Origin of the sequence: Mycobacterium sp. 852002-30065_SCH5024008 (assembly GCF_001665645.1) — a bacterium.
GTDB lineage: Bacteria > Actinomycetota > Actinomycetes > Mycobacteriales > Mycobacteriaceae > Mycobacterium > Mycobacterium paraffinicum.
On sequence record NZ_LZSZ01000084.1, the window covers coordinates 1 to 111467 of the forward strand.

Annotated in this window: 112 protein-coding genes, 1 pseudogene and 1 riboswitch (1 of these 114 running past the window's edge); of the genes and pseudogenes, 38 read left to right on the forward strand and 75 right to left on the reverse strand. The window is 67.5% G+C overall.

Annotated features, from left to right (window positions below):
* From A5781_RS10555 to fadD5, 4 genes and pseudogenes are all read right to left on the reverse strand, one after another.
* A pseudogene (locus A5781_RS10555) lies at positions 1-203 on the reverse strand (MCE-family protein MCE1A); the annotation flags it as partial.
* 5 nt (positions 204-208) lie between these two features.
* A complete protein-coding gene (locus A5781_RS10560; protein ID WP_067204684.1) occupies positions 209-1078 on the reverse strand; it encodes an ABC transporter permease in 870 nt (289 codons plus the stop codon).
* Position 1079: 1 nt separating this feature from the next.
* The gene (locus A5781_RS10565; protein ID WP_067204687.1) at positions 1080-1895 is read right to left on the reverse strand and encodes an ABC transporter permease; all 816 of its coding nucleotides are present in this window, start codon (positions 1893-1895) and stop codon (positions 1080-1082) included.
* Between the two features lie 248 nt (positions 1896-2143).
* Entirely contained in the window at positions 2144-3784 is a 1641-nt protein-coding gene (gene fadD5 / locus A5781_RS10570; RefSeq protein WP_067204990.1) for a fatty-acid--CoA ligase FadD5, read from the reverse strand.
* A gap of 160 nt (positions 3785-3944) precedes the next feature.
* Here fadD5 and A5781_RS10575 point away from each other — a divergent pair, with 160 nt between their 5' ends.
* Positions 3945-4637: a GntR family transcriptional regulator gene (locus A5781_RS10575; RefSeq protein WP_067204690.1), complete on the forward strand. Its 693-nt coding sequence runs from the start codon at positions 3945-3947 to the stop codon at positions 4635-4637.
* A gap of 124 nt (positions 4638-4761) precedes the next feature.
* Here the strand turns inward: A5781_RS10575 and A5781_RS10580 are convergent, their stop codons facing one another.
* Entirely contained in the window at positions 4762-5202 is a 441-nt protein-coding gene (locus A5781_RS10580) for an SRPBCC family protein (RefSeq protein WP_067204693.1), read from the reverse strand.
* Between the two features lie 94 nt (positions 5203-5296).
* Positions 5297-5788: a thioesterase family protein gene (locus A5781_RS10585; protein WP_067204695.1), complete on the reverse strand. Its 492-nt coding sequence runs from the start codon at positions 5786-5788 to the stop codon at positions 5297-5299.
* Between the two features lie 14 nt (positions 5789-5802).
* Between A5781_RS10585 and A5781_RS10590 the strand changes: the two genes are divergently transcribed.
* Positions 5803-6912 (forward strand): alcohol dehydrogenase catalytic domain-containing protein, encoded by a 1110-nt coding sequence (locus A5781_RS10590; RefSeq protein WP_067204994.1) that lies wholly within the window; start codon positions 5803-5805, stop codon positions 6910-6912.
* A gap of 3 nt (positions 6913-6915) precedes the next feature.
* Here the strand turns inward: A5781_RS10590 and A5781_RS10595 are convergent, their stop codons facing one another.
* From A5781_RS10595 to A5781_RS10635, 9 genes are all read right to left on the reverse strand, one after another.
* Positions 6916-8109 carry an enolase C-terminal domain-like protein gene (locus A5781_RS10595; protein ID WP_067204698.1) on the reverse strand — a complete coding sequence of 398 codons (1194 nt, stop codon included), beginning with the start codon at positions 8107-8109 and terminating at the stop codon, positions 6916-6918.
* A gap of 78 nt (positions 8110-8187) precedes the next feature.
* A complete protein-coding gene (locus A5781_RS10600; RefSeq protein WP_067204701.1) occupies positions 8188-8916 on the reverse strand; it encodes an SDR family NAD(P)-dependent oxidoreductase in 729 nt (242 codons plus the stop codon).
* Positions 8913-9311, reverse strand: a complete 399-nt coding sequence (locus tag A5781_RS10605; protein ID WP_067204705.1) for a nuclear transport factor 2 family protein — start codon at positions 9309-9311, stop codon at positions 8913-8915. The genes A5781_RS10600 and A5781_RS10605 overlap by 4 nt, the downstream gene beginning before the upstream one ends.
* Positions 9308-10015, reverse strand: coding sequence for an HpcH/HpaI aldolase/citrate lyase family protein (locus A5781_RS10610; protein WP_067204997.1), 708 nt, complete (start codon positions 10013-10015; stop codon positions 9308-9310). Before A5781_RS10610 ends, A5781_RS10605 begins: the two co-directional genes overlap by 4 nt.
* A gap of 56 nt (positions 10016-10071) precedes the next feature.
* Positions 10072-11040, reverse strand: a complete 969-nt coding sequence (locus A5781_RS10615; protein ID WP_067204708.1) for a zinc-binding dehydrogenase — start codon at positions 11038-11040, stop codon at positions 10072-10074.
* A gap of 1 nt (position 11041) precedes the next feature.
* Entirely contained in the window at positions 11042-12253 is a 1212-nt protein-coding gene (locus tag A5781_RS10620; RefSeq protein ID WP_197503786.1) for a cytochrome P450, read from the reverse strand.
* 17 nt (positions 12254-12270) lie between these two features.
* Positions 12271-12975 carry an NIPSNAP family protein gene (locus A5781_RS10625; RefSeq protein ID WP_067204714.1) on the reverse strand — a complete coding sequence of 235 codons (705 nt, stop codon included), beginning with the start codon at positions 12973-12975 and terminating at the stop codon, positions 12271-12273.
* The gene (locus A5781_RS10630; protein WP_067204717.1) at positions 12972-13568 is read right to left on the reverse strand and encodes a hypothetical protein; all 597 of its coding nucleotides are present in this window, start codon (positions 13566-13568) and stop codon (positions 12972-12974) included. The genes A5781_RS10625 and A5781_RS10630 overlap by 4 nt, the downstream gene beginning before the upstream one ends.
* Before the next feature lie 137 nt (positions 13569-13705).
* Positions 13706-14875 carry a CaiB/BaiF CoA-transferase family protein gene (locus tag A5781_RS10635; protein WP_067204720.1) on the reverse strand — a complete coding sequence of 390 codons (1170 nt, stop codon included), beginning with the start codon at positions 14873-14875 and terminating at the stop codon, positions 13706-13708.
* Between the two features lie 162 nt (positions 14876-15037).
* On the opposite strand from A5781_RS10635, the gene A5781_RS10640 reads away from it, so the two are divergent.
* Together A5781_RS10640 and A5781_RS10645 are read left to right on the forward strand one after the other, a co-directional pair.
* Positions 15038-15802, forward strand: coding sequence for an SDR family NAD(P)-dependent oxidoreductase (locus A5781_RS10640; RefSeq protein WP_067204999.1), 765 nt, complete (start codon positions 15038-15040; stop codon positions 15800-15802).
* A gap of 50 nt (positions 15803-15852) precedes the next feature.
* The gene (locus A5781_RS10645) at positions 15853-16536 is read left to right on the forward strand and encodes a DUF427 domain-containing protein (protein WP_067204723.1); all 684 of its coding nucleotides are present in this window, start codon (positions 15853-15855) and stop codon (positions 16534-16536) included.
* On the opposite strand, the gene A5781_RS10650 is transcribed toward A5781_RS10645, so the two are convergent.
* The 4 genes from A5781_RS10650 to A5781_RS10665 form a co-directional block, all read right to left on the reverse strand.
* Positions 16533-17264 carry a ZIP family metal transporter gene (locus A5781_RS10650; RefSeq protein WP_067204725.1) on the reverse strand — a complete coding sequence of 244 codons (732 nt, stop codon included), beginning with the start codon at positions 17262-17264 and terminating at the stop codon, positions 16533-16535. The two genes, A5781_RS10645 and A5781_RS10650, sit on opposite strands and share 4 nt — an antisense overlap.
* Positions 17265-17348: 84 nt before the next feature.
* Entirely contained in the window at positions 17349-18530 is a 1182-nt protein-coding gene (locus tag A5781_RS10655) for an acyl-CoA dehydrogenase family protein (RefSeq protein WP_067204728.1), read from the reverse strand.
* Complete coding sequence (locus tag A5781_RS10660) at positions 18530-19450, reverse strand: LLM class F420-dependent oxidoreductase (RefSeq protein ID WP_067204731.1); 921 nt, start codon at positions 19448-19450, stop codon at positions 18530-18532. The genes A5781_RS10655 and A5781_RS10660 overlap by 1 nt, the downstream gene beginning before the upstream one ends.
* A gap of 15 nt (positions 19451-19465) precedes the next feature.
* Entirely contained in the window at positions 19466-20356 is an 891-nt protein-coding gene (locus tag A5781_RS10665) for an acyl-CoA thioesterase II (RefSeq protein WP_067204734.1), read from the reverse strand.
* 243 nt (positions 20357-20599) lie between these two features.
* On the opposite strand from A5781_RS10665, the gene A5781_RS10670 reads away from it, so the two are divergent.
* From A5781_RS10670 to A5781_RS10680, 3 genes are read left to right on the forward strand one after another with little or no spacing between them, the layout of a single operon-like run.
* Positions 20600-21418, forward strand: coding sequence for an SMP-30/gluconolactonase/LRE family protein (locus A5781_RS10670; protein ID WP_067204737.1), 819 nt, complete (start codon positions 20600-20602; stop codon positions 21416-21418).
* Between the two features lie 12 nt (positions 21419-21430).
* Positions 21431-22267, forward strand: coding sequence for a thioesterase family protein (locus A5781_RS10675; RefSeq protein ID WP_067205003.1), 837 nt, complete (start codon positions 21431-21433; stop codon positions 22265-22267).
* Between the two features lie 28 nt (positions 22268-22295).
* Entirely contained in the window at positions 22296-22832 is a 537-nt protein-coding gene (locus tag A5781_RS10680) for a TetR/AcrR family transcriptional regulator (RefSeq protein WP_067204740.1), read from the forward strand.
* Here the strand turns inward: A5781_RS10680 and A5781_RS10685 are convergent.
* From A5781_RS10685 to A5781_RS10720, 8 genes are all read right to left on the reverse strand, one after another.
* A complete protein-coding gene (locus tag A5781_RS10685; RefSeq protein WP_067204743.1) occupies positions 22829-23179 on the reverse strand; it encodes a hypothetical protein in 351 nt (116 codons plus the stop codon). The two genes, A5781_RS10680 and A5781_RS10685, sit on opposite strands and share 4 nt — an antisense overlap.
* 34 nt (positions 23180-23213) lie before the next feature.
* A complete protein-coding gene (locus tag A5781_RS10690; RefSeq protein ID WP_067204746.1) occupies positions 23214-24554 on the reverse strand; it encodes an FAD-binding oxidoreductase in 1341 nt (446 codons plus the stop codon).
* Positions 24555-24572: 18 nt separating this feature from the next.
* On the reverse strand, positions 24573-25175 hold the full coding sequence (locus tag A5781_RS10695) for a DNA-3-methyladenine glycosylase I (RefSeq protein ID WP_067204750.1): 603 nt from the start codon (positions 25173-25175) through the stop codon (positions 24573-24575).
* A 9-nt stretch (positions 25176-25184) separates the two neighbouring features.
* Positions 25185-26129: an aldo/keto reductase gene (locus tag A5781_RS10700; RefSeq protein WP_067204753.1), complete on the reverse strand. Its 945-nt coding sequence runs from the start codon at positions 26127-26129 to the stop codon at positions 25185-25187.
* A 19-nt stretch (positions 26130-26148) separates the two neighbouring features.
* Entirely contained in the window at positions 26149-26877 is a 729-nt protein-coding gene (locus A5781_RS10705) for a cysteine hydrolase (RefSeq protein ID WP_067204756.1), read from the reverse strand.
* Positions 26878-26978: 101 nt separating this feature from the next.
* Positions 26979-27569, reverse strand: coding sequence for a TetR/AcrR family transcriptional regulator (locus A5781_RS10710; protein WP_067204759.1), 591 nt, complete (start codon positions 27567-27569; stop codon positions 26979-26981).
* A gap of 54 nt (positions 27570-27623) precedes the next feature.
* Positions 27624-28364 carry a glucose 1-dehydrogenase gene (locus A5781_RS10715; protein ID WP_067204761.1) on the reverse strand — a complete coding sequence of 247 codons (741 nt, stop codon included), beginning with the start codon at positions 28362-28364 and terminating at the stop codon, positions 27624-27626.
* A gap of 17 nt (positions 28365-28381) precedes the next feature.
* Positions 28382-29482 (reverse strand): diacylglycerol kinase, encoded by a 1101-nt coding sequence (locus tag A5781_RS10720; protein ID WP_067204764.1) that lies wholly within the window; start codon positions 29480-29482, stop codon positions 28382-28384.
* Positions 29483-29592: 110 nt separating this feature from the next.
* On the opposite strand from A5781_RS10720, the gene A5781_RS10725 reads away from it, so the two are divergent.
* Positions 29593-30489, forward strand: a complete 897-nt coding sequence (locus A5781_RS10725; RefSeq protein WP_067204767.1) for an alpha/beta hydrolase — start codon at positions 29593-29595, stop codon at positions 30487-30489.
* Positions 30490-30650: 161 nt separating this feature from the next.
* Here A5781_RS10725 and A5781_RS10730 read toward each other — a convergent pair whose 3' ends face one another.
* On the reverse strand, positions 30651-31274 hold the full coding sequence (locus A5781_RS10730) for a TetR/AcrR family transcriptional regulator (protein WP_067204769.1): 624 nt from the start codon (positions 31272-31274) through the stop codon (positions 30651-30653).
* A gap of 165 nt (positions 31275-31439) precedes the next feature.
* On the opposite strand from A5781_RS10730, the gene A5781_RS25560 reads away from it, so the two are divergent.
* A complete protein-coding gene (locus A5781_RS25560) occupies positions 31440-31565 on the forward strand; it encodes a hypothetical protein (protein WP_007167223.1) in 126 nt (41 codons plus the stop codon).
* Positions 31566-31579: 14 nt separating this feature from the next.
* Here A5781_RS25560 and A5781_RS10735 read toward each other — a convergent pair whose 3' ends face one another.
* The 4 genes from A5781_RS10735 to A5781_RS10750 all read right to left on the reverse strand — a co-directional run bounded on the left by A5781_RS10735 (position 31580) and on the right by A5781_RS10750 (position 35127).
* On the reverse strand, positions 31580-33007 hold the full coding sequence (locus A5781_RS10735; protein ID WP_067204772.1) for an NAD(P)(+) transhydrogenase (Re/Si-specific) subunit beta: 1428 nt from the start codon (positions 33005-33007) through the stop codon (positions 31580-31582).
* On the reverse strand, positions 33004-33333 hold the full coding sequence (locus tag A5781_RS10740) for an NAD(P) transhydrogenase subunit alpha (RefSeq protein WP_067204774.1): 330 nt from the start codon (positions 33331-33333) through the stop codon (positions 33004-33006). The genes A5781_RS10735 and A5781_RS10740 overlap by 4 nt, the downstream gene beginning before the upstream one ends.
* A 10-nt stretch (positions 33334-33343) precedes the next feature.
* Entirely contained in the window at positions 33344-34438 is a 1095-nt protein-coding gene (locus A5781_RS10745) for a Re/Si-specific NAD(P)(+) transhydrogenase subunit alpha (protein ID WP_067204777.1), read from the reverse strand.
* Between the two features lie 227 nt (positions 34439-34665).
* Entirely contained in the window at positions 34666-35127 is a 462-nt protein-coding gene (locus A5781_RS10750) for a nuclear transport factor 2 family protein (RefSeq protein WP_067205007.1), read from the reverse strand.
* A 157-nt stretch (positions 35128-35284) separates the two neighbouring features.
* Between A5781_RS10750 and A5781_RS10755 the strand changes: the two genes are divergently transcribed.
* Positions 35285-36505, forward strand: coding sequence for an acyl-CoA dehydrogenase family protein (locus tag A5781_RS10755; RefSeq protein ID WP_067205009.1), 1221 nt, complete (start codon positions 35285-35287; stop codon positions 36503-36505).
* Entirely contained in the window at positions 36498-37319 is an 822-nt protein-coding gene (locus A5781_RS10760) for a tyrosine-protein phosphatase (protein ID WP_067204780.1), read from the forward strand. The genes A5781_RS10755 and A5781_RS10760 overlap by 8 nt, the downstream gene beginning before the upstream one ends.
* A gap of 29 nt (positions 37320-37348) precedes the next feature.
* Here A5781_RS10760 and A5781_RS10765 read toward each other — a convergent pair whose 3' ends face one another.
* The 7 genes from A5781_RS10765 to A5781_RS10795 all read right to left on the reverse strand — a co-directional run bounded on the left by A5781_RS10765 (position 37349) and on the right by A5781_RS10795 (position 44357).
* Positions 37349-38209 (reverse strand): SDR family oxidoreductase, encoded by an 861-nt coding sequence (locus A5781_RS10765; protein WP_067204784.1) that lies wholly within the window; start codon positions 38207-38209, stop codon positions 37349-37351.
* Between the two features lie 54 nt (positions 38210-38263).
* Positions 38264-39691 carry an aldehyde dehydrogenase family protein gene (locus tag A5781_RS10770; RefSeq protein ID WP_067204787.1) on the reverse strand — a complete coding sequence of 476 codons (1428 nt, stop codon included), beginning with the start codon at positions 39689-39691 and terminating at the stop codon, positions 38264-38266.
* A gap of 131 nt (positions 39692-39822) precedes the next feature.
* A complete protein-coding gene (locus tag A5781_RS10775; protein ID WP_067204789.1) occupies positions 39823-40749 on the reverse strand; it encodes a class I SAM-dependent methyltransferase in 927 nt (308 codons plus the stop codon).
* The gene (locus tag A5781_RS10780) at positions 40749-41681 is read right to left on the reverse strand and encodes a class I SAM-dependent methyltransferase (RefSeq protein WP_156624550.1); all 933 of its coding nucleotides are present in this window, start codon (positions 41679-41681) and stop codon (positions 40749-40751) included. Before A5781_RS10780 ends, A5781_RS10775 begins: the two co-directional genes overlap by 1 nt.
* A 38-nt stretch (positions 41682-41719) precedes the next feature.
* Positions 41720-42661, reverse strand: coding sequence for a class I SAM-dependent methyltransferase (locus A5781_RS10785; RefSeq protein ID WP_067204795.1), 942 nt, complete (start codon positions 42659-42661; stop codon positions 41720-41722).
* Positions 42662-42735: 74 nt separating this feature from the next.
* Positions 42736-43371 (reverse strand): TetR/AcrR family transcriptional regulator, encoded by a 636-nt coding sequence (locus A5781_RS10790; RefSeq protein WP_067204798.1) that lies wholly within the window; start codon positions 43369-43371, stop codon positions 42736-42738.
* 2 nt (positions 43372-43373) lie between these two features.
* Complete coding sequence (locus A5781_RS10795) at positions 43374-44357, reverse strand: pirin family protein (protein WP_067204802.1); 984 nt, start codon at positions 44355-44357, stop codon at positions 43374-43376.
* 171 nt (positions 44358-44528) lie between these two features.
* On the opposite strand from A5781_RS10795, the gene A5781_RS10800 reads away from it, so the two are divergent.
* Positions 44529-45947: a chloride channel protein gene (locus A5781_RS10800; protein WP_067205013.1), complete on the forward strand. Its 1419-nt coding sequence runs from the start codon at positions 44529-44531 to the stop codon at positions 45945-45947.
* Here A5781_RS10800 and A5781_RS10805 read toward each other — a convergent pair.
* Both A5781_RS10805 and A5781_RS10810 read right to left on the reverse strand, forming a co-directional pair.
* Positions 45944-46489, reverse strand: a complete 546-nt coding sequence (locus A5781_RS10805) for a Dps family protein (RefSeq protein WP_067204806.1) — start codon at positions 46487-46489, stop codon at positions 45944-45946. The two genes, A5781_RS10800 and A5781_RS10805, sit on opposite strands and share 4 nt — an antisense overlap.
* A 94-nt stretch (positions 46490-46583) precedes the next feature.
* A complete protein-coding gene (locus tag A5781_RS10810) occupies positions 46584-47495 on the reverse strand; it encodes a DNA-3-methyladenine glycosylase (protein ID WP_067204809.1) in 912 nt (303 codons plus the stop codon).
* A gap of 51 nt (positions 47496-47546) precedes the next feature.
* On the opposite strand from A5781_RS10810, the gene A5781_RS10815 reads away from it, so the two are divergent.
* Positions 47547-47945, forward strand: coding sequence for a nuclear transport factor 2 family protein (locus tag A5781_RS10815; RefSeq protein ID WP_067204811.1), 399 nt, complete (start codon positions 47547-47549; stop codon positions 47943-47945).
* On the opposite strand, the gene A5781_RS10820 is transcribed toward A5781_RS10815, so the two are convergent.
* From A5781_RS10820 to A5781_RS10835, 4 genes are read right to left on the reverse strand one after another with little or no spacing between them, the layout of a single operon-like run.
* Positions 47942-48322, reverse strand: a complete 381-nt coding sequence (locus A5781_RS10820; RefSeq protein ID WP_067204814.1) for a DUF427 domain-containing protein — start codon at positions 48320-48322, stop codon at positions 47942-47944. The two genes, A5781_RS10815 and A5781_RS10820, sit on opposite strands and share 4 nt — an antisense overlap.
* A 59-nt stretch (positions 48323-48381) precedes the next feature.
* On the reverse strand, positions 48382-49197 hold the full coding sequence (locus A5781_RS10825) for a class I SAM-dependent methyltransferase (RefSeq protein WP_067205016.1): 816 nt from the start codon (positions 49195-49197) through the stop codon (positions 48382-48384).
* Positions 49198-49217: 20 nt separating this feature from the next.
* Positions 49218-50243, reverse strand: coding sequence for an NAD-dependent epimerase/dehydratase family protein (locus tag A5781_RS10830; protein ID WP_067204817.1), 1026 nt, complete (start codon positions 50241-50243; stop codon positions 49218-49220).
* Positions 50240-50746: a nuclear transport factor 2 family protein gene (locus A5781_RS10835; protein WP_067205020.1), complete on the reverse strand. Its 507-nt coding sequence runs from the start codon at positions 50744-50746 to the stop codon at positions 50240-50242. The genes A5781_RS10830 and A5781_RS10835 overlap by 4 nt, the downstream gene beginning before the upstream one ends.
* Positions 50747-50818: 72 nt before the next feature.
* On the opposite strand from A5781_RS10835, the gene msrA reads away from it, so the two are divergent.
* Positions 50819-51331: a peptide-methionine (S)-S-oxide reductase MsrA gene (gene msrA / locus A5781_RS10840; RefSeq protein WP_046185495.1), complete on the forward strand. Its 513-nt coding sequence runs from the start codon at positions 50819-50821 to the stop codon at positions 51329-51331.
* 11 nt (positions 51332-51342) lie between these two features.
* Here msrA and A5781_RS10845 read toward each other — a convergent pair whose 3' ends face one another.
* Positions 51343-52668: a cytochrome P450 gene (locus tag A5781_RS10845; protein ID WP_067204820.1), complete on the reverse strand. Its 1326-nt coding sequence runs from the start codon at positions 52666-52668 to the stop codon at positions 51343-51345.
* Between the two features lie 130 nt (positions 52669-52798).
* On the opposite strand from A5781_RS10845, the gene A5781_RS10850 reads away from it, so the two are divergent.
* From A5781_RS10850 to A5781_RS10860, 3 genes are all read left to right on the forward strand, one after another.
* Complete coding sequence (locus A5781_RS10850) at positions 52799-53410, forward strand: TetR/AcrR family transcriptional regulator (RefSeq protein WP_067205023.1); 612 nt, start codon at positions 52799-52801, stop codon at positions 53408-53410.
* Positions 53411-53506: 96 nt separating this feature from the next.
* Entirely contained in the window at positions 53507-53719 is a 213-nt protein-coding gene (locus A5781_RS10855) for a molybdopterin-binding protein (RefSeq protein ID WP_067204823.1), read from the forward strand.
* 4 nt (positions 53720-53723) lie between these two features.
* Complete coding sequence (locus tag A5781_RS10860; protein WP_067204826.1) at positions 53724-54767, forward strand: zinc-binding dehydrogenase; 1044 nt, start codon at positions 53724-53726, stop codon at positions 54765-54767.
* 62 nt (positions 54768-54829) lie between these two features.
* Here the strand turns inward: A5781_RS10860 and A5781_RS10865 are convergent, their stop codons facing one another.
* Complete coding sequence (locus tag A5781_RS10865) at positions 54830-55720, reverse strand: alpha/beta fold hydrolase (protein ID WP_067204829.1); 891 nt, start codon at positions 55718-55720, stop codon at positions 54830-54832.
* A 29-nt stretch (positions 55721-55749) separates the two neighbouring features.
* Positions 55750-56985 (reverse strand): sulfotransferase, encoded by a 1236-nt coding sequence (locus A5781_RS10870; protein WP_067204831.1) that lies wholly within the window; start codon positions 56983-56985, stop codon positions 55750-55752.
* Between the two features lie 28 nt (positions 56986-57013).
* Here A5781_RS10870 and A5781_RS10875 point away from each other — a divergent pair, with 28 nt between their 5' ends.
* Entirely contained in the window at positions 57014-57589 is a 576-nt protein-coding gene (locus tag A5781_RS10875) for a TetR/AcrR family transcriptional regulator (RefSeq protein ID WP_067204833.1), read from the forward strand.
* Positions 57586-58698: a DUF1214 domain-containing protein gene (locus A5781_RS10880; RefSeq protein WP_067204835.1), complete on the forward strand. Its 1113-nt coding sequence runs from the start codon at positions 57586-57588 to the stop codon at positions 58696-58698. The genes A5781_RS10875 and A5781_RS10880 overlap by 4 nt, the downstream gene beginning before the upstream one ends.
* A gap of 11 nt (positions 58699-58709) precedes the next feature.
* Here the strand turns inward: A5781_RS10880 and A5781_RS10885 are convergent, their stop codons facing one another.
* From A5781_RS10885 to A5781_RS10900, 4 genes are read right to left on the reverse strand one after another with little or no spacing between them, the layout of a single operon-like run.
* On the reverse strand, positions 58710-59750 hold the full coding sequence (locus A5781_RS10885; protein WP_067204838.1) for an LLM class flavin-dependent oxidoreductase: 1041 nt from the start codon (positions 59748-59750) through the stop codon (positions 58710-58712).
* Entirely contained in the window at positions 59750-60274 is a 525-nt protein-coding gene (locus tag A5781_RS10890) for an SRPBCC family protein (RefSeq protein WP_197503781.1), read from the reverse strand. The genes A5781_RS10885 and A5781_RS10890 overlap by 1 nt, the downstream gene beginning before the upstream one ends.
* 51 nt (positions 60275-60325) lie before the next feature.
* Entirely contained in the window at positions 60326-61432 is a 1107-nt protein-coding gene (locus A5781_RS10895) for an acyl-CoA desaturase (RefSeq protein ID WP_067204841.1), read from the reverse strand.
* 26 nt (positions 61433-61458) lie between these two features.
* The gene (locus A5781_RS10900) at positions 61459-62562 is read right to left on the reverse strand and encodes a ferredoxin reductase (RefSeq protein WP_067204844.1); all 1104 of its coding nucleotides are present in this window, start codon (positions 62560-62562) and stop codon (positions 61459-61461) included.
* Between the two features lie 96 nt (positions 62563-62658).
* On the opposite strand from A5781_RS10900, the gene A5781_RS10905 reads away from it, so the two are divergent.
* Complete coding sequence (locus A5781_RS10905; protein ID WP_197503788.1) at positions 62659-63306, forward strand: TetR family transcriptional regulator; 648 nt, start codon at positions 62659-62661, stop codon at positions 63304-63306.
* A 40-nt stretch (positions 63307-63346) separates the two neighbouring features.
* On the opposite strand, the gene A5781_RS10910 is transcribed toward A5781_RS10905, so the two are convergent.
* Both A5781_RS10910 and A5781_RS10915 read right to left on the reverse strand, forming a co-directional pair.
* Entirely contained in the window at positions 63347-63751 is a 405-nt protein-coding gene (locus A5781_RS10910; protein ID WP_067204848.1) for a hypothetical protein, read from the reverse strand.
* 47 nt (positions 63752-63798) lie between these two features.
* Positions 63799-64404, reverse strand: a complete 606-nt coding sequence (locus A5781_RS10915) for a GNAT family N-acetyltransferase (protein WP_067204851.1) — start codon at positions 64402-64404, stop codon at positions 63799-63801.
* Positions 64405-64470: 66 nt separating this feature from the next.
* On the opposite strand from A5781_RS10915, the gene A5781_RS10920 reads away from it, so the two are divergent.
* Positions 64471-65568, forward strand: a complete 1098-nt coding sequence (locus tag A5781_RS10920) for a F420-dependent hydroxymycolic acid dehydrogenase (protein ID WP_067204854.1) — start codon at positions 64471-64473, stop codon at positions 65566-65568.
* Here the strand turns inward: A5781_RS10920 and A5781_RS10925 are convergent.
* On the reverse strand, positions 65565-66005 hold the full coding sequence (locus tag A5781_RS10925) for a cation diffusion facilitator family transporter (protein WP_197503784.1): 441 nt from the start codon (positions 66003-66005) through the stop codon (positions 65565-65567). The two genes, A5781_RS10920 and A5781_RS10925, sit on opposite strands and share 4 nt — an antisense overlap.
* Before the next feature lie 103 nt (positions 66006-66108).
* Here A5781_RS10925 and A5781_RS10930 point away from each other — a divergent pair, with 103 nt between their 5' ends.
* Positions 66109-66807, forward strand: a complete 699-nt coding sequence (locus tag A5781_RS10930) for a GAF and ANTAR domain-containing protein (protein WP_067205030.1) — start codon at positions 66109-66111, stop codon at positions 66805-66807.
* Between the two features lie 39 nt (positions 66808-66846).
* Positions 66847-68184, forward strand: coding sequence for an acyl-CoA dehydrogenase family protein (locus A5781_RS10935; RefSeq protein ID WP_156624544.1), 1338 nt, complete (start codon positions 66847-66849; stop codon positions 68182-68184).
* An 89-nt stretch (positions 68185-68273) separates the two neighbouring features.
* Here the strand turns inward: A5781_RS10935 and A5781_RS10940 are convergent, their stop codons facing one another.
* The 4 genes from A5781_RS10940 to A5781_RS10955 all read right to left on the reverse strand — a co-directional run bounded on the left by A5781_RS10940 (position 68274) and on the right by A5781_RS10955 (position 70481).
* Positions 68274-68729, reverse strand: coding sequence for a MaoC family dehydratase (locus A5781_RS10940; protein WP_067204857.1), 456 nt, complete (start codon positions 68727-68729; stop codon positions 68274-68276).
* A 351-nt stretch (positions 68730-69080) separates the two neighbouring features.
* Positions 69081-69479: a DUF302 domain-containing protein gene (locus A5781_RS10945; protein ID WP_067204860.1), complete on the reverse strand. Its 399-nt coding sequence runs from the start codon at positions 69477-69479 to the stop codon at positions 69081-69083.
* Between the two features lie 73 nt (positions 69480-69552).
* A complete protein-coding gene (locus A5781_RS10950; RefSeq protein WP_067204863.1) occupies positions 69553-70167 on the reverse strand; it encodes a DsbA family protein in 615 nt (204 codons plus the stop codon).
* Between the two features lie 29 nt (positions 70168-70196).
* A complete protein-coding gene (locus A5781_RS10955; RefSeq protein WP_067204865.1) occupies positions 70197-70481 on the reverse strand; it encodes a metal-sensitive transcriptional regulator in 285 nt (94 codons plus the stop codon).
* A 234-nt stretch (positions 70482-70715) separates the two neighbouring features.
* Between A5781_RS10955 and A5781_RS10960 the strand changes: the two genes are divergently transcribed.
* The 7 genes from A5781_RS10960 to ag85C all read left to right on the forward strand — a co-directional run bounded on the left by A5781_RS10960 (position 70716) and on the right by ag85C (position 77992).
* Entirely contained in the window at positions 70716-71147 is a 432-nt protein-coding gene (locus A5781_RS10960; RefSeq protein WP_067204868.1) for an MmpS family transport accessory protein, read from the forward strand.
* Positions 71144-74062, forward strand: a complete 2919-nt coding sequence (locus A5781_RS10965; RefSeq protein WP_067204871.1) for an RND family transporter — start codon at positions 71144-71146, stop codon at positions 74060-74062. The genes A5781_RS10960 and A5781_RS10965 overlap by 4 nt, the downstream gene beginning before the upstream one ends.
* Positions 74063-74089: 27 nt before the next feature.
* On the forward strand, positions 74090-74584 hold the full coding sequence (locus tag A5781_RS10970) for a metallophosphoesterase (RefSeq protein WP_067204874.1): 495 nt from the start codon (positions 74090-74092) through the stop codon (positions 74582-74584).
* 60 nt (positions 74585-74644) lie between these two features.
* On the forward strand, positions 74645-75106 hold the full coding sequence (locus A5781_RS10975; RefSeq protein ID WP_067204878.1) for a MarR family winged helix-turn-helix transcriptional regulator: 462 nt from the start codon (positions 74645-74647) through the stop codon (positions 75104-75106).
* Positions 75103-75918 (forward strand): ATP-binding cassette domain-containing protein, encoded by an 816-nt coding sequence (locus A5781_RS10980; RefSeq protein ID WP_067204881.1) that lies wholly within the window; start codon positions 75103-75105, stop codon positions 75916-75918. Before A5781_RS10975 ends, A5781_RS10980 begins: the two co-directional genes overlap by 4 nt.
* Positions 75908-76726 carry an ABC transporter permease gene (locus A5781_RS10985; RefSeq protein WP_067205036.1) on the forward strand — a complete coding sequence of 273 codons (819 nt, stop codon included), beginning with the start codon at positions 75908-75910 and terminating at the stop codon, positions 76724-76726. Before A5781_RS10980 ends, A5781_RS10985 begins: the two co-directional genes overlap by 11 nt.
* A gap of 234 nt (positions 76727-76960) precedes the next feature.
* Positions 76961-77992, forward strand: coding sequence for a diacylglycerol acyltransferase/mycolyltransferase Ag85C (gene ag85C / locus A5781_RS10990; RefSeq protein WP_067204885.1), 1032 nt, complete (start codon positions 76961-76963; stop codon positions 77990-77992).
* A gap of 37 nt (positions 77993-78029) precedes the next feature.
* On the opposite strand, the gene A5781_RS10995 is transcribed toward ag85C, so the two are convergent.
* The 4 genes from A5781_RS10995 to A5781_RS11010 all read right to left on the reverse strand — a co-directional run bounded on the left by A5781_RS10995 (position 78030) and on the right by A5781_RS11010 (position 83078).
* Positions 78030-78731: a YoaK family protein gene (locus A5781_RS10995; protein ID WP_067204888.1), complete on the reverse strand. Its 702-nt coding sequence runs from the start codon at positions 78729-78731 to the stop codon at positions 78030-78032.
* A gap of 45 nt (positions 78732-78776) precedes the next feature.
* A complete protein-coding gene (locus A5781_RS11000; protein ID WP_067204891.1) occupies positions 78777-80126 on the reverse strand; it encodes a maltokinase in 1350 nt (449 codons plus the stop codon).
* Entirely contained in the window at positions 80123-81907 is a 1785-nt protein-coding gene (gene treS / locus A5781_RS11005) for a maltose alpha-D-glucosyltransferase (RefSeq protein WP_067205040.1), read from the reverse strand. The genes A5781_RS11000 and treS overlap by 4 nt, the downstream gene beginning before the upstream one ends.
* Positions 81908-82028: 121 nt before the next feature.
* Positions 82029-83078: a S1C family serine protease gene (locus A5781_RS11010; RefSeq protein WP_067204894.1), complete on the reverse strand. Its 1050-nt coding sequence runs from the start codon at positions 83076-83078 to the stop codon at positions 82029-82031.
* A gap of 139 nt (positions 83079-83217) precedes the next feature.
* On the opposite strand from A5781_RS11010, the gene A5781_RS11015 reads away from it, so the two are divergent.
* Both A5781_RS11015 and A5781_RS11020 read left to right on the forward strand, forming a co-directional pair.
* Positions 83218-83634: a TIGR03668 family PPOX class F420-dependent oxidoreductase gene (locus A5781_RS11015; protein ID WP_067204897.1), complete on the forward strand. Its 417-nt coding sequence runs from the start codon at positions 83218-83220 to the stop codon at positions 83632-83634.
* Between the two features lie 154 nt (positions 83635-83788).
* Positions 83789-85948 carry an elongation factor G-like protein EF-G2 gene (locus tag A5781_RS11020; RefSeq protein WP_067204901.1) on the forward strand — a complete coding sequence of 720 codons (2160 nt, stop codon included), beginning with the start codon at positions 83789-83791 and terminating at the stop codon, positions 85946-85948.
* A 12-nt stretch (positions 85949-85960) separates the two neighbouring features.
* On the opposite strand, the gene A5781_RS11025 is transcribed toward A5781_RS11020, so the two are convergent.
* On the reverse strand, positions 85961-87526 hold the full coding sequence (locus A5781_RS11025; protein WP_067205043.1) for a FadD7 family fatty acid--CoA ligase: 1566 nt from the start codon (positions 87524-87526) through the stop codon (positions 85961-85963).
* 251 nt (positions 87527-87777) lie between these two features.
* On the opposite strand from A5781_RS11025, the gene oxc reads away from it, so the two are divergent.
* Positions 87778-89511: an oxalyl-CoA decarboxylase gene (gene oxc / locus A5781_RS11030; protein WP_067204904.1), complete on the forward strand. Its 1734-nt coding sequence runs from the start codon at positions 87778-87780 to the stop codon at positions 89509-89511.
* On the opposite strand, the gene A5781_RS11035 is transcribed toward oxc, so the two are convergent.
* Complete coding sequence (locus A5781_RS11035; protein ID WP_067205046.1) at positions 89495-90427, reverse strand: LysR family transcriptional regulator; 933 nt, start codon at positions 90425-90427, stop codon at positions 89495-89497. The two genes, oxc and A5781_RS11035, sit on opposite strands and share 17 nt — an antisense overlap.
* A 332-nt stretch (positions 90428-90759) precedes the next feature.
* On the opposite strand from A5781_RS11035, the gene A5781_RS11040 reads away from it, so the two are divergent.
* Together A5781_RS11040 and car are read left to right on the forward strand one after the other, a co-directional pair.
* On the forward strand, positions 90760-91515 hold the full coding sequence (locus A5781_RS11040; protein WP_067204908.1) for a L,D-transpeptidase: 756 nt from the start codon (positions 90760-90762) through the stop codon (positions 91513-91515).
* A 118-nt stretch (positions 91516-91633) separates the two neighbouring features.
* The gene (car, locus tag A5781_RS11045) at positions 91634-95221 is read left to right on the forward strand and encodes a carboxylic acid reductase (RefSeq protein WP_082939298.1); all 3588 of its coding nucleotides are present in this window, start codon (positions 91634-91636) and stop codon (positions 95219-95221) included.
* Positions 95222-95232: 11 nt separating this feature from the next.
* On the opposite strand, the gene A5781_RS11050 is transcribed toward car, so the two are convergent.
* On the reverse strand, positions 95233-95841 hold the full coding sequence (locus A5781_RS11050; protein ID WP_067205053.1) for a hypothetical protein: 609 nt from the start codon (positions 95839-95841) through the stop codon (positions 95233-95235).
* A 128-nt stretch (positions 95842-95969) separates the two neighbouring features.
* Here A5781_RS11050 and A5781_RS11055 point away from each other — a divergent pair, with 128 nt between their 5' ends.
* Positions 95970-96914: an NADP-dependent oxidoreductase gene (locus A5781_RS11055; RefSeq protein ID WP_067204911.1), complete on the forward strand. Its 945-nt coding sequence runs from the start codon at positions 95970-95972 to the stop codon at positions 96912-96914.
* On the opposite strand, the gene A5781_RS11060 is transcribed toward A5781_RS11055, so the two are convergent.
* Both A5781_RS11060 and A5781_RS11065 read right to left on the reverse strand, forming a co-directional pair.
* Positions 96906-98660: an NRAMP family divalent metal transporter gene (locus A5781_RS11060; RefSeq protein WP_067204914.1), complete on the reverse strand. Its 1755-nt coding sequence runs from the start codon at positions 98658-98660 to the stop codon at positions 96906-96908. The two genes, A5781_RS11055 and A5781_RS11060, sit on opposite strands and share 9 nt — an antisense overlap.
* Positions 98661-98679: 19 nt before the next feature.
* Positions 98680-98889 (reverse strand): hypothetical protein, encoded by a 210-nt coding sequence (locus tag A5781_RS11065; protein WP_067204917.1) that lies wholly within the window; start codon positions 98887-98889, stop codon positions 98680-98682.
* Positions 98890-99170: 281 nt separating this feature from the next.
* Positions 99171-99399: riboswitch (M-box (ykoK) riboswitch) on the reverse strand.
* Between the two features lie 125 nt (positions 99400-99524).
* Between A5781_RS11065 and A5781_RS11070 the strand changes: the two genes are divergently transcribed.
* Positions 99525-100184: an O-methyltransferase gene (locus tag A5781_RS11070; RefSeq protein ID WP_067204920.1), complete on the forward strand. Its 660-nt coding sequence runs from the start codon at positions 99525-99527 to the stop codon at positions 100182-100184.
* 3 nt (positions 100185-100187) lie between these two features.
* On the opposite strand, the gene A5781_RS11075 is transcribed toward A5781_RS11070, so the two are convergent.
* The 7 genes from A5781_RS11075 to A5781_RS11105 form a co-directional block, all read right to left on the reverse strand.
* Complete coding sequence (locus A5781_RS11075) at positions 100188-102233, reverse strand: acyltransferase family protein (protein WP_156624546.1); 2046 nt, start codon at positions 102231-102233, stop codon at positions 100188-100190.
* Between the two features lie 186 nt (positions 102234-102419).
* Positions 102420-103628: a CaiB/BaiF CoA-transferase family protein gene (locus tag A5781_RS11080; RefSeq protein WP_067204927.1), complete on the reverse strand. Its 1209-nt coding sequence runs from the start codon at positions 103626-103628 to the stop codon at positions 102420-102422.
* Positions 103621-104550 carry an SDR family NAD(P)-dependent oxidoreductase gene (locus tag A5781_RS11085; RefSeq protein WP_067204930.1) on the reverse strand — a complete coding sequence of 310 codons (930 nt, stop codon included), beginning with the start codon at positions 104548-104550 and terminating at the stop codon, positions 103621-103623. The genes A5781_RS11080 and A5781_RS11085 overlap by 8 nt, the downstream gene beginning before the upstream one ends.
* Complete coding sequence (locus A5781_RS11090; protein WP_067204933.1) at positions 104550-106391, reverse strand: NAD(P)/FAD-dependent oxidoreductase; 1842 nt, start codon at positions 106389-106391, stop codon at positions 104550-104552. The genes A5781_RS11085 and A5781_RS11090 overlap by 1 nt, the downstream gene beginning before the upstream one ends.
* Entirely contained in the window at positions 106388-107563 is a 1176-nt protein-coding gene (locus A5781_RS11095; protein ID WP_067204937.1) for an LLM class flavin-dependent oxidoreductase, read from the reverse strand. The genes A5781_RS11090 and A5781_RS11095 overlap by 4 nt, the downstream gene beginning before the upstream one ends.
* On the reverse strand, positions 107560-108936 hold the full coding sequence (locus tag A5781_RS11100; RefSeq protein WP_067204941.1) for an SRPBCC family protein: 1377 nt from the start codon (positions 108934-108936) through the stop codon (positions 107560-107562). The genes A5781_RS11095 and A5781_RS11100 overlap by 4 nt, the downstream gene beginning before the upstream one ends.
* A 15-nt stretch (positions 108937-108951) precedes the next feature.
* Entirely contained in the window at positions 108952-109812 is an 861-nt protein-coding gene (locus A5781_RS11105; RefSeq protein ID WP_067204945.1) for an SDR family NAD(P)-dependent oxidoreductase, read from the reverse strand.
* Positions 109813-109960: 148 nt separating this feature from the next.
* Between A5781_RS11105 and A5781_RS11110 the strand changes: the two genes are divergently transcribed.
* Positions 109961-111467, forward strand: partial view of an SMP-30/gluconolactonase/LRE family protein gene (locus tag A5781_RS11110; protein ID WP_067204948.1) — the 5' portion only. The gene runs 167 nt beyond the window's last position; only the first 1507 of its 1674 coding nucleotides appear in the window; its start codon is at positions 109961-109963; the stop codon falls past the right edge of the window.

Below are 111467 nucleotides of genomic sequence, written 5' to 3' on the forward strand. Positions count from 1 at the left end.
CCGTTGTAGGTGACCTTCGAGCCCGGATCCATCACCAGCCCGGCCCGCGACGCCAGCATCGTCAGCTTCGTCTTCGGTGTGAAATCACCCCGGAACTGCCCGTAGATCAGGGCCCCGGCCACCACGGCGATGATCAACGACGCGATGCCGGCCAGCTTGTACGGCGGCTTCCGGGGGGCGTTGACCTTCACTGGTGATGTCATGGCGGCTACACCGTGAGCGCGAAGTTGGGGTTGACGCCATAGAGCGCCAACGCAGCGGCCAGAACGACGACCTGCACCGATACCAGCGAGAAACGCATCGATCGGCCGACGGCCTCTCCGACGCCGACGGGTCCACCGCCGGCGTTGTAACCGTAGAAGCAGTGGGTGATCATCACGACCGCCGTGATGATGATGGCCTCGAGGAATGACCAGAACACGTCGTCGGGACGCAGGAACGTCCGGAAGTAGTGCTCGTAGGTGCCGTTCGACTGTCCGTAAAGCACCGTTGTGGTGATCTGCGGGGACAGGAACGACATGATCATGGCCAGCGCATAGAGCGGGATGATGACGACCAGACCGGCCATGATTCGGGTGGTCGCCAGGAACGAGATCGACTTGATGCCCATGACTTCCAGGGCGTCGATTTCTTCGCTGATGCGCATGGCACCCAACTCGGCGGTCGCGCCCGCGCCGACGGTGGCGGCCATCGCGATGCCGGTGACGACCGGGGCGGCGATGCGCACGTTGATCAGTGCGGCGAAGAAGCCGGTGAAGGCCTCGACCCCGATGTTGCCCAGCGAGGCGAAGCCCTGAATCGCGACCAGGGAGCTACCGGAGAGGGTCACGAAGCCGACGATCGCGACGGTGCCGCCGATGACGGCCATGGCGCCGGTGCCCATGCCGATCTGGGCGATCAGCCGCAACGTTTCCTTGCGGTAGTTGCGCAGCGCGTGCGGGATGTGCGCGATGGCCTCCACCCCGAACCAGGCCATCTGGCCGATGTCGTCCACGCCGCGGGCCGCGGCACCACCGTAGCGGTTGAGGTTTTCGGCTGCCCGCGGGAAGCGGGCGCGCAATACGGCAGAGGTTGACATGTCAGTGGCCCGTCCCGAATCGCACGCCGATGGTCGTCAGCACGACGTTGACCGCGTATAGGGCGACGACGCAGAGCACGACGGTTTCGTTCACCGCGGTGCCGAGCCCCTTGGACCCGCCCCGCACGGTCAACCCGCGGAAGCAGCCGACGAGTCCGGCGATGAGGCCGAACATGGCGGCCTTGACGGTCGCGATGACCACCTCGGGCAGGCCGGTGATCGTGGTGAGGGTGGCGAGGTAGGCACCACCGGAGACGTTTTGCAGGTAGACACCGAACAGGTAGCCGCCGACCAGGCCGACGGTGATCACCAGGCCATTGAGCAGAGTGGCGACCAGCGTCGCGGCGATCACGCGGGGAACCACCAGGCGGTGGATGGGGTCGATGCCGAGCACCTCCATCGCGTCGATCTCCTCGCGGATGGTGCGGGCACCGAGGTCCGCGCAGATCGCCGTCGAGCCGGCGCCGGCCACCACCAGCACCGTGGTGAGCGGCCCGAGCTGGGTGACGGCACCGATCGCCGCACCGGCACCGGACAGGTCGGCGGCTCCGAACTGGGCCAGCAGCACGTTGAGCGTGAAGATCAGCAGCACCGTCAGCGGGATCGACACCATGATGGTCGGCAGGAACGCGACTCGCATGATGAACCAGCACTGCAGGACGAATTCGCGCCACTGGAAGGGCCAGCGGAACAGTGCCCTTCCCGTGAGGACGCACATCCGGAAGAACCCTCCGATGAGCGTCAACGGCGTCTGCAGTTGGTCCCGTACGTAGCCGACAAGGTAGGGGCCTTGTCGACTCGTCGACGTTGAAGTCACCGCTGCCCCCTCCAGCCGATACCGCGAGCCTCAGGGCGCCGCGGCGGATCGTGTAGCACGCCTCGCCCCCTCGCCGCTATGCGGCCGGGGGTGCCCCCACCTTGCCGCGACCCAACGTGTGTGACCATGGGCTCCCTACTGGCAAGTAGTAACGGAGACCACAGGAATGTACCCGATGGCCATGCACGTGTGAACTGCATCTGCACAATTAACCCTTCGTCAACAGCGGGCAAACGTTACAGTTTCCGTCAGCTTTCCTCTCTGCCAGTGAAACCTTCTGCGGTAGAGCGGTTTTCGTCAATATTTTCGGTGCCGTAACGGATCCGTAGTTCAGTCTTGAGCACCTTGCCGGCGGGGTTGCGCGGCAGCGCGTCCACGATCTCGAGCGCCTTGGGATGCTTATACCGGGCGAGCCGCTCGGCCAGGAATTCGGCCAACTCGTCCAGCAGCAGCTGCTCGCCGGCCACCGCCGCAACCGCGATCGGCACCTCGCCCCACTTGTCATGGGAACGCCCGATGACCGCCACTTCGACGATGCTGGGGTGGCTGGCCAGTACGTTCTCCACCTCGGCGCAGTAGATGTTCTCGCCACCCGAGATGATCATGTCCTTCTTGCGGTCCACCACCCAGACGTAGCCGTCGGCGTCCATCCGGACCAGGTCGCCGGAATGGAACCAACCGCCCGCGAACGCCTCCGCGGTGGCCTCCGGGTTGTTCCAGTAGCCGCTCATCAAAGTCGGTGCGCGATAAACGATTTCACCGATCTCACCGACCGGTACGTCGTTCATGTTTTCGTCGACCACGCGTGCGGCCACGGTCGGGATCACCTTGCCGACCGATCCACGTTTGCGGATCGCGTCTTCGCCCAGCAGCATGCAGGTGACCGGCGACATCTCGGTCTGGCCGAAGGCGGCCAGGATCTGTGTTCCGGGGAACGTCGCCGACATCTCGCGCAGCAGCGCGTCGGGCGCGGGCGCCGCCCCCCACGACATCACCCGCAGCCTCAGGTCACGGGGCCGCGCTTGTTGCTCGGCGCAGACCGCCTGCCACTGGGCGGGCACCAGGAAGAGGCCGGTGACCTTCTCCTCGGCCAGCACGTCGAGCAGTTGCCCCGGCTCGAAGGCGCCGAGCGGGTAGATCACCGTGGGGGTGCCGAGCAGCATCCCGGTCAGCATGTTGCCGATGCCGGCGATGTGAAAGAACGGGACGCCGATGAAACCGACGTCGCTGTTGATGTCGGCGCCGTTGGTGTAGAGGCCGGTCATGGTCTGGCCGGTCAGGTTGGTGTGGGTCAGCACGGCGCCCTTCGGGCGGCCGGTGGTGCCCGAGGTGTACATGATCAACGCCGGCGAATCGTTGGGGACGTCGACGGGCTCGTGCGAAGCCCCGGGCTCGTTGATCAGGTCTTCATAGCCGAGCACGCTGTCGTCGCCGGCGCCACCGGCCACGACGATCGTGTCCAGCAGGGGCTCGACCTCGCGAACCCCGGTGGCGACCGGGGCGAGCACCGATTCGGTGATCATCACGCGGGCTTCGCAGTCCTGCACCAGGAAGGCGATCTCGGCGGCGGTGAGCCGGAAGTTCAGCGGAACGGCGATCCCGCCGAGCATGTTGACCGCCAGCACCGACTCGACGAACTCGGTGCGGTTGAGCATCAAGACCATCACCCGATCGCCGAAGCCGACTCCCCGACGGCTCAACGCATCGGCCAGCGCCCCGACCCGGCGCCGCAGTTCGCCCCACGTCACGGTCTTGCCAAGGAACCGCAGCGCCGTCGCGCTCGGCTGCATCAGGGCATGCCGTTCGAGCTGATTCACCCAGTTCTGCCGCCGGGCCAGATACGGCTGCTCGGTTCCCTGCGCCAGATGGTTCGCTAATTGCGCGGTCAACCCCAACCCTTCCCTCACTCCCGCACCGCTTGCGCCAGGTTGATATTTGATAAAACATGGTGTTGTCTGGGTCACATTATGGCCTTACAGCCCTGCTGACAAGCCCCGACAAAAGTTTCAAATCAACCTCCGCGACGCCCCGAAAGCCCTGGCAGCCCCCGTGAACGCACCGATATCCACGCGACTGAGGCGCCGAGGGCCACTGCGCCGGGCGCAGTTGTCCGACGAGGTCGCGGGCCACCTGCGGGCGGCGATCATGTCCGGGGCCTTGCGGCCGGGGACGTTCATCCGCCTCGATGAGACCGCGGCCGAGCTCGGCGTCAGCGTCACGCCGGTGCGCGAAGCCCTGCTGAAGCTGCGCGGCGAGGGCATGGTGCAGCTCGAGCCGCACCGGGGTCACGTCGTGCTCCCGCTCACGCGCCAGGACGTCGAGGACATCTTCTGGCTGCAGGCCACCATCGCCAAGGAGCTGGCGGCCGCGGCCACCGACCACATCACCGACGCGGAGATCAACGAGCTGGAGCGCATCAACGAGGCGCTCGCCGCGGCCGTCGGCTCCAGCGATGCCGAGACCATCGCGGGCATCGAGTTCGCGTTCCATCGGGTCTTCAATCACGCGAGCGGGCGGATCAAGCTGGCCTGGTTCCTGCTCAACGCCGCGCGCTACATGCCGGTGCTGATGTATGCCGCCGATCAGCAGTGGGGTGCGGCCGCCGTCGACAATCACCGGCAGCTGATCGCGGCGCTGCGCCGGCGCGATGCCGCCGCGGTGATCGAACACACCGTGTGGCAATTCACGGACGCGGCCGCCCGGCTGAACGAGATGCGTGGCCGCACGGGGATCTTCGACTAGCCGCGATCGCGAGCGCGGCGGAGCCGGGCGAAGCGGGTCGCCGCCATAAAGCCGCGGCGATCGCGAGCGCGGCGGAGCCGGGCGAAGCGGGTCGCCGCCATAAAGCCGCGGCGATCGCGAGCGCCTAGCTTGCGGCCAGCTGCTCGGCGCGCCGCTTGAGGCTTTCGGCAAGGTGGTCCAGCACGTTGTTGAGGAGCTGCTTCACCATCGGCGCCGGGACCGGCATCGAGGTCTCGACGTCGAGGTCCACGGTCAGCAAGCTCGACGCTCCCATCGCCACCACGCTGAACAGCTGCTCCTGCTTGGTGAACAGGTCACCTTGCTGCAGCACGGTCTGGATCTGGTTTTCCCCGGGGTAGTACACGGCCTGGATGAACATGCTCTGCATGCCCTGGTAGTCGGTGTCGAGCCGCAGCTGGCTGGGGCGCCCGTCGTCGTATCGGGCGAGCACCCAGAGGCCCTTGATCTCCTCGTTCCACTGCGGGTAGGCCTCGAAGTCGGCGACGATCGCCATGATCAAGGCCGCGTCGGCGCTGACCTCGACGGTCTTGCTCATAACGGGCATTGGCGAAGCATAGCCGGGTGGGCGACGCGTTCCGGCAGTGCGGCTGGGCCCGCAGTTTCGCACGAAAGCCCCGGTCCCGCGGGCGATCTCAGGCTTATCGGTCCACGCGTGCCGACGACAGCAACGAGCGGACGGGGTCGGGGATCGCGACCGGCTTGCGACTGGACCGGTCGACGTAGACGTGCACCCAATGGCCCAGCGCGGTGACGGGCTGCGCCTGCTCTGCGTTTGCCGCCCGGAACACGCCGAGGCGGTACGTGACGCTGCTGCGGCCCAGCCGGGTCACCGCCAGGCCCACCGCGAGGTCTTCGGGGAAGTGCAGTTCCGAGTAGTACCGGCAGCCCGACTCGGCGACGATGCCCAGCGCGGGGGTGGTGAGCGGGTCCAGCCCGGTGCTGGTGTTGATCCAGGCGTTGATGGCGGTGTCGAACAACTGGTAGTACACCGCGTTGTTGAGGTGGCCGAACATGTCGTTGTCGGCCCACCGGGTTCCGACCGGCCACAGCACGGGGAAGTCGTCACTGGTGAGCCCGTCCGGTGCCGGCGGTACCACCGGAGCCGGCGAGGCCGGGGGTTCCGAAGCCATGGTTGTATTCCAACATGGTTCAGATTCGGGGGGCCGTGCTGGACCGGGTCGGTCTCGCTCGGCCGTACGCCGATTCCCGGCCGATCCGAGTTGTCGATCTCGACCTGGACCCGCCGGGCAGCGACGAGGTGATGATCCGCATCGAGGCGGCCGGGGTGTGCCACTCCGATCTGTCGGTGGTCGACGGCAACCGGGTGCGGCCGGTGCCGATGCTGCTCGGTCACGAGGCGGCCGGAATCGTCGAGCAGGTTGGTGACGGCGTGTCCGACCTCGCCATCGGTCAGCGGGTGGTGCTGGTGTTCCTGCCGCGGTGCGGTCACTGCGCGGCCTGCGCGACCCAGGGCCTGACCCCGTGCGAACCGGGCAGCGCGGCCAACGCCGCCGGGACCCTGCTGGACGGCGACATCCGGCTCCACCACGCCGGCCGCCGGGTGTATCACCACCTCGGGGTGTCGGGATTCGCGACGCACGCGGTGGTCAACCGGGCCAGTGTGGTTCCGGTGCCGCCGGACGTGCCGCCCGACGTCGCCGCGCTGCTGGGGTGCGCCGTGCTGACGGGTGGGGGCGCCGTGCTCAACGTCGGCAATCCGCAGCCGGGCCAGACGGTCGCCGTTGTCGGCCTGGGCGGTGTCGGCATGGCGGCGGTGCTCACCGCGCTCACCTATGACGGCGTGCGCGTCGTCGCCGTCGACCAATTGCCCGACAAGCTGACCGCCGCCCGCGCCCTGGGCGCGCACGAGGCGTACACGCCGCAGCAGGCCGCCGACGCTCGGGTGAAGGCCGCCGTGGTCGTCGAGGCCGTCGGTCATCCCGCCGCACTCGAGACGGCCATCGCGCTCACCGCGCCGGGCGGCCGCACCATCACCGTCGGACTGCCGCCACCGGATGCGCGAATCACCGTGTCGCCGTTGGGTTTTGTGGCCGAGGGGCGCTCGCTGATCGGCAGTTACCTGGGTTCGGCGGTGCCCGGCCGCGACATTCCCCGGTTCGTCGCACTCTGGCAAGCGGGCCGGCTGCCGGTGGAATCGCTGGTGTCGTCGTCGATCCGGTTGGATGAGATCAACGAGGCGATGGACAAGCTCGCCGACGGTACCGCCGTCCGGCAGCTCATCAGGTTCGACTAGCCGCTATCTCGGGTGCAGGGGCGCGACGGGTTCCACCGCCGCGTCCGGCAGGCGGTGTTCTTCGATGTATTCCCAACGGATTTCGTAGCCCAGCCCGGGGGCCGACGGTATCTCGACGAACCCGTCCGGGGTGAGCGGATCGCAGGGCGAGTTCAGATACGGCGGCGCGGCGTCGTATCTGGCCCCGGGCCCGAGCAGGCCGCGCTCGTAGTACTCGCAGACGTCTTCGCTGGTGGCCCCTAGCACCTGCAGGTTGCCGAAGCCGCTCATATGCAGCTCGCACCGCATGCCGACCGCCTCGCACATCCCGGCCAGCTTCATCACGCCGGTAATGCCTCCGCGCAGCACGTCGATGCGGCTGATGTCAGAGGCATGGCGCAGGATCCAATCCGCCCGGGTGTAGACGCCGCCCTCGGCGATCTCGGGAGAGCAGATCGGGATGTCGAGTTCGTCGCCGAGTCGCCGGTAGGCCTCAACCCGGTACTCGGGCATCGGGTGCTCGTACCAGTAGAAGCCCAGTTGCTGCAGCTCGCGGCCGACCCGCAGCGCGTCCTCGTGGGTGTGGTAGGTGCCCCAGGGGTCGAACATCAGCACCATCTCGTCGCCCACCGCCGCCCGAACCTCGCGGCACACCCGGATGTCCCAGTCCACGTGGGACGGCCGTGGCAGGGCGAACTGGCCGGTCGCGGGATTCCAGTAGTGGTAGGGGTGAATCTTGTAGGCGCCGTAGCCCTGACGCTTGCATTCGACGGCGTGGGCGGCGTAGTCGTCGGGCGATCCGAGGTTGTTGAAACTGCTGGCATAGGCCTTCACCCGGTCCCGCGCCCCGCCGAGCAGTTTGTGCACCGGCAACCCGGTGACCCGGCCGGCCAGATCCCACAGGACCAGATCGACTACGCTGCAGACGTTTTCGGGGAGCTTCGCCGCCCAAAGTTGTCGCCAGATCTCCGCCCTGTCAAACGGGTCCTGTCCGGCGAGCAGTGGGCTCAGGAATTGGGCGATCAGCGCCTGATCCCCGGGGAGCAGGCCGTCCTGGTCTCCATGGAAGTGACCGCCGAAGTAGTAGCCCTCGATCCCCTCGTCGGTGAGCACCTTGGTCACGGTCTGCACCACGCGATAGTCGGTCATCAGCTGGCCGAACGAGATTCGATCGACAAACGTCTCGAACGGCACCACCTCGAGGCCGGTGATCTTCATGGCAGGACATTCTGCCGATGGCCCGGGTGCTCAGAGTAGAGCCGAAGGTCCCGCGCCCGTCGCGTCCAGGGCATTCGGTCATCGGATCTGCACGCATTGGCCGCCGTCGACGACCAGCTCGGAACCTGTGATGAACGATGCCTCCTCGGAGACCAGGAACGCGACGGCGTCGGCGATCTCGCGCGGTTGGCCGATCCGCCCGAAGGCCGACGACGCGGCGAGCCGCAGTTGCGTGGAGTCATCGAGCATCGGGGTGGCGATCGGTCCGGGGAACACGGCGTTGACCCGGATGCCGAAGGGCGCCAGTTCGGCGGCGGCGTTCTGGGTCAGGCCGCGAAGCGCCCACTTCGCCGAGCTGTATGCGGCGTGGTGCGGGAAGGGGCGGATGGCTCCGGTGCTGCAGATGTTGACGATGGCGGCGTGCTGCGCCGCGCGCAGATGCTCCAGCGTCGCACGGATGCCTAGGAAAGCGCCGAAACAATTGACCCGCCAGGAGTTCTCGAACCCACCGGCGGTCTCGTCGGCCAGTGAGGCGCGGTGCAGCACGCCGGCGTTGTTGACCAGCGTGGTCAGCGCCCCGAATCGGCTGATCACGGTGTGCACGGCCGACTCCCACAGCGGTTCGGAGGTGACGTCGAGCTCGATCGCGATCACCCCCTCGTCGCCCAATTCGTCGACCAAGGCGGTCAGCTCGTGCGCGCGCCGATCACAGGCGGCCACCGAATAGCCTTCCGCGCGCAGCCGTTTGGCGATGGCCCAACCCTGACCGCCGGCGGCGCCGGTCACCAGTGCGACGTGTTGATTCATGATGACGTGACCTCGGGGGTGTCGGACAGGCCGCGGCTGGTGACGAACTGGCACCGCCGTCGCCGGAAACGCCACCGCCCGTCGCTGCGGACCAGTTCGTCGTCGTACAGGGCGGGCCGCAGGTGCAGATCACCCGCCCGGACGAACAGCACCTGCGACCGGGCCGTCGCGGTGTCGGCGTCGATGTGGATCCGGGAGACCCCGGTCAGGTGCAGCCCCCGCGGGGCATCCCGGAACATCCGTCCGATACCGTCGTGACCGGCGAAGGTCCGCCCGTAGACCAGGAATTCGGCGTCCGGGGTGAACAGCGCCAGGCACCCGTCGACGTCACCCGCGTCGAGCGTGAGGGCGTAACCGGCAATCAACTCGCGGATCGCGGTCTGATCGTCGCTCATGGTTCGGTCGCCTCGCGCAGGTGCTCCGCGGCTCCCCGGCGCAGCGCGTGCGATTCGGCCGTCAGGGTGATCATCGAAAGCCCCAGCTTCGCCATGGCGCGGCCCGTCGTGCCGTCCCCGGCGTGAATGCCGGTCACCAACCCGGCGCCGGTCGCCGCTCGGTGGACTCGCACGATGGCATCCAGGACGGCCGGATCCTTCGTCGCGCCAACCACACCCGCGCCCAGCGAGAGCGCCAGATCGGCGGGGCCGACGTACAGCCCGGCGAGCCCGTCGACGGCGCAGATGTCGTCCAGTCCGGCCAGCGCCGCGGCCGTCTCGATCATCGCGAACACGCTCACCCGGGACTCCAGCGCGGCGGTGTCGCGGCCCAGGTCGGCGCGCAGCGGGCCGAAGCTGCGAATGCCCGCGGGCTGGTAGCGGGTGGCGGCCACCGCCGCGGCGGCCTGGTCCGCCGATTCGATCATGGCGATGACGACCGCGTCGGCGCCGGCGTCCAGCACGCGCCCGATCGGGGCCGCGTCCGCGTTGGGCAGCCGCACCAGGGTGCCGATCGGCAGGTGTTCGGTCCGCCGCAGCATCCCGGCGATGTCGGCGTCGTCGAGGTAGCCGTGCTGGGCGTCGAAACCCACGTAGTCGTAACCGGCGCCGGCGAATTCCTCCGGGCCGAGCAGCGTCGGCCCGGTGATCCAGCCGCCCCACATCGGGCCGCCGCGGTTGAGTGCCCGCTGCAACGCGCTCCGCGAACTGTCGGTCACGCTCACTGTCCGATCGCGATCTTGATGCGCTCGGGGATCGGGCGGCAGGCCAGCTCGAAGGCGCCCTGGACGTCGTCGATGCCGAACGTGTGCGTCAGGTAGGTGGCGAGCAGCTCGGGATGTTCGGCGGCGAACTTGCCCGCGAGTTCCAGCATCCGCCGCCGATCCAGTGTCACACCGGATTTCAGCGTCAGGCCGTTGCGCAGCATGGCGCGCATGTTGATGGGATAGGCGTCGTCGTCGGCGACGCCGAAGTAGAAGATGGTGCCGCCGGGCGCGGTCGCGTCGACGGCGTGGCCCAGCGTGGCGACCTGGTGGCCGACGGCCTCGATGACGATGTCGGCGCGGTCACCGGCCGCGAGCCGGCTCACCCAGCGGTCGCTGGGGGCGCGCACCGGGTCGTCGACACCGAATGCGGTTGCCAGACTTGACCGGTCGACGGGGTCGACTCCGGTGACGCGCAGCGCCCCGGCCGCCTTGGCGACGTAGGAGAACAGCAGGCCGATGGAGCCCTGGCCGATGATCGCCACATGCCTGCCGGCGAGATCCGGCAACTGCTCGCAGGCGTAGAGGACGCACGCCAGCGGTTGCAGGCCGACGGCCTGCACCGGGGTCAGCGCCGGGTCGTACGGCGCCAGGCCGTCACCGTTGCTGACCACGCGTTCCATCATGCCGTCGAACCCGGACGCCCAGCCGACCACGAGGTCGCCGGCACGGTGTTCGGGATGCCGGCTGGCGATCACCTCGCCGGCGACTTCGTGGATGGGGAAGCCGTCCTTCTCGGCCGCACTGGCCCCGTCGTCACCCGGAAGGCGGCCGCGGGCGCCGCGAAAGGCCGGCAGATCGCTGCCGCAGACACCGGCGGCCAGGAACCGCAACAACACCTGTCCGTCGGCGAGGCACTCGGGCGTCTTCTCTGGGATCGTTGTCCGCTCGAACAGATAGGGGGCGACAATCCGGTAAGACCACACGTCAGACCTCCACCGGGATGTTGTTCCATCCCCATTGAAAGCTGGAGGGCAGCCGCTTGGCGGCCTCGGCTTGGATCGCGTAGTCGGGCACCCGTTGCAGCCATTCCTGCAGCAACACATCGACTTCCAGTCGGGCCAGGTGGTAGCCGATGCAGAAGTGTTGGCCGCGGCCGAAGGCCAGCGACCGGCGGATGGGCCTGTCCCAGACGAATTCGTTGGGTTCGGGGTATTCGCGCTCGTCGCGGTTGGCCGAGGCGAGCAGGGTGATGACCCGCTGTCCGGGCCGGATGGTCTCGCCGTGCAGGGTGAAGGGCTTGCGCGCGGTTCGGGCGAACCACTGCGCCGGGGCACAGAACCGGATCATCTCCTCCCGCGCGATCGGCACGTTGTTGCCGGGGTCGGCGCGCACCGCGGCGAGCTGGTCGGGTCGCTGGTTGAGCTCCCATAGACCGTGGGCGACGATCTTGGGCACCGTCTCGGTGCCTCCGATGAAGATGCAGAGCATTTGGGTCGCGACTTCGACGTCGTCGAGCGGGCTGCCGTCGGGCAGGCGGTAGCCGAGCAGGCCGTCGACGACGGCGAGCGGGCCCCCGGACCGGTCTGCGCGGCGACGCTGAACCACCGGCAGCAGGTATTGGAAATAGTTGGGCCGCGCTTCGGCGGTGTCCACCCCGACGCCGGGCTCGGCCAGGCTGCCGGCGTTGACGGCGGCGAGCACCTCAGGCGCGAGATCGGTTGAAATTCCCAGCAATTCGCATACGACGGATGCCACGACGATGCCGCCGTAGTCCTGGGTCAGGTCGAACGAACCGCGGGGCAGCAGCTGGTCGAGGCGCTCGTTGGCCAGCTCGCGGATTCTGGCCTCCCAGCCGGTGACGGCCCTGGGGCGCAGCGGCTGGGAGTGCGCGCGCCGGATCTCCGCGTACAGATCCGTGTCGAACACCGCGTGGAATGGCAACGGGTGCAGCGGCGGGTCGTCCACCGGCCCGGTGTTGTGCTTGGCCAGAACCGACGCCGCCGGCAGCGTCCCTTCCGACGCGACGAACGTCCCGTCGTTGACTTCCAGCACCTGCCAGATGTCCTCGAAGCGGGACAGCGCGAACGTGTCCCACTGCGGCATGTAGTACACCGGATGATGGTCGCGCAGGATTCGGTAGTACGGCAGCGGATTCGCCATCACGTGCGCGTCGAAGGGGTCGTAGGCGAAGTGCACGGCCTCTTGCTGCCGCATCACTGCAGCGGCGAGGGCGGTAGGGCCTGCAGGATCGAGTCCTCCCAGCCGTCGCGCAGCGCGGGCGCCACGCTCATCCAGGTGACGATCTCGGCGGGTGGGCTCTCCTTCCACGAGGGGTAGTGGTTGGCGAAGCATTCCCAGCCGCCGTCCAGCGCCCAGTAGTGGATGACCTCGTTGTAGCGGAAGGTCGTGGTAAACGAGCCCAGCCAGCGCTTGCCGGTGCGTTCCGACCATGGGACGTAAAGGCGCTCGAGTTCGCGGATGTAGTCGTCTTGACGCCCCGGCTTGGTTTGCATGATCTCCTGGATCACCAGCGGCGCAGCGAAATTGGCTTCCCGCAGCTGGGCCAGAGTCCTGTTGCTGGGGCCGGGGTACATGATTCGGCCCTCCCCCGCGGCGCCGATGTCGGCCAGAAAGGCGGACCATTTGCCGGCCGCGGCCTCGTGACTGCCGCCGCGGGCCTGGGCGGCCCCGATCCGCGCATAGTCGGCGAACCCGTCGATCTCCCAGATGACCGTCACCTGCGGCCAGTGGCCGTTGTAGGGGGTGGTCTCCCAGATCGCGAACAGCCGGGCGCCGATCTCTTCCATCATCGGCCGGTAGGTGTCGGAGAACACCTCGGTGAAGCGGTCGCTTCGCCCGGAGCCGAGCGAAATGGTCTCGTGCAGATAAAGCAGCGCGTGGCGGTAGTACTTCTTCATCGGTCGAGCCGGACCAACCCCGAGTCGCCGCGCCCACAGGTCACCAAATCGCAGAGCAATTTCTCCGTGGAATACACTGCGGGACAATCACTCCCGGCCGCCGCCAATGCGTGGCCCTTGAACCTTCGTGCGGCCGCACTGAGCGCGTACTGCGCCCTGGCCACCCCGCGGTCCACGCGCACGGGCCACCCGGAGGGCGTCTGACCCCACAACGTGACTTCGGTCAACCGGTCGTCGAGCGACGTGAGCACCTTGTCGCGCACGCGCGCATCCGCGGTGAACGCCTCGGCGCTCACCGCCAGGCTGTCGCTCGTCGAGCCGGCGCCCATCGCGGCGAGCCACTCCTCGAGATTCCGCGCCTGCACGCCGAGGATCCGCAGGGAGCGGGCGTCGCCGTCATTCGGCAGCAGCACCGTCACCTGCCAGCCGGCCATCGCCCGGTCGTAGAGCCAACCTCCGGCCGACTCGACGACGTCCAGGGCACTCACCGCAATGACGTCGAGCCGATAGCGCAGACATTCGCGGTCGGCACGGCTCGCCCGGGCGGCGTGCACCCGGCTGCCTTCCCTGATGTCGAACGTTGACGTGACCATTCAATCCGTTCCTCACCGCCGCACCGAATCCGTGCATTGGCGTTTACCGCAACGCTTGTCCTGGGCTGGGGCCGCCTGAGGCGACTCACCGGACAGCGTGACACTTCAGAGTAAATTTGTAAAGGCGCGACCGGTGGTCACGAGCCGCGGCGCGCCTTGAGTTCGGCGAGCACTTCCTCGGTGTGCTGCCCGAGTTCCGGTGCCGCAGAACGCGGTGCCCAGGGTGTGCCGTGGAAATCGGCCGGTGTGGCCACCATCGGAACGCTGGACTGGCCGTCGGGCACGTCGACGATGCCGCCCGCGGCGTGAAACTGCTCGTCGGCGACGACGTCTTCGAGGCTGTTCACCGGTGACCAGAAGAAATCGGGTTCGGCCGCGAAGGCCTGCGCCCACTCGTCGAGGGTGCGGGTGGCAAAGATGGCATCCAGCTCGCCGATCAGCTCCGCCGAGTTGACGAAGCGGGCGTATGCGTCGCCGAACCGCGGATCGGTCAGCCACTCCGGGTGGCCGACGGCACGACACAGCGGGGGCCAGTGCCGATCGCCTTCGAGTCCGACGATCCAGAATCGCCGCCCATCGGCGGTGGCGTAGTTGTTCATGCAGGGATTGCCCATCGATTCGCGTTGCCCGATTGCGATCGGTTGGCCCGTGAGCAGGTAGGTGTTGAGATCGAAGCTCACGGTGTAGGCGCCCTGCCGATACAACGATGTGCTCACCAGTTGACCGATCCCGGTGCGGGCACGGGCAACCAGCGCCGCGCAGATGGCCGCCGCCAGCGTCATGCCGGCCGAATGATCGCCCATGCCACCGCGCTGGAACGGTGGCGTATCGCCGGGCCGGGTGAGCAGATGCGCCACCCCGGCGCGCGACCAGAAGGCGGCCACGTCGTAGGCGGCCCGGTCCGCGTCGGGTCCGGTCTCGCCGTATCCGGTGATCAGCCCGTACACCAGGCTCGGGTTGCGGGCGGACACCGATTCGAAGTCGAGCCCCAGGCGTTGCAGCGCGCCGGGCCGCACATTGGTCACGAAAACGTCGGCACCGGCGAGCAATTCGAACGCGGTGTCGAGGTCCGCCTCCTCCGCGAGGTCCAACACGACGCTGCGCTTGGAGCGGTTGTCCATCTCGAAGGGTGGGTTGATTCCCAGGTCGCAGCCCAGCATCCTGCCGAACATGCGTCCAGGGTCACCGCTCGGCGGTTCGATCTTTATGACGTCGGCGCCCCAGTCGGCCAGGATGCCGCCGGCGGCCGGTCCGGCCACCCAGACTCCGAGTTCGACGACCTTGACGCCCTCCATCGGTCCCGCCATGGCTAAGTTCCTACCGGTTGGCCGCCCGAAGCGCACGCATCCCGGGATTTCGCGCCCGTTATCGGCGGAGCCCTGATCTGCCGACCGATGATTCTGCGCGCCGCGGTGTATCGGAAGAACATGCGGGCATCGTGCGACGGCTCGCGGCGGTGTGCCCACCAGATGTGCGGCCTGCCGGCAACCCCAACAAGAAAGGAGACGGTCGTGACCATACTCTCGGGAAAAGCGATTCTGATTACCGGTGGCAATCGCGGAATCGGGCACGCGCTGACCGTGGAAGCGTTGAAGAGAGGCGCGGGACGGGTGTACGTGGGTACCCGAAAGGCCTTGGCGGACACCGGCGATTCGCGCGTGACGCCGTTGACCCTGGACATAACCGACAAGGCTGATCTCGAGGCGGCGGCCGGGCAGGTCGACTCTCTCGATATCGTCATCAACAATGCCGGGCTTGCTCTTTACGATGACTTAAGTGACCCCTCCGCGCTCCAGCAACATCTTGCGGTCAACCTTTTCGGCACCTACGCCGTCATCCAGACCTTCCTGCCCTTATTGGTCCGTTCCGGAGGATCGATTGTCAACAATCTGTCGGTGAACGCGTTGGCCCCCCTGCCACTCATCCCGGCCTACTCCGTCTCCAAGGCTGCCGCGTTCTCCATGACGCAGTCGCTTCGTGCCATGTTGGCCGGGCAGGGGGTGCGGGTGCATGCCGTGCTGACCGGGCCGGTGGACACCGAGATGACCCGCGGCCTCGACATACCGAAAGCCTCGCCGCAATCGGTGGCGCACGCCATCTTCGACGGGGTGGAGAACGACGATGACGAAATCTTCCCCGATCCGCTGTCAAGGTCGCTGGCCGAGCGCTGGGACAGCGGCGCCATCAAGGTGCTCGAGCGCCAGTACGCGGCGCTGCTCGATGCGGACCACTGAGCCAGTCACGGCGTGAACCGGCTCGGCGGACAAAGGTCTAGCCTCACACCATGAGCCTGGTAGCCGGACGTGGTCCGCTCAGCAGTGATCCGGCCGGGCGATTCGCGCCCCCGCTGCCCGCCGAGGTCGTCTTCATCGAGCCTCATCCGCGCCGCGTGCAAGCTATCCAGGATGGGCGGCTTGTGATCGACACCGAAGGGGCGTTGCTGGTGCACCGGCGGGGGCAGCCGCTGAGCTATGTCTTCCGCTCCGACGAGGTGGGTGACCTGCCCACCGAACCCGAGCCGGAGGCGCCGGGCTTCGTGCACGTGCCCTGGGATGCGGTCGACACCTGGATGGAAGAGGGCCGCGAACTCGTCCACTACCCGCCCAATCCCTACCACCGCGTCGACTGCCGCCCCACCAAGCGTCGCTTGCGGGTCTCGGTCGCCGGCACGGTGCTGGTGGACACCGACGACACGGTGATCGTGTTCGAAACATCCTTGGCTCCAAGGCTTTACGTCGATCCGGTGCGCGTACGCACCGACGTGTTGCGCCGCTCGGACACGTTGAGCTACTGCAACTACAAGGGCTTCGCCACCTACTGGTCCGCCGATGTGGACGGCCGGTTGGCCGACGACATCGCATGGAGCTACGCCGACCCGCCGCCGGAAAGCCTGCCCATCAAGGGATTTCTGAGCTTCGACCTCGTCCGCGTGGATGTCGTGGCCGAGCTGCCGCGCACGGGCGGCTAACTCGCCAGCCCGACGATCGCCAGCATGAACAGCACCCCGCCGATGGTGCACGCCAAGGTCACCGGAGTCCGATGTCCGGCGTGCGCCCTCGGCAGGATGTCGGCGCTGGCCAAGTACATCAGGAAACCGGCGAAGAATCCGAGATACAGCTCGAGCAGGCGATGGGGGATCGTCACCGCCAGTGTGAGCGCAGCGCCCGCCACCGGTGCGATCGCGTCAGCGGCCAGCAGTGCCAATGCCCTTCGACGGTCGTTTCCATAGAGCGATGTGACGGTGTAGGTGTTGAAACCGTCCGCGAAATCGTGGCCTATCACCGCGACCGCCACCACCGCGCCCGCCGCAGTTCCCGCCTGAAAAGCGGCACCGATGGCGAATCCGTCCATGACGCTGTGGCCGATCAGCCCCGACGCGGCAAGGATCCCGACGCCGGGCGCGTCCGGATCACCGGCATCCTCCTCCGATCCGTGACCGCGGTGGATGCCGACGGTGTGTTCGATGACGTGCAGCACCAGAAAGCCGAGAACGAACGCCACCAGCGGAGCAGGTATGCCGAACAGGCTCCATGGCGTCTGGCTCATCGCTTCCGGCAGCAGGTCGAAGCCCACCGCGCCGAGCATCAGCCCGGCCGCCAACCCGAGCACCAGATAGCGGTAGGAACCGATACGCAGCGCGGCAAAACCGCCCAGCAATGTGGTCACGAACGAGCCGAGGGCCACGAGAACAACCACTGCGGGGGCCTACCTCTCTGCGAGGAGATGCTCGGTGAAAAGGTAGCGCCCTCGGGGAGGGTTGGCCCACCCGAACGTCTGAAGCTAGCCGCCGTAGCTAGGCCGCCCTAGCTTGAGCTCGTGCTGGGCAATCATGTTGCGGAACACTTCCAGCGTGCCGCCGTAGATCCCCAGCGGCAGGGCTAGCCGGTAAAGGTGTTCCGCCGCACCGTCGGTGGCGGAGCCGGGAGTTTCGGTAGGCAATGCCGATGCGGTTCCCATGATGTCCATCAGGTCCGGGGTGACGTCGCGCATTGTCTGCGCGATCGCTACCCGCCCGAACATCCCGGGCGTGGACAGTGCCGCCTCCATCCGGGCCACGTCACGCCCGAGCCGGTATTTGACCGAGTCGTCGTCCAGCGGCGTCCGCCGGTCGGGACCCGGTCGACCGACGACGGCCGCCACCGCGTCGATGACTTCGGCCATCAGGTCGCCGTGCGCCGACATCGCCGCAATGTATTGCAGGCCATGATCTTCCCGATCCACCAGGCCGTGCTCTGAGTCCAGCGCCGCGCGCATCACCGTCCAGCCATCGTTCACTTCGCCGATCCGGTGGAGGTCGTCGACGCGGACGTCGCTGTAGTAGACGATGTTGGTGCGGTCACCGTCCAGGGTCCGGATCCCCTGGATCTCGACGCCAGGCGAGTCGAGGGGCACCAGGAACATGGTCAGGTTGCGGTGTTTCCGGCCCTGGGGGTCGGTGTTGGTGAGCAGAAAGACATACCTGGCGTTCTGCGCATTCGACGTGAACATCTTGGAGCCGTTGATGATCCAGCCAGATCCATTCGCCTCCCGCACCGCGCGCGTCTTGCAGGTGGCGACGTCGGAGCCACCCTCGGGCTCGGTGTAGCCCAGGCAGAGCCGAATCTCGCCGGACAGCACGCCGGGGACCATCTGGTCGGCGAGCTCCGGTGCCCCGAATTGCCGCACCAACCGGGCGACGACGGACGTCGTACCCCAGTGATACCAAGGCGTATGGGCCCGGGCGATCTCGAGTTGGAAGATGCGCCGGCGGACCGGGCTGAATCCGCCCTCGGACTCCAGCTTCCAATCCGATGCGAGGTAGCCAGCTTCGCCCAGCGCCAGATGCACTTGCTCGTCGAAGTTTTCGCCGAACTCCAGCTGTCGGTGGAGCACTTCGTCCGTGACATGCTTCGCGATGAAGGCGCGGGTCTCGTCGCGGAAGGCCCGGTCTTCGGGCGAGAGTTCGACGCGGGAGAAGTCCATCAGGCCGCGTCGATCACGAGGGTGCGGAACCGATCGAGGGTCTCGAGTGCGTGCGCCATGCCGTCGCCGGGGAGATGGACGCTCACCCACGTCACGCCCAGTTTCGCCAGCTTCTCCAGGCCGTCGAGGTAGGCATCCCCGTTGAATTCGTCGTCGGCGGGGCTGCCGCCCTCGAAGTTGGTGAAGGTGATGTCGATCGCCGACCAGTCCCTGCCCGCGGCATCGCACCGCCGGCGCAGGTCGTCAATGCCGTCGGTGAGGCGCGCCAGCGAGTCGATGACCGCCGTGCCGGCGGTCTGGGCCAGTTGGGGCGGCGCGGGGAATGGGCACCAGCCGTCACCGTATTGCGCCACCCGTTGGCGCGCTGACGACGTGTTGCCGCCGATCCAGATAGGCGGGTGCGGGTCACTCAGCGGCCGGGGGTGCGCGGTGATCCCGCGTGCACTGAAATGCCTTCCCTCGAAAACGATGTCGTCACCGGTCCAGACTGCCCGGATTACCTGCAGCGCTTCCTCGAAGAGCTCGGCCCGCTCGTCGTAGCTGACCCCCAGCGCGGCAAATTCCCGCTTGAGGTAACCCACGCCCACCGCGAGCGTGAACCGGCCGCCGGAGAGCAGGTCCAGCGTGGCACCAGACTTGGCCACCACGAACGGATTTCGATACGGCAGCACCACGATGTTGGGAATCAGCCGCAGTGTGGTCGTCGTGGCCGCGGCGAAACCCAGTGCGACAAAGGGATCCAACGCGTCGTGCCCACCGGCCTCCAGCCATCGCTGCGACGGCGCCGGGTGATCCGTGAAGCCGAACCCGTGAATTCCGGCCGCTTCGGTGGCTGCGGCCACCTTCCCGATGCCATCTCCGCTCACCAACTCCGGGTTGTACGGGTGGCTGTGCATCGGGTGGGTGATGGTGAAATGCATGACAGCGACCGGCCGCTAGAACCGTGCGCGGGAGTCGATGGCCGTGTCGGTGGTGCGCAGCGGGCGGATCAGCGCCTCCTGGGCGAAGGAGCACAGCAGCTCCCCCTCCTCGGAATGCACGGTGCCGCGCACGTACGACATGCCCGCCCCGACCTGGGTGCTTTCGTGGGTGTACAGCAGCCACCCGTTCCAGCGCACCGGCTCGTGGAACGCGACGGAGATGCTCATCGGTGCCGTGGACACCGTCAGGTGCGCCTGAGCGGTGCCGATGCCGGGGTGCGCCCGCATCGTGGTGGAAATCCCGAGATGGCCGGTGAAGTAAGCGATGAGCGCCTTGGCCAGGTCGTCCCGTTCCGGGATCGGATCGTAGTGCAGCCAGGCGTACAGCTCCGGCGGCCCGACCTCGTCCGGGCTGTTGACGTCGACGACGTCGACCAGGCGCAGTTCCCGGCCGACCATCGGCATCGGCGAGGGGTTGGCATCGGCGGGTGCGGCCACGTCGGGGCGCGGCAGGTGGTGTCGGATGACGTCACCGGTGGGGACGTCGGCCAGCACCGTGATGCTCAGGCAGCGCCGCCCGTTTTGGTGCACCGCGACCACCGCGGTGGCGGTGGACCGGCCCTCGGCGACGACGTCGAGGACAAGCTCGATCGCCGGTCCAACGGTTACGGCGCGGGAGAACACCGCGTGTGCCGAGCGCACCGACTTGTCCGGAAATCGCTTCGCCACCGCGACGATCGCCTGGGCGAGCACCTGGGTGCCTTCCACCACTTGCCGTTCGTCGCCGGCGGCTCCAACATCACCGCCGGTGTCACCGGTGAACCGGTCCTGCCCGTCTGCCTGCACGTCGAACAGGTCCAGCAGGCCCTGCACCGTCCACTCGGTCTGCTCAGATTCGGTAGTCAAATCCGCTCCCTATCTCGTTGGCAGCTCATCGCCCAGCGTGACACTTTGGCTAAGATTTGTAAAGCTTGGCTAACCGCTTTCGCCCAGTCCGCAGGGGCCGTCTACGACTTCGTCACCAATCCGGAGAATTGCAGGCCGTCGCGCGGGAACCCGCCCGGCAGCGAGATTGACACCGGTACCCGCGGTGCATGACACTTTGGCGGTGTTTTGTAAAGCGGAAGATGCCGGCAAAGGCCGTAGCGGATGATTCCCGAGCCGCTGGCCAACGGCTTCTGCTTCGGCGAAGGACCGCGCTGGTTCGAGGGACTGTTGTGGTTCTCCGACATGCTGGGCGAGGCGGTCCACACCTCGACCATGGGCGGCTCGCTGACCACGTTGCCGCTGCCCGGGCACTGCCCGTCGGGCCTGGGTTTTCGCCCCGACGGATCGCTCCTGATCGTCTCGGTCGAAGACCGCAAGGTGTTGCGCTACGACGGTGAAAACGTCGACACCATCGCCGATCTCGCCGAACTGACACCGGTCAACCTCGGCGACATGGTCATCGACGACGCGGGCCGCGCGTACATCGGGTGCCAAGCCATTAACGGCGGTGCCATCATCCGGCTCGATCCGGACGACCGCGCCGTCGTCGTCGCCGAAGACCTCGACTTTCCCAACGGAATGGTGATCACGCCGGACGGGCAGAGACTGATCGTCGCCGAGTCGGTCGGCCGGCGGTTGACGGCGTTCACGATCGGCGCGGACGGCGGGCTGGCCAACCCCCGCGTTTTCGCCGAGGGCCTGGACGGGCCGCCCGACGGCATCGCGCTCGACGCCGACGGCGCGGTGTGGGCGTCGATGACGTTGGCCCACCAATTCGAGCGGATCATCGAGGGCGGCGCCGTGACCGACCGCATCGACATGGGTGAGCGCGTCGCCATCGCCTGCGCGCTCGGCGGCCCCGAACGCCGGACGTTGTTCTTGCTGTCCAGCACGGAGGCGTATCCGCAGCGCCTGGTCGGCACCCGGCTGTCCCGGCTGGACGCCGTCACGGTGACCACGCCCGGCGCCGGCCTGCCCTGACGAGAGGTGACGATGACCGACTCCTACTACGAGCTCATCGACGGCGCGGATACGTTGGGCGAAAAATTCCGGGCCACCGACCTGGCGCGCGGAACCTGGTCGTCCGCGATACAGCACGGCGGGCCAGTGTCGGCCCTGCTGGTGCGGGCGCTGGAGCGGTGCGAACAACGCGACGACACCCGACTGTCCCGCGTCGTCATCGACTTGCTGGGCGGGGTGCCGGCCGAGGGCGACCTGTGGGTCAGCTCGCGGGTTCAGCGCGGCGGGAAGCAGATCGAACTCGTCAGCGCCGAGATGCTGGCCCCCGGTCCCGACGGCGAACCCCGGCCGGTGGCGCGCGCCAGCGGATGGCGGCTACAAACCCTGGACACCCGGGCCGTGGCCCACGCCGCCGCGCCGATGCCCGGGCCGCGCAGCGAGGCCCGCAACCGCAACCTCAAGGCACGGGACTGGGACCGCAACTACGTGCACAGCCTCGACTGGCTGTGGCTGACGGAGCCGCTCAGCGAGGGCCCGGGCGAATCGTGGATCCACCCGACGGTGGACCTGGTCACCGGCGAGACGATGACGCCGCTGGAGCGCCTGTTCGCGGTGGCCGACTGCGCCAACGGCATCGGCAGCAAGCTGGACATCTCCCGGTGGACATTCCTCAACACCGACCTGGCCGTGCACGTGTTCCGGGTCCCCGACGGTGAGTGGATCGGCATTCGCGCCGAGACCAGCTACGGCCCCGACGGCATCGGGACCACGATCGGCACGCTGTTCGACGAGCGCGGCGCGGTCGGTGCGATCCAGCAGTCGGTGCTGGTGCGCCCGCGCCCGGGCAAGTCCGACCGGGAAGCGAAATGACCGTGGACAACTTCGTAGAGTTGCAGACATGAGCAGTCCGGCCCAGACCGCAGAGCCTGACACCTCGACGCGTCAGCGCATCCTCGACGCCACCGCCGAGGTGCTCGGCCGCAACGGCAAAACCAAGCTCAGCCTGTCCGACGTCGCCGCCCAGGCCGGGGTGTCCCGCCCGACGCTCTACCGCTGGTTCGCGTCCAAAGAGGAACTGCTGTCGGCCTTTTCGAGCTACGAGCGCCAGATCTTCGAGAGCGGCCTGGTCCGGGCCACGGCCGGCCTGAAGGGGGTCGACAAGCTCGACGCCGTGCTGCGGTTCATCGTCGAGTACCAGCACTCGTATTCCGGCGTGCGCATGGTCGATGTCGAGCCCGAGCACACCATCGCCCAATTCTCCGGGGTCATCCCGCAGATGCGCGAGGGCCTGCAACGCCACCTGCCCGGCCCCAACGCCGCGGTGAAGGCGGCGACCGTCATCCGGATCGCGATATCGCACTACATCGTCCCCAGCGACGATGCCGACCAGTTCCTGGCGCAGTTGCGGCACGCGGTCGGCATCAAGGGGAGCTAGTCGAGCTGCACCTCGACCTTGACGCGGCCCTTCTCATCGCGGCTGGCGATCGCGTGTCCGGTGCGGTCGGCGCCGTCGAAGTTGAGCAGTGTGATCGAACCGCCCTCGCCGAGAAAGTTTCGCCACCATGCCTTGCTATCGGGCGACATGACGTTGATGACGATGCCGTCACCGGAGCGGCGGTACCCGACCGGGGTCTGGATCGTCTTACCCGAACGCCTGCCGACGTAGCGAATCTTGATCAGCCCGCGTCGTACCAGTGGCCCGACGACGGGCGCATCGATCATGCCACTGAACAAATTGTTGACGATTCCGACGATGGGCGTGTCGAAGATCCCGGATGCCATGAAGCCCAGCGTATGTCAGACGGCGCAAGAACGATCAGTCGAACAGCACCGCGGCGTTGAGGTAGCCGGTCGGGTCCAGGGCTGCCTTGATGGTCCGCATCGCCGCGATGTCCGCGGGCTCCCGCGACATGCCGAGGTAGTGCCGCTTGCGGGTGCCCACGCCGTGTTCGGAGCTGACGTTGCCGCCGGACCGCGCGATGAGTTCCATCATCGGCTCGTACAGCGCCCGCTCCCGGTCGACGGGGCAGCGCAGCACGTTGAGATGCAGGTTGCCCTCCCCGATGTGGCCGAACAGCACGGGCAGCGCCTCGGGAGCCTGCGCGGCGATCAAATCGACTGCCTCCCTGGCGAATCCGTCGATGGAGGACAGCGGCAGGGAGACGTCGAACTTCAGCGGCGGCCCGTACACGCCAAGGATGTCGACGAGCGACTCGCGTAACTGCCACAACCGTTGCTGCGCAGCAACATCCACGCCGACGGCGGGTTCCCCGCACAACCGCGCACCGTCGAGCAGCTCGGCGAGCCGGTCGGTCTGGTCGTGGTCCGCGGCCAGCTCCACCAGCAACAGCCAGTCACCCTCAACCGGAGAGCCGACGCCGAGGTGCTCGCCGGTCAGCGCGGCGGCGCGGCCGTCGATCAATTCCAGTGCCGCGATGCCGTCCACGTCCCGAAACATCCGGCCGGCGGCCACCAGAGCATCCAGCTCGTCGAACCCGCAGACCGCCGTCACCCGCCGCGAGGGGGTGGGGTGCAGCCGCAGGTCGAGCGCGGTGATGACGCCGAGGGTGCCCTCCGCGCCGACGAACAGCGAAGACAGGTCGTAGCCGGTGTTGTCCCGGCGCACCCGGCTGTGCCGGTGCAGCAGCGACCCGTCGGGCAGCGCCACCTGTAAGCCGACCACCTGTTCGCCCATGTTGCCGTAGCGGACCGTGCGCAGGCCGCCGGCGTTCGTCGACGCCATCCCCCCGACCGTCGCGGTGTCGCGGGCGGCCAGGTCCACGCCGAACAGCAGGCCCGCGGCGCCCGCGGCGCGTTGCACCGCGGTCAGCGTCGCGCCGGCGCCGACCCGGACGCGGCGCTCGACGGTGTCGACGTCATCGAGGGCGTGCAGCCGCTCGGTGGACAGCAACACGTCGTCGTGCTCGGGAACGGTGCCGGCCACCAGCGAGGTGCGGCCGCCCTGCACCGTCACGTGCGCCCCGGCGTCCCGGCACACCCGCAACACCTCGGCGACCTGCTCGGGAGAACCCGGGCGCACCAGCGCGCTGGCCCGGCCCCGATAGCGACCGGTGTGGTCGACGCTGCGGCCCGCGAGGACGTCGGGATCGGTGACCACGTGGTTCGAGCCGACCAGATCAGCCAGACTGCGCAGCATGCTCGCGGTTATAGCACTTCATGCCGTGGCGCGAAAACAGCCCTCGAAATGACCGTTCTCGATCCCGACGGTTTGCATGAACGAATGGGCGACGACCGGGCCGACCAGCCGAAAACCCGCTTCTCGCAACGCCGCTGAGAGCCGGTGCGACTCCGGGGACACCATCCGGCCATCGCTCCAGCTCCGGAGCCGATGCTGGGTAAGCGGTTGATGTTGCCACGCCAGTTGGCACAGCGGGTATTTCGATAACAGGTGAGCGTTGTGCAGCGTGGCTTCGATCTTTTGCCGGTTGCGGATGATCGACGTGTCGGCCATCAAACGCTCGACGTCGCCGTCGGTCATTGCGGCCACCGCCGCCGGGTCGAATCCGTGAAACGCCGCGCGCAGATTGCCCCGCTTGTCGAAGACGCTTGCCCAGGACAGGCCGTTCTCGAAGTAGGTCAACACCAGCACCTCGAAGAGTTCGGCCTCGTCGCGGGTGGGCCTCCCCCACTCGTCGTCGTGATAGGCGGTCAGGTCGCGGCCCGGCGCGCTGGCCCAGCGACATCGAACGACGCCGTCGGAACCGGTCACCACGGTCGGTAGGTGTGACGGCACGCCGATACCGGCCATCGCCTTCATCGGACGACCCTAGCCCCGGGGCACCTCGGCGAATCCCGGCTCGCCGGCCTCGACAACGGAATTGAACCTGATCCGAGTCTCGAGACGCTCGCTGATCTCGTGGATCGCGCTCTCGGGAAGCGCGGTGACATCGAAGTTCTCGCGGATGCGCGCCGGCGTCACGGATGCCGTCAGAACCGCGCTGCCACGCTGGATGCCCCAGGCCAGCAGTACTTGCGCGGGGGTCTTGCCCAGACGTCGAGCGATCGACACCACGAGAGGGTCGTCGAGCAACCGCGGTTCCAGGGCGTGCCCGAGTGACGCGAACGCCAATAGGATGACCCCGTCGGTCTCGCGCAGTCCGTGCAGTTCCCACTGCGGGTGATACGGGTGCGACTCGACCTCTACGACCGCCGGCTTGATGCGAGCGGTTTCGATGATGTTCCTGGCCCCTGCGGCGTCGATGTCGGAGAGTCCTATCGCGCGCGTAAGTCCCTCGTCAACAAGGCTTTCCATGGCCGTCCAGGTTTCGGCCAAGCTGACTCCGTCGTCGTAAACGACGGCTCCATGGATGTCCCGGGGGTCTTGGTCGTCGCCCGGCTTGAACGCGAACGGGGTGTGCACCAGATACAGGTCGACAGCGTCCAGCCCGAGCCTGTTCAGGCTGGCTTGCAGCGCGGCCCTCACCCGCTCCGGTCGATGGTTGTTGTTCCACAGCTTGGTGGTCACGAACAGCTCCTCGCGGCGGACCGTTCGTTGTGCGAATAACTCCTTTAGCGCCGCACCCACCTCGGCTTCGTTGCGGTACCGCTCGGCGGCGTCGAGGTGGCGGAATCCCAATTCCACCGCGGTCTTGACGGCGTCTCGGGTTTTGGTGTTGTCGGAAAGCGAGGTGCCAAACCCGAGCGCCGGAATCTCGGTGCTGCCGTTGTTCAAGGCGAATCTGTGCCGGCTCAGGGTCTCGTTCGGTGCCATGGTCGGTCTCCTTACATCGTTATCGAATACTTTCGGGCGCAACCCGTTTCACGAGCCGCGCGACGGTTTCGGCAGTTGTCCAGACGGCGCTGGCGAGGAACCGGAAATTCACCAGGGCCGCGAGGTAGCCATCACCCTCGGGTAAACACGGGCCCGCGGTGGCGTCCTTGACGACCACGACCTCGAAGCCCTGCTCGATGAGCTCGCGCAGGTGGCCTTCGACGCAGAGGTTGGCGGCCATCCCCGCCAGGACGACCTGGTTCACGCCCCGCTTGCGCAACTGCAGCACAAGGTCGTTCGATTCGGGGCCGACGATCTTGTGCGGGGAGGCGATGACGGTCTGCCCGTCGTGGATGTGGTGACAGTAGGCGGGCAGGAAGTCGGCCCCGGAGCCCGCGAATCCGTCCGTCGTGTAAGCGCCCCGACGGTCGAACATGCCCACGCCGATCATGAATTTCTCCAGCGGATCGCCGAACAGCCACTGCCTGTCGGTGGGGTAGAAGTAGTGCGGCGACACGGCGACGGTGAGGCCCGCCAGTTTGGCGGCGCGGAATAGTTCGCCGATGTGGGCCACGGTGTCGTTGTCGCGGATGCTGTCGCCGAAGGCCGGCCAAGCGGCGCCGTCGGGGCTGAGGAAGTCGATCTGCGGATCGGTGACGACGAGCGCGGCGTGCTCAAAATCGAACGCGAAGCCCGAAGGCGGCAGCGCGGGATCCTGTGGGTCGGCGTAAGTGGCCGGGTCCGTCATCGGGGCCGTCCTCGTGGTCGAAATCGGTTCATATCGGGACTATAGCTGACCAGTCGTCTATTTAACAACCGTGCAGCGCCCCGCATTCCTCTCGCCGAAATTCAGCGCAAGAGCGCCGGGACCGTAACGGCTTCGAACCGGTCGTACGGCATGCGACTCCGGGTCACCTTGCCGCGCAGGGCCGCGCCCTCCCACGCCTCGATCAGCTGTGCGGCGAGTTGCCCCGCGTCGAGGTCCCTGCGAATAGCCCCCGCACCATGCTGGCCGGACCGCACGCAATCGGTGAGGGCCGTGTCCCAGCGCTCGAGAATCCGAAGAAGCTCGGCGCGCACCGGGTCACTGGATCCGCCGAGTTCCAGCGACAAGTTGCCCACCAGGCAGCCCAGCAGGAAGTCGCCGGCCTCGTGTTCGTCGGCGAGGGCGTGGAAAAAGCGTGTGATCCGCTCCTGCGCCGGCCCGTCGGCAGCGAGGATCGGCAGCAGCCGCGCCTCGATCTCGGCCCAGTAGTGCGCGAGGATCGCCGCCGCGAACGCCTCTTTGCTCGAAAAATACGCGTAGAACGAGCCTTTCGGCACGCCGGCCGCGTCGGTGATGTCCTTGACCCCACTGGCGGAGAATCCGCGCGCGTGCACGAGCCCGAGCCCTGCAGCGAGCAGGCGGTTGCGGACCTCCGGATTTGGCGGGCGCGGCATACTTTCGATATTAGCCGACCGGTCACCTACCTTTGCCGGTCGCACTTTCCGCCGCTAGAACTCCTTGTGATTGACATCGGTGATCAGGCCACCGTCCATCACGAACTCGCTGCCGGTGGAGTATGACGATTCGTCGCTGGCCAGGAAGAGCACGAATGTCGCGACTTCCCGAACCTCGCCCGGACGCCCGAGCGGGATCGTCACCATGTCCTCGGGCAGGTGGGCGGTCATCGGGGTGCGGATGAACCCCGGGTGCACGGAGTTCACCCGAATATTGTGCGGCGCCAGCTCCAGTGCCGCCGACTTCGCGAGGCCACGCACGCCCCACTTGGACGCGACGTAAGGGTGCACCATGGGCGCGCCGCGCAGGCCCTCGATGGACGACACGTTGATGATCGAGCCGCCCCCGGCCGCGATCATCGGCTCGACCGCAACCCGCATGCCCAGGAATGTCCCGGTCAGGTTGACGTCAATCACCTTCTGCCACTTGGCCAGATCGAAGTTCTTCAGCGGGCCGAGCGCGACGGTTCCGGCGTTGTTGACCAGCACGTTTAGCTTGCCGAATTCGCCGATCGCGGTGGCGACGGCGGCGTCCCACTGGTCGGGCTGGGTGACGTCGAGGTGCACGTAGCGTGCAGAGTCGCCGATCTCGTCGGCCAACGCCTTGCCCTGGTCGTCAAGAATGTCGCCGATAACGACCTTGGCGCCTTCCTCGACCAGCAGGCGCGCATCTTCGGCTCCCATACCGCCCGCGCCACCACTGATGAGCGCTACCTTGCCGTCTACCCGACCCACGTGGGTCTCCTTTCGATTTAGGTCGTCACCAAAGTGCTTGGTGCGTAAAGGCCTTTGCCGGTTACCAGCGGCAAATCTAGTGTGGTCCGGATGCCCGGCGGCGCGGCGATCACGGCGGGGATGGCGTTGACGACTCGGCCCGCGGCGCCCGCGATCGCCGCGTGGTTGTGGTCGCCCTTGCGGCTGCTCGGGATGATGTCGACGGCATACGACGGCTCGCCGGTGATCTCGACGCGGTACGAGCCGTCGCCCGCGGCGGGCTGGGGTAGGTCGGGGCGCAGGTCCGGCCGCAACCGGGTGACGTGCTCGATGACGACGGCGGGGTGACCCTTGACCATGCCGCAAATCTCGAATTGCAGCACGGCCACGGTGCCCTTGGCTACGTGGCCGACCGCGATGTCGAAATCCTCGGGCGCGGGCTCACGCTGGTAGGACTCGGTGATCTCGTCGACCTCAATGCCGAGACCGGCCGCCAGCTGACGGATCGCGGTTCCCCAGGCAATGCTGAGGATGCCCGGCTGCAGCAGCATCGGGATCTCGTCCATGGGCTTGGCGAATCCCATGTAGTCCATGACCTCGGTCCCGTTGTACGACGCGTAGTCGTGAATCTCCATGCAGCGCACCTGCTCGATGTGTTGACAGGTGCCGGCGAGCGCGAACGGGATCAGATCGTTTGCGAATCCCGGGTCGACGCCGCTGATGAAGATGCTCGAATTGCCCTGCCGTGCAGCATCTTCGACGCGGCTGATGTACTTGTCGGGCATCACGCCCCACGGGTACTGCAGCAGCCCCGGCGACGACCCGACGACGTTGACGCCGGCCGCCAGGATGCGCATGACGTCGGCCATCGCGTCGGGCAGGCGGGTGTCGCCCATGGCGCAGTACACGACGCACTCGGGCTTGGTGGCCAGCAGGGCGTCGAGGTCGGAGACGGCCGTGACACCCGTGACGACACCGGGTTCCAGGGCGACGCCGCACAGCTCGCCGGCGTCCTTGCCCACCTTCTCCGGGCTGGACACGCACACGCCCGTCAACTCGAACTGCGGGTTGGTGATCAGCTCGGCCAGGGCCAACCCTCCGACGTTTCCGGTACCGACGTGCGCGACGCGGATCGCCATCAGAGTCTCCGTCCTTTGAGCGCTCAAAACTTTTCTAGACACTAGTCCACAAAATTTGTGGCGCATACCGGCGGACTGACCGTGGACTCCCCGGGCAGAATGACTCGCTGATGACACAACGCGAAGACGTCCAATTCCCGTCCGGTGGCGATCTGATCAGCGCCTGGCTCTACCGTCCGGCGGGCAGCGATCCCGCGCCGCTATTGGTGATGGCGCATGGCCTGGGCGGGGTGCGAAGCATGCGGCTCGACGCCTACGCCGAACGCTTCAGCTCCGCCGGTTACGCCTGCCTGGTGTTCGACTACCGCAACTTCGGCGACAGCGAGGGCCGGCCCCGCCAGGTGCTCGACATCGGGCTGCAGCTCGCCGACTGGGCCGCCGCGGTCGCCTACGCCCGCACCCTCCCGGGAATCGATCCCAAGCGAATCGCCCTGTGGGGCACCTCTTTTGCCGGCGGCCACGTGATCGCCACGGCGGCGCGGCTGCCGGGCATCGCCGCCGCGGTGGTCCAATGCCCCTTCACCGACGCCGTCGCATCGATACGGACGCTGTCCCCGCTGATCTTCTTGCGCGTCGGCATTCTGGGCGCCCGCGACCTGCTCGCCGCCCGCCGCGGAAAACCACCGGTGATGGTTCCCACGGTGGGGAAACCGGGCGAGGTCGCGCTGATGAACGCGCCCGACGCGTACCCGGGTTACCTGAGACTGGTGCCCGACGGTGTGGACATCCCCCAGCAAGTGGCGGCCCGAATCGCGTTGAAGATCATGGCCTATCGCCCGGGGCGCCGCACGCCCGAGATCACCTGCCCGATCCTGTTCTGCGTCTGCGAAGCCGACTCGGTGGCCCCCGCGGCGGCGACGCTGCGCCACGCGGCCAGGGCCCCGCGCGGTGAGGTCAAGCTCTATCCCGAGGGCCATTTCGCCATCTACGTCGGCGAGGCGTTCGAGCGTGTCGTCGCCGACCAGCTCGCCTTCCTCGACAAGCACCTGAAGAGCGCGGGCGCCTAGGGGCGATCGCGAGCGCGGCGTAGCCGGGCGAAGCGGGTCGCCCCCATCGACCTAGGGGCGATCGCGAGCGCGGCGTAGCCGGGCGAAGCGGGTCGCCCCCATCGACCTAGGGGCGATCGCGAGCGCGGCGTAGCCGGGCGAAGCGGGTCGCCCCCATCGAACTAAGGGCCGAGCGGGGAACTCGTGCGGATCGCTTCGTCGCGGATCAAGCCGCGCAGCAGTGCGGTGCTGAATTCGGCGGCGATCTCCTTGGCGCTGCGCCGCCCGCTCGGCCGCAGCCACCGGTAGGCGCCGAGCGTCATGCCGATGTACCCGAGCGCCAGCACGTGGGAGTCGCACGGGTAGAACTCGCCACTGGCGATCCCCCGGTCGATCAGGCCGTGGACGTGCTCGTAGACCTGGGTCTCCTTCTCCCGGACCGCGGCGACCTGTTCTTCGGTGAACCACTCGGCGATGTAGGGCGCCTCCTGGAAGTAGACGGCGGCCCGCTCGGGATTGGCGGCGATGCCGGTGAGCAGCCGGACCGTGTACTGATAGAGCGCCTCGCGGGCCGTCCAGGACGGATCGTCGTGGACGGCGGCCAGCGTGCCCTCGGCGGCCTGCTGATAGATGTCGTAGAGGATCAGGGACTTACTGGCGTAGTAGTGGTAGACCGTCGCCTTGTTCAGGCCGATCACGTCGGCGACGTCATCCATCCGGGTGCCGTGGTAGCCGCGGGCGGCGAACAGCTTGGTGGCAACAGCCAGCAGCTCCTCGCGCCGCGTTAGTCCGCTATCGGATGGCATCTGTCCTCGCTATCGTCACTGCCGGGCGGGGCGCTGGGGTGCCGGGCAAGGCCAATTATCAATCAACTGGTTGGACAGTTTAGGCAAACGCGAGGTGTCGCCCCGACGAGGATGGGACTAGACTCGCTTTTCGAAAGCTCAAGTCGCGACTGGAGGGGTGGCCTCATGGATCCGAGCCCGGACTACGACGCTAGCGACGAAATCGAGTTCTTTTTCCGCTACGTGCCCTGGGGTCTACGCGGCGTCGTCGACGGCAACGGCTACCCGCCGCCCGCCTACCCGCCGGTCTAAACCGTTTGGCGCCTCTAGAGCGCCTTCAATTCCTCGGCGACCTCGGTCACCGATTTCTTCGCATCCCCGAACAACATCGTCGTCCCGTCGGCGTAGAACAGCGGGTTGTCGATGCCCGCGAAGCCGGAGTTCATCGACCGCTTGAGCACGATCACCGACCTAGCCTTGTCCACGTTCAGGATGGGCATGCCGTAGATCGGGCTGGATTGCTCGTTGCGGGCCGCCGGGTTGGTGACGTCGTTCGCGCCGATGACGATCGCGACGTCGGTGCGGGCGAACTCGTCGTTGATGTCGTCCATGTCCTTCATGGCGTCGTAGTCGACCTCGGCCTCGGCCAGTAGCACGTTCATGTGCCCGGGCATCCGCCCCGCGACCGGGTGGATCGCGTACTTCACCGGCACGCCCTTTTCCTCGAGCAGGCTGGCCATGTCCTTGACGGCGTGCTGGGCCTGTGCGACCGCCAGCCCGTAGCCGGGAACCACGATCACCTGGTTGGCGTAGGCCATCTGGATCGCGGCGTCGGCGGCCGAGGTCGCCTTGACGTGTTTGTCGCCGGCGTCCCCGCCGGCGCCCGGGGCCACGCCCCCACCGCCGAAGCCACCGGCGACGATCGCCGGGATGGACCGGTTCATGGCCTTGGCCATGAGGTTGGTCAGGATAGAACCGGACGCGCCGACGATCATGCCGGCCACGATCATCGCGGTGTTGTTGAGCGCCAGGCCGGCCGCCGCGGCCGACAGCCCGGTCATCGCGTTGAGCAGCGAGATGACCACCGGCATGTCGGCGCCACCGATCGGCAGCACCACCATCAGGCCGAGCACACCCGCGGCGACGAGGAGGCCGATCATCCACCAGAGCGACGCCCCACCGGTGCCGGGATGGGCGTGGATGCCGACGATGACCGCGGCGGCCACCGCCGCCACCAGCAACAGCAGGTTGATCGGCTGCTGAAGCTTGCCGAAGCCGATCGGCGAGCCGGAGATGATCTCCTGCAGCTTGCCGAAGGCAATGATCGATCCCCAGAACGAGATCGACCCGATGATCGCGGCGAAAAGCGACGCGACCACGATGTGCACGGTCGGCGACTCCCCGTGTTGGAAGGCCGAAAATCCTTTGGTCTCAATGAATTCCGCCAGCGCGATGAGCGCGACGGTGCCGCCGCCGACGCCGTTGAAGAACGCCACCAGCTGCGGCATGGCGGTCATCTTGGTCAGCCGCGCCGGTGGCACACCGAGCACGACACCCACGACCAGGCCGGCGATGATGAGCACCCACGACTCGGTGTGCCGGATCTTGATCAGGGTCGCCGTCACCGCGAGGGCCATGCCGACCGCGGCAATCAGGTTGCCCCGCACCGCCGTCTTCGGGCCGGTCAGGCCCATCAGGCCATAAATGAAGAGCGCGAACGAGATGATGTAGAGAACGGTGACGAGGTAGTTCATTTCACCGCCAGGTCGTCGGTCTTGGCGGGCACGGCTTTCTTCTTGCCCTTGAACATGCCCAGCATCCGGTCGGTGACGATGAAGCCGCCGATCACGTTGAGCGTCCCGAACACCACCGCGACGAACAGGATGATCTGCACCGCCAGCGACGGATGCTCAACCTCGCCGAAGACCACCAGCGCGCCGAGCACCACGATGCCGTGAATGGCGTTCGTTCCAGACATCAGCGGCGTGTGCAGCGTGTTGGGCACCTTGGAAATGACCGCGAACCCGACGAACCCGGACAGCACCAGGATCGCCAGATTGGCCAACAGCTCGTCGTACATGTAGTCCTCTCTAGCCGGCCGCGGGCGTCCGGGTGACGCACGCCGCCGCGACGACCTCGTCGTCGAAGTCGGGGGCCAGCTTGCCGTCTTTGATCAACAGGTCCAGGAACGCCGTGATGTTCTTGCTATAGAGCTCGCTGGCGTGCTCGGGCATGGTTGCCGGCAGGTTCAGCGGAGAGGCGATGGTGACGTCGTGCTTGACGACCGTCTGCCCCGGCTCGGTCAGTTCGCAGTTGCCCCCGGTCTCCCCCGCCAGGTCGATCACCACGCTGCCGGGCTTCATCGACTCCACCGCCGCGGCGGTCACCAGCCGCGGCGCGGGGCGCCCCGGGACCAACGCGGTGGTGATCACCACGTCGAACCCGGCGATCGCCTTCTCCAGGGATTTCTGCTGCTGGGCGCGTTCTTCTTCGGTGAGCTCGCGGGCATACCCGCCCTCACCGGCCGCGTCGATGCCGATGTCGAGCCACTGCGCCCCGACCGAACGGACCTGGTCGGCGACCTCGGGGCGCACGTCGTAGCCGGAGGTGCGCCCGCCCAGCCGTTTGGCCGTCGCCAGCGCCTGCAGCCCGGCCACCCCGACGCCGAGCACCAGCACGCTGGCCGGTTTCACGGTGCCCGCCGCGGTCGTCAGCATCGGGAAGAATCGGGTCGACTCGGAGGCCGCCAGCAGCACGGCCTTATAGCCGGCCACGTTGGCCTGCGAAGAGAGCGCATCCATGACCTGGGCGCGCGAGATGCGCGGAATCGCCTCGAGCGCGAACGCCTGCACCCCGGCCTCGGTGAGAGCGCCGATCGAGTTGTCGGCGTTGCGCGGTGCCAGGAACCCGATCAGGGTCTGCCCGCGGCGCAACCTGCCGACCTCTTCTTTGGTCGGCGGCGCCACCTTGACGACGACGTCGGCGGCCCAGGCGTCCCCGATGCTGGCGCCGGCCTCGATGTAGAGCTGGTCCGGAAGCAATGCGCCCTCGCCCGCACCCGACTCGACCACTACGGCCACACCGCTGCTGATCAGCGACGCCACCGCCTTGGGTACCAGTGCGACCCGTCGTTCGTCGGTCCCGGACTCGGCGACCACCCCTACCGTCGTCTGCGCATCTGTCATGGCGCGTACATCTGCTTTCCCGCACTTTCCTGCCGTTTGATGTGCCGCTGGCTGGCCGCACGCTTCGCTACCTTAACGCCTGCCGGATTTCGCCCCGGACGTGCGATCGACCGGGGCGGGATACCGCCGGCGCGGCAGACGGACTCCCGTCGATGGTTCGTTACCCGAGGCGCACGCAGTAGCGGCCGCGGCGTTGTGGACCCACAAGACGGCGTTGTGGCCGGTCGCTACCAGAGCGGGATGTCCTGCCCGTGCTCCGCCACCGGCCGGGGCCTGAAGTAGCGGCGTTCGGACTCGTCGATCCGCACGTCGTTGATGCTGGCCTCGCGGCGCGCCATCAACCCCGAGGGCGAGAACTCCCACAGCTCGTTGCCGTAGCTGCGAAACCACTGGCCGCTCGCGTCGCGGCACTCATACTGAAACCGCACGGCGATGCGGTTGCCGTGGAAGTCCCACAGGCTCTTTCGCAACGCGTAGTCGAGCTCGCGCTGCCACTTGCGGGTCAGGAACGCCACAATCGCGTCGCGGCCCACGACATGTTCGTCGCGATTGCGCCACTGCGAGTCGGGCGTGTACGCCAGGCTGACGCGGTGCGGATCGCAGGTGTTCCACGCGTCTTCGGCGGACTGCACCTTCTCCAGGGCAGTCTCAGAGGTGAACGGCGGGAACGGCGGACGGGATTCGGTCATGGCGTCCATCGTGCGCGTCGCGACCGCGATCCACACCTCGAGACTGCGTGCATGCACACCCGTCGCGGCGTGGTTTCGGTGTCGCGAAGGTGACCAATAAGGCTCGCCATATGGGCCGTCGCGGGACGTGTCCTATGGTGGCGGCATGGACTTCGCGATGTCGGCCAAAGCCAACGATTACCACAAGCGATTGACCGACTTCATGACCGAGTACGTCTTCCCGGCCGAGGCCGAATACGACAAGCACCGGGACGAGGTCGGCCCAAACGATCACACGGTCCCGCCGATCATCGAGGAGCTGAAGACCAAGGCCAAGGAGCGCGGCCTGTGGAACCTGTTCCTGCCGGCCGAGTCGGGCCTGACCAACCTGGAATACGCGCCGCTGGCCGAGATCACCGGCTGGAGCCTGGAGATCGCCCCCGAGGCGCTCAACTGCGCGGCACCCGACACCGGCAACATGGAGACCCTGCACCTGTTCGCCACCGAGGAGCAGCGCAAGCAGTGGCTGGAGCCGTTGCTCAACGGTGAGATCCGCAGCGGCTTTTCGATGACCGAGCCGGCGGTCGCCAGCAGCGACGCCCGCAACATCGAGACCTCCATCGTGCGCGACGGCGGCGACTATGTGATCAATGGCCGTAAGTGGTGGACCTCCGGGGCGTCCGACCCGCGCTGCAAGATCCTCATCGTGATGGGCCGCACCAACCCCGAGGCGGCAAGCCACCAGCAGCAGTCCATGGTGCTGGTGCCGATCGATACGCCGGGCGTGACGGTGGTCCGCTCCACCACGGTCTTCGGTTTCCAGGACCAGCCTGGGCACTGCGAGATCATCTACGACAACGTCCGGGTGCCCGTCACCAACCTGCTGGGCGAAGAGGGCGGGGGCTTCGCGATCGCGCAGGCCCGGCTGGGCCCGGGCCGCATCCACCACTGCATGCGTGCGCTGGGCGGCTCCGAACGGGCGCTGGCCCTGATGGTGGACCGGACGCAGAACCGGGTGGCGTTCGGCCGTCCGCTGGCCGAGCAGGGCGTGGTGCGGGAGGCAATTGCCAAGTCCCGCAACGAGATCGACCAGGCGCGGCTGTTGTGCGAAAAGGCGGCGTGGACCATCGACCAGCACGGGAACAAGGCCGCCCACACGTTGGTCTCGCAGATCAAGGCGGTTGCGCCGCAGGTGGCGTGCAACGTCATCGACCGAGCGATTCAGGTGCACGGGGCCGCGGGCGTCAGCGAGGACACGGTGCTGGCGCGCATGTACGCCTGGCACCGGGCGATGCGGCTCTTCGACGGCCCCGACGAGGTACACATGCGGACCATCGCGCGCGCCGAGCTCGGCCGGGAAAAATCTCCGCTCGCCGCGGCGGTCACCGCACATGGGTAAGGCCGCCCTCCGGGAGTTGCCCGGCGCGTGGAACTTTCGCGATGTCGCCGACGGCGCGGGCGCGCTGCGGCCGGGCCGGCTGTTTCGGTCCAGCGAGCTGAGCCGCCTGGATGACGACGGCCAGGCGACGCTGCGCGAGCTCGGCATCAGCGACGTCGCCGACCTGCGCGCGGCGCGGGAGGTGGCCCGCCGCGGGCCCGGACGCGTGCCCGACGGTGTCGACGTTCACCTGCTGCCGTTCCCGGACCTCGCCGACGACGCCGGTGAGGGCGACGAAGCCCCCCACGAACACGCGTTCCGGCAACTGATGACCAACGGCGATCCAGACGAGTCCATCAACGACACCGCCGCCCGCTACATGGTCGACGAGTACCGCCAGTTCCCCACCCGCAACGGCGCCCAGCGGGCGCTGCACCGGGTCGTCACGCTGCTGGCCGCGGGGCGGCCCGTCCTCACGCACTGCTTCGCGGGCAAGGACCGCACCGGCTTCGTGGTGGCGACGGTGCTGGAGACCGTCGGCATCGATCGCGACACCATCGTCGCCGACTACCTGCGCAGCAATGACGCCGTCGCGGAGCTGCGGGTCCGCATCTCCGAGATGATTCAGCAGCGCTCGGAAACCGAACTCACACCGGAGGTCAGGACTTTCACCGAGGCCCGGCTGTCCGACGGTGTTCTCGGCGTGCGCCCCGAGTACCTGGCCGCCGCGCGCGAGACGATCGACGAGCAATTCGGTTCGCTGGACGCCTATCTGAGCGACGCGGGCATCACCGAGGCCGACGTGGATCGACTACGTCAGGCGCTGCTGGCCTGACTCGAACCACGCGGCCCCGGCGCTGACCGTTACAGCTTGAAGTTGGCTTGCTTGGCCGCGGACAGGTCGTCGATCTCCGACCAGTGCGAGGCGACATCCTCGACCGTCGGCGGCTTGTCGAAGTTGGCGCCCTCGTTCTGGAACAGGGCCACCCGCTGCACCTTGCCTCCACCGACGACGAAAACCGACGCGGTGTTGGGGTTTTCCTCGGTGCACAGGTAGGCCACCACCGGCGCGACATACTCGGGCGTCAGCTTCTCGAGCACCTCCTTGGGGAGGATGTCCTCGGTCATCCGGGTGGCCGCGATCGGCGCGACGGCGTTGGCGTGGATGTTGTACTTCGCCCCCTCCTGCGCCAGCGTGTTGATCATGCCGACCAGGCCAAGTTTGGCCGCGCCGTAGTTGGTCTGTCCGAAGTTGCCGAACAGGCCACTGGTGGAGGTGGCGACGACGATCCGCCCGTAGCTCTGCTCCCGAAAATGCGGCCAGGCGGCGCGCAGCACGTTGTACCCGCCGTACAGGTGCACCTTGAGCACGGCGTCCCAGTTCTCGAACGACATCTTGTGGAAGGTGCCGTCGCGCAGGATCCCGGCGTTGCTCACCACGCCGTGCACGGCGCCGAACTCGTCGAGCGCCGTCTGAATGATGTTCGCGGCGCCCTCGGGCTCGGCGACGCTGTCGTAGTTGGCGACCGCCCGGCCACCCGCGTCCTTGATCTCGTTGACGACGTGATCGGCCATGTTGTGGCCGGCGCCCGTGCCGTCACGGGACCCACCGAGGTCGTTGACGACGACGCTGGCCCCCTCGCGGGCCAGGGTCAGGGCGTATTCACGGCCCAGCCCCCCGCCGGCTCCGGTGACGACGATGACGCGATCCTGCACTCCGGGCATCAGGTTCCTCTCTAAGGTGAAAAGTACGGCCTAGCAAGCGAATTGAAGCAGTGGTCAGAACATCCGACGGGCCATCTTGAAGGCCCGCGCCGTGTACGGCGGGTAGATGAAGCTGGACAGGTCGGGCCGGGTCGGCTTGGTCAGCACCGACTTGCGGTGGCTGAACTCCTCGAAGCCGTAGCGGCCGTGATAGGCGCCCATACCCGATGCGCCGACGCCGCCGAACGGCAGCTTGGCCGTCGACACCTGGAAGGCGAGGTGGTTGACCAGCATGCCGCCCGCCGGCACCTGCTTGATCACCCGCTCGCGGGTCTCGCGCGTCTTGGTGAACAGATAGGCGGACAACGGCTTGGGTCGCGCGTTGATGAAACGTATTGCGTCATCAAGGGATTGGACGGTGATCACCGGCAGCACGGGTCCGAAGATTTCGTTCTGCATCAACGGCCCGTCCGGATCGGGGTCGACCACGACGGCGGGCTGGATGCGCAGGCTCGACGGGTCGCATTTGCCGCCGACGACGACCTTGCCGTCCCCGCCGGCCAGATAGCTGCTGATCCGGTCGAACTGACGCTGGTTGACGATCCGCATTCCGTTGGGCTTGTCCGACGTGAACTTCGTGATGGCCGCGCCGATCTTGCTCACCAGCTCATCGCGAATCTTGGCGTCCGCCAACACGTAGTCGGGGGCGACGCACGTCTGGCCGGCGTTCAGCAGCTTCATCCAGGCGATCCGCTTGGCCGCCACGTCCACGTCGGCGTCGGCCGCCACGATCACGGGGCTCTTGCCGCCGAGCTCCAGCGTGCACGGGGTCAGATGTGGGGCGGCACCTTCATAGACCTTGCGACCGATCTCGGTGCCGCCGGTGAACAGCAGGCGGTCCAGGCCCTGCGCGATGAGCTCCTGGCTGACCGAACCGTCGCCCTCCACCACGGCGATCGCGTCGCTGTCGAGGTATTTGGGCACCAGCTCGGCCATCAGGTGCGCGGACGCCGCGGCGATCTCCGAGGGCTTGAGGATGACGGCGTTACCCGCGGCGATCGCGCCGACGGCCGGCCCCAGCGTCAGATAGAACGGGTAGTTCCACGCGCCGATGATCAGCACGGTGCCGTAGGGCTCGTATTCGATCCAACCGCGGCCGGGGAGCTGCGGCATCTCGAGCAGCTGGTATTTGCGGCGCGTCCACTTGCGCACCCGCTTGGCCGCATACTTCGCTTCGCCGGCCGTGGTTGCGATGTCGGCGATGAACGCCTCGAACGGGCTGCGGTCGAGATCCGCGGCGAGAGCATCCGCGATCGCCGCTTCGTTCTCTTCCATCAGCTTGGCCAGCTGCAACAACTGCCGTTTGCGCCACTCGACATCGCGGGTGCGCCCGCTGGCGAACGTCTTGCGCAGCCGCGCGACGGTCGCGGGAATGTTCGCCGGCTGAGGTGTCGGTGCGCCGTTGGCGGCGGATGTCGTGGGTGTAACCGATTCGGTGGTCATCGTTGTCCTTCCCCTGCTTCGGTCATCCCGATGCGCCCGCTGCTCGTCGCACGAGCGCTCATGGGTGATAACCGCGATCCTAACCATCCGGTTGGGAGAGCAGTAGAAAGGATCTGACCCAGTGAACCGGCTCAGGGTTTGGATGCCGTCACGAAGCTGTTCGCGAACGGCCGGTCTTCCGGTTGCGGCGCACGGCCCAGCCGCTCGCCCTCGTCGCGCGCGCTCACCATGCTCGTGGTCCAGCCGTGCCCGGCGAACCACTCGGCGCAGTCGGGCCGGCCCTCGTCGGAGAACCAGAGGTCGAAGGGGTTGAACGAGGTGTCTTGGCCGCGTGCTTCGCGCTTGGCCCGCAGTTCCTGCCACCTCTGCTCGGCCTCGCGGCGCTTCTCCTCGTCGACTCCGAAGTTCTCCACCGCCACCCGGGTGCCCGATCCGCTCAGCGCATCGATGGAGGCGAACAGCGCCTCCTGCGCCGCCGCGGGCAGGAATGGCAGCAGCCCCTCGGCCAGCCACGCCGTCGGCCGGTCCGCGTCAAAACCGGCGTCGCGCAAGGCCTTTGGCCAATCATGGCGCAAGTCCACGGGCACGGGCCGGCGGTCGGCGGTGGGCTCGGCGCCGTGGCTCGCCAGCGTCTCGGTCTTGTACTGGAGCACCTTGGGCAGATCGATCTCGTACACGACGGTGCCGGCCGGCCAGTCCAGCCGGTAGGCACGCGAATCCAGGCCGGCGGCCACGAGCACGACCTGCCGGATACCGGCTGCCACGGCGTCGGCGAAGTACGCATCGAAGAAGTGGGTGCGCACCGCCTGGTAGTTGATCATGTGGTTGGGGTCCGGGGCGTCACCACCGGAGTCGTCGTCCGGCTCGCCCGCCCACCAGGCCGCCACCTGCTCGCGGACTCCGGCCAGCTCGGGCGTGGAGACCAGCGGCTCGGCGAACTGGTCGCGGATGAGCGGTGAGTCGCTGGAGGTCTCGGCGGCGCGGGCCAGGGCGACCATCACCGCGGTGGCGCCGACGCTGGTGGCGATGTCCCAGGAGTCGTCCAGCGAGCGGGGCATTACAGCCGTTCGGCGATGACGAAATCGGAGAAGGCGTCCTTGTCGTCTGACAGCGGGACGTTCTCAATCCAGCGGCCCAGCCGGCGCATCTCGTCCGTCGAGCGCTGCGCCTGAGCACGCCAGCCGTGGTTGTTCAGCCAGTCGGTGACGTTCGCCCGGTGGTCGTCGCGGTACATCAGCTCGCCGACGTCGACGGTCTCTTCGATGCCCAGCTCGTCGGCGACCTTCCTGAACCGCTCGCGCATCTGCTGCCGGCGCTCGTCGGCGTGCGCGGGCGCGGTTTCCGCCGAGACCCGGCTTCCGGCCGGGCTCAGTTCGCCGATCTGGGTGAACAACCGGTCCTGCGCCTCGGCCGGCAGGTACATCAGCAGGCCCTCGGCCAGCCATGCGGTCCTCGCCGTCGGGTCGAACCCGGCGTCGCGCAGCGCGGCCGGCCAGTCCTGCCGCAGGTCGATGGCCACCGCGCAGCGCTCGGCCGACGGTGTCACGCCGTTTTCCGCCAGCGTCGCGGACTTGTACTCCAAGACCTGGGGCTGGTCGATCTCGTACACCACCGTGCCGGCGGGCCAGTCGAGGCGGTAGGCGCGGGAATCCAGGCCCGACGCCAGGATTACCACCTGCCGGATTCCGGCGGCGACGGCGTCGTTGAAGTAGGTGTCGAAGAAGTGGGTGCGCACCGCCTGATAGCCGCGCATGTGCTCGAGCTGCGCCGCGGAGTCGGCGTCGAGGGATTCGATCTTGGCCGCGACGTCGGGGTCGAGCATGTGCTCCCACAACACCCCGGCACCGGCGTTGGTGACCAGAAGTTTGGCGTACGGGTCGCGGATGAGGGCGTCGGTCCGTTCGGTTTCGACGGCCCGGGCGGCGGCGACCATCACCGCGGTACTGCCGACGCTGGTCTTGATGTCCCAGGTGTCGTCGTGGGTGCGCAGTGAGCTCATTGAGTTGCTCCTTGATCCTCGGGCGGAAGTCAGGCGGTCGGCTCGCCGAGGTGCGCCCGCAGCAGCACGCTGCGCACGGCGTCTTCGGCCAGGTCTTCGGGTATCGGGCGGCCCAGTCGGGCCATTTCCTCGCGGTTGTCCACGGCCCGCACCTGCCAGCCGTGGTCGGTCAGCCACTGGGCCGCGTCCGAACGGTCCGGCTCGTGATAGGTCAGCGCTTGCACGTTGACGTCCAGGCCGAGCCGCTCCCGCATCCGCAGCCAGCGCTGCGAATTGCTCCGCGAGTTCAGGCCGAACGCCTCGATGGCGACCCGGCTGCCCGGGGCGCTGAGAGCGGTGAACATCTCGAACAGACGGTCTTGCGCGTCGCTTGGCAGGTACGGAAGCAAGCCCTCCGCGAGCCAGGCGGTCGGTCGCGTGCGGTCGAAGCCCGCCGCGGCCAACGCCGCGGGCCAGTCGTCGCGCAGGTCAACGGGGACAGGGCGGCGGCTCGCGGCGGGGGCGGCGCCGTGCTGCTGCAGGATTGAGGTCTTGTATTCCAGCACCTTGGGCTGGTCGATCTCGTAGACCGCGGTGCCGTCCGGCCAATGCAGGCGGAAGGCCCTCGAGTCCAAGCCGGCGGCCAGGATGACCGCCTGCCGAATCCCGGCCTGCACGGCGTCGGCGAAGTACTCGTCGAAGAAGTGGGTGCGCACGGCCTGGTAGTCGATGCCGATCCGATGCGCGCGACGGCCCTGCTCGTCGCCGTCGAGCCACGCCAATTCGGGATCGGTGAGCCGGGCCCATGCCGGGCCGGCCGACGAGACCAAAACGCGGGCGAACTCGTCGCGGATCAACGGGTTGCTCCCGGCGGTTTCCGCCGCGCGCGACGCGGCGACGCCCAGCGCGGTGGCACCGACGAGTTCGGTGATGGCCCAGCTGTCGCCGGCAGATCTCAGGGAAGGCGGTAACGACGCGTCCACATCAGTCATGACGCGGCCATGTTACCGGGATAAGTTAGTTAGCCTATACGCTTTGTGCGCAACTTCACTGCCCACGCGATGGGCTAGGCCTCCGGCCGCCAGAGCGCGCCTTCCATCAACTGCCGCAGCATTCCGGTCACGGCCAGCATCTGCTGGGGGCTCTCCACCCAGCCCGCGTACAGGCCGACGCCGCACATGATGACGACCAGCGACTCGATCAGCGCCGACGCGTCGACGTCGGCGGCGACCTCGCCGCGCTCGATCGCGTCCTTGACGACTCGATCCAGAAATTCCCGGACGGCCCGGACTGACTCGTTTTCGGTCTTGTTCCATTCAGGGTGCCGCTGCGACTCGAGCACCCCGGAAATTATCAGCGCCGATCCGGCGGGATTCTCCGAATTCGCTTGCACCGCGGAGGTGATGAACGCCGTCAGCTGCGCCGCCATAGTGGTCTCGCGGCTGGCCACTTTGATGCCGGTTCCGATGATGGCTTCGTTGGTTTGCTCCAATACCTCGCGATACAAGACGCGCTTGCTGGAGAAGTAATGGTTGATGGCGGGACGGGTCAGATCGGCGCGGGCCGCGATCGCCTGGAACGTGGCGCCGTCGTAACCGCGTTCACTGAACACCAGGCGGGCGGCCCGCATGATTCGCTGACGCGTCTCATCCGCCTTTGCGGCAGGGGGGCGTCCAGGCCTGCGACCCACCCCTGAAGACATCGTTAAAGTGTGCCACCGCCCCGGTGCGGCATTAGCGCATTTGGCGGAATGCTGCCGAACTTCCCGGCCTGGTAGTCCTGCACCGCCTCGACCAATTCCGCGCGCGAGTTCATTACGAAAGGCCCGTAGTGGAATACCGGCTCACGAATGGGTCGGCCGCCCAGAATCAGCACATCCATCGCGGTCTTGCGCGCCGATTCCTGCGCCGGATCGGCACCCACCGTGATCCGATCTCCGGGGCCCAGCACCGCCAATTGACTCTCGCGAATCGGGTGAGCAACCGGGCCGACATATCCGCTGCCGGACAACACATACACGAGCGCATTGAAATCGCGCCGCCACGGCATGTTGAGGCGGGCGCCGGTTTCGATCGTGGCGTGGGCGAGCGTGATCGGCGTGTGAGTGATCCCGGGGCCCCGGTGACCGTCGACTTCGCCCGCGATGATGCGGACCAGCGCCCCGCCGTCGTCGGACGAGATCAACTGCACGTCGCCACCCTCGATGGCCTGATACCGAGGCGGCGCGAACTTGTCTCTCTTCGGCAGATTCACCCACAACTGGATGCCATGAAAGAGGCCGCCACTGTCGACCAGTTCCGCGGGCGGCGTCTCGATGTGCAGGATCCCCGATCCGGCGGTCATCCACTGCGTCGCGCCGTCGGTGATCAGCCCGCCACCGCCGTGGGAGTCCTGGTGGGCGAACTTGCCGTCGACCATGTAGGTGACCGTTTCGAACCCGCGGTGTGGGTGCCAGTCCGTGCCCCTCGGCTCGCCGGGCTCGTACTCCACCGCGCCCATCTCGTCCATGTGCACGAAGGGGTCCAGAGCGGCCGCACTCACCCCGGCGAAGGCGCGGACGACGGGAAAGCCCTCGCCCTCGTAGCCGCGCGGCCCGGTGGTGATCGACCGGACCGGGCGCTCGGTGTCGGCGGGTGCGGCGACACCGACGCGGGGCAACGTCAACGTGTTGGCGGTGATAGCGGGCATGTGACCTCCGTAATGAGAACTACCCCGAATAACCGGACCGCGGTCCAGTTATTCCCCGGTGCGCCGACGTTGCGCTGCATAGGATGACCGGATGCTTGGGGGACCGGAGCCACGACCGCGCGTGAAGCCCGCGCCGTGACCGAACAGACGGACGACGAGCCCCGGCCCGCGGTGGCCCCAGCGGGCTCGGTGTCCGGCGCCGGCGGGCGGTTCGGGGCGTCGATCAGGAAGTCCGGCTACCTGCAGAAGTGGTTGCTGCTCGGCGTCACGATCGGCGTCGTCGCCGGTCTGGGAGCCGTCGTCTTCTACCTGGCGCTCAGGTACACCGGCGAGTTCCTGCTCGGTTATCTCGGGGGCTACCACATCCCGACGCCGGTGGGAGAGGGCGGCGGCGGTCGCGGCGATCCCGGTTTTCACCGCGCGTGGGCGATCCCGTTGGTGACGACGGCAGGAGCGCTGATCTCAGCCTTCATCGTCGCCAAGCTCGCCCCGGAGGCCACCGGCCATGGGACCGACCAGGCCATCGAGGCCGTGCACGGGGACCCACGCGCCATCCGTTTCCGGGCGGTGCTGGTGAAGATGATCGCCAGCGCGCTGACGATAGGGTCGGGCGGTTCGGCCGGGCGGGAGGGTCCGACGGCGCAGATTTCGGCCGGCTTCTGCTCGTTGCTCGCGCGACGGCTCGACCTGCCCGATGAGGACGGCCGGACCGCGGTGGCGCTGGGCATCGGCGCCGGAATCGGGGCGATCTTCGCCGCGCCGCTCGGCGGTGCGGTGCTCGCCGCATCGATCGCCTACCGCGACGATTTCGACTACCGCTGCCTGCTGCCCGGGTTCATCACCTCTGGCACGGCCTATGCGGTACTCGGCGCGTTCCTGGGTTTCGACCCGCTGTTCGGCTACATCGACGCCGAGTACCGCTTCGAGAAGGCATGGCCGCTGCTGTGGTTCGTGGTCATCGGACTGGTCGCTTTCGCGGTCGGCTACCTGTACGCCCGCACCTTCCACGCCGCGGTGCGGCTCACCCGCCAGCTCCCGGGCGGCCCGGTGCTCAAGCCGGCGGTCGGCGGCCTCCTCGTCGGATTGCTGGGGTTGCTGATTCCCCAGATCCTCAGCAGCGGCTACGGCTGGGCGCAGCTGGCGGCCGACCGTGGGACGCTGCTGGGCATCCCGTTGTGGATCGTCGTCGTGCTACCGATCGCCAAAATCGTCGCCACGTCGCTGTCGATCGGCACCGGCGGATCCGGCGGACTTTTCGGGCCGGGAATCGTGATCGGCGCCTTCGTCGGGGCGGCGGTGTGGCGGCTGGGCGAGCTGTCCGGGCTGCCCGGGGTGCCGCACGAGCCCGGGATCTTCGTCGTGGTCGGGATGATGACGTGTTTCGGCAGCGTCGCGCGGGCGCCGCTCGCGATCATGATCATGGTCGCCGAGATGACCGGTTCGTTCTCGGTCGTGCCCGGAGCGATCCTCTCCGTCGGCATCGCGGCACTGCTGATGTCGCGCACCAACGTCACGATCTACGAATCACAGCGCCTGAACCGCGAGACCGCCGCGGCCGAGCGCGAAGGTCGGACCGAGGACGACCGCTAGGAACGGCGCGCGCTCCTGGCGGCGTCCTTCTCGGTGGTCGTGCCCTCGTGGGTCAACTGCCCGCCCGCGCTCTCCAGGTGCGCCCGGACGAACCACTGGAACTTCTCCAGGTTCCCGGCCTGATCGATCAACAGATCCTGGGTGACCGGGTCGAGCTCCTCGGTCTCCTCGATGTACTTGCGGGTGTCCTCGATGACGCCGGTGTAGACAAGGTCGAGCGCGGCCAGATGAGCCTGAACGGTGTCGCGGCCGACGGAGTAGTCGTCCCAGGTGCGGTCTTTGATGATGGCTCCCGGCGTACCCTGCGGTGATCCGCCCAGGGCCGCAATGCGCTCGGCAACGTCGTCGGCGAAACCGCGGACCGCCTCGACCTGCGGGTCGATCATCTCATGCACGCCAATAAAGTTGGGCCCCACCACATTCCAGTGGACATGCTTGAGCGTCAGGTGAAGATCGTTGTAAGTGCTCAGTTGCTTTTGCAGCAGTTCGGTCAGGCGCGCTCCCTGTTTGTCGGTGAGCCCCGGGATGGTGAACGGTGTCATCGATTTCCTCCGTTTCGCACACGGTCACGTCTTTGACGTTGGTTACCCCGTGACCGATGCCGAAAACGCGGCGCCAACGAGGCCATGACCACGTTTAGAGGTCGCTGATGTGCTGCACCGGGAGCCGGGCGCCGCGCCGCGGTTCGTATGCCAGCCCGCTGGCCTCGAGCAACCGGACCACTCGGTGGCGGTGTGGTCGCATCGGCTCGAGCAGCTCGAGCATGCCCGCGTCGTCGACCGGGTGGCCCGCCAGCGTCCAGCCGATCATCTTCGGGATGTGATAGTCGCCGACCGAGAGCGCGTCCGCGTCACCGAACGCCCGTTGCGCGGTCTCCGCGGCGGTCCACTCCCCCACCCCCGGCAACGACATCATCGCCTCGCGCGCCTGCGCGGGCGGACGGGACGCCAGCCGCTCCAGCGCGGCGGCCCGTCGCGCACAGGTCACCACGGTCCGCGCACGTCCCGGGTCGACGTTGGCTCGATGGAACTCCCACGACGGGATGTGCCGCCACTCGTCGGCCGACGGCGGCACCCGCATTCGCGCTGGCGCCGGCCCCGGCGCCGGCGACCCGTACTTGGACACCAGCAGGCGCCACGACCGAAACGCATCGGCGCCGGGCACCCGCTGCTCGATGATCGCCGGGATCAGCGCCTCCAGCACCAGCCCCGTACGGCCGAGCCGCAAGTGCGGCACCCGCCGCTGCGCGGCGGCAACGATCGGGTCCCGGGGCACGAAATCGGAAGCGTCGTCCTCGTGGCCGAGCAGCGCGGGCAACCTCTCGACGAACTCCGGTGCGCCGCTACCCCACGCCACACAGTGAGCGGCGTTGGCGGCCACCCGGCCGATCCGCGCGGCGACCGGTCCGGTCGGCAGCAGGCTGGTCCGCCAGATCGTGCCGTCACCGGAAGCCTGAAAACACGGATCCCCGCGACCTCGGCGAAGGGGCGCCAACGTGTGCCCGAAGCTGACCGCCCCGGGGAACGTGACAGTGCGCGCGCTTTCCACCGACCAACTCTCCGATTGACCGTTAACGATGTGCCAAGTCAATATTGCGGTGTGATGACGCCGTTCGATGACCCGCAGGGCGAACTGGCTTGGATGTTCCTGCAGAATACGAGCGACGGGGGCGACCTCGACGAGGGCTTTTCACTGCTCAGCGACGACTTCACCTACTGGTCGCTCGTCACGCGCGCTTCGTGCGACAAGGAAGCGTTCCGGCAAGCCATCGAGCGGCGCAAACGGGACCTCGAGCTGACCATCGACCTGGTGCGGTGTGTGAACGAGGGAGAGACCGTGGTGGTCGAGGCGCACGCCAGCGGCACCACCACCGGCGGCGTTGAGTACGACAGCCCATTCGTCTGCATCTTCGACACCCGCGACGGCTTGATCGTCTCGATGCGGATGTACAGCGACACCCGGGCCCATGAGGCCGCGCTGCCGGGGTGGATCTTCTAGGACGCAGAAACGCTGATTTCGGCCTTGTTCGGGTAGAACGCGACATGCCCGGCGATCGCCGCGACCGCCGGATAGGGCTGCTCGTAGGTCCAGATCACGTCCTCCACGGTGTCACCGGCCGAGGTGGTCACGCTGTAATAGCTGGCCTCGCCCTTGAAGGGACAATACGTGCTGGTGTCCGTGCGGGTCAGCCGGTCCTGTACCACGTCGCTCATCGGAATGTATTGCACCGCAGGCAAAGTGGCTTCACGCAATTCGAGCGCGGCCGCCGTGTCGGCGACCACCTCGCCGTTGACGCGGACCTGTACCCGCCCCTTCGTCGGCTCGATGGTGATCGGGTGGCCGGCACTGGGTTCTTTGATTTCGGGATGGCTCATGGTCTCCTCCTAGACGCCGATAAAGGATTCAACACGAGCCGGCGCCCTACACTTCCCGATCAGGGCGGCCCGAATGCGTAGCGGTGATATTGGGACATATTGGCCATGGCCGGAACCAAGGACATGGCCCGGCCCAGCACGTGGTAGACCCGCGGAAGTCGCTCGAAGGTCTCGGATTCGAACCACCGCACCCAGGAAAGTAGTCGAGTGCCGTGCACCGCCTGGAGGATCTCGTCCGGCCCGTCGATGCCCCAGCTCAACTTCGATCCGGACCGGCGCACCACCGGGTTCATCCATTGCGACTTGATACCCGTCCGGTTGAACGCGTCGAATTGCAGCTCGCCGTGTTCGAAGCGATCAACGACCCGTTGCAGCAGCGCTATGCCGTCCTGTTCGCGCAGATACATGGTCAGGCCTTCGGCGAGCATCAGCGCGGGCCGGTCGTCGGGTATCTCCGCCAGCCAGGCCGGATCGGTTACCGACGCAGCGACGACGTGGCAGTGCGGGGCAGCGGGGTAGAGCCGGGTGCGCAGTTCGGCGACGTCGGGGTAGTCGACGTCGTACCACTCCACCAGCGGGCTCGGCTGGAGCCTGAAATATCGGCCGTCCAGTCCGCCACCCAAGTGCAGGACAACGGCGCTCGGATGCGCGTCGAGAAATTGGCGAGCCCACATGTCGAAGTGCGCGGCGCGAGTCGTCACCGACGATGAATTGCGGGCGGTGATAGTGGTCTTCGTCCAGTCGTACTCGATCCGCTCGACGACTTCCTTGGCATAACGGTCGCCCAGAATCGGGTTCGGCAGATCAGCGTCGATCGCCTTTGCATACAGCGTCGCCAGCATGGTCTGCGGCGGCCCCTCGAGATCGACGCGTATTCGGTCCACGGGCCGGGCGCCTATTCGGGCTGTGCGGCCGGGCTGGTCTTTCGCGGATTGCGCATGGCGGCCCAGAACCGGGCGGCCTCGCGGATCGACTCCTCGACCGGGCGCGGCTGCCAACCCAATTCGCGCTTGGCCTTGCCGCTGTCCACGTTGGCCTCGGCGCGCATCATGCGCACCGACGCGAGGCTGAGTTCGGAGTCCTTGCCGGTGAGCCGGGCCTTCAGGCTGCCCAGCGCGGAAAGGGCGTACAGCATCGCGACCGAAATCGAGCGTTGCGGCGCCGGCACCCCGGCCTCGTCGGCCGCGATGCGTACGACGTCGTTCAACGCGATCATCCGCTCGGAGACCAGGTATCGCTCGCCGATGCGGCCGCGCTCGGCGGCCAGGATCATCGCCCGCGCGGCATCGTCGACGCCGACGACTTCCAGCTGGATGCCGTTCATTCCGAAGGGCAGCTTGCCGAAGACGGCGCCGGCGATGAAGGCGCCGTGCGGCGTGCCGCCCCAGTCACCGCCGCCGTAGGTCGTCGACACGCACATCGCGATGGCGGGCAACCCCGCCTCGGCCACGTACCGCATCACCAGGTCTTCGGCCTGCACCCGGGACTGGACGTACGGGGTCTGTCCCCGCGGGTTGATCACGTCGTCTTCGGTCGCCACGTGCCCGTGCCGCCGGCCCACCGTCGCGTAGGTGCTCGTGAAGATGAACCTGCGCAGGTCAGGTTGGCTGACGGCAATATCGAGAACGTTGCGCAGGCCGTCGACGTTGGTGCGAAACAGCGGCGCGGGGTCACGCAACCATGCGCGGGTGTCCACCACGCAGTAGTAGACGTCGTCGACACCGTCCATCGCCTCGCGCAACGTGGCGTCATCGAAAACGTCGCCGTGAAAACGGGTGAGCTCGAGGTCATCGATGGAGCGGGTGTTGGCATTCGGGCGCACCATCGCCCGAACCTGGAAGCCGTCCGCGACGAGTTGGCGGGTGACGTGCGAACCCAGAAAGCCGTTGGCGCCGATGACCAATTTGGGTTTGGTGCTCACTGAGATCCTCCGTATTGCTGCATCCATCTCTCGGCGTCTTCGTCGAGCGTGCCCAGCGCCTGGGCCTTGCGACACCACTTCATCCCGGCCTTGAGGAAACGCAGCGGGTTGTAGATGTCTTCTTCACGGCTCCACTGGCCGTCACCGGCGTACGTGATGATCGTGATGTTGGTAGCGCTGATGACGCTGCCGTCGCCAGGGTCGCGCATCGGGTTGTCCAGTTCGAGGATGACCCGCCCGGTGGGCTCGTCGATCACCGACCACAGCGTGGGGAACGCGACCATGTGGCTCCCGGGGAAGGTCGTCATCGTTTGCTTGATCCACTCGCGCACCTCGTCGCGGCCGCGCATCGTGCCCGCCGCATGCTCTACGTACTCGACGTCGGGCGTGTACTGCTCGACCCAGGCGTCCCAGTCGCGCGTCTCGGCGGCCCGGGCGACCGTCTCCTCGAACCTCTCGAAAGCTGCGGCCAGTTCGGTGCGGGAGAACGAACGGGGAGTCACTTCGCGGCACCGTTGCAGCTCATCGGCGGAGTGTAGCCTGGGCGGCATCGTGGCCCGTGAGGAGGACGAGCAATGGCAACCCAAAAAGCGATCCTGGCCGGCGGCTGTTTCTGGGGGATGCAAGAACTCATCCGCAAGCAGCCGGGTGTGGTTTCGACCCGGGTCGGTTACACCGGCGGCGACGTCCCGAATGCGACCTACCGCAATCACGGCACGCACGCCGAGGCCATCGAGATCGTCTACGATCCGGCCGTCACCGACTACCGCACCATGCTGGAGTTCTTCTTCCAGATCCACGATCCGACAACGAAAGACCGCCAGGGCAACGACCGTGGGCCCAGTTACCGGTCGGCCATCTTCTACCTCGATGAGGAGCAGAAGCGGATCGCGCTGGACACCATCGCCGATGTCGAGGCGTCCGGGTTGTGGCCCGGCAAGGTGGTGACCGAGGTCAGCCCCGCCGGAGACTTCTGGGAAGCCGAGCCCGAGCATCAGGACTACCTGCAGCACTACCCGAACGGGTACACCTGTCACTACATCCGCCCGGGCTGGAAACTGCCGCGGCGGGCCACCGCGGACCAGTAGGCAGCTCCGGCTCAGCGCCGGTGCACGACGACCCGGCCGCCATCCTTCGGCGTGTAGGCAACGCCCCGGCCGTGCCACCGCTCCCCCGTCGCCGCCGTGGTCTCAAGGGTGAAGTGGCGCAACACCGTTCGCAGCACGACGTCCATCTCCATGTTGGCGAACGCGGCCCCCACGCAGCGGCGGGTGCCGCCGCCGAACGGGATCCACGCGAACGCCGACGGCTTGGTCCCGACGTACCGTTGCGGGTCGAAGCGCTCCGGATTCGGGAACACGTCGGGATTTTCGTGAATCTGCGCGATGCTCACCAGGATTGATTCGCCGCGGGGAATGACCCACTCCCCGAGTTGATAACGCGGCGGGTAGACGCGCCGGGCCGCGAAATCGATGACCGTCCGGGCCCGCTGGACTTCCAGGATGGTCGCCTGTCGCAGCTCCTGGCCGCCATTGTCGGCCTCCTCGACCAGGGCGGCCAACACATCCGGATGCCGCGTCAGCCGTTCGAACGCCCAGCCCAGCGTGGAGGCGGTCGTTTCGTGGCCGGCGGCCAGCAGTGTGAGCAGCTCGTCGCCAATGTCCTTGCGCGACATCGCCGAGCCGTCGTCGTAGGTGCTGCGCAGCATCAGTGCGAGCACGTCGGAGCGCTCGTCGAAGTTGGGATCGGCCCGCTCGATCTCGATCAGCCTGTCGATGATGGTGTCGTACTGGCGGCGCCACTCGTCGAGCCTCCCCCAGGGGGTGAAACGCCCGTAATTGCGTTGCGGTTTCGGCATCGTCGCCATCCGTGAGCCCAGCGTGACCCACGGCGGGATGAGCCGGCGCAGCTCGTCGAGTTCGGCGCCTTCGGCCCCGAAGACAGCGCGCAGGATGGCGTTGAGCGTGATGCGCATCATCGACGGCAGCGTCGGGAAGGCCTCACCCTCCGGCCAGCCGGCGGTCTCGCGCAAGGTCTCTTCCTCGATGATCGCCTCGTACTTCTTCATGCTCTTGCCATGGAACGGCGGCGCGAGCAGCCGCCGTCGCCGACGGTGGTCCTCCCCGTCGAGCGCGAAGACGGAGCCGGAGCCGAACAGCCGGCTCAGGTTGGGCTGGATGTTGCCGAGCTCGTCAGGGCTGGTGGTGAAGATCTGCTTGGCCAGCTGCGGGTCGGCGACCACCACGACCCGGCCGTAGATGGGCAGGTTCAGGGTGAAGGCATCGCCGTGCCGACGAGCCAGCCGTTGAATCATCCCCCGCCGTGATACGGCAAAACCCAGCCCCTGCAACAGCTTTGGCAGCCGGGTTGCGGGAGGCAACCTGAGGGCGGTGGTGGCCGGCGAGGCGGTGACTACTTCACTCATAGCGGACTGCTCCCCGTATCTGCCCCGAGCATCGGGGTGGTACCGCGGTGTACCAATGCTTTCGAAAATACGGTACTCTGTGGTACCAGACCTGACAAGGGTGCCGTACCGACCGAAAGGGGTGCCGGCGGTGGCATCAGCGGCGACAGCAACGGCTGACGAAGCGGTCCTCGGCGACCCGTTCCGGCTCCGGTTGCTCGACGGCCTCGCCACCTCGATCGCCGAGCGCGGCTACCGCGCCAGCACCGTCGCCGACGTCGTTCGTCACGCCCGGACATCCAAGCGCACCTTCTACGACCAGTTCGCGAGCAAGGAAGAGTGCTTCCTGGAGTTGCTCGGGTCCGACAACGAAAAGCTCGGCGCGTTCATCGCGGCAGCGGTCGACCCCGAGGCCGATTGGCATCAGCAGATTCGTCAGGCCGTCGAGGCATACGTCGGCTACATCGAGTCCCGGCCGGCCATCACGCTGAGCTGGATCCGGGAGCTTCCGTCGCTCGGTGCCGCCGCCCGCCCGGTGCAGCGCCGCGGGCTACAGCTGCTGTCCAGCCTGCTGATCGACCTCAGCGCCAGCCCCGGGTTCCAGCGGGCCGAGCTGCCCCCGCTGACCGCGGCGCTGGCGGTCATCTTGCTGGGCGGTTTGCGCGAACTCACCGCCCTTGCCGTCGAGGACGGAAAGCCGGTGCGGGAAATCGTCGAGCCGGCCGTCGACGCCTCCATAGCCCTGCTCGGCCCGCGACACTGACCTGAATCGCCCACCTCCACCGCAGGCCGTTCCGGCCTGCATCGTCACCGGGCTAGGGTCAACCGCAGACGCCTAACCCAGACGGAGGACCTCGCGATGCGGCTATCAACCCGAAACCAGCTCAAAGGAACCATCACCGAGGTCGATCTCGGGACCGTGATGGCAATCGTGAAGGTGAAGCTCGACGGCGGCGACCAGGTCATCACCTCCTCCGTCACCAAGGACGCCGCCACCGATCTCGGCCTCAAGGTCGGGCAGCCCGCAACCGTGTTCATCAAGTCCACGGAAGTCACCATCGGCGTCGACTAACCCCATGGCGACGACGATGCGCGCCGAGCGCTTCTACGCGGACACCAAAAGGGTTGCGCTCGAAGACGTTCCAATACCGGAGCCCGGTCCCGGTGAAGTCCTGGTCAAGGTCGCCTTCTGCGGCATCTGCCATTCCGACCTGAGCCTTATCAACGGCACCTTCCCGGCGCAGCGCCCCGTGGTGATCCAGGGCCACGAAGCGTCGGGCACCATCGCGAAGCTGGGCCCCGAGGTGACCGGCTGGGCCGAGGGCGACCGCGTTGTGGTTGCCGCCGGTCGGCCCTGCCAGAAATGCGCGAACTGCCGGCGCGGCGATGTGGTGAATTGCCTACGGATCCAATTGATGGCGTTCGCTTACGACGGAGCGTGGGCCGAGTACACCCTGGCGCAGGCGGCGGGCCTGACCCGGGTACCGGACAACGTTCCGCTGGAGCAGGCCGCGATCCTGGCCGACGCGGTGTCCACCCCGTTCGGCGCGGTCGTCCGGACCGGAAAGGTGGCGGTCGGCGAGTCGGTCGGCGTGTGGGGCGTCGGCGGCCTCGGCACCCACATCGTCCAGCTGGCGCGGTTGGTCGGCGCCGTGCCGATCATCGCCGTCGACGTCAACCCCGCGGTCCTGGAGCGTGCCCTGGCCGTGGGCGCGGACTACGCGTTCGACTCCCGCGACGACGGGCTCAGGAACAAGATCGCCGACGTTACCGGCGGCCGGCTGCTGGATGTGGCCTTCGACGCCGTCGGGCTGAAGGCGACGTTCGAGCAGGGGCTCGATTGCCTCACCCCGGGCGGCCGCCTGGTGGGCGTCGGCATGAGCGCGCAGGCGCCGACCATCGGGCCCACCTCCCTGTTCGGTTTGACCCGCAAGCAGGTGCTCGGCCACCTGGGCTATCAGAACGTCGACATCGAGACCCTCGCGAAGCTGGTTTCGGCTGGGCGCCTTGACCTTTCACGGTCGATCAGCGAGATCGTCGCCCTGGAAGACGTGGCGCACGGCATCGAGATGCTCGAGCGTCAACAAGGCAACCCCATCCGTATCCTCGTCCAGCCCTGAGGCGCCGTTCTCCCGCGACACATAACCAGTTGCGACAACACGGCGAAACGGCGCGCAGCGGTTTATGTTTCGTCGCGCAGGAAGGCGCGCACCCGGTCCAGCACCAGCTCCGGACGCTGGTCGACGATCCAATGGCCGACGCCGTCGACCAGCTCCACCTTGAAATCGCTGATGTGGTCGGCATATCCGTCGGTCAGGTCGGGTGTGATCACCGGGTCTTCGGTGCCGGTCAGCCAGCGGACCGGCACCTCGACGCGGGCGTCGGCGTACTCGCCGCGCATCCAGCGCAGCATCTCCCCCGATTGGAAGCTGCGATACCACCGCGAACCCGCCTCCGCGTGGCCGGGCTGACGCATGCATTCGGTGTAGAGGCGGAGGTCCTCCTCGGGCAGCGCGTAGCCGCCACCCACCCAGGACCCGAGCACACGGCTCGCCCTCGAGTTGACATTGCTGATCATCCGCGGCCCGATGACCGGCAACGAGATCGGGATCTGATACCACAGCCGCCAGATGTTGCGCACCGCCCGCAGGTCGCGCTTCACCCACGGCGCCACCGTGTTCACCCCGAAGAAGCCGGTCACCTTTTGCGGGTGACGCAGCATCATGATGAACGCGGCCGGCCCACCCCAGTCGTGTGCGACGAGCTTGACCGTCTGGACGTTGAGGCGATCCAGGACGGCCGCCAGGTCGTCGGCCAGCTCGGTCTTGGTGTAACTCGAGCGGGGCGCCGAGCTCCAGCCGGCGCCGCGCAGGTCGGGGCACAGCACGCGATAGCCGTCGGCGGCCAGCGGCCCGATCAGGTTGTGCCATTCCCACCAGTTCTGGGGGAAGCCGTGCACCAGCATCACCGCCGGCCCGTCGGCCGGTCCCGCGTCGGCGACATGGATCGTCACACCGCTTCCGAGATCGACGTACCTGTGTTCGACACCGTCCAGCGCGGGCATAGTGACCATGAAGTGAGAACGTAGCCGCCTGCCGCGGGTTAGGCCAGGAACCGCTCGACGTACGGCGCGAAGCGGCGACGCAGGTCGGCCTCGTCCAGGCCGAACATCTCGCAGGAGGTCGCGACGTTGCCCAACCGGCCGCGCTGGTGCCCGGCCAGGTACTCGTCGATCGCCGTTCGAACTTCGTCGGTGAACGGCTCGCCGGCCAATGTGTATACCCGCTCGGCGACGCCGGTTTCGTCGGCCATGAAGTCGTCGAAGCGGATGTCGATCGAGCGTTCCGGGCCGATGGTCTCCCGATCGCGGACCAGGGCGGTGAGCATGTGCTCGAGACGGTCGATCCACGACGCCGCGATCCGTTCCACGGGCACCGGTGACCGGTGCATGCGTGCGGAGTAGGTGATCATCGCGATCATCGACAGCGCCACCGGCACCGGGTCACGGTGCGTGAAAACGACGGTGCTACCAGGAAATACACGCGTCAGCACCGGCACCTGCTCGAGATGCTGAGGCGACTTGAGCAACCAGCGCCGTCCGCCCCGCAAGAACTGCATGGCCCTGAGTTGCCGTGCGAGGTACTCGTAGTGCGGCGTCTGGTCGTGAGCCTGGTAGTACTCGCGCCAGCGGGGCACGTCGGCCAGCGTCTCGAAGAGCATGGTCGACAAATCGTTGGCGAGCAGTTGGATCTCTTCGTGGACGTGCTCGGTGGTCATCTCGTGCATCAGCGGGAAGTGGGGCATCACCGTGTTGATCAGCCCGACCGCGACGTCCATCCGAGCCCGGCGGGGATCCGGCTCGACCCCGGCCTCGGACGGCAAGGGAAACGGTTCGACGCTTTCCCAGTACGGCATGGCGCGAAAGGTGGGCGGCGCCGCCAGCAGGTTGTGCAGATGGGTGGTGCCGGTGCGCGGCAGGCCGGCGATGACCACCGGCGGTTGCAGCTCGATGTCGTCGATTTCCGGATGCCTGCGCACCAGGTCGGTCAACAGCAGCCGGTTCTTGAGCAACTGCAGCAGCTGCCCGAAGAAGTTCACCACCCCGGCCTCGTGCAGCCCGTCGATGTCGCGCAGCGCCGCGAGGTAGACCTCGAGCCGTTCGCGATAGTCGTCCGCACCGAAGTCGTCCAGGCCGGTGTCCGCGGCGGCCCTCGCATGCAACGCCTCGGCATCCAGCGGGCAGTCCGGCGCCAGCGTGGCCATCATGTCGAGCAGTTGTTGGGCCTCGGCGCTGAAGCGGGGCACGGCGAGGTCATCGAGGCGAACGGCGTCGGTCACGGCGACTTATGTTACTCTCAGTTTCGTAATGGTAGTGGATTTTGGCCGGCCCCGTGACCCACGCATCGACGGCGCGGTGCTGAGCGCGACGGTCGACCTGCTCGCCGAAACCGGCTATGCCGGGCTCTTGGTCTCCGCGATCGCGGAACGCGCCGGCACCAGCAAGCCCGCGATCTACCGGCGCTGGGCGAGCAAGGCGCACCTGGTCCATGAGGCGGTGTTCCCCATCGGTGTCTCGACCGAGCTACCCGATACCGGCTCACTGCCCGAGGACCTACGCGAAATGGTCCGTCGCTCAATGGCTTTCCTGACGACGCCGGCCGCCAGGGCGGCCTTGCCGGGCCTGGTGGGCGAGATGGCCGCGGACCCGACCCTGCACTCGGCGCTGCTGGAGCGATTCGCCGGCGTCATCGGCGGCGGCCTGACCGAGTTGCTGGAGCGGGCCGCGGGCCGCGGCGAGGTCCGGCCCGACGTGACCGCCACCGAACTCACCGACGCCATCGCCGGCATCACCCTGATGGGCTTGCTCACCCGTGTCGGTGAACTCGATGACGCCTGGGTCGATCGCACAACCACGTTGCTCCTGAAGGGAATCCGCGCATGACGCACGAAACGACCGCCGCGTGGCAGGAACTGCTCGCCACCCTGGGCACCCTGGACCGCTCCTTCCTGGAGGGCAACCGGGCGGTGACCGACGACCGCCACATCGCCGACGGCTACCGCATGCTCGCCAGCACGCTCGGCGTTGCCTTCGACGCCTACCTGTTCCCCGAGCCCGGCCGGCCCCAGTTCGTCGCGGTGAACACGCCGTTCCGCCGCGACCGCCGCTGGGGCGGCGACAACACCGACGCCTACTACTTCATGTGTCCGGTCGATCCGAAGCGCCGCTACCGCATCAGTGGCAATCACGGTGACAGCGTGTACTTTTCGGTGACCGCCTACAACGAGCCGTCACCGGGCGCGTGGTCCGACCGGGTGGTCGCGATCGTCCGCGACAGCGATCTCGACGTGGGCGCCGACGGCAACTTCGCCTTCGAACTCGGCCCCACCCCCGACGCCGCCGTGCTGATGACCCGCGACTACCAGGCCGACCCGCTGACCGGCCGCCCCGTCACCTGGTGGATCGAGGCGCTCGACGATCCGGAGCCGATCCGGCACGGCGACGCCGAGACCGCCGCGAGCCTGCGGGCGGTCGCGACCTGGTTGCGCACGATGTTCGCCATCGTGCCGCTGGCGGTAGGGACGCGCGTCGACGACGACCATGCCCTGGGGCACGAAACCGCGCACGCGGCAAATCAATTCGCCGATCCCTATCAAGTCCCCGACGCAAACTTCGGCTGGTCGGCGCGCGACGCCTGCTACTCATACGGCAGCTTTGTGCTCGCTGACGACGAAGCGCTGGTGATCACGCACCGGCCGCCCGCCTGCCGGTTCTGGAACCTGGTGGTGTGGAACCAATTCATGGCCACCTTCGGCGCCCCCGAGGGGCCGGACGCCCGCTGTTCGATCAACGGCCACAGCGCCGCGCTCAACAGCGACGGCTCGGTGACGATCGTCTTGTCCCGCGAATTGACCGGCCACCCGAATTCGCTGACCACACTGGGCTATCCGCGCGGCAACCTCGCCTTCCGGTGGTTCCTCGCCGACGAGGTGCCGCCGCGGCCGGAGGTGGACCTGGTGCAGGCGACACAGGCGCCCACCGCCACCAGCTAGCCCGCCGGCACTTAGATTTCGCGAACCAACTCGACGGCCCGGCCGAGCGTGCGAAGCTTCGCCTCCAGCGTGTCGCCGGCCGGGTAGAGCCGCACGGTGTTCACGCCGGCGTCGCGCCACACCGCAAGCCGCGCGCGGACCATCTCCTCGGTGCCGATCAGCGTAGTGGCCAACACCATTTCGTCGGTGACCAACGCGGCCGCGCCGTCGCGGTCGCCCCGCTGCCAGCGCTCGCGCACCTCGGCGGCGATGCCCGCCCAGCCCTGCCGGCTGTAGGCCTGGTTGTAGTAGTTCGTGCTCGACGACCCCATCCCGCCCAGGCTGAACGCGAGCTCCTTCTTGCGGCCGGCGACCATGGCGCGCAGTTCGTCCTCGTCCGAGGCGAACGCGACTTCGGCGCCCTGGCAGATGTCGACGTCGGCGCGCGCGCGGCCGGCGGCGGCCAGGCCCTCGTCGAGATGCGAGAAGTAGGCGGCGCCGGCACCCTCCGGGACGAAGCTGGTGCCCAGCCACCCGTCGGCGACCCGGCCCGTCAGCCGCAGCATCGCCGGAGACAGCGCGGCCAGATAGATCGGAATGGGATGCTCGGGCCGGGTCGACAACCGCATCGGCACCCCTTCGCCGCCGGGGAGCGGGATCTGAAACTGCTTGCCCGAGTAGGAGAGTTTGTCTCCGGTGAACACCTGCCGCACGATGTCGACGGTTTCGGAGATGCGGGCCAGGGGCGCGCTGAACGAGACGCCGTGCAAGCCCTCGATCACCTGCGGGCCGGACGCGCCCAGCCCGAGCAGGAAACGCCCGCCCGACAGGTTGGACAGCGTGATGGCGGTCTGCGCGACCATGACGGGCGATCGAACGCCGACCTGCAGGATGCCCGAGCCCAGCAGGATGCGTTCGGTCCGTGCCGCGAGGTAACCCAGGGCCGACGGTGCGTCGGAACCCCAGGCCTCGGCCACCCAGCACACATCGAGGCCCAGCTTCTCCGCCTCGACGACGAAGGTTGCGGTGTCCCGGCCGGCGCTCGACAACTCGACCGTGGTGGCGGTGCGCATCAGCGCACCCCGTGCTCGGCCAGTCTCTTGATCGCCGCGAGCGTCTTGCCGATCGCCGCCTCGAACTCGCGCATCCGCACGAACACGATCTTCTGTTCCTTGTCGGGCATCGATTCGATGGCCGCCGACAACCCCGAACGTCCCGGGCCCATCTGCATCCAGTAGCTCAGCGCCGTGCCGCCATCGCGGGAGTTCAGCCGGAACCGCCACATCGCCGCGGGGTTGTCGGGTTCCCCGACGGCCCAGGCGAATTCGCGCGGCTCGTCACACGCGACGATTTGCGAGGTGGTGGTCCATTGCCCGAACGCGTCGTGCTCGTTGTGTCCGACGAAGCGGGCGCCCACGCGCGGGCCGTCGGCGCCGTCGGCCCACTCCACCGCCTGCAGCTCGTTGCTGAGCGTCGGCATGAGCTTGATGTCGGAGACCAGGCTCCACACCCGGACCGGATCGGCATCGATCCACGTCGATGCCTCCACCGTCGGTTTGTCCGCGTACCGCGCGCCGGTCCACTCCACGCAGCCCATTGTGCCCCCGCACGTGAATACTCGGATCACGTGCGGGGTCGTGGGCGGCTGTCAGGCGGCCGCGGGCACCTGATCGGCCGACCGGTCGGGGCCGGCCTTGCGCAGGACCGAGTCCGGGAAGGTGAGCCGGACGATCTTGCGGACGACGGTGCCGAACTGACGCAGCAGCGGGCCGCGGTTGTAGGGGATTGCGTAGCGCTCGCAGATCGCTTGCACCTCGGGCGCGATCTCGGCGTAACGCCGCGCCGGCATGTCCGGGAACAGGTGGTGCTCGATCTGGTGGGACAGGTTGCCGGACAGCAGATGAAAGAGCCTGCCACCGGTGAGGTTTGCCGAACCGAGGACCTGGCGGAAGTACCACTGGCCGCGCGACTCGTCTTTGGTCTCCTCGACGGTGAACTCCTGGGTGCCGTCCGGGAAGTGGCCGCAGAAGATGATCATGTAGGACCAGACGTTGCGCATCAGGTTGGCCGACAGGTTGCCCGCGAAGACGAACGGCGCGAAGGGACCGGCTAGCAACGGGAAGGCCACGTAGTCCTTGAGCGTTTGCCGCCGCGTCTTCTTCCAGATCGCGCGCAGCACCTCACGCTTGTCGGCGAGCTCGATTTCGCCCGAGCGGATTCGCTCGGTTTCCAGTTCGTGCAGCGCGACGCCGTACTGGAACAGCACCATCAACAAGAAGGCGTAGAGCGGGTTGCCCAGGAAGTACGGCTGCCAGCGCTGGTCTTCGCTCATCCGCAGGATGCCGTAGCCGATGTCGCGGTCCATCCCCACGATGTTGGTGTGGGTGTGGTGCATGTAGTTGTGCGAATGGCGCCACTGATCGGCCGGGCACGCGGTGTCCCACTCGAAGGACCGGCCGGAGATGTTCGGGTCACGCATCCAGTCGTATTGGCCGTGCATGATGTTGTGGCCGATCTCCATGTTGTCCAGGATTTTCGACAACCCCAGCATCGTGGTTCCCAGCAGCCAGGCCGGCGGCAGGAACAGCAGCGCGCGGCCGCCGACTTCCAGCGCGCGCTGGGCCTTGATGACGCGGCGGATGTAGTCGGCGTCCTCCGCGCCGAGGCTGGCCATCACGCGTTCCCTGATGGCATCCAGTTCGCGGCCGAATGCGTCGGCCTGTTCCGGGGTCAGGTTGATCTTGTTCTGTGTCATGGCTTTTCCTCCAGTATTGGTTGGGACTAAAGCGACAGGTCCACATCGCCGACCGGGACGGACACACAGATCTGAACGTCCTCGTCGGGGCCGGTCGAGACCGCGCCGGTGATCAGGTTGCGCACCGTGCCGGTGGTCTTCCGCCGTGTGCAGGTGTGGCAGATGCCCATCCGGCAGCCGTTCTCGGGTGACAGGCCGGCCGATTCCGCCTGTTCCAGCAGGGGACGTCCGTCGTCGACGACATCGACCCCGCTGTCGGAGAACGTAACCCGCCCGCCCGAGGGATTGGCCGGCGCTTCGAAGGATGGTGGTACGAAGCTCTCGGTGTAGACGTTGTCGCAGTGGTTTCGGACGGCATCGACCAAAGGCGTTGGCCCGCAGACGAACACCGCATCGGGTGATGGCATCGCGGCGGCCAGATGCGCGGCGCCGAATCGGCCGGCGAGGTCGCCGCCCTCGGCTCGGGTGTAGCCATGCAGCACCCGGACCCCGGGCAGCGTCGCGAGCTCGTCGCGGTAGCACGCCTCGCCCGCGTTGCGGGCGTAATGGATGAACGCGATCTCGCCGGGGTGCCCCTCGGCGACCAGGCTGCGCACCATGGCCATCACCGGGGTGATGCCGCTTCCACCGGAAACGAACAAGATCCGACGCGGTCTTTGCGGCCCCGGCTCCGGCAACACGAAGTCGCCACCGACGCCGGCCAAACCGAACACCATGCCGGGGCGGGCGTGTTCGTACAGGTGGTTCGAAACCAGCCCGCCGTCGTGCTGCCCGATCGTCAGCTCGAGGTGGGCGGTCCCCTCGGCATTGGCCGGGGAATAGCAGCGGGTGTGCCGGCGGCCGTCGATCTCGACGGCAAGGTTGACGTACTGCCCGGCTTTGACGGTATGGGCGGATGTGAAGCTGTCGTTCGGAGCGAGGGTGAGGGTGACGCTGCGCGCGGTGGTGCGGCGCACGTCGATCACCTTGGCGCGGGCCTCCCCCAGCGTCCAGGTCGGCGCCACCAGCTCGGTGTACCGGTCGACGCCGTGCGGGCCGGTGAGCAGGTCGAGAAGGTCTGAACCCAAGACTCGCTTCCGAAAAGTCCGAGCGAGGGCTCGACCCGAAGTCTGAGCGGTTTGAGTGAACATATGTACACCGTGGGGCCATACCCCCCGGTCAGTCAAGCGTTTCCGCAGGTCTGTGGTAGGCTTCACACAGTGAACAGCCGTACTCCTAGCTCACGGGTGCGCGGTTCTGGTCGCGAGCGCTCGCGCGAAAGTCGGTCGCGTGAGGAGCGCAAGGAGGCGACCCGTCGCGCAATCATCGCCGCGGCACTCAAGCTGTTGCAGGACCGCAGCTTTTCCAGTCTCAGCCTGCGCGAGGTGACCCGTGAGGTCGGGATCGTGCCGGCCGCCTTCTATCGCCACTTCGAGTCGATGGAGGCCCTTGGGCTGGTCTTGATCGACGAGTCATTCCGAAGTTTGCGCGACACCCTGCGTGACGCGCGTGCCGGCAAGCTCGACCCGAACCGGGTGATCGAATCATCCGTCGAAATCCTGGTCGCCAGTGTGGCGCAGCGGCGGGAACATTGGCGATTCATTGCTCGTGAACGCAACAGCGGGCTCAGCGTGCTGCGCTATGCCATCCGCACCGAGATCCGGTTGATCACGTCCGAGTTGGCCACCGACCTGGCGCGCTTTCCACGGCTGCACGAGTGGACCACCGAGGATCTCAACGTACTCGCGACCCTGTTCGTCAACGCGATGATCGTCATCGCGGAGGCGATCGAGGATTCGCAGAGCGCCGAAACGCTGGAAGACATTCGGCGGCTCGCCGTCAAGCAGTTGCGGATGATCGCCATCGGCATCGCCGGCTGGAAGAGCAAGCCTTAGCCGCACCGCACCCGGAGTGAACAGTCGGACACTGGCTACCTCACTCCGTCGTCTGGGTGAAGTCCGGCGCCCCGTTCTCATCGACGACCTCATACAGCGACTGGCCGTCTTCGGGCGCGCCATCGATCTGGCCCCGATGAGCGCGTCCAGGAGGACCGTCGGCGAGCGCGTCCCCACCTTCCCCGGGGAAGTCGGGCGAGATGTCCGGCTCCTCTTCCGCCAGCCGGGCATCCAGCGATTCGCCCTCGCGCTCTTCCCGCGCGGTCATGCCGAACCGGTTCGCTTCGCTCCAGCCCTCGGGCGGGTCGACGACGATGTCGCCGTCGTCGTTGTGCAACTCGTCGGAGTCGGTGCCTTCGCTCGCGCTCAACATGTCCCCGGGGCCGCCCTCCTGGGGGAAGTCCGCGGGGTCCACCAGCTCGTCGGCTTGGGGGTCTTCGCTCATGCGGGAACGGTTGCCCGCCGGATCGGGGGGCTAAACGCGACCCGCCCCTAGCGGGGCGACCGCCACATCGCCCACATCGTGGGACCGCCGTCGGGGACCACGATCTCGCGGGTCACCGCGAAGCCGAAACGTTCGTAATACGGCACGTTTTCGGGCTTGCTCGACTCGAGGTAGGCCGGACAGTATTCGGCGTCGCAGCGATCCAGCCGCGACCGCATCAACGCCTGCCCGAAGCCCCGCCCGCGGACCGAGGGGTCGCTCCCGATCACGGCGAGATACCAATGCGGCTCTTCGGGATGCATGCGCTTCATGAGCTCCTGCAGGCCGCGGGCCCTCGCGGTACGAAGGCCGAACACCCGCAGAAACGTCGGAATCATCGCCAGTTCGCCCCGGCGAGTCTCGCGCCACTGATTCGGCGGATCCCACAGGGCCGCCGCGCCGATGTCCGGGCCGTCGCAGGCCACCTCGACGCCGCCGCAGCCCAAATGGTGGTGGCGGGTCATCGTTGCGAACAACCGGTGCAGGTTGGCGGCCCGGTCCTTCGGGTCGGGCAGCAGCCAGGTCGTCACCGGGTCGTCGTAAAAGGCCCGGCCCAGGGTGCGCGACAGCTCGCGCACATCGGCCTTGCGCGCCGGGCGTGGCTGGGGAGTCACCCGAGTCAGGCTAGCGGGTGAGCCACGTCCGGGTGTCATGACCGGAGCGGCGGGTACGTTGGGGCGGTGACCGGCGTTTCGCGTCGCGCATTCGGGCGGATGGCCGCCGGTGCGGGCATGCTCGGCACAGCCGGGCTACCCGCCGGCTGTGGGCGCCCGGGTAATGACCACGCCGGTCCCGCCGCCCCGCCACCGCCCGCGGTAAAGCGGGTGGGCGTGGTCCTCTCGCACGAACAGTTCCGCACCGACCAGCTGGTGGCGCAGGCGCAGGCGGCCGAACAGGCCGGCTTTCAGTATGTCTGGGCCAGCGACCACATCCAGCCATGGCAGGACAACGAGGGACATTCGATGTTCCCGTGGCTGACGCTGGCGCTGGTGGGCAACGCCACCAGCCGCATCGCGTTCGGCACCGGGGTCACCTGCCCCACGTACCGTTATCACCCGGCAGTGGTGGCACAGGCGTTCGCCTCGCTGGCGATCCTCAGCCCCGGCCGGGTATTCCTGGGGGTCGGCACCGGGGAACGGCTCAACGAACAGGCGACCACCAACACATTCGGCAAATACGCCGAGCGCCACGACCGGCTGGTCGAGGCGATCAACTTGATCCGCCAGTTGTGGAGCGGATCGCGAACCTCGTTCACCGGCCGGTACTTTCAGACCAACGCGCTGAAGCTCTACGACACACCGTCCACACCGCCACCGATCTTCGTGGCGGCCAGCGGACCCAAGAGCGCGGCTGTGGCCGGTCAATACGGTGACGGCTGGATCGGTCAGGCCCGGGATGTCACGAACCCCGCACTCGTGGCCGCATTCAGCGCCGGCGCGGAGGCCGCCGGCCGCGACCCGGGCAGCCTGGGCAAGCGCGCGGAGCTGTTCGCTGTCGTCGGCGATAACACCGAGGCGACGACGGCCGCCAGCCTATGGCGCTTCACCGCCGGCGCCGTCGACCAGCCGAATCCGGTCGAAATACAGCGCGCCGCGGCGGTCAATCCCATCGACAAGGTGCTGGCCAATTGGACCGTCGGCACCGACCCCGCCCCCCACATCAAGGCGGTGCAAGCGGTCCTGGACGCCGGCGCCGTGCCGTTTCTGCATTTCCCCCAGAGCAATCCGCTGACGGCCATCGACTTCTACCGCACCAACGTCTTGCCCAAGTTGCACTAGACGGACCTGGGCTCGACCTCGGGCTGGATGTAGACGACGCGCACCGCGGGCACCGCCTCCCGAATGCGCGCCTCCGCGTTTCTGATCACATCGGCCGCGACCGCGAATTCCCGCTCGGGGCCGATCACGACCTTGGCGGCCACCACCATCTGGTCCGGGGCGAGGTACTGGGTGCGCAGGTCAAGGACGTTGTCGACGTGCTCGGCCCGCTGCAGGGCCGACCGAATCATCTTGCACTGGTTGGTCGTTGCCCCCTCGCCGATCAACAGGCTGTGCGTCTCGACGATCAAAACCACGGCGATCACGGCCAGCAGCGCCCCGATGCCCAGCGTGCTGACCGCGTCCCACAACGGGTTTCCCGTGACCACCGTGAGTGTCACGCCCGCAAGCGCTACGCCGAGACCGAGCAGCGCGGCGCTGTCTTCGAGGCGCACCACGGGCGGCTCCGGGATGCGCGAATTCCGGATGAACGCCGGCCGACGGGCGCCGCGGGAGGATGCCCGCGTGACGCAACGGGGTACATCATGGACAATCCCGCCTATGGACCTATCGGACCCGAGTTCCCAGCACGAGCTGGCGAGGCGCATGGCCGAACTGGCCCGCGACATCGCCGCACCACGCGACCTCGGTCAGGTGCTCGCCGACGTGACCGCCGCCGCGGTGGAGCTGATACCGGGCGCCGACATTGCCGGCGTGCTGCTGATCAAGGGGGGCGGAGATTTCGAGTCGGTCGCGGACACCGACAGCCTGGTTGCGCAGCTCGACAAGCTGCAGCACGACTTCAGTGAGGGTCCCTGTCACGACGCCGCGCTGAAGGAAACGATCGTGCGCACCGACGACCTCCGCGAGGAACCACGCTGGCCCCGTTATGCGCCGGCGGCCGTGGAACGCGGTGTGCTGAGCAGCCTCTCGTTCAAGCTGTACACCGCGGAGCGCACGGCCGGCGCGCTGAACCTGTTCAGCTTCCGGCCGGGCGCATGGGATACCGAGGCCGAGACCATCGGCACCGTCTTCGCCGCACACGCCGCCTCCGCGATCATGGCCGGGCGCCACGGGCAGCAGATGCAATCGGCGCTGTCGACGCGAGACCGGATCGGTCAGGCCAAGGGCATCATCATGGAGCGCTACGGCGTGGACGAGCTGCGCGCCTTCGACCTACTGCGCCGCCTGTCCCAGGAGAGCCAGGCCAAGCTCGTCGACGTTGCGCAGCGCGTCATCGATACTCGCAGCGACGACTGATTCCCCGCCGCCGCCATTTACGATGGGGTGGCTTCATCGATGAGTCCGGCGCGACGCGGCGCCGGGGAACGGGTGGCCACCGTGTGGGATTTCGAAACAGACCCGGAATATCAGGCAAAGCTCGACTGGGTCGAAAAGTTCATGGTCGACGAGCTCGGACCGCTCGATCTGGTCGCTCTCGACCCCTACGACAAGAAGAACGCCGAGATGATGGCGATCCTGCGGCCGTTGCAGCAGCAGGTGAAGGATCAGGGCCTGTGGGCCGCGCATCTGCGGCCAGAGCTCGGCGGCCAGGGCTTCGGCCAGGTCAAGCTCGCGCTGCTCAACGAGATCCTCGGCCGTTCCCGCTGGGCGCCGTCGGTGTTCGGCTGCCAGGCGCCCGATTCGGGCAACGCCGAGATCCTGGCGATGTTCGGGACCGACGAACAGAAGGCCCGCTACCTGCAGCCGCTGCTCGACGGCGAGATCACCTCGTGCTATTCGATGACCGAGCCGCAGGGCGGTTCCGATCCCGGACAGTTCGTCACCGCCGCTACCCGCGACGGCGACTACTGGGTGATCAACGGGGAGAAGTGGTTCTCCACCAACGCCAAGCACGCCTCGTTCTTCATCGTCATGGCGGTGACGAACCCCGAGTCGCGCACGTACGACAAGATGTCCCTTTTCATCGTCCCGGCCGAGACACCGGGCATCGAGATCGTCCGCAACGTGGGCGTGGGAGCAGAATCGTCGGCGCGCGCCAGCCACGGGTATGTCCGCTACACCGACGTGCGCGTCCCGGCCGATCACGTGCTGGGCGGTGAGGGTCAGGCGTTCATGATCGCGCAGACCCGGCTCGGTGGTGGGCGCATTCACCACGCGATGCGCACGATCGCGTTGGCGCGCAGCGCTTTTGACATGATGTGCGAGCGTGCCGTGTCCCGAAAGACGCGCCACGGGCGACTGTCCGATTTTCAGATGACCCAGGAGAAGATCGCGGACAGCTGGATTCAGATCGAACAGTTCCGGCTGCTCGTGTTGCGCACCGCGTGGTTGATCGACAAGCACCACGACTACCAGAAGGTGCGCCGCGACATCGCGGCGGTCAAGGTGGCCATGCCCCAGGTGCTGCACGACGTCGTGCAACGGGCCATGCACCTGCACGGTGCGCTCGGCGTCTCCGACGAGATGCCGTTCGTCAAGATGATGGTGGCGGCCGAGTCGCTGGGCATCGCCGACGGCGCCACCGAACTGCACAAGATGACGGTGGCCCGCCGCACCTTGCGCGAATACCAGCCGGTTACAACGCCATTCCCGTCCGCGCACATACCCACCCGGCGCGCGGAAGCCCAGGCGCGGCTGGCCGAGCGGCTCGAGCATTCCGTCGCGGAGTTCTGACCCGGCTCGCCTGGGCGCCTCACGACACCTAAACCTTGGCGACGACACGCCGTAAAGGGCCGCCGTGGTTTAGGTTTCGCGGTAGTAGGTCACGACACGTAGCGGACGATGCTCTCGGCCACACACGCCGGCTTGGGCGCGCCCTCGATCTCGACGGTGGTCGACATGGTCGCCTGCACGGTGCCGTTTCCGACGTCGTCGACGCTGACCAGTGACGTCTGCGCGCGCACCCGGGAGCCGACCGGCACCGGGGCGGGGAAGCGAACCTTGTTGAGGCCGTAGTTGATTGCGAGCTTGATGCCGTTGACCGTGTAGATCTGGTGCTGCAGGCGCGGCAACAGGGCCAGGGTCATGAAACCGTGGGCGATCGTCCCGCCGAAGGGACCGGCGGCGGCGCGTTCCGGGTCGACGTGGATCCACTGGTGATCGCCGGTCGCGTTGGCGAACAGATTGACATCTTCCTGGGTGATGGTCACCCAGTCGCTGTGGCCGATGGTTTCGCCGGTAGCGGCCGCGAGCTCGGCTACTGATTCGAAGGTGCGCATTGAGGTTCCTCCTTGACTCCGGGCGCTAAGAATAGCGCCGAGGTCCTCGTGCCGGATCAGCCATCCCGGCCACCGCAGCACGCACGATCTGGTTTGGCGGCGCATGCACGGGGAACCCCGTCGGAAGTCAAGACCCGCACCGGAGGGGAGCAAATGGGAGAGCCGAAGGGCCACAAGACAGAGTCCGACGTCGAACCGGAGGCTCACGAGTCTCGGTCACGCGCCGCGGCCGGAGAGGCCGACGGCTCGTACGTGGGAGCGGCTGGTTCCGACGATTCTTTCGATGCTGGGGAAACGGGTGCCGAAGCGCGGAGCCAGCAAGGCTGACTCCCCTGCACCTCGGCGGATCGGCTACCGAAGTGCGCCGATCGCGGCCTGCAATTTGGTGGTGGCCTGATCCGCGACCTCCTGCAGGGCCCCCTGCTCGCCTGTCACCTTCACCATGAGTTGCGGATCCATCGCTTCGACGAGAACCGCATCGTTTTCGGCGGGATCGGTCCGCACCACGACATTGCACGGCAGTAACTGGCCGATCTGGCGGTGGATGCCCAGCGCGCGATGCGCCAGCACCGGGTTGCAGGCACCGAGGATCACATAGTCCTCCATGTCCTCCCCGAGCTTGTTTTTCAGCGTGGCTTTAACGTCGATCGTGGTCAGCACTCCGAAACCCTGTTCGGCCAGAGCTTTGGTGGTCTGCTCCACCGCTTCCTCAAACGAGGTGTGCAACGTGGCGGTCAATCCTGATGTCATTTCTTCCTCCTCGGTTTCGATCTACCCGGAATTTCGTTCGGCGCTAAGGTAATTCGCAGCCGGCTGGTCACAACTAACCCGCGGTGCGCGGGCGTTGCAGCTGGGTGAACTGCGGAACCGCACCCAAGGTGGCGACCGCATCGAACAGCGCGATCGAGTCCGCGGCGTCGGGCAACGCGGTCAGGACCGGCCCGAAGAACGCATGCCCGTCGATCCGCAGGATCGGGCTCCCCCCGGTTTCGCCGAGCGCGTCTTGCGCCGCCTGGTGTCCGCGTCGCACGACTTCGTCCAGCGATGCGTCCGAGGTGACCGCGGCGGTGGTGTCTCGCGCACCGGCCGCGGTCAAAACGTGGGCGACGAGACTGTCGTCAAGGGGTTCGGAGCCGTCGAAGTACCGTTCACCAAACGCGAAGTACGCGGCGGTCCACCCGGCGGCGCCGTTTTCGCGCGCGATGGCGGCCATCAGCCGGCCAACTTTTTGCGAGTCGCGCATGCGGGCCTGCTGAGGGGCCGGGAGTTCTCGCCCCTCGTTGAGCACCGCCAAACTCATCAGCTGCCAATCGACAGCCATGCCGGTCTTCTCGGCAACGGCGCGGAGCCACCGTGCGGTGTTCCACGAAAACGGGCACACCGGGTCCAACCAGAGTGTGACCGCCGATCCGGCTCGACCGCTTTCAGCGGGGTTCATTGCGCTTCCCTTTCGTCGGCACCGGCCCGTCAGGCCAGACTCAGGAACAGTTTTTCCAGCTCATCGATCGACACGGCCGGCCCGTCGGTGGGACTACCCTCCGGTCGGGCGATGCAGTCGCGCAGCCCCGAGGCAATGATCTTGAAGCCGGCGCGATCCAGCGCCCGTGATACCGCGGCCAGTTGGGTAACGACGTCCTTACAGCTGCGGCGCTGCTCGATCATCGCGATGACGCCGCCGAGCTGACCGTGCGCCCGACGCAACCGGGCCAGGACGGCGTCCATGTCGCCGGGGTCGTGAACTTCGTTTGCCATGACTCCTTCATACCATACCCACGGGGGTATACCGAGACCGATTGATAATACCCGGGGGGGTATGGTACGAATTGAGCTACGGTTCATGCCGCGACACGTGGGTACCAGGCACGCGATCACGTGCAACGTGTGCCCGCTGGCCCTCAGGTGCGGGCCAAACGGCCCTATTCGCAGGGGCGATGCGGGCTGAGACTCCGTACCAGAACGACCAGGTCACGAGGGAAGGAAACGTCAGTGTCCACGTTTCTCAGACGGGCGTGGGTGCCGCTGGTCGTCGTGGTGGCAGTCGCCCTCGGCGGCATCGCCGTCGAGCGGCTCCGCGGCGTCTTCGGATCCGACGCGATTTTTACCGCGACGGGCCGTAGCGCCGAACCACTCGAACCCTCACACATCAAGCAAGTGACCTACGAGGTCTACGGCCCCAGCGGCACAACGGGAACCGTGAGCTACCTCGACAACAACGCGCAGCCGGAACAGGTGGACTTCACCACGCTGCCGTGGACCTTCACGGTCACCACCACGGTGCCCGCCGTGATCGCCAGCGTGGTGGCGCAAGGCAACAGCGACGACATCGGGTGCCGCATCACCGTCAACGGTGTGGTCAAGGACCAGCGCTCCTCGGCCGGGCGCCACGCCCAAACCTCCTGTCTGGTGAAGGCCGCATGAACACCGACACCGACGCCCGTCCGAAATTCATGCGATTCGTCCGCAGGTTCGCGTGGCCCATCATCATCGGCTGGCTATTACTCACCGTCGCCCTAAACGTGCTTGTGCCGCCGATCGAGTCGGTCGCAAGGAACCACGCGGTGACGATGTCGCCCCAGGACGCTCCGGCGATGATCGCCGCCAAGCGCATCGGCGCAACCTTTCACGAGTCGGACTCCGACAGCACCGGGATGATCGTCTTGGAGAGCGATAAGCAGCTCGGCGACGAGGCGCACCGCTACTACGACGCCTTGGTGCGCAAGCTGCAGGCCGACCCCAAGCACGTCCAGCACGTCCAGAACGTGTGGGGAGATCCACTCACCGCCGCGGGTGTCCAGAGCCGCGACGGCAAGGCCGCCTACGTCCAACTGAACCTGGCCGGCAACCAGGGCAGCACCATGGGCAACCAGTCCGTCGACGCGGTGCGGAAGATCGTCGACAATTCAGAGCCCCCCAAGGGACTCAAGGTCTACGTCACCGGTCCGGGCCCCCTGACCACGGACATGAACGAGGCCGCCGACAAGAGCATGTTCAAGATGATGGGCGTCACGGGTGTCGTCATCATGATCATGCTTTTCATCGCCTATCGTTCCGTCAGCACGGTTCTTCTGGTCCTGGTCATGGTCGGCTTCGAGATGGGCACGGCCAGGGGGCTTGTCGCGCTGCTTGGAAACAATGAGCTGTTGGGATTCTCGACCTTCGTCGTTGCGATGCTGTCCTCGTTGGCGATCGCGGCGGGCACGGACTACGCGATCTTCCTCATCGGGCGTTACCAGGAGGCGCGTCAGGCCGGTCAAGACCGAGAAACCGCCTACTACACGATGTTTCGCGGTACCTCGCACATCATCTTGGGCTCGGGATTGACGATCGCCGGTGCCACGTTCTGCCTGCACCTGGCGCGCCTGTCGTACTTCAAGGCGCTGGGCATTCCGTCCGCCTTGGGCCTGCTCGTCGTCGTGGCGGGAGCGATGACCGCGGCCCCCGCCGTCGTTGCGGTGGCAACCCGGTTCGGCCTGCTCGACCCGAGACGGATGATCAAGACGCGCGGTTGGCGGCGCATCGGCACCGCCACCGTGCGCTGGCCCGGCCCGGTTTTCGCGGCCTCGCTGGTCATCGCGATCGTCGGCATTCTCATCATGCCGAGCATGAAGGTCAGCTACAACGACCGCTTCTACATACCCCGCGGCCTCCCGTCGAGCGTCGGGTATGCGGCCGCGGAGCGCCATTTCAGCGCCGCCACAATGAATCCCGACATCCTGATGATCGAAAGCGATCACGACATGCGGAACAGCGGCGACATGATCATCCTCGACAGGCTTGCCAAAGACATCTTTCGCTCGCCCGGAATCGCGATGGTGCAGAGCATCACCCGGCCGCTGGGCGGCCCCATCGAGCACACCTCCATACCCTTCCAGATCAGCGCCCAATCGATCCCGATCCAGCAGAACCTGCAGTTCATGCGGGACCGCACCGACGACATGCTCAAGATGAGTGACGACCTCGGCGCCATGATCGTCTCGATGCAGCGGATGCAGGGCTTGGTCGGGCAGATGAGCGGCGCCACCCATCACATGGTCGGCGACATGCACGAGATGCAGGCCACGCTGGACGAGATGCGCGACCACCTTGCGGATTTCGACGATTTCGCTCGCCCGTTCCGCAGCTATCTGTATTGGGAACAGCACTGTTTCAACATCCCGGTGTGCTGGGCTGCGAGGTCGGTGTTCGAGGCGATCGATGGTGTGGACAAGTTCAGCGAGAACATGAGCACGCTGATCAATGACGTGAACAACGTCGACGCGATATTGCCCCAGATGCTCGCCGAATTCCCACCGATCATCGCCGTCGCACAGTCGATGCAGGGGACTCTGCTCACCATGCACAGCAGCTTCTCCGGTCTGGTCACCCAAATGGCGCAGATGACGGACACAGCGAGCGCGATGGGTCAGGCCTTCGACGCTTCCCGCAGTGGCGACTACTTCTACCTGCCGCCAGAAGCGTTCCAGAATCCTGACTTTCAGCGCGGGCTGAAGCTGTTCTTGTCGCCGGACGGCAAGGCCGCCCGCTTCATCATCACCCACGATGCGGACCCGGCAACGCCGGCGGGCATCTCCGCGGTCATGCCGGAATTGGCCGCCGCACATCAAGCGGTGAAGGGTACGACCCTGACGGGCGCCAAGTTCTACCTCGCGGGCACGGCGGCAATTTACCGCGACATTCAGTCGGGCTCCCACTACGACCTGCTGATCGTGGGGCTCGCGGCGCTGACGTTGATCTTCGTCGTGATGCTGATCATCACGCGTGCGCTGGTCGCATCCCTAATGATCGTCGGCACGGTGCTGCTCTCGCTGGGTGCCGCCTTCGGGCTCTCGGTGTTGGTGTGGCAACACCTGTTGGGACTGGAATTGAACTGGATCGCACCGGTATTCGGGCTGATCATCCTGCTGGCGGTCGGATCCGACTACAACCTGCTGCTGGTTTCCCGGTTCCAGGAGGAGATCGGAGCGGGACTGAAGACCGGCATCATCCGCTCCATGGGCGGGACGGGTGGCGTGGTCACCTCGGCGGGTCTGGTCTTCGCCTTCACCATGATGTCGATGGTCGCCAGCGACCTGCGCTCAATCGGCCAGGCCGGCAGCACGATTGGTCTCGGCCTGCTGTTCGACACGTTGATCGTGCGCTCGTTGATGACGCCGTCGATCGCGGCGCTGCTGGGGCGTTGGTTCTGGTGGCCGATGCGCGTGCGGCCCCGCCCCGCCAGCGCCATGCTGCGGCCCTTCGGACCCCGTCGCCTCGTTCGTTCCCTCCTGCTCGGCGAGGAGGCCGACGCGCCAATCACCAAGCCCGAAAAAGCGATGGCGTCGACGGCGAGGTAAAGACCAGGGGCGCGGCAAGATGGGGTTGTGCGGCTGCTGATGATTTCCGATACCCACGTCCCCAAGCGCGCCCGCGACCTGCCGGCACGAATTTGGGATGAGGTGGACGCGGCCGACGTCGTCGTGCATGCCGGCGACTGGGTGGTGCCCGAGCTGCTCGAGGAACTCGAAGCCAGGTCGACCCGGCTGGTCGCCTGCTGGGGCAACAACGACGGGCCGGCACTGCGGGCGAGGCTGCCGGAACGGGCGGACGTGACCCTGGCGGGCGTGCGATTCACGGTGGTGCACGAGACCGGCGCGGCGACGGGCCGCGAAGCCCGGATGTCGCGGTTGTATCCCGACACCCAGGTCCTGGTGTTCGGGCACAGCCACATCCCCTGGGACACCCGCACCGACACCGGCCTGCGCCTGCTCAATCCGGGCTCGCCGACGGACCGGCGCCGACAACCGTTCTGCACCTACATGACCGCCGACGTCGCCGACGGGACGCTCGCCGACGTGGTCCTGCATCGCCTCCCGTAGTAGCGGGTACATACCTTCTGCACAGCTTCTACACATATATAGCTCGGCTACAGAGGTATTATGGAACAGGTGAAGTCAAGTACCGACGTGGTCACCGAGGTGTTTCGCGTCGTCGGCAGATTTCGCCGGCAACTCCGGCGGTCGGCCGGCCGCGGCTTCGATTCGTCGCGGCTGACCGAGTCACAGTCCGAGCTGCTGTGGCTGGTGGGCCGGCGGCCGGGCATCTCGGTCAACGCTGCTGCCGCCGAGCTCGGGCTGGCGCCCAACACCGCCTCCACCCTGGTGTCCAAGCTGGTATCCGGCGGTTTGCTGATGCGCACCGTCGGGGACACGGACCGCAGGGTCGGCCGGTTACACCTCGCCGAGCCCGCCCAGCAGATCGTCGACGCGTCCCGGGCCGCGCGGCGAGCAGTGCTGGCCGAGGTGCTCGCCGAACTTGACGACGACCAAATCGAGTCTTTGACAAGAGGATTGGAGGTCATTGAATTGATGACCCAGACACTGCAGGAGCGACGGCCATGAGCGCATCACTGCCGATGGCGATCGATGCCAGGCACCTGATCTATCGGTACGGCCAGTTCACCGCCGTCAACGACGTGACGTTGCAGGTGCGGCCGGGCGAAACCATGGGCCTGCTCGGTCCGAACGGCGCCGGGAAGACGACCATGGTCCGGATGCTCACCACGCTGGCGCCGGTGCAACAGGGCGAATTGCGCGTCTTCGGGCTGGACGCCCGCCGTCAAACCACCGATATTCGCAGCAACATCGGTTATGTGCCGCAACAACTCTCGATCGAGCCCGCATTGACGGGCCGGCAAAACGTCGAATGGTTCGCGCGACTCTACGGGGTGCCCCGGGCCGAGCGATCCGACCGGGTCGGGCAGGCGCTGGCGGCCATGGACCTGCTTGACGTTGCCGACCGGCTGGCCTCCGCCTACTCCGGCGGCATGGTCCGCCGTCTCGAGGTGGCGCAGGCACTGGTGAACCGGCCGTCACTGCTGGTTCTCGACGAACCGACCGTCGGGCTGGACCCGATCGCGCGCGACGGCGTCTGGACACAGGTGCAGAAGATGCAGGCGCAGTTCGGGATGACCGTGCTGCTGACCACCCACTACATGGAAGAGGCCGACGCGTTGTGCGATCGCGTCGCACTGATGCACCAGGGTGAGTTGCGCGCGGTGGGCACGCCCGCCAAGTTGAAGTCGACGGTGTCGCCGCGCGCAACCCTCGAGGACGTGTTCCGCCACTATGCCGCCTCGGGCTTGGAGGAAGATTCGGCGGGATCGTTCCGCGAAATCCGGTCTGCCAGAAAGGTTGCGCGCCGTGTCGGTTGATAGCGCCATGCCGGGGACCCTGGTCCGCGCGCCGCGCGGATGGCAACGGGTCGGCGCCGTGTTGAGCCGGATCGGCGCGTTCGCGATCGTCGAACTGCAGAAGTTGCAGCACGACAGGACCGAGCTCGTCACCCGGATGGTGCAGCCGGCGCTGTGGCTTTTGATCTTCGGAACCACCTTCAGCCATCTGCACGTCATCCAGACCGGGTCGGTGTCCTACCTGGCCTTCCTGGCGCCGGGGATCATTGCCCAGTCGGCGCTGTTCATCTCGATTTTCTATGGGATACAGATCATTTGGGATCGAGACGCCGGTGTCCTGGCCAAGCTGATGGTGACGCCGGCGCCCGCGTCGGCACTGATCACGGGCAAGGCGTTTGCGGCCGGGGTCCGCTCGGTGGCCCAGGTGGTCGGCGTGATGGCATTGGCGTATCTGATGAATGTCGGCCTGACGGTCAACCCGCTGCGAATTCTGGCGGCGATGGCCGTCGTCATGCTCGGCGCCGCGTTCTTCGCCTGCCTGTCGATGACGCTGGCCGGCCTGGTGCGCAATCGCGATCGCTTGATGGGAATAGGCCAGGCGATCACGATGCCGCTGTTCTTCGCCTCCAACGCGCTGTACCCAGTCGACGTGATGCCGACGTGGCTGCACGTGTTGAGCAGGGTCAACCCGCTCAGCTACGAGGTCAACGCCCTACGGGGACTGCTCATCGGCACGCCCTTCAACCCGATGGACATCGCCGTGCTGGTGGTGGCCGCGGTGCTCGGAATCGCCGCGGCGTCAACGTTATTGCGCCGACTCGTCGCCTAGGGACGGCGGGCGGCGTTAGCCGATGCGCCGGCCGTTGGGAAGGCCGGCGTGCGTTCCGATCGCCAATCGTGATCCAACGGTGACGATTCCGGGCTGACTCCCAATCGTTAGCCAACCGCGATGTGAAGCTTCGGCCGTGACAGGCGAATTGAGCCCTCCCCACGTGTTTGACTGCCCAGCGAACAGATTCGACCGCCGCACACGGCAGATGAAAGTTGGGATGGGTAGAGAGCTATGAAGTTCTTCGAAGAGTTGCGGAAGTTGCGTGGCGCCGCGGCGACCATGCCGCGCCAACTGGCGGTCGCGGCTGTGGGGGCTGCCCTGGTGTCTGGCCTCGTCACCGCCGCCGGCGGCGCGGCTACCGCGGGGGCGTTCTCGAAGCCGGGGCTGCCGGTGGAGTACCTGGAGGTGCCGTCACCGTCGATGGGCCGCAACATCAAGGTCCAGTTCGAGGGCGGCGGACCGCACGCGGTGTACCTGCTCGACGGTTTGCGGGCCCAGGACGACTACAACGGCTGGGACATCAACACCCCGGCATTCGAGGAGTTCTACCAGTCCGGCCTGTCGGTGGTGATGCCGGTCGGAGGCCAGTCCAGCTTCTACAGCAACTGGTACCAGCCGTCGTCGAGCAATGGCCAGAACTACACCTACAAGTGGGAGACGTTCCTGACCCAGGAAATGCCGCTGTGGCTGCAGGCCAACAAGCAGATCTCGCCGGACGGCAACGCCGTGGTGGGCCTGTCGATGTCCGGTGGCTCCGCCCTGATCCTGGCCTCGTACTACCCGCAGCAGTTCCCCTACGCCGCATCACTGTCGGGCTTCCTCAACCCCTCCGATGGCTGGTGGCCGACGCTGATCGGCCTGGCGATGAGCGACTCGGGCGGCTACAGCGCCAACAGCATGTGGGGTCCGTCCACCGACCCGGCGTGGAAGCGCAACGACCCGATGGTCCAGATCCCGCGCCTGGTCGCCAACAACACCCGCATCTGGGTGTACTGCGGCAACGGCACACCCAGTGACCTGGGCGGCGACAACATGCCGGCCAAGTTCCTGGAAGGCCTCACGCTGCGCACCAACCAGCAGTTCCAGAACACCTACGCCGCCGCCGGCGGGCGCAACGGGACGTTCAACTTCCCGGCCAACGGGACGCACTCGTGGCCCTACTGGAACCAGCAGTTGGTCGCGATGAAGCCCGACATCCAGCAGGTGCTGCTGGCCAGCAACACCACGGCCCAGCCGGCACAACCGGCGCAGCCAGCCGCCTAACCCCGAACCAGCATCGGCAGTAGCGCACCGGTCAGCGCTACTGCCGATGCTTTTGGGTTCCGTCCAGCAGGGCGCGGCGATCCTGGTGAAAGTACGTATAGCCAGTTGTCAACGCGCACACCGACGAAGCGACCACCAGCATCCACGTCCCATTGACCACCATGCTGATCAAGCCGCCGACCGTGGCGCCCAGGACGAAGCTGGCGAACAGCAGAAAGTAGCCCAGCCAGTCGGCCACCGTTCCACCGGCGATGTGACGTTCGATGCCCTGGCCCATCTTGACCAGCGTTCCGGTCACGTAGCTCAGCGGAACCGACACCTCGCCGTCTTTGACGAATGACGTGTTCAATGTGCCAATGCCGAACGCCACCAACGTGATCGGCGCGAAGTCAAGAAAATTCTCTTCCCAACCTTCGTCGAAGACGTCCACCACGGTCGCGGCGATCAGGCTCAAGGTGGTGAGCACGGTCGGGCCGTGGGGGTGCGCCACCCAGAAATGCCGTCGGCACACCGATGCGACGACTACGCCCCCGACGAAGCACACGATCAGCAGTCCCGCGCTGACGGAGAGCAAGACATCGCCCCGGAAGTATCCGAGCGCGGCGCGCTGGGCATTTCCGGTCATGAAGGTCACGAAGTATCCGGCGGAGTGTGTGAAAGCCGTGGCCCCCAACACACCGGCCAGCGCTGCCAGCACCCAGGACAGCCGCGCCTCGCTGTCAAAGATCTCCTTCGTCACACGGACATGGTTCCAGAAGCCCGTGTTACTCGCAGATCAGAGTTGCTATGAGGCGGTGAGCCGGGCAATGGAGCGCAGCGGGATCGGCAGCCAACCGGGCCGGTGCCGCGCCTCGTAGCCGGCCTCATACACGGCCTTGTCCAGCTCGTAGGCGGCCAGCAGCTCGGCTGAATCGCGCGGGTCGGTGCCCGACGCGGCGGCGTAGCCCTCGCAGAACGCGGTCCGGTTGCGCTCGACCCACTCCCGGGCGCGGGCCGCCAGTTGCTTGTCGGCCGCCTGGTCCACCAGCGGTCCGTACGCGGCGTATTCGAAGGACCGCAGCACGCCTGCCACGTCGCGCAGCGGTGAGTCCGGCGCCCGGCGCTCGTCGAGCGGCTGCCCCGGTTCGCCCTCGAAGTCGATGAGCAACCAGCTTTCGGGCGTGCGCAGCACCTGCCCGAGGTGCAGGTCCCCGTGTACCCGCTGGACGGTGATCGCCTGGCCGGCGAGTTTGGCGAATCGCTCCTCGATGGTTGCCGCGTGCTCCTGCAGCTCGGGCACCTTCGCCACGGTCGACGACAGGCGCCCCAGCACGGTGTCGACCGGGAAGGCCGACTGCGCCGTTCCGAGGAACTCGGCCAGCGTGGCGTGCACGGACGCCACGGCCTCGCCGAGCCGGCAGGATTCGCCGGCGAAGTCACCACCGACTTCGTGGGCATACAGGTCACCTTCCGCGAACAGGTCGCGAACGCTGGCGGTGGCCATCGCCCACCCTTCGGCGGCGTTGGATGCGAACTCCGTCACCATGCCGAGCGGCCACGCCTCATCAGCCGTTCCGTCCGGGGCGGCCATGTCGTAGGTGCCGAGCAGCCGGGCCACGTGCGGGTTACCCGCGCGGCCCAGCACCCGGTTCAGTTCGATGTCCGGGTTGATGCCGCTGCTGACGCGGCGGAACGCCTTGAAGATCGCGTCGCGATCGAAGATCACGCTGGTATTGCTCTGTTCGGCGTCGGAGACGTGCGGCATCGCCTCCAGCGGCAGCACCGCGTCGGGTTCCTTGACGAACCTCACTTCGGTCCCCGACGCGGTTCGAACGTCCGACGAATCGATCAAAGACAGCAGGAACTGCGGCGCCTCGGTGTCGTACAGCCCGTCAAAACCGGTGCGGTCACCGGCCGCGCCGATGGTGGCCACGGTGCTGTACTCGGAGACCGGCGCGATATCCCACCGCACGATCACTTGGTAACGCTCGGACGAGCCGTCGGCGTACTGGGCGTCGACCAGTACCAGGTCGAGGTCCTCCCGCAGCGGGACGACCACGGCGGCCTCGGCGGAGGTCAGTTCTCGATTGCGCCCGGCGTACCACCGTTGCTGTGGGAGCCAGTCCGACCAGGGCAACTTGGCTGGCTCAGTCATGTGCGCCGCTCCTCTTCATCCCCACATGCGGTCAGCTGGAACCAGTAGAACCCGTGCCCAGGCAACGTCAGCAGGTAGGGCAGGTGCCCGATCCGCGGAAATTCGACGTGCCCGGTCAGTTCCACCGGCGTGCAACCGCTCCAGTGCTGCAGATTCAGTTCGATCGGCTGAGGGAACCGCGACAGGTTGTTGACGCACAACACCGTGTCGCCCCCGTCGGGCGCCTGGCGCACGAACGCCAGCACCGACGGGTTGGAGCCCCCAAGCTCCTCGAATGTGCCGATCGCGAAAGCCTCGTGGCGGCGCCGCACTGCCAACATCACGCGGGTGAAGTTCAGCAGCGACGTGGACGTGTCGCGTTGGGCCTCCACGTTGACGGCCTGATAGCCATAGACCGAGTCCTGGCTGGCCGGCAGGTAGAGCCGGCCCGGGTTGGCCTTGGAGAACCCGGCGTTGCGGTCCGGTGTCCACTGCATCGGGGTGCGCACGCCGTCGCGATCACCCAACCAGATGACGTCGCCCATGCCGATCTCGTCGCCGTAGTACAGCACCGGCGAGCCGGGCAGCGACAGGAGCAGCGCGGTGAACAGCTCGATCTGGTTGCGGTCGTTGTCGAGCAGCGGCGCCAGCCGACGCCGGATTCCGACGTTCGCCTTCATCCGAGGATCCTTGGCGTACTCGGAGTACATGTAGTCACGTTCCTCGTCCGTGACCATCTCCAGCGTCAACTCGTCGTGGTTGCGCAGGAAGATTCCCCATTGCGCCATGTCGGGGATTTCCGGCGTCTGCGCCAGGATCTCCGAGATCGGAATGCGCGACTCCCGGCGAACCGCCATGAAAATGCGCGGCATCAGCGGGAAGTGGAACGCCATGTGGCATTCGTCGCCACCGGTGCTGGTGTCGCCGAAGTACTCGACCACGTCGGCCGGCCACTGGTTGGCCTCGGCCAGCAGCACGCGGCCCGGGAACTCGTCGTCGATGACCTTACGGACGCGCCTGAGGAAGGCGTGCGTCTCGGGCAGGTTCTCGCAGTTGGTGCCCTCCCGTTCGAACAGGTAGGGCACCGCGTCCAGGCGGAACCCGTCGATACCCAGGCCGAGCCAGAAGCGCAGGACGTCGATCATGGCTTCCTGTACGGCCGGGTTCTCGTAGTTCAGGTCCGGCTGATGCGAGAAGAACCGGTGCCAGTAGAACTGTTTGCGCACCGGGTCGAAGGTCCAGTTGGACTCCTCGGTGTCGACGAAGATGATCCGGGCATCGGTGTACTTCTCGCTGGTGTCGCTCCACACGTAGAAGTCGCCGTACGGGCCGTCCGGGTCGTGCCGCGACTCCTGGAACCAGGGGTGCGAATCCGAGGTGTGGTTCATGACCAGGTCGGTGATGACCCGGATGCCCCGCTCGTGCGCGGCGTTGAGCAGCGCGACGAAATCCTCGACCGTGCCGAACTCGGGCAGCACCTTGTAAAAGTCCCGGATGTCGTAACCACCATCACGCAGCGGCGAGTCGTAGAACGGCGGCAGCCAGATGCAGTCGATGCCCAGCCACTGCAGGTAGTCCAGGCGCCCCAGGAGTCCGCGCAGGTCGCCCGACCCGTCCGCATTGGCGTCGAAGAACGCCCGCACCAGCACCTCGTAGAAAACGGCGTGCTTGAACCATGTCGGGTCGGTGGGCAGCGCGGCGGCATTGTCGAAGTCATAGGACTCGGGGTGCTCGACGACACCGTCCTGGACGTGACTGCCCCCTCCGGGATGGTGCTCGACAGCTTCTCTTGCGTCGTTCATCAAATCCACGATGCCACGGGTACCCGAGGCGCGACATTCGGAATCACGCCCACTGACATGCGACGAAAAACACTCGGCGCCAATAGAATTGGCCGCCCGCCGGGCATCGTCGACATGGGGATCAGGCCGGAGGTCCGTCCGCCAGCGTCACGTTCGTGGTGCGGTCGCCGCCCCCGGCGGAGCGGTAGCGCACCGTGATGTTGTCGCCGGGGTGGTGCGGGACGAGCACCTCGGTCATCGACGTGGCCCCCGTGATCGCGACGTTGTCAACCCCGGTGATGACGTCGCCGGGGGAAATCCCGGCCGCCGCCGCGGGGCCGCCGGTGACCACGCGCTCGACGCGCGCGCCGTTGCCGTTGCTGTCGGTCACACCCAGCCCGAGGAACGCGGTCGGGCCGATGTGCACGGTGTTCGAGCCGGCGCCCGACCTGATCTGCCCCGCCACGCCCATCGCCCTGCCGATCGGGATGGCGAAGCCCTGCCCGCCGCCCGACATCTTGTAGTTATCGGTGGCGGCGGTGTTCACACCGACTACCTGCCCGGCGTTGTTGACCAGCGGACCGCCGGAGTCGCCGGGGCGGATCGGTGTGTCGGCCTGGATCAGCCCACCCAGCGACTCGTTGGCGCCGGTCAGCGTGTCGGTCGCCGAGACGGACTGGTTCAGCGCGATGACCTTGCCGGACACCGCGCTGGGCGTTCCGCCCTGGCCGCCGGCGTTGCCCATCGCGACGACCGGCTCGCCCACCGTCACGCCGCCGCCGATCGCGGCGGTCGGAAGGCCGGCCCCGCCGCGGAGTTGCAGCACCGCGATGTCCTGGGTGCGGTCATAACCGACAACGTCGACGGCGTACGTCTGCCCGTCGCCGACGTCGAACGCGCTGATATCGGTCGCGCCGGAGATCACGTGATTGTTGGTCAGCACGACACCGTTGGGGTCGATGACAATGCCGGTTCCGGCGCCCACCGCGTTGTTGTAGCCGAACTTGGTGCTGATGTTGACCACCTGCGGCCCCACCTGGCCGACCAATGCCGCCGGGTCGAGGGGCGCCTGCGGCTGGGTGAATGGCGCTGCGGCCGCCGGCACGGTGCCCAGACCGAGGCCCAATCCGACCACAGCCAGCGCGCTGACCAACCATGACCACGAGACCGAGCGGTGGTGCGATTTGCTCATCCGTCACCCTTCCTGCTTTGCGGTAACACCGAACTGTCCCGGCCTTGCGGTTCTGGGCGGCACAATGATGTGTATATAACCGTAATGCAGGTAGCTATTCATGGCAGTGGCAAGGTTCCGATCCGCCTAGGCTGACACGGTGGGCGAATTCGACCCCAAGGCCAGCTTCACCCGATCCCCGGTGGCCCGGCTGGCCACGATCGCGCCCGACGGCTTCCCCCACCTGGTGCCGGTGGTATTCGCGGTCGCTGATGACGCTCCCGACGTGGTGTACACCGCCGTCGACGCGAAGCCCAAGACGACGCGGCGGCTGCGACGACTGGCCAACATCGAAGAGAACCCCCACGTGAGCCTGCTCGTCGACCATTACGCCGACGATTGGACGCAGCTGTGGTGGGTGCGGGTCGACGGCGCGGCCAGCATCCATGCCGACGGAGCGGCGATGGAGTCCGCATGCCGGCTGCTGCGCGCCAAATACCCTCAGTACCAATCCGTTCCGTTGGACGGGCCGGTGATCGCGATCGCGGTGCGCCGCTGGTCGAGCTGGCACGCCTGACGGCCGACACTCCCTTCCCGGCCCGGCCGGCGCAAATGTGGCGCGCCCGTGGCCTTGTGTTGGGCCGCGGTTGGGGGAAAAGTTGCCTCTAGACCCTGTGAGCCAGGACACACCACGCTGGACGCACCCACCGGGGGAGAACTGGAGGAAGGACATGGCGGACAAGGCGAATGCCTCCCAGGGAGCGGCGGCCGCCCCCACCGCGAACGGTCCCGGCGATGTGCGCAACATCGTCCTCGTCGGGCCCTCGGGTGGCGGCAAGACCACCCTGGTCGAGGCGCTGTTGGTCGCCGCCGGGGTGCTGAACAGAGCGGGTTCCGTCACCGACGGCAGCACGGTATGCGACTACGACGACGCCGAGATCCGCCAGCAGCGGTCCGTCGGCGTTGCCGTCGCCTCCCTCGCGCACGACGGCATCAAGATCAATCTGGTCGACACCCCGGGATACGCCGATTTCGTCGGCGAGTTGCGGGCCGGCTTGCGCGCCGCGGACTGCGCGCTGTTCGTGATCGCGGCCAACGAGGGCGTCGACGAACCCACCAAATCGCTGTGGCAGGAATGCGATCAGATCGGCATGCCCCGCGCCGTGGTGATCACCAAGCTCGACCACGCCCGGGCGAACTACTCCGAGGCGTTGGCCGCCGCGCAGAACGCGTTCGGCGACAAGGTGTTACCGCTGTACCTGCCGACCGGCCTGCCGTCTTGCGAAGGCTTGATCGGGTTACTGTCGCAGACCCGCTACCAATACGCCGACGGCAAGCGGACCATGCAACCGCCCGATCCCTCCGACGCGGAGAAGATCGAGGAGGCGCGCGGGACCCTCATCGAAGGCATCATCGAGGAATCCGAGGACGAATCGCTGATGGATCGCTACCTCGGCGGTGAGTCCATCGACGAGGCGGTGCTCATCGAGGACCTGGAGCGGGCCGTCGCCCGGGGGTCGTTCTTCCCGGTGATCCCCGTATGCAGCAGCACCGGCGTCGGCACCCTGGAACTGCTGGAGGTCGCCACGCGCGGATTCCCGTCCCCGATGGAACACCCACTCCCGGAGGTGTTTACGCCGCAGGGCGCCCCGCACGCGACGCTGACCTGCGACGCGGACGCACCCCTGCTCGCGGAGGTGGTGAAGACGACGTCGGACCCCTACGTCGGAAGGGTCAGCCTGGTCCGGGTGTTTTCCGGGACCATCAGGCCCGACACGACGGTTCATGTGTCGGGCCATTTTGCGTCGTTCTTCGGGGCGGTCAACGGGAACGGCAGCACGCACCCCGACCACGACGAAGACGAGCGCGTCGGAGTCCTGTCCTTCCCGCTCGGCAAGCAGCAGCGCCCGGCACCGGCCGTGGTGGCGGGTGACATCTGCGCCATCGGCAAGCTGAGCCGGGCCGAAACCGGCGACACGCTCTCGGACAAGGCGGAGCCGCTCGTGCTGAAACCGTGGACGATGCCCGAACCCCTGCTGCCGGTGGCGATCCAGGCGCACGCCAAGACCGACGAGGACAAGCTGTCGGTGGGGCTGGGACGGCTGGCCGCCGAGGACCCGACATTGCGGATCGAGCAGAACCAGGAGACCCACCAAATCGTGTTGTGGTGCATGGGCGAAGCCCACGCCGGTGTGGTCCTCGACGCGCTGGCCAACCGGTACGGCGTCACGGTCGACACCGTCGAGCTCCGGGTTCCGCTGCGAGAAACGTTCAGCGGCAAGGCAAAAGGCCATGGCCGCCACGTCAAGCAGTCGGGCGGCCACGGTCAATACGCGGTGTGCGACATCGAAGTGGAGCCGCTGCCCGAGGGCTCCGGATTCGAATTCCTCGACAGGGTGGTCGGCGGGGCGGTGCCGCGGCAATTCATCCCGAGCGTGGAGAAGGGCGTTCGCGCGCAGATGGAGAAGGGCGTGCACGCCGGTTACCCGGTGGTCGACATTCGGGTCACGCTGCTCGACGGCAAGGCACACAGCGTCGACTCCTCGGATTTCGCGTTCCAGATGGCGGGCTCCCTGGCGCTGCGCGAGGCAGCCGCGGCGACCAAGGTGAGCCTGCTCGAGCCCATCGACGAGATCTCGGTGCTGGTGCCCGACGATTTCGTGGGTGCGGTGATGGGCGACCTGTCGGGCCGTCGCGGTCGCGTGCTCGGTACCGAGACCGCCGACCGCGAACGCACCTTGGTCAAAGCCGAGGTGCCGCAGGTGGAGTTGACGCGCTACGCGATCGACTTGCGCTCACTTGCCCACGGGGCGGCGTCGTTCACCCGGACCTTCGCCCGCTACGAACCGATGCCGGAAACCGCGGCCACTCGGGTGAAGGCCACCGTCTGAGCGGAGAAGTCGCTACGCCCCGAATCGCTGGGCGACGGCGCGGCGATCCAGTGATCCTTTGGCGGTGTGCGGCAGCTCCGCCGCCTGCCGGAAGCTGCCCGGTACCTCGAAGGGGGCCAGCCGGTCGCGGGCGAAGGCGGCGAGTTCGTCCGCGGTCGGTGCGGCCGGTCCGCGGGGAACGATCACCGCCGCCACCGTCTCGCCGTACAGCTTGTCGGGCATCCCGAAGACGGCCACCTCCAGCACCCCGGGGTGGCTGCCCAGCACGCCCTCGACGCGTTCCGGGGAGATCTTCTCTCCACCCCGGTTGATGAGCTCCTTGATCCGCCCACGGATGATCAGTTCACCAGCCGCCGACAGCGTTCCCAGGTCACCGGTGCGCAACCACCCGTCGGTGAAATTGGCTGCGGTGATCGCCGGGTCGCCGAGGTAGCCCCGGACCACGGTGGGTCCGTGCAGCCACACCTCACCGACCTCCCCCGTGGGCATGGGCCGGCCGTCGGGCCCGACGATCCTGATTTCCGGCCCGGTCGAGCGGCCGACGAGACCCGGTGTGGCAGCAGGGTTTTCGGTGTGGCCGATTTCGGTAGTGGCGACCTGGTGGGTGGCTTCGGTCATGCCGAAGGCGCACACCACGGGGGCCGAGAACGTGTCCTGCAGTGCCTGCGCCGTCTCGGCGGTGAGGGGGGCGCTGCAGCTGCGGATGAACCGCAGTCCGGCGTCGCCCGGTCGGTCGGTTTCGGCCCGCTCCAACAGGATCTGGTGAATCGTCGGGACCGCCGTGTACCAGGTGGCGCGGACGGCTCCGATGTCGTCCCAGAAGGTGTGGGCCGAGAACCGTCCCCGCGCGGGCAGCAACACCGCTCCCCCGGACACCAGGGTCCCCAGCAGCGCGGCGAGTAGCCCGTGACCGTGGTAGAGCGGCATCACCGCCACCGTGGCGTCCCTGGGGCCGAGCCCGTAACCGGCGATGATGGCCCGCACCGAGGCGGTGATGTTGCCGCGGGTCCAGGGGACCATCTTCGGTACCCCGGTGGTGCCGCCGGTGAACATGATCATGGCGTCGTCGTCGCGCAGCCCCTCCGGCGTCGAAAAGTGTTGCGCGGGAGCCCCGGTCACGTCCAAGCGCACCGTTGGGGCGCCGACCGTCACCGCGAGTGGCCACCACGGCAGGCCCGCTTCTCCCTGATCGACGGGCGCTTCGCCGTCGATGAGCACCGCCCGGGCGCCCACCGCCTCGCTGCGGGCGCGCTGTTCGCCGACGGGAAGGGCCGGGTCGAGCGGGACCGCGACCAGGTCGGCCCGCGAGGCCGCCAACAGTCCGACGACGAATTCCGCGTTGCTCCCGGAGCGCAGCGCGACGCGATCGCCGGGCCGCAGCCCGGCCCGCTTCAGCTGCGCGGCCAGGTCGTCCACCAGCCGGAGCAGATCGTGGTAGCTGACCGGTACCCGGTCGGAGGTGGCGACCAACGCGGGCACCCCCGGGGAACGGCGTGCCGCCTCCTCGACCAGATCGGCGATGCGTGGGCCCGGCATCTCCGCCGTGGCATGGCCGCCGATGATCGCCTCAGATTTCATCGCCGCGCTCCTTCTGTCTTCGTCGTCCACCTGCTCGAACCATGCCGGGTGGCCGTCCCGCGCGTCCAATATCGATTCACTCACGACCGATAACCGTTGGCTATCGACGCCGCGGAACCCGGTTGGCCAGCGCCGATAGACGGCGTGAATCGCGGCATAGCGGCTTGGTCTTGGACACCCGCGGGGCGGCCGCGCCAGAGTATGGGCTGAGGCTTTACTTCACCTCCGACCACACACGAGGAGTCGGCACCATGACCGCAGTTTCGGCGTCTCCCGGCCAGGAGCACGAGTCCACGCGCTTGATCGACGGCTTCCACCTGGTGGTGGAAGCGCTCAAGGCCAACGACGTGGACACCATCTACGGGATCGTCGGCATCCCGATCACCGACCTCGCCCGCGTCGCGCAGGCGTCCGGAATCCGCTACATCGGTTTCCGGCATGAGACGTCGGCCGGTAACGCCGCCGCCGCCGCCGGATTCCTGACCCGCCGACCCGGCGTGTGCCTTACGACATCGGGGCCCGGTTTCCTCAACGGGTTGCCGGCGCTCGCCAACGCCACGGCGAACTGCTTCCCGATGATCCAGATCTCGGGCTCCAGCAACCGGGCGCTGGTCGATTTGCAACGCGGTGACTACCAGGACATCGACCAGCTCAACGCCGCACGGCCCTTCGCGAAGGCGGCCTATCGGATCAGCCGGGTCGAGGACATCGGGCGCGGCGTGGCGCGTGCCATCCGCACCGCGATCTCCGGCCGTCCCGGTGGCGTTTACCTCGACATCCCCGGCGACGTGTTGGGGCAAGCCATGGACGCGGTCGCCGGCGCGGAGACGGTCTGGCGGATCGTCGACCCCGCGCCCCGGCAGCTGCCGGCGCCCGACGCGGTCGAGCGCGCGCTGCGAGTGCTGGCGCAGGCGCGGCGACCCTTGATCGTGCTCGGCAAGGGTGCGGCATATGCCCAGGCCGACAACGTGATTCGCGAGTTTGTCGAGGCCAGCGGCATTCCTTTCCTGCCCATGTCGATGGCCAAGGGTCTGCTCCCGGACTCCCACCCGCAGTCCGCCGCGGCCGCACGCTCGCTCGCGGTCGCGCGCGCGGACGTCGTGTTGCTGGTCGGCGCCCGGCTGAACTGGCTACTCGGCCACGGGGACTCGCCGCAATGGTCCGCCGGCGCCAAGTTCGTTCAGGTCGATATCGCCCCGTCGGAGTTCGACAGCAACCAGCCGATCGCCGCGCCACTGGTCGGCGACATCGGCTCGGTGATGTCGGCGCTGCGTGACGGCCTGGCCGCCCACCCCCTCACGGTGCCCGCCGAATGGACCAGTGAGCTGGCCGAGCGCACCGCCCGCAACGACGCCAAGATGCGCGAGCGCCTGACCGAAACCCCCCATCCCATGCGCTTTTACAACGCGCTGGGCGCGATCCGCGCTGTGCTGCAGGAAAACCCGGACGCTTACGTGGTCAACGAGGGAGCCAACGCGCTGGACCTGGCCCGCAACGTCATCGGCATGGAGCTGCCGCGGCACCGGCTCGACACGGGAACATGGGGCGTCATGGGCATCGGCATGGGCTACGCCATCGCGGCCGCTGTCGAAACCGGTGACCCCGTGGTCGCGATCGAGGGTGATAGCGCTTTCGGCTTCAGCGGAATGGAAATCGAGACCATTTGCCGCTACCGGCTTCCGGTGACCGTCGTCATTCTCAACAACGGCGGCGTCTACCGCGGCGACGAAGCAGCGCAGGGATCGGATCCGGCGCCCACCGTCCTTAACGCGCGGGCCCATCACGAGTTACTCGCGGAAGCCTTCGGCGGCAAGGGATATCACGTCACCACCCCGGCGGAGCTGCAGTCGGCGCTGTCCGAGTCGATCGGCTCCCGGACGCCGTCGATCATCGACTGCGAGCTCGACCTGGCGGCCGGGGTGGAAAGCGGGCATCTGGCGAGCCTGAACCCGACCAGCGCGGTAGCGGTCAGCGCCCGTGCGTGATTCGCGATAACTGCGCGTCGAAGAACTCGTTCAGCGACAGCTGCGCCGCGGAGGTGGCGAGCGCGCGGGCGATGGGCGACCCCGGGCCGGCGGAATTGGTGGCCAGCGCGACGTCGGCCTTGAGCACCGGGTCGACCATCTCCACCGCGCGAACTTCCCGCCCCAGCGGCGAGGTCCACAACCAGGTGTGCGGCACGATGCATGCCCAGTTCCCCGCGGCGACCTGCGCGAACAGCGAAGCAACAGAGTCGGTTTCGACCTGCGGGGCCACTTCGATGGCGTGGTCGGCGAAGGCCTTGTCGATGATCTGGCGGTCCCGCATCTCGGGCGTGAGCAACGCCAGCGGCAACTGCGCGGCCTCCGGCCAGGTCATCGTCGAGCCGGCGGATCCCAGCATGTCCGCGGGCGACAACAACACATAGTGCTCCTCATACAGCGGCACCAGGTTCACGTCGTGGGCCTCGTCGGGCGCCGCGTGCACGATCGCGGCGTCCAGTTCGAATTCGCGTAGCCGCCGGTACAGTTCGGTACCGGACAGCCGGGAAAGGATGTGTACCTTCGCCAACGGGTGCGCCGAACAAAACGCCGAGAGCACCAGGGAGGCGGTCGTCGAGGCGGTGGGGACCGTGCCCAGCCGCAGCATGCCGGTGATGCCCGACCGCACGGCATGCACCTCGGACTTGAAGGCGTCGTGCTCGGCCAGAATCCGCTTGGCCCACACCACCAACCGCTCACCCTCGGGCGTGAGACCCTCGAAGCTGTGCCCGCGATTGATCAGCGTGACGTTCAGTTCCCGTTCCAGCTTGGCGATCGCGGCGGACAGCGCGGGTTGGGATACATAGCACTTCTCGGCCGCACGAGCGAAGTGGCGCTCCTGCGCGACCGCGACGAAGTACTCCAGCTGACGGAAGAGCACCCGCACCTCCTCTGCCCCCGGATTGTTGCTGAGGCTAACGCGTCGCCGGCGCGCCGGCCAATCCGGAGCCTCGATGCGCGACCGACATGCCATCGCGGATCGCCCGCGGCCGCCAAAGCGCCTGTGCGGGCACCGAACCGCCGCAAGACGCTGGTAATCGCGCCCGTCCGGCGCAATTGGGCCTCGGGTTCGCGACACCGTCGAACCGAAACGGCGGCCGGATCGTTATCGTGGCGACCGGCGCACCCACAAAAGTTTGCTGAAAGCGGCAGTGCGGGAGCAGCCGGTAGAATACAGTCGTGTTAATCGCACCATCTCGAAGGGCGGGCGCTATGCGTCGAGGTGTTCGTTATCTATTTGTTATGGTCGCGATCACGGCGTTGGGTTTGATCGGACCGATCGGCCGCAGCCACGCGTCCGTCCCGGTACCGCCGCCCGCCCCGGCGGTTGCCTCGGTTTTGCCGGCTGACGGCTCGGTCGTGGGCGTGGCGCACCCGGTCGTGGTGACGTTCACCGCGCCGATCAGGGATCGAGACGCCGCCGAGCGGTCCATCCACGTCATATCGCCGAGCAACACGCCCGGACATTTCGAGTGGGTCGAGAACAACGTCGTGCAGTGGGTGCCGAACCAGTACTGGCCCGCCCACACCCACGTCTCGGTGGGCATTCAGGCCCTGACCACGGGATTCGACACCGGTGACGCGTTACTCGGTGTCGCCAGCATCTCCGCGCACACCTTCACCGTCAGCCGGAACGGAGAAGTGCTGCGCACCATGCCGGCGTCGATGGGCAAGCCCAGCCGGCCCACACCGATCGGCAGCTTCACTGCCCTGGAAAAGCAGCGCACCGTGGTCATGGACTCACGGACCATCGGCATCCCGCTCAGCTCGCCCGAGGGATACAAGATCACCGCCTCATATGCGGTTCGCGTCACTTGGAGCGGCGTCTACGTGCACTCGGCCCCCTGGTCGGTTGACTCACAGGGTTACGCCAACGTGAGCCATGGCTGCATCAACCTCAGCCCCGATAACGCCGCCTGGTATTTCAACCAGGTGAACGTGGGCGACCCCATCCAGGTCGTGGCATAGGGGCGCTGCCCGCGCACCCCTCCGCTCGCCGGTGTGACAACCGTCACAACCATTGAACGGAAGACTGGCCCGTACCGGTGGGTTCCCGGTAGACGAGGATCCGAACGGGAGGCTGGCCATGACCGGTGATGCGGAACAACAAGACACCATCGCGGGTTCGATCAGTCCGGCGCGAAAGCGGGTTGCCGAACGCATTCGCCGACTGGACGCGACGGACGAACAGTTCCGCAGCACCAAACCGAATGCCGCACTGCAACGAGCGGGCCGCGAACCGGAGCTTCGCCTGACACAGATCCTGCAGATCTTCGTCGAGGGCTATGCCGATCGTCCGGCGCTGGGTTGGCGGGCGCGGTCGCTCGTCACCGATCCGGCGACCGGCCGCATCACCGCGCAGCTACTCCCCCGGTTCGACACCATCAGCTACCGCGACCTGTGGGCCAACGTGGGCGCGATCGCCAGCGCTTGGCGGCACGACGCGGCCGATCCTGTGACACCTGGAGACTTCGTCGCCACAGTCGGTTTCGCCAGCGCGGAGTACCTGACCCTCGATCTGGTGTGCGCCTATCTCGGCCTGGTGGCGGTGCCGCTGCAGCACAACGCGGCGGCCTCACGGTTGCAGCCGATCGTCGCCGAGGTGGAGCCGCGGGTGCTCGCGGCTGGCGCCGGCTACCTGGACCTGGCCGTCGAGGCAGCGCTGGGCAGCACGTCGTTGCGGCGGTTGGTGGTTTTCGACTACTCCCCCCAAATCGACGATCAGCGCGAGGCTTTGGAGCGTGCTCGCGCGAAGCTGTCGGCGGCCGGGATGGCGGTGACGATCGAGACGTTCGACGAGTTGATCGAGCGGGGTCGCGCCCTGCCGCCCGAGCCGGGGTACACGGGCGACACCGACCAGCGTCTGGCCATGATCATGTACACATCGGGGAGCACCGGACTGCCCAAGGGCGCCATGTACACCGAGCGCATGCTGTGCAAGCTGTGGACCAACGAGCTGATGCCCGACTTCGCGGACACGCCCGTGCTCAACGTCAACTTCATGCCGCTCAATCACCTCGGTGGCCGGATACCGTTGTCGACCGCGTTCCAAGCGGGTGGCACCAGTTACTTCGTTCCCGAAAGTGACCTGTCCACACTCTTCGAAGATTGGAACCTGGTGCGCCCCACCGAAATGGGGCTGGTGCCGCGGGTGGCGGAGATGCTGTACCAGCGCTACCAAAGCGCCGTCGACCGGCGGGTCTTCCAGGGGACCGACCCGGCATTCGCCGAGGCCGAGGCGCGGGCTGAGTTGCGCGAGGAGGTTCTGGGCGGACGCATCATCACCGCGTTCTGTGGCACCGCGCCGCTTGCGGCGGAGATGCGCAGCTTTGTGGAGACCTGCCTGGACGTGCACGTCCTCGACGGCTACGGGCTGACGGAGGTCGGGATGGTGACCAAGGACGGCCGGATCGCCGCGCCGCCGGTTCTGGGATACAAGCTCATCGACGTCCCCGAACTGGGTTATTTCCTTACCGACAAACCGTTCCCGCGGGGCGAGCTGCTGGTCAAGTCGCTGACGGCGACGCCCGGATACTTCAAGCGCCCGGATGTCACCGCCAATGCCTTCGACGAACAAGGCTATTACCGGACCGGGGACGTGATGGCCGAGCTGGAGCCGGGTCGGCTCACCTACGTCGACCGGCGCAACAACGTATTGAAGCTCGCCCAAGGCGAATTCGTCGCCGTCGCGCGCCTGGAGGCCGTGTTCAGCAGCGCGGCCCTGGTCCGCCAGATCTTCGTCTACGGCAACAGCGAACGCCCGTATCTGTTGGCCGTCGTGGTGCCGACCGCCGACGCGCTGGACAGGTTCGCCGGCGACCCCGACGGGCTCAAGGCCGCCCTGCGCGAATCACTGCGCCAGTCAGGCAAACTCGCCGAGCTGCAGTCCTACGAGGTGCCCGTCGACTTTCTCGTCGAGGCCGAGCCGTTCAGCGAGGACAACGGGCTGCTGTCCGGCGTGGGCAAGTTGCTCCGGCCGAAGCTCAAGGAGCACTACGGCGACCGGCTCGAGCAGCTGTATGCGGAGCTGGCCGCCAACCGGGTGACCGAGCTCCGCGCGCTGCGCGAGGGGGCTGCCGACCACCCGGTCATCGACACGCTGGCCCGCGCCGCCGAAGCGCTGCTCGGCCTGGCCGGCGGCCCGCCCGAACCCGATGCCCTGTTCATCGAACTCGGCGGAGATTCCCTGTCGGCCTTAACCTTCTCCAACCTCTTGCAGGACATCTTCGACGTCGAGGTGCCGGTTGGCATGATCATCGGCCCGGCCACCGATCTGGGTCAGCTTGCGGAATACGTTGAGGCCGAACGCCGAACGGGATCCAGGCGAACGACATTCGGGGCGGTGCACGGGCGGGACGCCACCGAGGTCCGCGCCGCCGACCTCACCCTTGACAAGTTCATCGACGCGAAAACATTGGCCGGCGCCCCGGCCCTGCCGCGAGCCACCGGCACGCCGCACACCGTCCTGTTGACCGGCGCCAACGGCTATCTGGGCCGCTTCCTGTGCCTGGAATGGCTGGAGCGGCTCGCCGAGACGGGCGGAAAACTGGTCTGCATCGTGCGCGGCACCGACGCCGTCGCCGCCGCCAAGCGGCTCGAGGATGTCTACCGCAGCGGCGATCCGCACCTGCTCGAGCGGTTCCGCGAGCTCGCGGCCGATCATCTCGAGGTCATCGCCGGCGATATCGGTGAGCCGAATCTGGGGCTGGACCAGGCGATGTGGGACGGGCTGGCCCGCACCGTGGACTTGATCGTCCACCCGGCGGCGCTGGTCAACCACATCCTGCCCTACGACCAGCTGTTCGGGCCCAATGTCGTTGGCACCGCGGAGATTATCCGCCTGGCGATCACCACCCGCATCAAGCCGGTGACCTACCTGTCGACGGTCGCGGTGGCCATGTCCGTTGACCCGGCCGACTTCAAAGAGGACGGGGACATCCGCACGATCAGCCCGGTCCGGCCGGTCGAGGGCAGCTACGCCAACGGGTACGCCAACAGCAAGTGGGCCGGCGAGGTGCTGCTGCGCGAGGCACACGACCTGTGCGAGCTGCCCGTCGCCGTCTTCCGGTCCGACATGATCCTCGCCCACAGCCGCTACGCCGGACAGCTGAACGTGCCGGACGCCTTCACGCGGCTGATCTTCAGCTTGCTCGTCACCGGCATCGCGCCGTCGTCGTTCTACGAAACCACCGACACCGGTGGCCGGCCAGTCGCACATTACGACGGGCTGCCCGCCGACTTCGTGGCCGAAGCCGTGACCGCGCTCGGCGAGCAGATCGCGACCGGCGCCGACGATGCGGGATCCGCCGGGGTGTTTCGCTCCTATGACGTGATGAACCCGCACGACGACGGGATCTCCCTGGACGTGTTCGTGGACTGGCTGATCGCCGACCGCCACGACATCCGGCGCATCGACGACTACGACGAGTGGCTCGGTCGCTTCGGCACCGCGCTTCGAGCCCTCCCGGACAAACAGCGCCAACAGTCCGTGCTGCCGTTGCTGGACGCGTACCGGAAGCCGGAGAGGCCACTGCGTGGCGCGCCGGCCCCGACGGAAGTCTTCCGCGGAGCGGTCCAGGCCGCCAAACTCGGTGCGGATAAAGACATTCCGCATCTATCGGCGGACTTGATCGCCAAGTATGTTTTCGATCTGCGGTTGCTCGGCCTGCTGTAGATGAGGCGGGCCTAGCCGGGCAGAGCCTTCTTGATGACGGCGTCCTGCTTGCGCCCGATATCGGCGGCCATGGCCGGATCGATCGGATCGCCAGGCGCGCTGTGGAATTCGAGATTAATCAGGGCCCTGCCCTCGCTGAACAGCAACACCGTCACCGCTCGTGCGGTGTCGGGCGACGTACCGGAGATCATGGTCCCGTTGGAGCCGACGTCGATCGGCTGCCACGTGCCGTTGACCTTGCCGCCGTAATTGGCCCTGGTCCTGGCGATTCCGGCCGCCGCCGTCGCGGGATCGGCGACAATCAGGATGCTGTCGCCGATTCGCCGGCTGTTATCGGCGCTCGCGAACAGCTGAGCCACCCCGGGCGCATTGTTGGGGTTCAGCACCGGCGGCTGCGGGGCGGTGAGATCGCCGCCGATGTCGGCCGGCTTGATCAGTAGTGCGCTGTAATCCGTGGGCTGTCCCTGCGACGGGCTGGCGACGCTGGAACTTGTCGAGGGCGCAGCAGAACTCGAGTCAGTCGGGGACGCGTTGTTGCTGCCCCCGCAGCCGGCAAGCGCCGCGCCGGCCACGACGGTGGCGATCGCCCATCCGGCGACACCGATGCGAGCAACCTCCATGGCCATTCCTTCCAGGTCCTGGCCGGCGGCGCACTCGAACATACGCACGCGCGACGGCCACTGGGTACCCGTTTTCCAGTGCCTATGCTGGCGTGGGAGGCCATGGGCGTGGCGGGGAGGAGATCGAGATGACGGCTGCGACTGCGCGCGCCGTTCGGTTCGACCGGTACGGGGGCCGCGAGGTGCTGTACGTGACGGACATCGACATGCCCGCCGCCGCGCCCGGCGAGGTGCTCGTCGAGGTCCGCGCCGCCGGGATCAACCCCGGCGAGGCCGCCATCCGAACCGGGGCGATACATGAGATGTTTCCCGCGACGTTTCCGTCCGGCGAGGGCAGCGACCTCGCCGGCGTGGTGACCGCGCTCGGCCCCGGGGTCACCGAATTCTCGGTCGGCGACGAGGTTTTGGGGTTCAGCTTTCGCCGGTCCAGCCACGCGACCCATGCCGCGGTGCCGGTCGGCCAGCTGATTCGCAAACCGTCCGAACTCAGTTGGGAAGTAGCGGGTTCGCTCTATGTCGTCGGCGTGACCGCGTACGCGGCCGTCCGCGCGGTGGCGCCGCAACCGGGTGAGACCGTGGCCGTCTCAGCGGCGGCGGGCGGGGTGGGCAGCCTCGTCGTGCAACTTCTGGTGCTGCGGAAGGCGCGGGTGCTCGGCATCGCCGGGCCGGGCAACGCCGACTGGCTGCGGGCTCACGGCGTCACCCCGATCCCATATGGCGACGGCCTGGCCGATCGGCTGCGCGCGACGGCGCCCACCGGCATCGACGCATTCATCGATCTGTTCGGCCCCGAATACGTGCAGCTCGCCGTCGACCTCGGCGTCGCACCCGAGCGAATCGACACCATCATCTCGTTTCAGAAGGCCGGCGAAGTCGGCGCCAAGACCGAAGGCAGCGCCGAGGCGTCGACCCCGGAGGTGCTGGCCGAGATGGCCGACCTCGTCGTCAGCGGCACCATCGATTTCGAGGTCGCCGCCACCTATCCGCTGGATCGGGTCGCCGACGCCTACGAAGAATTGGAGAAGCGGCACACCCGCGGCAAAATCGTTCTGCTGCCCAACGTTTCACAATGAGGCGGCCGGGCCCACCACACCGGCCTGCACGATCTTGACGACCACCAGCGCGACCGCCACGACGAGGTAAGCGCGCAGGGTGAACAGCCCAGCCCGGCGGGTCGGCGACATGGCCGGGCGCGCCAGACCCGCGAGGCTGGGGGTCTGCCACGTCATCCGGTCCTGTCGGCGCACGGCGCGCCGCTCTGCACGCGTGAGCGTCGGGGTGTCGTCGAGCTCGTCGACCTCCTCAGGGTCGAGGCCGCCCCCAAGCGTCCGCACGATGGCTTCCGCGTCGCGCAGCCCGGTATAGCGGCGGCCGGCGATGATGACGGCGGCGCCGCCGATGACGCCGATCGCCGCGCCGGCCGCGAGCCCGGTCTCGATGGTGGACGTCGACAGCCCCGGGAAGAACGTCGTCGCCGTCAACGCCAGCGACAGCAGCACCAGCGACCACACGATGGTCCACGCGACGATGTTCTGCCGCACACTGTTCGCCCACGGGCCCAGCACCGCCCGGTCGTTGCATAGCAGCACGAGGAAGACCGTCGCCGAGGGCAGCAGGACACCGGCGAGCGCTTGCACACCCTGGGTCACCAGACCGAGGATGTGGTCGGGGCTGAACGCGACCGCCGCCGACACCGCGAGCAGCAGGGCGTAACCGCCGTAGAACAAGGGGGCCTCGGTGATTTTCCAGTGCAGCGAGTGCCGCCTGCCCATCGCGTCCCCGATGGCATAGGTGGTGGCCAAGCCGATGGCGTTGGCCCCGATCAGCGACGCGTCGAGCAGGATGATCGCGAACAGCGTCCCAACCGTGCCGCCGAGGTGCTTGGACAATCCGGCCGCCACCGCGCCGGCGTCGGTGAAGTGACCCACGTCGGTGGTGCCGGCCAAGCCGAAGGCGGCGACCGCCATCAGGGCCGTCGCACCGACCATGACCACGACGATCCCGATCACCAAATCGGCTCGGGCATAGGACATCCAGCGGGCGGTGATGCGCTTGTCCACCACGTTGGACTGCTGGAAGAACAACTGCCAGGGCGCCACCGTGGTGCCCACGATCGCGATCACCAACAGCAGCACCGTGGAGTTGACTCCGCCCGCGAATCGCGGAACGAGGCCGCCGGCAACCCCTCTGGCTGTCGGGTGCGCCAACAGCACCATCGGGATGACGAGTACGTTCACCGCGATCAGCAGGAACATCAGCCCCTCCCACCGGCGAAACGACCCGCCGGCCACCACCGCGAACAGCAGGACGGCGGCGGCCGGGATCGCAATCACCTTCGGGCAGCCCAGAAACCCGAGCGCCAGTGCGACGCCGATGAATTCGGTGACGATCGTCAGGGCGTTCAGGATCAGCAGGTCACCGACGCTGAACGCGCCCCAGAATTTGCCGAAGCGCTCGAAGATCAACCGCGCGTGACCGACCCGGGTGACGGCGCCGAGCCGGAGCACCATTTCCTGGTTCACGTAAAGCACCGGAATCAGCAGCGCCAGCGTCCATAGCAGGGCCATCCCGTAGTTCTGCCCGGCCTGGGCGTAGGTCGCGACACCGCCCGCGTCGTTGTCGCCGACCATGACGATCAGCCCGGGACCGCTGATGACGAGCAGCGTGCGCAAACGGCGCCAGCGCCCGCCCGATGCGTCGGCGCCGTCACGCCGGATACGGCCGAACGCACCGACGATGTCGCCGGTGTGGGCGGCATCGGGATGCGTTGGCGCAGCGGCGTTGACGGCGCCGACGGCCTCAGAAGAGACGGAGGTCACGGTGTTCTCATGGAATCCGTCACCGCCGGTTGCCGGTCGAGGCGTGCCCGCCGAGCGAGGCGGTGACGACCGCGATCGGCGTCCGTGACACGTACAGGTTGGCCCGCTCCTGGGGAGTCAGGGTGGTCCGCGCGTGCACCTTGCCGGCCAGCAGCCGCGCCGAGCGCAGCAGCGCCCGTCCGCGCCCACCGGTCCGACCGTGAACGCGTTGTGTGACAACAAAAGCCATGATCTTCTCCTTTGGGGAGGTCCGATCGGCTCAGCTCATGGCGCGGGTCAGGGGCGGCAGCTCGCGGGCAGGCATTGCGCGCGAATCACCGGAACGCCCGTGAAAGCTCAGGCGGCAGAAGGAGTGCCGGAACCGGATCGGGACAAGACGGAATTGGGATACGGACTATCGCTTGGACTGGTCTCGCTCATCTCGCCCTCACCTCCTCACGGCCACGACACACGCGGGTGTCACATTTCACCTGAAACGGGAGAGGCACGAATGCCGGCGACGTGCCGGCCGACGCACCCCTCTCGTCGGAGCTTCGGCACTGCACGGCGTATCCGAAAATAATCGACGGTCGCGACCCGCTTCGCCCGGCTTCGCCGCGCTTGCGATCGCTCCTCGTTCCGGAAGCCACTTGGGCTCAACCCTTGGGTCCGGGAAGAGCTGTCCTGACCCGGGGCGTCTCTCGACGTTCGGGGTCAGTGGCCTGTGTCCATGCAGACGCCTCACCTACCGAGGTGCTTGCGAAACCCTTTTTACACCGCGGTCCAGGACCCGTCAAACTGATTGACATATCCCTTACGGCAGCTCACCGCCCCTCCGGCCTGCGCGCGGACGGTTGCCCACCGCCGGCGCCTACCCTCGACAGCATGGCCAACACTCTGCAAGATCCGAAGGTCGCGAGCATGCTCGACCGCATGTATACCGAAGCGAAGAACCAGATGTCGCTGTTACGCCAGCGGCATGGCGACTTCGACCGGCCGATGACCGCGCAGGAGCGCGCCGACGCGATGAGCGAGTTCTACATCCCGGTCACACCCGAAGCGGGCCGGCTGCTCTACGCCCTGGTGCGCTCGACCCGTCCGGCGACGGTCGTCGAGTTCGGGATGTCGTTCGGCATCTCCGCGCTCCACCTGGCGTCGGCGGTGCGGGACAACGGCGCTGGACAGGTGGTGACGACCGAGCTCAACGACACCAAGATCGCCGCCGCGCGACGGACGTTCGCCGAAACCGGCCTGGACGACGTGATCACCATCCTCGAAGGAGACGCGCTGGCCACGCTGGCCGGTCTGGACGGGTCGATTGACTTCGTCTTGCTGGACGGTTGGAAGGACCTGTATCTGCCGGTGATCGAGTTGCTCGAACCGCGGCTGTCGACGGGGGCGTTGGTGGTGGCCGACAACACCAGCGCCGCAGACACCCAGCCGTATCTGGACCGGGTGCGCAACCCCGCGAACGGCTACGTCAGCTTCAACTTCGCAGTACGGGATAGCGACAGCATGGAAATCAGCTGCCGCACCGGTGATTAGGGCCTACCGCAGGGATTCCTCGAGCCACGGCGTCAACCACTTCACCCCTTCGGGGGTGAGGTGCACACCGTCGCTGCGCACCTTGATGCCGTCGACCTTGGCGGTGTATACGCCGTCCGGACAAAGCTTTTTGTTCAGGTCCAGGATTTGGACGTTCGGATGGTGGCTGACGGTCTTGCGCAGCATGGTGTTCCACAGGTTCACCCGGTCGGGCTGGTCCTCCGGATACAGCCGGCCGTCCGGCTTTTCGCCGCCCCTGCTGTACGGCACGGTGGCGACCACCACTCGAACGCCGGTGGAGCTCACGATGTTCAGCGCCCGCTCCAGCTCGCCGTTGAGGTACGCGTCGAAGGTGGGGTCACCGATATGCGTCCATTGCCCCTCGTTGACGCGGTCGACTGTTTCCCAGCGGCCGATGATCAGCAGCGCGACGTCCGGCTGGTCCTGGCTGACCTGGTTCGACCATCGGATCGGCCAGCCGTCGCATTCGGCTCTCTGCTGCAGGGTTTGGCCGATGTAGCGATACGGCGTGCCGCGCACCAGGCTGCAGCCGATGACGGTGTGGTCGAGGAACGCGAATCCCGGGGTGGGTGGCAGGTAGTGCATCCACGTCCACCCGATTGAATCGCCGAAGACCGAAACGGTGAACGGCCGGTTGGGGTCCCGGGGGCCGGGCGGGCGGCTGCCACCCGGCGGGGAGGGAGACACCGCGGCGACCGCCGAGACTCCCGGCGGCAGCCCGGCCTCACGCAGGCCGGGCCCGGTCCCCACCGGAACCACCAGCAGCGTCACCGCGGCGGCGCTGGCCACCGTCGCCGCCGCGAGCGGCAGCAGCGGCACTCGCGCCGGCCGCCAGCGCCGGATGGGTTGCTCGATCAGCCACCACGACGCCGCGGCCAGCACCACCGTCGCGCCGCACCGGGCGGCGAAGAGTGGCAGCCCGCTCCAGCCGGTGTGTTCGCCGTTGAGCGCCAGGAAGATCGGCCAGTGCCACAGATAGACGCCGTAGGAGATGGTGCCCAGCCACACCAGGGGTGGCGCGGCCAGGACGCGGGCGATCGCTCCCCGCTGCTCCAGGGCCACCGGCGCCACCACGAGGACGGCGGCGATCGCGACCCCGAGGAGCAGACCGTGGCGGAACTCGCCGCTGCTGCCGGTGGCGTAATGAGTCGCCGCCGCGAGGCCCGCCAAGCCGGCGAGTGGCAGAACGCGGGCGACTCGCCGGGCCCACCGGGTCCGGATCAGGCACCACCCCCGGTTCAGTGACGGCCAGTCGCGGACCAGCAGGGCCGCCGCCGCGGCGCCGGTCAGCAGCGCCTGCGCGCGGGTGTCGGTGCCGAAATAGACGCGGTCGCGCGTGTCGTCGGACACCATCACCATGGCGACCGCGGCCGAAGCCAGCGCCCCGACGGTGGCGATGACGAACGTGGCGAAACGGACCCCGCCCACGGTGGCCCGGGTGGAGCGGCGCCTGGCTCGCGCGGCCAACAGCAGCGTTACCGCGATCAGCAGCACCGGCCACACGAAGTAGTACTGCTCCTCGACCCCGAGTGACCAGGTGTGCTGCAGCGGCGACGGCGGGGCGCCCTGCGTGAAGTAGTCGGTCTTCTGAGCGACGAACCGCCAGTTCGCCATCCACACGAACGCCGCGATCGCGTCGTCGCGCAGGCCGGTCAAGGACCGATCGGGAAGCAGTTGGCGGGCCGCCGCCACCGTGAGCACCATCAACATCAGGGCCGGCAGCAACCGGCGCGCACGGCGAATCCAGAAGCCGGTCAGCTCAATACGGCCGGTGCGTCCCAGCTCGTCCAAAAGCAGCGAGGTGATCAGGAACCCGCTGAGCACGAAGAAGACGTCGACGCCGATGAATCCGCCGCTCACGCCGGGGATACCGCCATGGCCGACCAGCACCAGCGCGACCGCTATCGCGCGCAACCCATCGAGTGCCGGAATGCCGCCGCGTCGCTCCGGCTTGTCCCAGATCGCCAGCCGACCGGCCCTGCGCACGGGAGCGACCCAGCGGGGCTGCCGAGCACGACGGGCCGGCACGGGATCGGTCCCGCCCGGCTCAGCGCTCGCGGTTAGTGCGCCCTGACCACCATCTCGCCCGGCGCCATAGTTGATGCCGATACGTCGCTGCCCCTCCTCTTGATCGGAGCCAGCTTAAAGGCGATACGGCCGGATCGACCGGAGACACGCGAAGACCCGCTTCGCTTTTGGCCGGTGCCGCGCGTGCTATACGGGCCCGGCCGGTTTCACGTCGGCCTTCACCTCGACGAGGGCCAGCCCGAGCTCTTCGAGCACCTCTTCGGTATCCGCGCCGAGCTCCGGGGCCGGCCCGGCGACGCGGCCCGGCGTGCGGGAAAACCAGGTCGGCACACCGGGGAACCGAACCGGGCCGTACTGCGTGTGCACGGTCTCGAAGAAGCCGACGGCGTTGAGATGCTCGTCGTCGAACAGGGTCGCCGGGCTGGACAGCGACGCGGCCGGTATCTCGAGTTCGCGGAACAGATCCAGCCACTCCTGCGTCGTCCGCTGCGCCATTGTCTCGGCCAGCAGCGCGTACACGGCGTCGATCTGGCGCGCGCGCCGCTCGAGTGTGGCGTACAGATCGCTCTGCCACGGGGGCCGCACCGCGTCCATGAACGCGGCCCAATGCTTGTCGTTGTAGATCAGCGCGGCGATGTAGCCGTCACTGGTGCGGTACGGCCGCCGGTTCGGCGCCACCGTCCGCGGATACACCGCGGGGCCCAGCGGCGGATCGAACATGGCGCCGTTGGCGTGTTCGACGAGCATGAACGACGCCATCGTCTCGAACATGCCGACTTCGACCTCTTGTCCCTCGCCGGTGCGCTCGCGATGGAACAACGCCATCATGGTGGCGTAGAGCGCGGTGAGGCCGGCGACCTTGTCGGCCATGATCGTTCCGACGTAATTGGGTTCACCCGTCAACTGCTCTTGGACGAACGGCAACCCACACGCGGCCTGGATGGTGTCGTCGTAGGCGGGCAGGTCCCTGTTGGGTCCGCGCCGGCTGTAGCCGTAGCAGTTGGTGTAGACGATGCCCGGATTGATCGCCGCCACCTCGTCGTAGCTGAACCCCAGCCGGGCAACCGCTTTGGAGCGCATCGAATGGATGAAAACGTCGGACCGTTCGATGAGCGCGCGCAGGACGGCCTTGCCCGAGTCCGACTGCAGGTCGACGGTGATCCCCCGCTTGCCGCGGTTGACGTTGACGAAGACGCCACCCATGCCCCTGGCCGGCCCGACCGACACATAACGCGTGTCGTCGCCTTGCGGGGGTTCGACCTTGATGACGTCGGCGCCCATGTCGGCCATGATCTGCGTGCAGTAGGGACCCATCACCATCGCGGTGAGGTCGACCACGCGCACGCCGGTGAGCGGGCCGCCGTGGTGGCCGGGGCCGGCCCCGCGGCTAGGCATTGCGCGCGCCTTCCTTGCGTGCCGCGGTTCCGAAGCTGTAGCGGATGTGGTCACCGTGCCCGTCGGGCACGACGGGAAACACCAGTGGCGCGGCCAGATAGCGGACGGCGTCGATCTGCTCGGCCACGTCCTCGATCGACCACGACGATCGATGCACACCGGGGGTCTCGGCGATCACCGCGCGGGCCACGCGACCGGCGATGGCAACCAGGATTTCACCGGTGACCGGGCAGCTTTCGTGCGCCAGCAAGCCCACCACGGGCGCAACCAGCTCGGTGCCCATCGGCGGATAGGCCGAGATGTCCAGTCCCTCGGCCATTCTCGTCACCGCCGACGGCACGATGACGTTGCAGAGCACCCCGTCAGCCGCGCCTTCCAGCGCGACGACATTGGACAGACCGAGCAGGCCCGCCTTGGCGGCGGCGTAGTTCGCGACGCCGTGGTTGCCGTACAGGCCGCCGATCGACGAGGTCAACACGATGCGGCCGTAGCGGGCGTCGGACATCAGCGGGAACGCCGGCCGCGCAACGTGGAAGGCGCCCCGGAGGTGAACGTCGATGACGGCGTCGAAGTCCTCGTAGCTCATCTCCTTCAAGGACCCCCGCCGGACGTTGCCGGCGTTGTGGATCAGGACGTCGATGCGTCCGTAGTTGTCCAGCGCGGCTTGGATGATCGCCTGGCCGCCCTGCGGCGTGGTGACCGATTCGGTGCACGCGACCGCGTCGCCACCCGCGGCCCTGATCTCGCTCACCACGTCGTGCGCGGGACCGGCGTCGGCGCCTGCGCCGGTCAGTGCGCCCCCCGTGTCGTTGACCACGACCTTGGCGCCGCGGGCGGCCAACAGCAGCGCGTACTCGCGGCCCAGCCCCCTGCCGGCGCCGGTCACCACCGCCACCCGATCGTCGAATCTCAGCTGCGCCATCACGATCCCAGCACTAGGCCGTCCAGGTCACCCTTGGCGCGCCATTCGGCCAGCAGGTCGCTGAAGGCGTAGAACCCCGGCCCGTACGGTTCGCCGAGGTGGGAGCGGATGCCCTCGCCACCGCCGCCGCCTTCGTTGTTGTAATAGCCCGGCGTGCACTCCATGTCGAATTGGCTGTTGTCGATCGCCGTGTCCTTGACCGTCTGGCACCACTGGTCTTGGGCGGCCTCGCTGGGTTCGACGGTGGTCGCGCCGCGGGCCAGGGCCTCGGAAATGATGTAGGCGATGTGCTCGCCCTGCAGTTCATAGTTGGCGGCGATGTTCGCGGAGATGCCCACCTGGGTGAACCCGGTGAAGAACTGGTTGGGAAAGCCGCGGCTCGTCATCCCGTGCAACGTCTTGTACCCGTCGTGCCAGTAGTCGAAGAGCGACACCTCGTCGCGGCCTTCGATCGCGTCGATGGAATACCGGCGGCTGATCTCGGTCGTGATCTCGAACCCGCTGGCGTAGATGATGCAGTCGACCTCGTACTCAATACCGTTGGCCACCAATCCCTTTGCGGTCGCCCGCTCGACGCCCTTGCTGGCCGACACGTCGAGGAGGGTCACGTTGGGACGGTTGAAGGTCTGCAGGTATTCGTCGTTGGTGGTCGGCCTCTTGCACAGGAACCGGTAGTAGGGCTTGAGCGCTTCGGCGGTCTCGGGATCCTCGACCAGGCTTTCGACCCTGCGCCGCAGCCGCTCCATCACTTTGAAGTCTTCCTCGTCACGGATGGCCATGAACTGCTCCGGCGTCATGGCGGCCGGATCGGCCAGCGCGAGGACCCGCGCCGCGGTGTTGCGGCCCAGCTCGGTCCAGAAGTCGCAGACCAGATCCGGCTGGCCCAGCGCCATCCCCTCGAACGTCCAGGCATGGAAGTTGCGTTGTCGCTCCTTCTGCCAGCCCGGCTTGAGCCTCTTCACCCACTCCGGATCGGTCGGCGCGTTGTTGCGCGCACCGACCGAAGAGGGCGTGCGCTGAAAGACGTAGAGGTGCTTGGCATGCCGGCCCAGGAACGGCACGATCTGGATGGCCGTCGCGCCGGTGCCCACCACCGCGACCCGTTTGTCGGCGAGCTTGTCCAACCCACCGGACGTGTCCCCACCGGTGTACTCGTAGTCCCAGCGCGAGGAGTGGAAGCTGTGGCCCGCGAAGTCGTTGATCCCCGGTATGCCGGGCAGTTTGGGCCGGTGGAACGGTCCCGAGGCCATCACCACGAAGCGGGCCCTGATGTCGTCGCCGCGGTCCGTGCTGATCCGCCAGCGCTTGCCGGGCTTGTCCCAGTGCAGCTCGCGGACCTGGGTGGAGAAGATGGCCGAGTCGTAGAGACCGTAGTGCTTCCCGATGCGCCGGCAGTGGTCGTAGATCTCGGCGCCGTCGGCGAACTTCTTCGACGGAATGAAATTGAGCTCCTCGAGAAGTGGCACGTAACAATAGGACTCGTTGTCGCACTGGATGCCCGGGTACCGGTTCCAGTACCAGACCCCGCCGAAGTCACCACCCAGCTCGATGATGCGGACGTCGTCGACGCCCGCCTTCTTCAGGTAGGCGCCACACAGCAGGCCACCGAAGCCGCCACCGATCACCGCGACGTCGATGTCCGCCGAGATCGGATCCCGCACCAACGGCGGTGAATGCGGGTCGGTTTCGTAATATCCCGCGAAGTCGTCGACCAGTTCGACGTACTGCTTGGATCCCTCCGGGCGCAGCCGCTTCTCGCGCTCCCGGCGGTACTTCTCGCGAAGCGCCTCGAAGTCGACGTCGTCCGGGGTCTGCGATGGCGGGCAATCCGGGTTCGTCATGCCAGGGCGTTCTCCGGTAGCGCCGCGGCGTGCAGGGGCGCGGCCATCTCCTGCACGGCGGGCAGCACCTCCTTGGCGAACAGTTCGGTGCTGGCCATCGCTTCGGCGTAGGGCATGGTGCCGAACTGCGGGACGATTGTCAGCTCCGCGAACGAGCACGCCTCCTGGGCGGCCTTGATCCGGTTGAAGATCTCCTCCGGCGTGCCGATCAGCAGGTTCGACGCGTGGTAGCCCGGCGTCTTGGACGGGCCGGCCTTGGCGTCACCGGTGACGGACGACGCGAGGACGGCCGTCGCGGTCGCCTCCCGCGCAGCGTAAGCCTCGTAGCCCTTGACGCCCTTGAAGTTTGAGGCGTCGGCGAACCCGTAGTGCACGGTGACGTCGCGGTTGGCCGTCCAGATCCACTCCTCGGATGCCGCGGGGTCACCGGTGGTGCAGTACATGAACATCACGTTCTTCGGCTGGCAGGGCGGCAGGCCCTCCTCCTTGCGGAACGTGTTGACCTTCTGCACTTCCCGTCCGGCGTCCTCGATCGGCTTGTTGCCGACGAAGAGCGGCACCATGCCGCGGCGGGCCAGGATCTCCAGCGACTCGGCGGTCGAGGACGAGCTGTAGATGCGTGAAAAGAGGTCACTGCTGAGCGGTTCGGGGCGCAGCGACATTTCGGGGACCTTGAATATCTCCCCCTCGTAGGAGAACCGCTCGCCGGAGAATGCCAGCTGCAGGATGTCGAGGGTTTCGTTGAACCGCTGCCTGCTCTCCTCCCGCGGCACGCCGACGGCGTCGAACTCTCCCTTCGAGACCCCGCGGCCGATCCCGATCGTGGTGTAGCGGCCGTTGGAGAGGATATCGAGGTAGGCGATCTGGTGCGCTAGCCGGACGGGATGCCACCACGGCGCGACGACCACGAAGGTGCCCAGGCCGACCCGCTCGGTGCGGCCGGCGAAATAGCTCAGCGCCTGAATGGGATTGGGCGTCATGCCATATGGCGTCCCGCAGTGCTCGGGCATCCAGATGCCGTCGAACCCGAGCGGCTCCGCCAGGTCGGCGATCGCCAGCGTCGCCTGGACGCACTCCCAGTCCGGGGTGGCCGGCGGCCGGCTGAAGTCTTCGGCGAGCACGCGCTCCCAGTCGTGGGAGTTGTGCGCGCCGAAACCAAGATTGACCTTCATCGTTGTATCTCCGTTGCTAGTTCTTTCGGGGCACCGGTGCCCAGGTACCGGGCGAGGTTGCGGTGCAGGTTGGCGGTGCTGCGTTCCATGTACGGGTTGGGCTTGGGGCCACGGAAGCCGTACGACTTCATGCCTTTCTGGACGGCGGCCATGTTGGAGAAGTCCTGCGGCAGCACGCTGCGCCAGTTCGGGTCGTCCGGCGGTGCGTACACCCATTCGGTCTGCGGCTCTTCGCCTTTGGGGTAGAGCTCGTAGCACGAGGCTTCGAAGATGCACTTGTCGGGGTCGTAGCCGAAGGGGCGGGCGCTGTAGCACAGCGCGGTGGTCAGGCCCTGGCCGATCTGGAAGTTCGGGAAGATCTGCCACGCGGTCCCGCTCTTGGCCAGGTGTTCGGGGTCGATGGTCGGCCACTCGACGCCCCGCGCGGCGTCGTCGCGCCGCGCCGAGGACAGCCAGTGCTCGAGCACCCGGCCGGCGGGGGTGTCCGCGGGCAGCTCGTCGACCAGCCGGCGCGCCGCCTCCACCAGGGTCTTGGTGGTGGTGGCGTTGGTTTCCTCCAGCGTGTAGATCTGCATCTCGGCCGTCGAAATCCGCGGGTCCGCACCGGTGCCCAGGCGGATCTTCGATTTGGTCTCTTCGAGCCCCTTGGGCGCGTCGTAGCCGATGTTGCTGTGCTTGCCCTGCGCCATCGCCCAGCCGCGGAAGTTGCCGAATTTGTTGAACTGCGGATGGGTGGTGGCGACGTGGTAGGTCTCGTTGAAGGCCTCCATCGCGACCTTCCAATTGCATTCGAAATACAGCCATTTCCGCCATTTGCAGCGCATGTCCTGCAGGCGAAACGGGTCGAGCATTGTCGCGGCGGGCTCGAGGTAGTCCCGCAACGGCTCGCACGCCGGATCCATGTTGATCCAGACCCAGCCGCCCCAGGTGTCGACGTTGACCGGCGCCAGGTGGGTGTTCTCCGGCGTCAGCGCGCCCTGCCAGTCCTGCCGCTCGGGCACGTGGGTGCAGGCGCCGTCCTGGTCGTAGGTCCAGCCGTGAAACCCGCACACGAACGACTTCTTGTGGCCGCAAGCGTTTCTCGCGCCGTCCGGGGTGTCGACCAGCCTGCGCCCGCGGTGCATGCACACATTGTGGTGAGCCTTGAGCGTGTCGGGTCCGGTGCGGATCACGACGACGGAGTCGTCCAGGATGTCGTAGGTGAGGTAGCTGCCGACCTTGGGCAGGTCTTCCACGCGCCCGACTTGCTGCCACACCTTGCGCCAGAGCTTGTCGCGCTCGGCGCGCAGGTATTCCTCGGAGAGGTACGCCTCCACCGGAATCGTGACCGGCCCGGTCAGCTCCTCGGGCGCGGCCGCGCCGTTCTGTGTCATCGGGTTCCTCGCTTTCTACCCGTCCCAGCGCGTGATCGCCGCGCGGAATGTTTCGTCCTTGAGGAACACAGAGGTGTTGTCGGCGCCCAGGTGTCCCCACTTGAGGTTCAATCCGCCGTCCACCAGCAGTGTTTGTCCGGTGATGTAGCTCGACAGGTCCGACAGCAGGAAGAGGACCGCACTGGCCACCTCCGCGGGACGCCCGCGGCGGCCCATCGCGATGGCGCGGCGATCGCGCTCGGGATCGGAGTCGACATACGTGGCCGACGCCGGTGTCTCGGTCACCCCCGGCGCGACCGCGTTCACGCGGATCGGGGCCGCGCTGTCGGCCAGTTCGAGAGCCATGGTGCGGGTTGCCGCCACGATCGCGGCTTTGGCTGTGCCGTAGGCGATGTGGAAAGGCGCCGTGTTCATCCCGCTGATCGACGAGATCGACACGATGGAGCCCGGACGGTCGAGGCCCTTCAGTTCCGCGGCCACCGCCTGACTCATGAAGAACATCGTTTCGAGGTTGCGGGTGAACAGGTCGCGCCAGTCGGCGCGTGTCACCCGGGTCGACGGCATCCACGTCGACGGGTCCGCGCCGCCGGCGACGTTTACCAGCCCGTGCAGTTCACCGTCGGCCCGCCGCACGGCGTCGATCGTGGCCCGCACCCCGTCTTCGGTGGAGGCGTCGGCCGCGACGGGCACGACGGTCAGGCCCGCGGCCCGCAGCGGCCCGAGGTGCCGGTCGAGGTTGTCCTGGCCCCGGCTCACCGCGACCACGGTCGCACCGGCCTCGGCGACCATGCGGGTGACGGTGGTCCCGATGCCGCCCCCCGCCGCACCGGAGACCACGACGATGCGCCCGTCCAGGCTCAGCAGGCCGCCTACCATTGGATCAACCAATTGTCCGGACAAGATAATGATGTGCACTCATCAGAGAGCATGATTCTCTCGGGGATGGCGACCCGTCAAGTGCCGGATTGCATCGGGTCGAGGCTATTGTCTGGACTATTGGTCGATTGCTAACGTGCGAGCGGTGATGGCCGGATTGTCACAGTCGCAGGGTCGCTTCTCCGCCGAGCGGGCGCCGAGCGTCGCAGAGGGCTGGAGTCTCGCCCGCCTGACGCCCCCGAGCCGGCTCTTCGGCGCGAACGGCCTGCGCACCGGCCCGAACGGCCGCATCTACGTCGCCCAGGTGACCGGCAGCCAGATCAGCGCCCTCGACCCGGCGACCGGTCGGCTGGACGTCGTCAGCGCCAAGGGCGGCGACATCATCGCGCCCGACGACGTGGCCTTCGACCCGGACGGCAACCTGTTCGCGACCGAGGTCATGGACGGCCGGGTGAGCGTGCGGGATGCGGCGGGCCGCACCCGGGTGCTGCGCGACGACGTGCCGTCGGCCAACGGCATCACGTTCTACCGGGACCGGTTGTTCATCGGCGAATGCCGCGACGGCGGCCGCCTGCTCGAGCTCGACCCGGCGGGCGGCGCGGCGCGCGTGCTGCTCGAGAGCGCGCCGTCGCCCAACGCGATGGAGGTCGGGCCCGACGGCATGCTGTATTTCCCGCTGATGGGGGCCAACGAGATATGGCGCATCGACCCCGCCGGCGGCGAACCCGAGCGGGTGGCCGGTGACCTGGGTGTCCCCGACGCGGTGAAGTTCGATTCCCGCGGGCGCATCGTGTCGACACAGGTACACAGCGGCCAGGTGCTGCGTATCGACCCCCGCAACGGCGACCGGACCGTGCTGGCCACGCTGAATCCCGGCCTGGACAACCTGACGTTCGTAGGTGAGCGGTTGTTCGTCTCGAACTTCACCGGCGAGATCACCGAGATCCTCGGCGACGGCCGTACTCAGACCGTGCTGCCGGGCGGGCTGAACTGGCCGCTGGACCTGGCGGTCGGTTCCGACGGCAATCTCTACATCGCCGACGGGACGTACTTTTATGTGCTCCTCTCGCCCGGCGACGATCGCGAGCGCGGCGAAGCCGGGCAAAGCGGGTCGTCGCCCATCAAGCACGGTTCATTGCGAACCGCCGGAATGCTGTTCAGCCCGGGCTATCCGGGCTTCCTGCGCGGGTTGGCCGCCGTGGCCGACGGCGAGTTCGTCGTCACCACCTCCAACGGGCAGGTGGCCCGCTATCGGCCGGCCAGCAGCGAAAGCCAGGTGATGGCAGAGGGTTTCGATCAGCTCTACGGGGTTGCGGTCGCCCCGGGCGGTGCCGTGGTGGCGGCGGAACTGGGCGCGGGACGGGTGCTGTCCATCCGGTCGGGCGCGGTCGAGGTGGTCGCGACCGGGCTGAGCGAACCGGTCGGGGTGGCCATCACCCCCGATGGGGGATGCCTGGTTTCCGAGGCGGGCGCCAGGCGAGTGGTCCGACTGGGCGGCGCGGGCGGCACGGTATGCGACGACCTGCAGCGGCCCCAGGGCATCCTGGTGCGCGACGGGCAGCTGTACGTGGTGGACGCGGGCGCCAAGGAGTTGGTCGCCGTCGACCTGGACACCGGCGCGCGCCGCACCATCGCGTCGGGCCTGCCGGTGGGTG

Bases quoted from the DNA above. Each gene is read 5' to 3' on its own strand.
- A5781_RS10680 (WP_067204740.1), top strand. From the start codon at position 22,296: ATGAGCAGTCCGGCCCAGACCGCAGAGCCTGACACCTCGACGCGTCAG.
- A5781_RS10695 (WP_067204750.1), bottom strand. From the start codon at position 25,175: ATGAAGGCGATGGCCGGTATCGGCGTGCCGTCACACCTACCGACCGTG.
- A5781_RS10685 (WP_067204743.1), bottom strand. From the start codon at position 23,179: ATGGCATCCGGGATCTTCGACACGCCCATCGTCGGAATCGTCAACAAT.
- A5781_RS11025 (WP_067205043.1), bottom strand. From the start codon at position 87,526: ATGAAATCTGAGGCGATCATCGGCGGCCATGCCACGGCGGAGATGCCG.
- A5781_RS11105 (WP_067204945.1), bottom strand. From the start codon at position 109,812: ATGGTAGGCGGCCTGCTGAGCCTGGACGGGCGCATCGTCGTGGTCTCC.
- treS (WP_067205040.1), bottom strand. From the start codon at position 81,907: ATGAACGACGCAAGAGAAGCTGTCGAGCACCATCCCGGAGGGGGCAGT.
- A5781_RS11020 (WP_067204901.1), top strand. From the start codon at position 83,789: ATGGCGGACAAGGCGAATGCCTCCCAGGGAGCGGCGGCCGCCCCCACC.
- A5781_RS10930 (WP_067205030.1), top strand. From the start codon at position 66,109: ATGGACCTATCGGACCCGAGTTCCCAGCACGAGCTGGCGAGGCGCATG.
- car (WP_082939298.1), top strand. From the start codon at position 91,634: ATGACCGGTGATGCGGAACAACAAGACACCATCGCGGGTTCGATCAGT.
- A5781_RS10700 (WP_067204753.1), bottom strand. From the start codon at position 26,129: ATGGCACCGAACGAGACCCTGAGCCGGCACAGATTCGCCTTGAACAAC.
- A5781_RS10735 (WP_067204772.1), bottom strand. From the start codon at position 33,007: ATGAACTACCTCGTCACCGTTCTCTACATCATCTCGTTCGCGCTCTTC.
- A5781_RS11010 (WP_067204894.1), bottom strand. From the start codon at position 83,078: ATGAGCAAATCGCACCACCGCTCGGTCTCGTGGTCATGGTTGGTCAGC.
- A5781_RS10935 (WP_156624544.1), top strand. From the start codon at position 66,847: ATGAGTCCGGCGCGACGCGGCGCCGGGGAACGGGTGGCCACCGTGTGG.
- A5781_RS10725 (WP_067204767.1), top strand. From the start codon at position 29,593: ATGACACAACGCGAAGACGTCCAATTCCCGTCCGGTGGCGATCTGATC.
- A5781_RS10600 (WP_067204701.1), bottom strand. From the start codon at position 8,916: ATGAATCAACACGTCGCACTGGTGACCGGCGCCGCCGGCGGTCAGGGT.
- A5781_RS10795 (WP_067204802.1), bottom strand. From the start codon at position 44,357: ATGCCCGCTATCACCGCCAACACGTTGACGTTGCCCCGCGTCGGTGTC.
- A5781_RS10750 (WP_067205007.1), bottom strand. From the start codon at position 35,127: ATGACCGAATCCCGTCCGCCGTTCCCGCCGTTCACCTCTGAGACTGCC.
- A5781_RS10720 (WP_067204764.1), bottom strand. From the start codon at position 29,482: ATGGCGATCCGCGTCGCGCACGTCGGTACCGGAAACGTCGGAGGGTTG.
- A5781_RS10975 (WP_067204878.1), top strand. From the start codon at position 74,645: ATGGAACAGGTGAAGTCAAGTACCGACGTGGTCACCGAGGTGTTTCGC.
- A5781_RS10645 (WP_067204723.1), top strand. From the start codon at position 15,853: ATGAGCCTGGTAGCCGGACGTGGTCCGCTCAGCAGTGATCCGGCCGGG.
- A5781_RS10875 (WP_067204833.1), top strand. From the start codon at position 57,014: ATGGTAGTGGATTTTGGCCGGCCCCGTGACCCACGCATCGACGGCGCG.
- A5781_RS10655 (WP_067204728.1), bottom strand. From the start codon at position 18,530: ATGGACTTCTCCCGCGTCGAACTCTCGCCCGAAGACCGGGCCTTCCGC.
- A5781_RS11100 (WP_067204941.1), bottom strand. From the start codon at position 108,936: ATGACACAGAACGGCGCGGCCGCGCCCGAGGAGCTGACCGGGCCGGTC.
- oxc (WP_067204904.1), top strand. From the start codon at position 87,778: ATGACCGCAGTTTCGGCGTCTCCCGGCCAGGAGCACGAGTCCACGCGC.
- A5781_RS10790 (WP_067204798.1), bottom strand. From the start codon at position 43,371: ATGTCTTCAGGGGTGGGTCGCAGGCCTGGACGCCCCCCTGCCGCAAAG.
- A5781_RS10740 (WP_067204774.1), bottom strand. From the start codon at position 33,333: ATGTACGACGAGCTGTTGGCCAATCTGGCGATCCTGGTGCTGTCCGGG.
- A5781_RS10625 (WP_067204714.1), bottom strand. From the start codon at position 12,975: ATGAAGAAGTACTACCGCCACGCGCTGCTTTATCTGCACGAGACCATT.
- A5781_RS10660 (WP_067204731.1), bottom strand. From the start codon at position 19,450: ATGCATTTCACCATCACCCACCCGATGCACAGCCACCCGTACAACCCG.
- A5781_RS10880 (WP_067204835.1), top strand. From the start codon at position 57,586: ATGACGCACGAAACGACCGCCGCGTGGCAGGAACTGCTCGCCACCCTG.
- A5781_RS10630 (WP_067204717.1), bottom strand. From the start codon at position 13,568: ATGGTCACGTCAACGTTCGACATCAGGGAAGGCAGCCGGGTGCACGCC.
- A5781_RS10610 (WP_067204997.1), bottom strand. From the start codon at position 10,015: ATGTGGGGCGGCTGGATCACCGGGCCGACGCTGCTCGGCCCGGAGGAA.
- A5781_RS10580 (WP_067204693.1), bottom strand. From the start codon at position 5,202: ATGCCCGTTATGAGCAAGACCGTCGAGGTCAGCGCCGACGCGGCCTTG.
- A5781_RS11085 (WP_067204930.1), bottom strand. From the start codon at position 104,550: ATGGCGCAGCTGAGATTCGACGATCGGGTGGCGGTGGTGACCGGCGCC.
- msrA (WP_046185495.1), top strand. From the start codon at position 50,819: ATGGCAACCCAAAAAGCGATCCTGGCCGGCGGCTGTTTCTGGGGGATG.
- A5781_RS10890 (WP_197503781.1), bottom strand. From the start codon at position 60,274: ATGGGCTGCGTGGAGTGGACCGGCGCGCGGTACGCGGACAAACCGACG.
- A5781_RS10585 (WP_067204695.1), bottom strand. From the start codon at position 5,788: ATGGCTTCGGAACCCCCGGCCTCGCCGGCTCCGGTGGTACCGCCGGCA.
- A5781_RS10950 (WP_067204863.1), bottom strand. From the start codon at position 70,167: ATGAACCCCGCTGAAAGCGGTCGAGCCGGATCGGCGGTCACACTCTGG.
- A5781_RS11070 (WP_067204920.1), top strand. From the start codon at position 99,525: ATGGCCAACACTCTGCAAGATCCGAAGGTCGCGAGCATGCTCGACCGC.
- ag85C (WP_067204885.1), top strand. From the start codon at position 76,961: ATGAAGTTCTTCGAAGAGTTGCGGAAGTTGCGTGGCGCCGCGGCGACC.
- A5781_RS10770 (WP_067204787.1), bottom strand. From the start codon at position 39,691: ATGACCACCGAATCGGTTACACCCACGACATCCGCCGCCAACGGCGCA.
- A5781_RS10640 (WP_067204999.1), top strand. From the start codon at position 15,038: ATGTGCGGCCTGCCGGCAACCCCAACAAGAAAGGAGACGGTCGTGACC.
- A5781_RS11080 (WP_067204927.1), bottom strand. From the start codon at position 103,628: ATGCCTAGCCGCGGGGCCGGCCCCGGCCACCACGGCGGCCCGCTCACC.
- A5781_RS11095 (WP_067204937.1), bottom strand. From the start codon at position 107,563: ATGAAGGTCAATCTTGGTTTCGGCGCGCACAACTCCCACGACTGGGAG.
- A5781_RS10605 (WP_067204705.1), bottom strand. From the start codon at position 9,311: ATGAGCGACGATCAGACCGCGATCCGCGAGTTGATTGCCGGTTACGCC.
- A5781_RS11000 (WP_067204891.1), bottom strand. From the start codon at position 80,126: ATGACTGAGCCAGCCAAGTTGCCCTGGTCGGACTGGCTCCCACAGCAA.
- A5781_RS11050 (WP_067205053.1), bottom strand. From the start codon at position 95,841: ATGGAGGTTGCTCGCATCGGTGTCGCCGGATGGGCGATCGCCACCGTC.
- A5781_RS11090 (WP_067204933.1), bottom strand. From the start codon at position 106,391: ATGACGAACCCGGATTGCCCGCCATCGCAGACCCCGGACGACGTCGAC.
- A5781_RS10765 (WP_067204784.1), bottom strand. From the start codon at position 38,209: ATGCCCGGAGTGCAGGATCGCGTCATCGTCGTCACCGGAGCCGGCGGG.
- A5781_RS10560 (WP_067204684.1), bottom strand. From the start codon at position 1,078: ATGTCAACCTCTGCCGTATTGCGCGCCCGCTTCCCGCGGGCAGCCGAA.
- A5781_RS10635 (WP_067204720.1), bottom strand. From the start codon at position 14,875: ATGGCGGGACCGATGGAGGGCGTCAAGGTCGTCGAACTCGGAGTCTGG.
- A5781_RS10860 (WP_067204826.1), top strand. From the start codon at position 53,724: ATGGCGACGACGATGCGCGCCGAGCGCTTCTACGCGGACACCAAAAGG.
- A5781_RS11065 (WP_067204917.1), bottom strand. From the start codon at position 98,889: ATGGCTTTTGTTGTCACACAACGCGTTCACGGTCGGACCGGTGGGCGC.
- A5781_RS10730 (WP_067204769.1), bottom strand. From the start codon at position 31,274: ATGCCATCCGATAGCGGACTAACGCGGCGCGAGGAGCTGCTGGCTGTT.
- A5781_RS10895 (WP_067204841.1), bottom strand. From the start codon at position 61,432: ATGACACAGAACAAGATCAACCTGACCCCGGAACAGGCCGACGCATTC.
- A5781_RS10910 (WP_067204848.1), bottom strand. From the start codon at position 63,751: ATGAGCGAAGACCCCCAAGCCGACGAGCTGGTGGACCCCGCGGACTTC.
- A5781_RS10945 (WP_067204860.1), bottom strand. From the start codon at position 69,479: ATGACATCAGGATTGACCGCCACGTTGCACACCTCGTTTGAGGAAGCG.
- A5781_RS10805 (WP_067204806.1), bottom strand. From the start codon at position 46,489: ATGACACCGTTCACCATCCCGGGGCTCACCGACAAACAGGGAGCGCGC.
- A5781_RS10845 (WP_067204820.1), bottom strand. From the start codon at position 52,668: ATGAGTGAAGTAGTCACCGCCTCGCCGGCCACCACCGCCCTCAGGTTG.
- A5781_RS10980 (WP_067204881.1), top strand. From the start codon at position 75,103: ATGAGCGCATCACTGCCGATGGCGATCGATGCCAGGCACCTGATCTAT.
- A5781_RS10785 (WP_067204795.1), bottom strand. From the start codon at position 42,661: ATGACTGATGTGGACGCGTCGTTACCGCCTTCCCTGAGATCTGCCGGC.
- A5781_RS11055 (WP_067204911.1), top strand. From the start codon at position 95,970: ATGACGGCTGCGACTGCGCGCGCCGTTCGGTTCGACCGGTACGGGGGC.
- A5781_RS10670 (WP_067204737.1), top strand. From the start codon at position 20,600: ATGATTCCCGAGCCGCTGGCCAACGGCTTCTGCTTCGGCGAAGGACCG.
- A5781_RS25560 (WP_007167223.1), top strand. From the start codon at position 31,440: ATGGATCCGAGCCCGGACTACGACGCTAGCGACGAAATCGAGTTCTTT.
- A5781_RS10955 (WP_067204865.1), bottom strand. From the start codon at position 70,481: ATGGCAAACGAAGTTCACGACCCCGGCGACATGGACGCCGTCCTGGCC.
- A5781_RS10590 (WP_067204994.1), top strand. From the start codon at position 5,803: ATGGTTCAGATTCGGGGGGCCGTGCTGGACCGGGTCGGTCTCGCTCGG.
- A5781_RS10705 (WP_067204756.1), bottom strand. From the start codon at position 26,877: ATGACGGACCCGGCCACTTACGCCGACCCACAGGATCCCGCGCTGCCG.
- A5781_RS10710 (WP_067204759.1), bottom strand. From the start codon at position 27,569: ATGCCGCGCCCGCCAAATCCGGAGGTCCGCAACCGCCTGCTCGCTGCA.
- A5781_RS10885 (WP_067204838.1), bottom strand. From the start codon at position 59,750: ATGCGCACCGCCACCACGGTCGAGTTGTCGAGCGCCGGCCGGGACACC.
- A5781_RS10940 (WP_067204857.1), bottom strand. From the start codon at position 68,729: ATGCGCACCTTCGAATCAGTAGCCGAGCTCGCGGCCGCTACCGGCGAA.
- A5781_RS10760 (WP_067204780.1), top strand. From the start codon at position 36,498: ATGGGTAAGGCCGCCCTCCGGGAGTTGCCCGGCGCGTGGAACTTTCGC.
- A5781_RS10855 (WP_067204823.1), top strand. From the start codon at position 53,507: ATGCGGCTATCAACCCGAAACCAGCTCAAAGGAACCATCACCGAGGTC.
- A5781_RS10595 (WP_067204698.1), bottom strand. From the start codon at position 8,109: ATGAAGATCACCGGCCTCGAGGTGGTGCCGTTCGAGACGTTTGTCGAT.
- A5781_RS10690 (WP_067204746.1), bottom strand. From the start codon at position 24,554: ATGCTGCGCAGTCTGGCTGATCTGGTCGGCTCGAACCACGTGGTCACC.
- A5781_RS10865 (WP_067204829.1), bottom strand. From the start codon at position 55,720: ATGGTCACTATGCCCGCGCTGGACGGTGTCGAACACAGGTACGTCGAT.
- A5781_RS10745 (WP_067204777.1), bottom strand. From the start codon at position 34,438: ATGACAGATGCGCAGACGACGGTAGGGGTGGTCGCCGAGTCCGGGACC.
- A5781_RS10900 (WP_067204844.1), bottom strand. From the start codon at position 62,562: ATGTTCACTCAAACCGCTCAGACTTCGGGTCGAGCCCTCGCTCGGACT.
- A5781_RS10820 (WP_067204814.1), bottom strand. From the start codon at position 48,322: ATGAGCCATCCCGAAATCAAAGAACCCAGTGCCGGCCACCCGATCACC.
- A5781_RS11040 (WP_067204908.1), top strand. From the start codon at position 90,760: ATGCGTCGAGGTGTTCGTTATCTATTTGTTATGGTCGCGATCACGGCG.
- A5781_RS10965 (WP_067204871.1), top strand. From the start codon at position 71,144: ATGAACACCGACACCGACGCCCGTCCGAAATTCATGCGATTCGTCCGC.
- A5781_RS10675 (WP_067205003.1), top strand. From the start codon at position 21,431: ATGACCGACTCCTACTACGAGCTCATCGACGGCGCGGATACGTTGGGC.
- A5781_RS10755 (WP_067205009.1), top strand. From the start codon at position 35,285: ATGTCGGCCAAAGCCAACGATTACCACAAGCGATTGACCGACTTCATG.
- A5781_RS10775 (WP_067204789.1), bottom strand. From the start codon at position 40,749: ATGCCCCGCTCGCTGGACGACTCCTGGGACATCGCCACCAGCGTCGGC.